Origin of the sequence: Vibrio sp. D417a (assembly GCF_030248595.1) — a bacterium.
GTDB classification, from domain to species: domain Bacteria; phylum Pseudomonadota; class Gammaproteobacteria; order Enterobacterales; family Vibrionaceae; genus Vibrio; species Vibrio alginolyticus.
Map to the genome: position 1 here is coordinate 288,357 of NZ_JAHGAM010000011.1, position 105,732 is coordinate 394,088.

Sequence of the window (105,732 nt, forward strand, 5' to 3'; positions counted from 1 at the left end):
TTAACCAAGTTCAAGTCCAGCCTAAGATTGGTTTTGGTTTTGCCGAAGCACTGCGCTCTTTCTTACGTCAAGACCCCGATGTGGTAATGGTCGGTGAGATTCGTGACTTAGACACTGCAGAAATCGCGATCAAAGCCTCGCAAACTGGTCACTTAGTACTTTCAACCTTGCATACCAACTCTGCGGCTGAAACGGTTATTCGTTTATCAAACATGGGCGTAGAAAGCTTTAACTTGGCCTCCTCTCTTAGTTTGATTATTGCCCAGCGCTTGGCCCGTAAACTGTGCTCGCACTGTAAAAAATCACAAGAGCTTACCGCTCAGCTACAACATCTTGGAATTCAAGCAAGCGACAACATTTTTAAAGCCAATCCCGATGGATGTAATGAGTGTACCCATGGTTATTCCGGCCGAACGGGGATTTATGAAGTGATGCGCTTTGATGAATTTCTCTCCGAAGCGCTTATTAAAGGCGCCTCGGTACATGAACTAGAAAAACTCGCCATCGCAAATGGTATGAGCACGTTACAAATGTCGGGCATAGAAAAACTCAAACAAGGGATCACAAGTTTTAGTGAACTACAGCGCGTACTTTATTTTTAATCCTTTAATCAGCAGTCACCTCTATGAAAAGCACTACACCACAACTTAAAAACTTCCGCTGGAAAGGCATCAACAGTTCAGGCAAAAAGACGTCTGGACAAACCCTCGCGATGACAGAAATTGAAGTACGCGAACGTCTAAACGCACAACACATCAAGATCAAGAAGTTAAAGAAAAGCAGTATCTCGTTTCTAACTAAACTCAGCCATCGCGTGAAAGGCAGAGACATCACGGTGTTTACCCGGCAAATTTCGACGATGTTGATAACCGGTGTCCCCTTAGTTCAGGCTTTAAAATTGGTATCAGAAAACCACAAAAAAGCAGAGATGAAATCCATTTTGATGAGCGTGACACGCGCCGTTGAAGCGGGTACGCCCATGTCAAAAGCAATGCGCACTGCAAGTGAACACTTTGACCCACTCTATAACGACCTTATCGCCACAGGTGAGCAATCCGGTAACTTAGCAGAAGTATTCGAGCGCTTAGCCACCTACCGAGAAAAAAATGAACAACTCCGTGCGAAAGTGATCAAAGCCCTGATTTACCCAGCAATGGTAGTGCTAGTAGCGTTAGGCGTCTCGTTTATCATGCTCACCAAAGTCATTCCCGAGTTTGAAAAAATGTTTGTTGGTTTTGGTGCTGACTTACCTTGGTTTACCAGGCAAGTATTAGATCTTTCCGCCTGGACACAAAACTGGAGTCCGTTTATCGCACTAGGCTCCATTAGTTTATTCATCTCGGCGAGAATCATCTCTAAGCGTTCAGATTCTTTTCGCTTAATGCTCAACCGCTCTGTGCTTAAATTTCCTGTTCTGGGCCCTGTATTATCAAAAGCCGCTATCGCCAAATTTAGTCGAACACTCGCCACAAGCTTTACAGCGGGTATTCCAATTCTAACCAGTTTAAAAACCACATCAAAAACCTCAGGAAACTTACACTATCAACTCGCCATAGAAGAAGTTTACCGTGATACCGCCGCAGGTATGCCAATGTATGTTGCCATGCGTAACTGTAATGTGTTCCCTGAATTAGTGTTACAAATGGTCATGATCGGTGAAGAGTCTGGTCGACTTGACGATATGCTCAATAAAGTTGCAACGATCTACGAGTTTGAAGTCGACAACACCGTCGACAACCTTAGTAAAATTCTAGAGCCGCTAATTATCGTATTTTTAGGTATCGTTGTTGGCGGATTAGTGACAGCAATGTACTTGCCAATCTTTAACTTAATGAGTGTATTGGGCTAGAATGAGCTGTTAACTCCTTTAAAACAGCATCTTGCTGATTTCACTCATCGCTCAAGAGACAAATATGGAAGTATTCCAGTACTACCCTTGGCTATTCGTTGTGTTTGCCACCATCTTCGGTCTGATCGTGGGTAGCTTCCTCAATGTGGTTATTTATCGACTACCTAAAATCATGGAACTAGAATGGCGACGCGAATGTGCCGAGTCATTTCCTGAATACAAAATAGAACCTCCTAAAGAAGTGCTGACCTTGAGCGTCCCACGCTCCTCCTGCCAGAAATGCGCAACACCGATACGTATTCGCGACAACATTCCTGTGATTAGCTGGCTGCTTTTAAAAGGCAAATGTCACAACTGTCAGACAACCATTAGCACACGCTATCCACTGATTGAACTGCTCACTGCATTCTGCTCAGGCTTTGTCGCTTACCACTTTGGTTTTAGTTACTTTACCGTTGCCCTACTCTTTTTCACTTTTATCTTAATCGCTGCAACATTTATCGATCTCGATACTATGTTGTTACCTGACCAATTAACATTACCATTAACTTGGGCTGGCATTGCCTTAGCATTAGTCGAAATAAGTCCTGTTACTCTACAAGATTCTGTCATTGGTGCTATTGCTGGTTACCTATGTCTCTGGTCCGTTTACTGGGGCTTTAAGCTACTTACTGGTAAAGAAGGAATGGGATATGGTGATTTTAAACTACTAGCAGCACTAGGGGCTTGGCTAGGTTGGCAGTCACTGCCGATGATCATTCTACTTTCTTCTGTGGTTGGCATCGTATTTGGCATCATTCAACTACGCTTGCAAAAACAGGGAATTGAAAAAGCTTTCCCTTTCGGTCCTTACTTAGCAATTGCTGGTTGGATAAGCTTAATTTGGGGCGAGCAGATTTTAAACTGGTACTTTACTTCAGTTCTAGGAGTGTAAATGGCTTTGGTTATTGGTTTAACAGGTGGTATCGCTAGTGGAAAAACAACCGTCGCGAATCTGTTCAAACAACAATTTAAAATCGATATCGTCGATGCCGACATTGTAGCAAGAGAAGTTGTCGAGCCAGGTACTCCCGGCCTAAACGCGATTATTGAACACTTTGGTCACGATATCGTTCGTGAAGACCAAACTTTAGATCGCGCAAAGCTGAGAGAAAAAATCTTTTCGAATTCAGATGAAAAAGCATGGCTCAACGCACTGTTGCACCCGATAATTCGTGAAAAGATGATCGAAGATTTGCAGCAAGTCACTTCAGAGTATGCGTTACTTGTGGTGCCGTTGCTCGTAGAAAACAAGCTAGATAGTTTGTGTGATCGCGTTCTTGTCGTCGATGTAGAACCGAATACACAGATATCTCGCACGATGAAACGAGACAATGTGAGTGAAGATCAAGTTCGCGCCATCCTTGCCTCTCAAGCATCAAGAGAGCAAAGGCTCGCGCTTGCAGACGATGTGGTTAAGAATAATCCAAGTGACCCTGATCTTTTGCTTCAAATCACAGATTTGCACGAAAAGTACCTAGCCATGTGTAAGAAAAATCTGCGAAAATAGGAACGAAACTCACAAAGGCTTATGTCGATGACCACGCACAAATTTGAACATCCGTTAAATGAGAAAACTCGTATTTATCTAAGAGTGGAGTCTCTGCTGCGTCAGGCTCACTTGGCCTCTGGGTTTAGCGAAAATCATCAGTATCAACTGTTTTTCCGTGCGTTATTCGATATGGTTGAGATCTTCGAACAAATCCAACTGAAAAGTGAACTGGCTAAAGATCTTGAGAAGCAGCGGCTGTCGTACCGCCATTGGCTCAATGTTGATGGTGTCGATCAAGACGCATTAAATACCCTACTACAAGAGATAGATGTCGTTCATAGCCAACTAATGGGTGCTGAACGTTTTGGCCAAGCATTAAAAGAAGATCGCTTCCTAAGCTCTATCCGTCAACGCTTTAATCTACCGGGTGGTTCATGCTGTTTTGATCTGCCAGCATTACACTACTGGCTTCATCTACCTATTGAACGTAAAAAGCGTGATGCACAACAGTGGCAAGCAAGCTTAAAGCCCTTATCTGATGCGCTTTCGTTATGGTTAAAGCTCACTAGAGAGACCGGACATTTCAAAGCTCAAATCGGTCGTGCAGGTTTCTTCCAAAGTGACGCTGATGAAGCCAACATTCTAAGACTTCACATCCCAATGGAATATGGCGTGTATCCTATGATTTCAGGCCATAAAAACCGCTTTGCGATCAAGTTCATGTCGTTTGAAAACGGTCAAGCGTGCACACAAGATATTGAATTTGAACTTGCTGTGTGCAGCTAAGACGACACTACGCCTCGCCTCCATAATCTAAAATTCAACGCTTTATTGCGCTTATATTTGATAAAATTTCGTAGCAGCAATAGCGCGTTGAATAAGCCATCTTTAATTCGTTTAGGTATACTACCCTTTAACACCAATTAGTAATGGGACGCTCAACTATGTCTAAAGTTACCATCGTTCAATGTCCACAATGTGGCGCCGACGTAGAATGGGGAGAACAAAGTCCTCATCGCCCTTTCTGCAGTAAACAATGCCAAATGATTGATTTTGGTGAATGGGCAGATGAAGAAAACACCATCCCAGGCGCACCCGATATGTCCGATAGTGATGGCTGGTCTGAAGATCAGTACTAAATTAAGACCTAGGGTAAAGGAAGATCCTAGGTTCCTTCTTGGGGAATCTGAATCACGCTCCTTCGTCGCTGTCCAGAATGACGAATTTTAACCGCGGTACCCTGTAATCTTTGGCTATCAATTCCCGTTATTCCGAGGAGCCATAGCGACATCAGGAATCTACTCACAGTAAGGATGAAGCTAACAACTTAAACACTTGCATGCTCGACTAGTAGATTCTGAATCACGCTCCTTCGTCGCTGTCCAGAATGACGAATTTTAACCACGGTACTCTATAATCTTTGACCATCATTTCCTGTCATTCCGAGGAGCCATAGCGGCATCAGGAATCTATTCACAACAAGACAGAGGCGTGGAGTGTACGTCAGTGCATGAGCATCGACAGTGCAGGTCGGGTGAAAAGAAACGAGCAAGCTAATTACACAAATAAAAAAACGGAGCCCTAAAAGGACTCCGTTTAAGATGAGAACGCTAGTTATAGCATTACTTCTTAGCAAGTTTCTCTTTGATACGAGCAGACTTACCAGAACGCTCACGTAGGTAGTACAACTTGGCACGACGTACTGCACCACGGCGTTTAACTTCGATGCTATCAACGATTGGAGAGTGTGTTTGGAACGTACGCTCAACACCTTCACCGTTAGAGATCTTACGTACAGTGAAAGCAGAGTGTAGACCACGGTTACGGATTGCGATTACAACGCCTTCGAAAGCCTGTAGACGCTCACGGTCACCTTCTTTTACCTTAACTTGAACTACAACAGTGTCACCTGGTGCAAATTTAGGTAGGTCTGATTTCATTTGCTCTTCTTCAAGAGCTTTGATGATGTTACTCATTTTTTAAATTCCTAGAATAAACTGATACTAAATAAATTAGGTTACTTTGCGTTATGTTCTTTAATGGCTTTATGCTCATTAACAAACTCAGCAAGTAATTGTTCCTGTTCGTCAGTCAGAGCTAGGTTTTCCAGGAGCTCTGGTCTTCTTAGCCAAGTACGGCCCAACGACTGCTTGAGTCGCCATTGACGAATGTCCTTGTGATTGCCTGACATCAGTACCGCTGGTACCTCTTTGTCATCCAATACTTCTGGACGCGTATAGTGAGGGCAATCTAACAAGCCATTCGCAAAAGAGTCTTCTTCTGCTGACGCGAAATCCCCTAGTACACCCGGAACAAACCGAGAGACAGAGTCGATTAACGTCATGGCTGGTATCTCACCACCCGTCATCACAAAATCACCAATCGACCATTCTTCGTCGACTTCAGATTGAATGATGCGCTCATCTACCCCTTCATAACGACCACAAATCAGAAGCAAGTTCTCATTCGTTGCCAGTTCTTCCACTCCTTTCTGGTCGAGCTTGCGACCTTGAGGAGAAAGGTAGATGACTTTCGTCTTGCCCGGTGAGGCTGCTTTCGCGGTATGAATGGCATCGCGCAAAGGCTGAACCATCATTAACATACCAGGGCCACCACCGTAAGGTCGGTCATCGACTGTGCGATGTTTGTCGTGAGTGAAATCTCTAGGATTCCAAGTCTCAATCGACAAAAGACCTTTTTTAACCGCTTGACCTGTTACTCCAAAATCAGTAACAGAACGGAACATTTCTGGAAAAAGGCTAATAACGCCAACCCACATGTTTATCTCGCTCTGTAATTTTGGAGATTAGAATCCAGGATCCCAGTCAACTTCGATCCGTTGAGCTTCGCGATCAACATTAATGATCACTTGCTCTTCAAGGAACGGGATTAATCGTTCCTTCTGCCCGAAAGCATCTTTAAGATTTGCTTTAACAACCAGAACATCGTTTGAGCCAGTTTCTAGCATGTCAGTAACGACACCTAGATCGTAACCTTTAGTAGTTACAACTTGCATCCCAAACAATTCGCGCCAGTAGAACTCATCTTCTGACAATTCAGGAAGTACCGCAGGGTCAATAGCAATTTCAAAGTTCGTCATTAGATGTGCGTCTTCACGAACATCCATGCCTTCCAACTTAGCCACCATACCTTTGTTATGGCGCTTCCAGCTTTCTACTTTGTACTCAACCCACTTGCCCTTTTGGTTAATGTACCAAGGGCTGTAATCGAAAATGCTTTCAGCATTGTCTGTGTAGGAAAAAACCTTAAGCCAACCACGAATGCCGTAAGTAGCACCAAACTTGCCTACAACAATCTTTTCGTTGCTCATTGTTTCTTTACCTTTCATCGACATAAACTAGTTTCTACTTTTCAAGTAAAAAATTAAGCCGCTTTTTGAGCGTCTTTAACTAGCTTAGCAACACGGTCAGATACTGACGCGCCTTGACCAACCCAGTGGTTAACGCGGTCTAGGTCTAGACGTAGACCTTCTTCTTGACCTTTAGCAGTTGGGTTGAAGAAACCAACTTTCTCGATGAAACGGCCAGTTGCAGCGTTGCGGCTGTCCGCTACTACGATTTGATAAAATGGACGCTTTTTAGCGCCGTGACGTGCCAAACGAATGGTTACCATGTCGTCCTCTTTGCTTTCTCAAAAATAAAATTAACCCCAAAAACCATTCAAGAAATTAAACAGTTTGGGGTCTCGTGCCAAAATAAAGCTCCGGAATTTTACTCTTCTCCCGGAGCAATGCAAGGAGTTTAGTTACTTTTTCACCAACATAAATTGAATTTAAAGTTTGTGACGTACCTAACACCCTGAATCTATGCGTGATCGATTAATTAACGACCAAATGGGTTGAAGCCACCGCCACCCCCCATGCCGCCCATCATGCCTTGCATGTTGCGCATCATGCCTTTCATGCCACCTTTTTGCATCTTTTTCATCATTTTCTGCATTTGGGTGAACTGTTTTAGTAAGCGGTTTACATCTTGAACCTGCACACCAGAACCAGCCGCGATACGCTTCTTGCGCGAGCCCTTGATAATTTCTGGGCGTTGACGTTCTTTCATTGTCATGGAGCTGATGATCGCTTCCATCTGTTTGAACATCTTGTCATCGACTTTATCTTTCACATTGTCTGGTAGCTGGGACATTCCTGGAAGCTTATCCATCATCCCCATCATGCCGCCCATGTTTTGCATCTGGCCTAGCTGTTCACGGAAATCTTCAAGGTCGAAACCTTTCTTCTCTTTGAACTTCTTCGCTAACTTTTCTGCCTTTTCTTGGTCAACGTTGCGTTGTAGGTCTTCAATCAAAGACAGAACGTCACCCATGCCAAGAATACGTGAAGCAACACGATCTGGGTGGAACGGTTCTAGCGCGTCAGTTTTTTCACCGACACCCAAGAATTTGATTGGTTTGCCCGTGACATGGCGTACTGAAAGTGCCGCACCACCACGAGCATCACCATCAACCTTAGTTAGAACTACACCGGTAAGAGGTAGCGCATCACCAAAGGCTTTTGCTGTATTTGCTGCGTCTTGACCCGTCATGGCGTCAACAACAAATAGCGTTTCTACTGGGTTGATAGCTGCGTGAAGATCTTTGATCTCCCCCATCATCTCTTCATCAATTGCCAAACGACCTGCGGTATCGACAATAAGTACGTCGTAGAACTTTTTCTTCGCATGGTCAATCGCTGCATTGGCGATATCAATAGGCTTTTGGTCTGGTGATGATGGGAAGAAGTCAACACCGATGTCTGATGCCAGTGTTTCAAGCTGCTTGATTGCCGCAGGACGGTAAACGTCGGCAGACACAACCAAGACTTTCTTCTTGTCACGTTCTTTTAGAAGCTTAGATAACTTACCTACCGATGTGGTTTTACCCGCACCTTGTAGACCAGCCATAAGAAGCACAGCAGGTGGTTGAGCAGCAAGGTTTAGCGCCTCATTCGACTCACCCATTACGGCTTCAAGTTCTGTTTGAACGATCTTGATAAATTCCTGACCTGGAGTCAGAGATTTAGAAACTTCTACGCCCACCGCTTTTTCTTTAACGCGGTTCACAAATTCACGAACGACCGGAAGCGCAACGTCAGCTTCAAGTAGAGCCATTCGGACTTCACGTAGGGTTTCTTTAATGTTGTCTTCGGTCAGACGACCTTTACCACTGATATTTTTCAGCGTTTTGGATAATCGATCCGTTAAATTCTCAAACATCTTTGTCTCTTCGCTAAAATGGCGATTAATTAGTGTGAGTATACATTAGCCAAGGTCTGAGTCATACCCGTACCGCTGTCCTATTCTTGTCTCTATTTATATATGGTGGGGTAACTTATTAATTTCAATATCTCATCTCTCACGATTGATGTCGGATATAACGTAGCCCCAAAGTGTAATGCAAGGTATAATTTCTCCATCGTGCACAATAATATTTAGGATTCATGGATAGCTTAATAGCCATCGCGGCCGCCATACTTTATGTCTTGGCGATTGCGACCATCATACCCGGACTCTCACAACAGTCAGGAATCAAAGCAAAAACAGTGTTTGCTAGTGCTGCCTGTGCGCTTGTTTTTCATGCGTGGATTTTGAGTGATCTGATTTTTGATGGTTCAGGTCAAAACCTGAGTATTCTCAACGTGGCTTCTTTGATCAGTTTTATTATTTCTCTGGTCATGAGCCTTGCTATGTTGAAAAACCGACTGTGGTTTTTATTGCCTGTCGTTTATAGCTTTGCTGCCATCAATTTATCTGCTGCCACATTTTTGCCAAGCACGTTTATAAAGCACCTAGAGAATGACCCTAAGCTACTCATTCATATTTCATTTGCGCTCTTCTCATACGCGACTTTAACTATCGGGGCACTCTATGCGCTTCAGTTGGCTTGGCTGGATCACAAACTGAAAGCAAAAAAATCTTTGGCGATTAACCCAAACCTGCCGCCTCTATTAATGGTGGAGCGTCAACTCTTCAAAATTATTTTGATCGGTAACTTATTGTTAACTGCCACGCTCATTACTGGCTTTGTCTTTGTGCAGGATATGTTTGCCCAAGGTAAGGCACATAAGGGCATTCTTTCTTTCATCGCTTGGGTGGTGTACTCAATACTGCTTTGGGGTCACTATCAAAAAGGCTGGCGTGGTAGAAAAGTCACATGGTTCGCTGTTGCAGGAGCAACACTGTTAACTCTGGCATATTTTGGCAGTCGCTTTGTAAAAGAAATCATCTTGAATTAAGGAGCTCTAGGGCTCCTATCCTTTATATTTTAGGCTAGATAAAATACAGTACGCCTTAACTCTTTGACTTAACGGACTTACTCAACCGTTATATAACCCAATACTTACAAGGAACAGCAACGTTTTGGACGACATCTCTACGGGTATCTTGTTTGCGCTACTCGCGTGTCTTATCGTCATATCAGGTTACTTTTCCGGTTCAGAAACAGGGATGATGTCTCTGAATCGTTATCGCTTAAAACACTTAGCCAAAAACGGGCATAAGGGTGCTAAGCGAGTCGAAAGACTATTAGACCGTCCAGATCGTTTGATTGGTCTTATTCTTATCGGCAACAACCTCGTTAATATTCTCGCGTCCGCGATCGCGACCATTATTGGTATGCGTTTGTATGGTGATTTAGGTGTCGCTATCGCAACCGGTGCACTAACTATGGTTGTATTGGTTTTTGCCGAGGTTACCCCTAAAACAATTGCAGCGCTTTACCCTGAACGTGTGTCCTACGCGAGCAGTATATTATTGACCATACTGATGAAGTTACTGTCGCCTTTAGTGATGCTTGTTAACTTTATTACGAATGGCTTTATCCGCTTACTTGGTGTAAGAGCGGATCACTCAGCAGAAGATCATCTTAGCTCCGATGAGCTGCGTACGGTGGTAAATGAAGCTGGCGGTTTGATCCCTCGCCGACACCAAGACATGCTAGTGTCTATTTTAGATCTTGAGCACGTCACCGTGAACGACATTATGGTCCCACGCAATGAAATTACCGGTATTGATATTAACGACGACTGGAAATCCATTGTTCGCCAGCTAACACACTCACCACATGGGCGCATAGTTTTCTATCGTGACCAAATTGATGAAGTGGTTGGCATGCTGCGCTTGCGTGAAGCTTATCGTCTGATGTTGGAAAAGAACGAATTCAACAAAGAAACGCTATTACGTGCTGCTGATGAGGTCTATTACATCCCAGAAGGCACACCACTGAACGTGCAAATGTTGAAATTCCAACGCAACAAGCAACGTATCGGTCTGATCGTGGATGAGTACGGTGATATCATCGGTCTAATCACTCTTGAAGATATTCTGGAAGAGATCATTGGTGAGTTCACGACGTCAATTTCTCCAAGCCTCTCTGATGAAATCAGTCCTCAAGGTGACGGAAGCTTTCTTATTGAAGGCAGCACCAATATTCGAGATATTAACAAAGGCCTGAAATGGGATTTACCAACGGATGGCCCAAGAACGTTAAACGGTCTTATTTTGGAGCACCTGGAAGATATTCCAGAGAGCCATTTAAGCGTGAGAGTAGCGGGTCACCCAATGGAACTTGTTGAGATTGAAGAGAACCGAATCAAGCTCGTTCGTGTTTATCCGAAGAAGAAAAAATCGACATCCAAATAACCAAAAGAAAAGCCTGACTCATGTCAGGCTTTTTTACTTATTGGGGCAATATGCTTCTTAATGAGCACCTAGTCGATGCGCAACTCTTTTAACATCGACTCAGGCAAAGCAAGTTCATCATTTTTGTTCACCGAAACACCAGCATCCAAAATGTTCTTTGCGATCTGTTGTGCTTCTTTTAAAGAGTGCATTGCTGCCGTGCCGCATTGGTATTCGTTAAGTTCAGGGATCTTATTCTGACTTTCTACCTTCAGCACGTCTTCCATTGCTGCAATCCAAGCATCTGCGACTTGCTGCTCTGATGGTGTGCCAATCAGACTCATGTAAAAACCTGTGCGGCAACCCATAGGCGAAATATCGATGATCTCAACAGAATCACCGTTTAGGTGATTACGCATAAAGCCTGCATAAAGGTGCTCTAGGGTGTGAATACCTTTTTCAGAAAGAATGTCTTTGTTTGGCGCAGTAAAGCGTAAGTCGAAAACAGTAATCGTATCCCCTTTTGGGGTCTGCATGGTTTTCGCCACTCGCACTGCCGGTGCATTCATACGAGTGTGGTCCACGGTAAAACTATCGAGTAAAGGCATTACATCTCTCCTGATTGTAACTCCAGTACCTTTCGGTAATGGATAAATGTCATTCATCCCTACAGCACATGAACTGACTGTGGGCTAAAAGAACCAGCTGCTGTTGTCTTCTAATTCCTGACGACATTGCTTCAGCTGCCAGCCATAAGTTTTCGCTGTTTGTTCAACACGTCGAGCGACTTTGATTAAACTAGGCTTTCGATTATAAGTACCTCGCTTATACCCACCTCGCCCTTCATGATAAGCCAGATACTGGTTATAGGGATCCCATAATGAAATCCCTAGCTGACGCCGTGTTTCATGAGTATACCAACCGACAAACATCATAGAATCATCGAAGTTGGTACGAGAGCCACCCTGACCTGTGGCATCTTGGAAGTCTTCCCAAGCAGGGTCTTGAGCTTGAGCGTAACCATACGCACTGCTGACTCGTCCCCAAGGAATAAACCCTAGCAAATAATCTTTAGGTGGTTTTGCATCGTGCCGAAAGCTGCTTTCTTGTTTAATGATGGCCATAGCGACATGAATAGGGGTCCCCCATTCATCTTCCATATCTTTGGCATCATCGTACCAACCGGATTTCTCTCGGAATATCTCGCATAAGTTATTCTGCTGCTTTGGCGGTGCCGTAGCACAACCTGCAAGTAACACGCTTCCAAGTACCGCTACTACTGACGACTTAATGTTCAACCGCACCAATCCTTAGTTAGTCATTACTGCTTCAGGTAAGCAAAGTAATCTTCCAAAAAATCATCAAAAGAAAGCGTGTCACTCTGCTCTGCTTGCTTTTGTTTTTCCACGGACGACGCTACTTCCGTTTCCATCGTATCTTGTGAATAGTACTGATAACCGTGAGCTAGGTTTTCATCACGGTACTTCATACCAAGAGTACAACCAACTTTACCTAGCCCACCCAGCTCTTTCGTTAGCTCTAATAGTTGACCAGAGATCGTTAGTTCTGGGTTATCAATCCATGTCTCGAGTTGATTACACACATCTTGGTATGCACTGCCACCAGCGGTCATATCCATTTGCTGTGCTATTTGACGTAACTCGACGAAAACTCGGTGTGCCCAATCTTGTAGAGATAGACGCTCACCTTGGCAACCAATTTGCAGCATTAGACCTTTTTCACGGCCAGAAACAATGACTTTATTCCAGTTATCGCGCCAACACTCTAATTCACAGTTATCCATAGGGTCTGAGTCTGACAAGGCCGCCCAGGTAAGGAAGAGATCCAAGAATCGTACTTGCTCTTCATTTAAGCCCACTGCGCTGAATGGGTTAACATCTAGAGAACGAACTTCAATGTATTCGACACCACCGCGTCGTAACGCATCTGAAGGCTTCTCACCACTTTTCGATACACGTTTTGGACGAATCGGAGCGTACAGTTCATTCTCAATTTGTAAGATATTGGAATTAAGCTGGCGGTATTCACCATCAACTTTTACCCCAATTTTCGCAAACTCTTCTGATGGGTGGCGAATCGCATCACTCAAACCATCGAGGTATTGGTCAATGCTGTTAAAACCAATTTTCAGCACACTTTGAGCACTATTGGTATAGCCAAGATCGCTCAAACGCAAAGACGTCGACTTCGGCAAATATAATGTCCCGCCAATCTTCTCGAATGGCAGATCGGTTTCACGACCTTGAATAAAAGAGCCACATAACGCTGGTGATGCACCAAAGAAGTAGGGAATCATCCAGCCAAAGCGGTAGTAATTACGGATCAACGCAAAGTACGCATCAGACTTAGCATCTTGGCGGGCTTGTTCATCTTGCTCGCCATAGAGCGCATCCCAAAATGTTTCAGGAAACGAGAAGTTAAAATGGACACCTGAAATAATTTGCATCAGGCTGCCATAGCGACGCTTTAGGCCTTCTCGGTACAGCGTTTTCATTTTCGCTGCATTCGAAGATCCATACTGGGCTAACTGAATATCATCCTCTGAGCCTACGTAGCAAGGCATTGATAGTGGCCACATTTTCTCTTCACCCATTTTGGTTTGAGTGAAATGATGGATATCTTTCAGCTGTGCCATCAGTTCTGGAATTTCATGTGACACAGGCGTAATGAACTCTAACAATGATTCCGAAAAATCCGTTGTGATCCATTGATTTGTGAACGCAGAGCCTAATCCTTCAGGATGAGGAGTTGTAGCTAGATGTCCATCCTGACGATAGCGCAAAGTTTCTCGCTCAACACCGCGTCCAAACTGCTTAAATACTTCGGGGTTTGATGCAACTTTTTTTAGTCGCGCAGCAAAATCAGTCAAAATGAGGTTCGCTTATATTGGGAGCAGGACACTTGTTACATAACACAAGTGTAAGCTAAGTTATTGATAGTTAATGCATCTAGATAAATAACCCACGAAAAGTTGCTTATCTAGATGAATAGCGGAGAAACGTTTCTCCGCTATTAAATGTGTACTCTATCGAATGATTTCAAGCTCTTCTACGTCTTTCCCCAACTTTTCTAATTGAGGACGCAACGATTTAGCATCACCAACGACGATAATTTGATAGTCATTTGGATCAAACCATTTCTGAGCCAGCGCATTCAACGTCTGCTTATCGACTTTTTCTACGATAGCGTTTCTTTGCTGCAAGTAATCATGATCGAGGTTGTACTTAAGAATATCACTGATGAGCTCCGCTTTTTGTGTTGGCGTTTCATATTTCAGTGCATCTTTTTGACCGACCGCTTGACGCATAAATTTCATCTCTTCATCAGTAATACCTGACTGCGAGTATTCATTTAGCTCATTTTCCATCTCAATGATCGAAGCAACCGTTGCATCCGCTCGTACTTGCGCGGTGAAAACCACCGAGCCTGTTTCTGGATTACCAGAGAAATAGCCGTAAGCACCGTATGTGTAACCCTTGTCTTCACGTAGATTTTGGTTAATGCGGCTATTGAAGTTCCCAGCTAAGTTGAAGTTTGCCAGTTGGCTTAGGTAAAAATCGCCCGTTGCGTCGTAAGGCATACCTTGACGAACCATCATGACCACACTTTGCGGCGCTCCTGGTTTATCAACAAGATGGATCTTTTGCTCACCTAATGCAGCAATGCTTTGCGGTGCATACAATGGCGCAGCTTCATCTTGCCAGTTTTTCCAGAACGTCAGTTGCTGCTCAATTTCCTGTTTATTGATGTCACCAACAACGACGATTTGCGCACTTTGTGGCGTGTAATGCTTCGAGTAGAATTCACGGACATCATCCAACGTTAATGCACTGACACCTGCTTGCGTGCCGTCTTTTGGTCGAGCAAAAACCGAATCCCCATAGAGCACCTGGCGACTCGCTTGTGACGCCATCCAACTTGGATTTTGGTGCTCATATACCAGGCCTTCTAGCGCTTGCATTTTTACACGCTCGAAATCATCTTGATTAAATGCAGGAGACAGCAACATCTCTTCGACAATTTTTAACGTCGGCTCTAAGTTCTTTTCTAGAGCAGAAACACTGATGTTTGTTGTATAACCTGTGGCATTAACAGAGATAACACTACCCAGTTTATCAAGCTCAGCTTGAATCTCTTCGACACTGCGTTTCGTTGTACCTTCTTGCAACATCGCAGCGGTCAATTGGGCAAGACCTTCTTTACCCTTTTCAACAAAACGTGTCCCTGCAGGTAGACTAAATTGCATCATCACCGTCGGCGTTTCATCGCTAACTGCACCAAGCAGCTCTGAGCCATTCTTGAAATGTAACTCGTACAGCTCTGGCATCGTCGCTTTCACTGGTTCTCCTACTGGCGGTTGCACTGAGCGATCGAAGTTATCGGTCGCACGACGATACGCCAATTGGTCATCGGAAATCTTCTCATATTCTGGCAACGTACGCTTTGGTGTCACAAAGGTCGCAGGTTTTACGACAAGGTCTGTTTTTCCTTTTGGGACCACGCTTAGGGTCACTTTGTTCTTACCTTGGATAAAGTCCGTATACGCTTTTTCTACCGAAGTCGGCGTAACTGCACGGATTTGTTCAAGCTGTTGCTCAAGACGATCAGGATCGCCGAAAAATGTCTCGTTGGAAGCCAACTGAGTCACTTTACCTTTAACGCTTTCTAGCGCAAAAATAGCATCCGCTTCCGCTTTACCCTTCAACTGCTCAAGGCGATCTTCTGTCACGCCTTTTTCCGCAAACTGATTCAGTGATTGTAAAAGCTCGTCGTACAGTTTTGATAGGTCGCCTTTGTCTCCAGAATCGCCCATTGCGTAAACGTAAAAGTTACACGCCAGTTCAGCACAGTCATGGAATGAACCAGCATCGACCGCTTTTTGAGTCTTCACTAGGTCTTGATAGAGCACGCTGTTGGTACCGCCACCCAATACTTCTGATAACGTGTCGAGAGACGCTTGGCTTTCTTCGCCGTTGTAGGTTGTTGGCCACGCGATCATCACCATAGGTTGTTGAATACGATCTTCTAGAGTGATGTATTTATCTTCTTGCAGTTTTGCAGGTTGTTTCGGCGCATTTTCAACCTCAGGACCACGAGGAATCGAACCGAAGTACTTATTTACCCACTCTAGAGTTTGTTCAACGTCTAAGTCACCACCGATCGTGATAGTCGCATTGTTTGGGCCATACCAACGCAAGAAAAACGCTTTGAGGTCGTTCACATCAACACGATCAAGATCTTCAACATAACCAATGGTTTGCCACGAATACGGATGACCTTCAGGATATAGCGCTTCGGACATGCGCTCCCAAATTAAGCCATAAGGACGATTATCGTAACGCTGAGCTCGCTCATTTTTTACAGTCGAACGCTGAATTTCAAATTTGCGTTGAGAAACCGCATCCAACAAAAAGCCCATACGGTCAGACTCTAACCACAGCATTTTCTCGAGCTGGTTAGCAGGGACAGTTTCAAAGTAGTTAGTACGATCGCGGTTTGTTGTACCATTTAACGTGCCGCCAGCCTCTGTGATGATTCTGAAGTGCTCTTGGTCACCAACGTTCTCTGAACCTTGGAACATCATGTGCTCAAAGAAATGCGCAAAACCAGACTTACCCACTTCTTCACGAGCTGAACCAACATGGTAAGTCACATCCACATGGACCAATGGGTCAGAATCTTCAGGAGCTAAGATCACCGTTAAACCATTATCGAGTTTATACTTTTGGTATGGAATCTTAACTTTGCCTTCTTCAGCTTTCGATGACTCAACGAAAGTTACCCCTTTCGGCAGTGATGAAACTGGCGTATTTGATGCACAGCCCGTGATCACCAACAGTGAACACGCGCCAACCCAAAACATCTTCATGTACTTTCCTTAAAATAATCCGAGATAGATGGCCGCAAGTAAGCTATACCTAGCAGCCTTTCCTAAAAATATTAAAATCACGCAAGGCAGAAACTTCATTCTTAGCCACCCTGCGGCTAAACACAGCGGGTCTCCTATTACAGGTAACCAGCTAAAAAATAATCCCCAATAGCCATACTTAGAGAGCCACTTTAATGCGGTATGACCGTGCTTTTCCTCTTGTGCTTTGTTGGGAATCCACAAGCCAAGCCAATAATTTGTTAAGCCACCAAGCGTATTACCGATAGTAGCGACCATAACAATTGAAGAAACGGAGTATTGATTTAATGAGAGAGTGGCAACTAAGCCCGCTTCAGAACCACCAGGCAACAACGTGGCACTGAGAAAACCGGTCATGAAAAGCACCCATAATGCTGAATCTGAAAACCAAAGCGCTAAACTTTCAAAACTCGTGTTAAATGCTTCTAGCATGTCATATCAAGCAACACCTTGCCTCTGGTTCTTCCTGATTCGACCTGCTGGTGAGCACCAATGACATCACTCATAGGATAAACCTGTTGAATTTCAGTCTTCAGTAAGCCAACGCCGACCATATACAACAAGGTATCTAACTGCGCAGGGTCTGGTTCAACCAACATGCCACTAGCCTCAAAGCCTAGGAGTTTGGCTTTTTCACAAATCAGCTCAGCTGTGATGGTTGGAACGGTGATGACTCTCGCATTGTCTTTCAAGCATTTAAGCGCATCTAACGCAGCATCTCCGCCTACTAAATCAATCAAAACATCAACATCTTCCACACGTTCTGACACTGGTGCAAATTGATAGTTCACTGCATGAGCACCGAGCGTCGCAAGGTAGTCTAGATTTCGTTCACTGCAGGTTGTAAAGACTTCCGCTTTCGTCGCGATCGCAATTTGTACCGCGAGGTGTCCAACACCACCGGCTCCAGCGAGGATAAGTACGCGATCGTTTTCCGTCACATTAGCCTTACTGAGAGCTTGTGCCGCAGTTTGTCCCGCCAACGGTAATGCAGCAGCTGCCTCTAAAGTGACAGAGCTAGGAACATGACTTAACTCAGTTTCTGGAACACATATGTATTGGCTGTAACCACCGCCTCGAACTGGGAAACCAATAAATCCAGCCACCTCATCACCTTCATTAAAACGTGATGCCCCCTCTCCACAAGACATCACTTTTCCTGAGATGTCGTAACCTGGCACCCAAGGTAAATTGTCCTTATTCTGCGCTGCCGCCCAACCGAGCCCAGCTCGAGTTTTGACATCAATAGGATTTACGCCTGAAAAAGCGACTTTTACTAAGACTTCACCAGGCTGTGGTGATGGTGTAGAAGCATGTTGAATCGCGAGTACGTTGGCATCACCAAACTCAGTGATAACGATCTGTTTGTGTTCCATAAACCATTCCCTGCAAGAAAACAAAAAGGGATGCGAAAGCATCCCTTTGACTATAAACCATTTTGTTAACCTAAGTTAATCGTGATTTTGTAAATTGGTTGATCATTCCATTTTCAATAATGTCTAACCAACAAGTGCTAACAATATACCAGCCGCAACGGCTGAACCCAGCACACCAGCAACGTTTGGTCCCATCGCATGCATTAACAAAAAGTTTTGCGGGTTAGCTTGTAAACCAACTTTGTTTACGACTCGCGCGGCCATTGGTACCGCAGAAACGCCAGCCGCACCAATAAGTGGGTTGATGTCTTCTTTCGAGAACTTGTTAAGCAGTTTCGCCATCAGGACGCCCGCACCAGTACCGATACTAAATGCAACTGCGCCTAACCCCAAGATACCTAACGTTTCTAGGTTCAAGAACTGCTCAGCTTGCAGCTTAGAACCAACACCAAGACCTAAAAAGATAGTCACTATGTTGATCAATTCATTTTGAGCAGTTTTCGATAAACGATCGACCACACCAGCTTCACGCATCAAGTTACCCAAACAGAACATACCAACCAATGGCGTAGCTGAAGGTAAGAACAGAATCGTCATCAGTAATACAGCAAGCGGGAAGATGACTTTCTCCCATTTACCAACATGACGAAGCTGAGCCATCTTGATTTGACGCTCTTCCTTGGTTGTCAGTGCTTTCATGATTGGTGGCTGGATGATCGGCACCAATGCCATATAGCTGTATGCCGCGACTGCAATCGCACCTAACAGATCTGGAGAGAGCTTACTCGCCAAGAAAATCGCTGTTGGCCCATCAGCACCACCGATGATCGCGATAGACGATGCATCCGCCATGGAGAACTCCATGCCAGGTACATAGTTGAGCAAAATAGCGCCAAACAGTGTTGCAAAAATACCAAACTGCGCAGCCGCACCTAACCACAACGTTTTTGGGTTTGCGATCAAAGCACCAAAGTCAGTCATCGCGCCCACACCCATGAAGATCAATAGCGGGAACACACCCGATTCAATCCCAATGTAGTAAACGTAGTAGAGCAAGCCACCAGGCTCAGTAAAGCCAGCATTTGGAATATTCGCCAAAATAGCACCGAAACCAATCGGCAATAACAGTAAAGGTTCAAATCCTTTTTTAATTGCCAAAAACAGCAAGGTACAACCAACCAGCATCATACAGATTTGGCCGAACTCGAAGTTAGCGATCCCTGTTTCTGCCCAAAGGGTTAACAATCCGTCCATGATACTCCCTTACGCCAGGCTCAACAGAGGCGCACCTACTGTGACAGCATCGCCTTCTTTAACGTTCAGCTCTTGAACCACACCACCACGCGCCGCTCGTACTTCAGTTTCCATTTTCATCGCTTCAAGGATGAGCAATACATCGCCTTCAGCTACCTCAGCACCAGGTTGAACATTCACTTTGAAGATGTTACCTGCAAGAGGAGCAGGCACCGCTTCAGCTGAAGCATTAGAAGGTGTGCTAGGTGTAGCCGATTTTGCCGGTGCATTAGAAGGAGCAACAGATGTCAGTTCACCTTGAGGGCCAACTTCCACCTCATACACCTGCCCGTCAACACGTACACTATAAGTTTCTACACCACCAGTTGCTGGTTGAGCTGCAGGTACAGCAGGCTTCGCAGCTTCTAGCGTTGGTGCAGGCTCAAATGCTTCTGGGTTTTCACGATTCTTAAGGAATTTAAGCCCAACTTGAGGGAAAAGTGCATAAGTGAGTACGTCATCAACACGCTCACTTGCTAGCTTAATGCCTTCTGATTTCGCTTTCTCCATCAGATCAACCGTAAGCGTCTCCATTTCAGGCTCAAGTAAATCGGCAGGACGACAGGTAATTGGCTCTTTACCATCAAGCACTTTCGCTTGCAGTTCTGCATTTAACTCGGCTGGTGCTTGACCGTACTCACCTTTCAATAGACCTGCGGTTTCCTTGGTAATACTCTTATAGCGCTCGCCAGTAAGCACGTTAATCACCGCTTGAGTACCGACGATCTGTGAAGTTGGAGTCACCAATGGAATGAAACCAAGATCTTCACGTACACGAGGGATCTCTTCTAATACTTCATCAATGCGATCCGCAGCGCCCTGCTCTTTCAACTGGCCTTCCATATTGGTCAGCATACCACCAGGCACTTGAGCAATCAGGATGCGTGAATCGACTCCTTTTAACTGGCCTTCCCACTTCGCATACTTCTTACGTACCTCACGGAAATATGCGGCGATAGGTTCCAGTTGCTCGAGTTTCAAATTGGTATCTCGCTCGGTACCTTCTAGCATAGCGACTACCGTTTCAGTCGGTGTATGGCCGTAGGTACAACTCATTGAAGAAATCGCAGTATCGAGAATATCAATACCGGCTTCTACTGCTTTTACCGCCGTTGCTGTAGACAGCCCCGTTGTTGCATGACAATGAAGTGCCAATGGCACATCACAAGACGCTTTGATACGCGTGATAAGCTCTTCCGCTTCATAAGGCTTAAGTAAGCCAGACATATCTTTAATACACAGCGAGTGACAACCTAAATCCTCTAGGCGTTTTGCCAAGTCAACCCAAGTGTCTGCGTTATGCACTGGGCTCGTTGTGTAAGACAACGTACCTTGAGCATGCGCACCAACATCAACCGTTGCTTTAACGGCTTTCTGGAAGTTTCGCACGTCATTCATTGCATCAAAAATACGGAATACATCCATGCCGTTAGCATGCGCGCGTTCCACAAACTTCTCTACTACGTCGTCGGCATAATGGCGGTATCCTAAAAGGTTTTGACCACGCAGTAGCATTTGCATTGGTGTATTAGGCATCGCTTTTTTTAGTTCACGTAAACGCTCCCAAGGGTCTTCCCCTAAGAATCGAATACAAGAATCAAATGTTGCACCACCCCAAGTCTCTAGAGACCAGTAACCAACCTTATCCAACTCAGCTGCGATAGGCAGCATATCCTCAATACGCATACGCGTAGCAAATAGTGATTGATGGGCATCACGAAGGACCACATCAGTAATAGCTAGTGGTTTAGACATGCTCTTAAACTCCTTTTTAATCCTAGTTCGGCTACTTCGCGAATGAGGCGCGATGTTTATGAATCGCAGCCGAGATCGCCGCCACTACTTGTGGACTAACAGCTGAAGAGGTTGATTGAATATTAGTGTTTGTTTTTGGTGCTGCGATCGGCTCTGGTACTTCTTCTGGTACCAATTTCGACATTAACCGAACGAGATAAACAAGAATAGTGAGGAAAATAAATACGACCGCCATCCCCGTTAGCATCAGGGTGGCCGCATCTACTAGCAGGCTTCCTATATTAGTCATGTTGCTTCCTTTCTTTGTCATCCTGACAACGTGCAGGACTTTAATAGTGTCAAATCCCGACCCATGGATTATCTCGATTGGTTAAATTTTGTCAATTTTGTTTAAGGAAGGTTTGTAGTAATCCTGATAAATGATTATTTATTCACTACCCAGATCACAGTTCATGACAAAATAATCACTTCAAATCGCTATCACCTTACGAACAGAGTAAAGGAGGACATAAATAAAAACTGCGATTTAGATTTCAAAATCAAATCGGGACTCACGAAGTAAAAACCAACAAAAACAAAAAGATGAACAAAATTAACAATCAATAAACAAATAACAAACAAAGTGACTACATGAGAGTAATTGAAATGAAAAATGGAAGTCAGTGTATAGGAGGGATAATCAGGATGATTTCACACGATGCGACAGAAGCTTGATAGCAAATTGCTTAGATACGCACATATTCGCTTTTAAAAAAGAGGAACATAGGCTCTAGTGATCCTACGCCATATTCCAGATGTCTAGATACAAAAAAGCCTCGCAATTGCGAGGCTTTTTCAATAAGTGGCGCGTCCTGGAGGATTCGAACCTCCGACCGCCTGGTTCGTAGCCAGGTACTCTATCCAGCTGAGCTAAGGACGCGCAGTTTTCGATATCGACTTTCATCAATATCAGGGCATTACCCTTTAATAAGTGGCGCGTCCTGGAGGATTCGAACCTCCGACCGCCTGGTTCGTAGCCAGGTACTCTATCCAGCTGAGCTAAGGACGCGCAAGTTTTCGATATCGAATTTCGTCAACATCAGGGCATTACCCTTTAATAAGTGGCGCGTCCTGGAGGATTCGAACCTCCGACCGCCTGGTTCGTAGCCAGGTACTCTATCCAGCTGAGCTAAGGACGCGCAGTTTTCGATATCGACTTTCGTCAACATCAGGGCATTACCCTTTAATAAGTGGCGCGTCCTGGAGGATTCGAACCTCCGACCGCCTGGTTCGTAGCCAGGTACTCTATCCAGCTGAGCTAAGGACGCGCAAGTTTTCGATATCGACTTTCGTCAACATCAGGGCATTACCCTTTAATAAGTGGCGCGTCCTGGAGGATTCGAACCTCCGACCGCCTGGTTCGTAGCCAGGTACTCTATCCAGCTGAGCTAAGGACGCGCAGTTTTCGATATCGAATTTCATCAACATCAGGGCATTACCCTTTAATAAGTGGCGCGTCCTGGAGGATTCGAACCTCCGACCGCCTGGTTCGTAGCCAGGTACTCTATCCAGCTGAGCTAAGGACGCGCAATAATCTTATTTTACTTTGTATAACCCGTTTATCAAACGAATTATTAAATAGTGGCGCGTCCTGGAGGATTCGAACCTCCGACCGCCTGGTTCGTAGCCAGGTACTCTATCCAGCTGAGCTAAGGACGCGCAGATCTTCTTGCTAAGAAGTTGTGAAGTAAATCACATTCATTTCTTACGAAACAAAAAAAAGGCCATCGGGCCAGTCAATGAATGGCGGTGAAGGAGGGATTCGAACCCTCGATACGGGATAAACCGTATACTCCCTTAGCAGGGGAGCGCCTTCAGCCTCTCGGCCACCTCACCGTTTTCATTGTTATATCTCAAAAGAGATATGGCGCGTCCTGGAGGATTCGAACCTCCGACCGCCTGGTTCGTAGCCAGGTACTCTATCCAGCTGAGCTAAGGACGCACTTTTTGTTGATAAATCAACGTTGCAAGAATGGCGGTGAAGGAGGGATTCGAACCCTCGATACGGGATAAACCGTATACTCCCTTAGCAGGGGAGCGCCTTCAGCCTCTCGGCCACCTCACCGTCTTGCGGAGGCACATATTACGTTTTACCGAAAATATGTCAAACACTTTCTTTGAAAAAATCTACGAAACTGGCTTAACCGTTGCTGATTTAATCAAAGTGACTATTAAACGAACTTTATCACTCTATTATGATGAAAAAAAGAGAGTCTTCTCTGAAAAAAAGACATTTATTTTCAAATAACTTTCTGAAGTTCGAATCAATATTATTGATGAATTCACAGCCATACTCAACACAATAGTTTCTGCAAATTTTCAAAAACAGTAAAAACTAAAAAGGCCAACCCTTCGGTTAGCCTTTTTCATTCAAACTAAGCTCTGTAAACAGGAGCGACTTAGTAGTTACCTGAAGCAACGTTGCCATTGCCTTTTTCAGCTTGAATGCGCATGTAGATTTCTTCACGGTGAACTGAAACCTCTTTCGGAGCGTTAACGCCGATACGCACTTGGTTACCTTTAACACCTAGTACAGTTACAGTCACTTCATCACCAATCATCAGTGTTTCGCCTACGCGGCGAGTCAAAATTAGCATTCTTTGCTCCTTGAGTAATCTCTAAATTTTCTTGCTACAAAGCTATTATCCAACAAAAGTTATATTTTCGTAAACTACCTTGTTAGCGAAAATCAGCCTAAAAAGGCATGTTTTTGTTGAATGTTTAATGCTTCACTAGACGTAATGTAAGCATCATGCAGAATGTTTGCTGCTGTATCCACACATTCGGGTGCTAAAACTAGCATCATAGTGAGTGCATTCGTTGCGCTGAAATTGATCTCAATATCTCGCTTTGCCAACAAATCGCATGCGTGCTCTACCATTCCATTGGCCTCAAGCCCCACTGCGGTCAACAGGCTTACCACTTCACTATTACGGATTTTGTCGCTGAACACCAGATCGAACTTGGCACATGCATCTTGTTTTATCATGATACCTGCCCGTTCTGTTTCCTCGATCACATTCCAAATGTCGATACCCAACATCTGACATTGTTTTGTAGCACTAGATAAATGTTCTTTATCGACTTCGATTATGGCAAGGTCACGTTGAATGGCTATACCAGAGACGGCTTGATTGCCTAACTCCCCCTTTACCAGACTGCCTTCATTAACATCAAATGTCGAAAGCACGCGCAGTGGCACATTATTCTTCCATGCAAATTGCACTGAAGGTAAATGTAATACTTTCGCGCCTCGGCTTGCCATCGCTTCCATGGAAGGAAAATCGATAACCGCCAATTTTCGCGCGTTTTTCACTACACGTGGGTCACAAGTATAAATACCATCAACGTCGGTAAAGATTTGACACTCATCAGCGCGCAATGCGCCTGCCAGTGCCACTGCGCTCGTATCTGAGCCACCTCGACCTAATGTGGTGATATCCCCGTTCTCATTCACACCTTGAAAGCCTGCAACAATCACGATTTGGTCTTGCTCAAGCAATCCCAGAATTGTCTTAGTATCAATGTGTTTAATCGTTGCGTCATTGTGTTGATTATCCGTCACAATATTCGCCTGTGCTCCGGTAAGCGAGCGTGCAGCATGACCCAATTTATTGAGTGTCATTGCTAACAGTGCCATTGACACTTGCTCACCAGCAGAGAGCAAAACATCAAGTTCTCGAGCTGTAGGCACGCTATCTATCTGTTTAGCGAGGTCCATCAGTCTGTTTGTTTCGCCTGACATTGCAGACACGACAACAACAACTTGATTGCCATCATTTTTCGCCTTAATGATGTGTTCAGCAACTTGGTGGATTCTTTCAATTGAACCCACTGAGGTTCCGCCAAACTTTTGCACGATAAGGGGCTTTTTCACCAGTCTTCACCTTCCCAAGACCGAAGTCTCTTTAGAACTGCTTACATCGTCAGTATTTCCTTTTAGAAAAATTATATAAGCAGTAGTTACAACAAAAACCAAATAGCCTAAATGACTCGGTTAACTTTTGGTCAATTAAACCACTTGGCTGCTAAAAAAAATTACGCTCAATCAAAGAAACTTGATTGAGCGTAATTTTAGTAGTTAAAAGCTTATAAGCGCTCTTCTAACCAAGGCTGAACTGTTTTAATTGCCTCTGGTAGTGCGGCTACATCAGTACCACCAGCTTGAGCCATGTCAGGACGACCACCGCCCTTACCACCGACTTGCTCAGCAATCATCTTAACTAGATCACCAGCTTTTACTTTACCAGTTAGATCTTTAGTCACACCAGCAATCAGGCCAACCTTGTCACCTGTTACGTTAGCAAGCAGTACGACACCAGACCCCATTTGGTTCTTGATGTCATCAACCATAGTACGTAGGTTCTTGCTGTCAGCGCCTTCAAGAGCTGCGACTAGAACTTTTGTACCATTGACTTCAACCGCTTTGCCCATGATGTTAGCGCTTTCTGCTGCCGCCATCTTATCTTTTAGCTTCTGCACTTCTTTCTCTAGCGCTTTTGCTTTCTGTGCAGATTCTGCCAGTTTCTCTTCATACTTCGCGTTTTGAGCTTCAATCGCGTCTAATGCAGCCTCGCCTGTTACCGCCTCAATACGTCGAATACCTGCAGCAATGCCGCTTTCTGAAGTGATTTTGAATAGGCCAATATCACCTGTGCTTGATGCGTGAATACCACCGCAAAGCTCTGTCGAGAAGTCACCCATAGACAGTACGCGTACTTCGTCATCGTACTTCTCGCCGAATAGAGCCATTGCGCCTTTCTTCTTAGCTGACTCAATGTCCATCACGTTGGTTTCAATCGTGTGGTTGCGACGAATTTGCGCGTTAACTAGACGCTCAACTTCTTTCAGTTCTGCTGCAGTTACGGCTTCTAGATGCGAGAAGTCGAAACGTAGGTTGTCTGCCTTCACCAATGAGCCTTTCTGCGTTACGTGCTCACCTAAAACTTGGCGTAGTGCTGCGTGTAGCAAGTGCGTTGCTGAGTGGTTTAGAGAGATAGCTGCGCGACGCTCTGCGTCAACGATAGTTGCTACTTCATCACCTTTCGCTAGAACGCCTTCTGCCATTACACCGTGGTGCGCGATTGCGTTACCTAGTTTTTGAGTGTCCTCAACGTGGAATACACCAGACTCAGTACGGATTTCACCAGCGTCACCACACTGACCGCCTGACTCTGCGTAGAATGGCGTTTCACCAAGTACGATGATTGCTTTGTCGCCCGCAGATAGTGAATCTACTTCGTTGCCTTCAACGAACATCGCAGCTACAGAGCTAGAGCCTTTAGTAGCTGTGTAACCACAGAATTCTGTTTGCGTATCAACTTTGATTGCTGCGTTGTAGTCAGTACCAAAGTTACCCGCTTCACGCGCACGTTGACGCTGCTCTTCCATCGCTTTCTCGAAACCTTCTTCGTCGATTGCGAATTCACGCTCACGTGCTACGTCGTTAGTTAAGTCAGCTGGGAAGCCGTAAGTATCGTAAAGTTTAAATACGGTTTCGCCGTCCAGTACTTTACCGTCTAGGTTATCTAGTGCTTCGTTTAGAATCGCCATACCGCGCTCAAGTGTACGACCAAAGTTTTCTTCTTCGATACGCAGTACTTTTTCAACCACAGCTTGTTGACGCTTCAGCTCTTCACCAGCCGTACCCATGATGTCAGCTAGAACGCCAACCAACTTGTGGAAGAATGCACCTTGTGCGCCCAGCTTGTTACCGTGACGAACTGCACGACGGATGATACGGCGTAATACGTAACCACGACCTTCGTTTGAAGGCATAACGCCATCCACGATCAGGAATGAACATGAACGGATGTGGTCAGCGATAACGCGTAGTGATTGGTTTGATAGGTCTTCGTAACCGATCACTTCTGCTGCTGCTTTGATAAGAGCTTGGAACACATCGATTTCGTAGTTTGAGTGAACGCCCTGCATGATTGCAGAGATACGCTCGATACCCATACCAGTATCTACCGATGGTTTTGGTAGCGGTTCCATAGTGCCGTCTGCGTGACGGTTGAACTGCATGAATACGTTGTTCCAGATCTCGATGAAACGGTCACCATCTTCTTCAGGCGTGCCAGGACGGCCACCCCAGATGTGCTCACCGTGATCGTAGAAGATTTCAGTACATGGACCACAAGGGCCAGTGTCGCCCATTTGCCAGAAGTTATCAGACTCATACGGCTTGCCGCCTTCTTTATCACCAATGCGAACAATACGATCAGCGGGCACGCCAACTTTCTTGTTCCAGATGTCAAACGCTTCGTCATCGGTTTCGTAAACAGTTACCAATAAACGATCCGCTGGCAGTTTAAGAACTTCGGTTAGGAATTCCCAAGCAAAGGAGATCGCATCTTCTTTGAAGTAATCGCCAAAGCTGAAGTTGCCTAACATTTCAAAGAATGTGTGGTGACGAGCAGTGAAGCCAACATTTTCTAGGTCGTTATGTTTACCACCTGCACGTACGCAACGCTGAGCCGTAGTCGCTCGAGTGTAGGCTCGTTTTTCTAAGCCTAAGAAACAATCTTTAAATTGGTTCATACCTGCGTTTGTGAACAGCAGGGTTGGGTCGTTATGTGGAACTAACGATGAACTTTCTACGATTTGGTGTCCTTTGCTCTCAAAGAACTTGAGGAACGCGTTACGAACCTCATCAGTGCTCATGTACATGCAGCTCTTCCTGAAAATAGTCGAGTTAGAATTTTGCCGTATTGTAGATCATGCAAACAGCTGAGACTAGTTTTCTTGAGGAAAAGAGGGAGTAGGAGAAAAAATTTGAAGCAAAACAAAAATCAGTGCGAACGACTGACCGTTAATCTTCGTCCTCAAAGCTCAGCGCGTAGCTGATTTGGTCAAAACTGTAGCCACGATATTGCAGAAAACGAACTTGTTTTGCGTACTCTTTTTGGTCTTTGGCTTTAATACCTTTGAATTTCTTTTCTGCCGCCTGTTTAGCCAGTTCAAACCAATCTTGCGGCTCTTCAGCCATAGCTTGCTCAATCACCGATTCCGCAACACGCTTCTGGTTTAACTCTTGACGAATTCGACGCTCTCCATGTCCTTTGTATACATGCTGTCTAATTTGACTCTTCGCGTAACGTAAATCATCTAAATAGTTATGGTCTAGGCAAAAATTAATTGCGATGTCGATGTCTGATTCTTCATAGCCCTTCATCGATAATTTTTGGTAAAGCTCATACTGACCATGATCGCGACGGCTAAGCAATTGGATAGCTGCCTCTTTGCTCGATAATGTTGGCGCCTGGCGTTTTTGGTACATGATGATCCTAAAAGTATTTTTGCTGTACAGGCTCTCAATGGCCTTTGTGATAATTCGATTTTTGATTTCAATAGATACAACAAAGCCCCGCATTGCAGGGCTTTGTCATTTATTAATCTATGAGAGATTAAAACTCTTCAGCTTGCTCTGGCGCTTCACCAGCTTCAGGCGCTTCCGCAAGTGCTGGCGCTAGCAACATTTCACGCAGTTTTGTATCGATAGTTTTAGCCACTTCAGGATGCTCACGCAGGTAGTTACACGCATTCGCTTTACCTTGACCAATCTTATCGCCATTGTAGCTATACCAAGCACCGGCTTTTTCAACTAACTTGTGCTTCACACCTAGATCGACAAGTTCACCTTCGCGGTTAAAGCCTTGGCCGTACATGATTTGTGTGTTTGCTTCTTTAAATGGTGCTGCAATCTTATTCTTAACAACTTTGATGCGCGTTTCGTTGCCTACGACTTCGTCACCTTCTTTGATTGCGCCAGTACGACGGATATCTAGACGAACAGAAGCGTAGAACTTAAGTGCGTTACCACCTGTTGTTGTTTCTGGGTTACCAAACATCACACCAATCTTCATACGGATTTGGTTGATGAAGATACACATACAGTTAGACTGCTTTAGGTTACCCGTTAGCTTACGCATTGCTTGAGAAAGCATACGTGCTTGCAGACCCATGTGGCTATCGCCCATTTCGCCTTCGATTTCTGCTTTCGGTGTTAGTGCTGCAACAGAGTCGACAACCATAACATCGATAGCACCAGAACGTGCAAGTGCGTCACAGATCTCTAGAGCTTGCTCACCTGTGTCTGGCTGAGAAACTAGCAATGCATCGATATCAACGCCAAGTTTCTTCGCGTATACAGGATCTAGAGCGTGCTCTGCATCGATAAACGCACACGTTTTGCCTTCACGTTGCGCAGCAGCAATAAGCTCAAGCGTTAATGTTGTTTTACCTGAAGATTCTGGGCCGTAGATTTCTACGATACGACCCATTGGTAGACCACCAGCACCCAAAGCGATATCAAGAGAAAGAGAACCCGTTGAGATGGTTTCTACGTCCATTGCGCGGTTATCACCAAGGCGCATGATAGAGCCTTTACCGAATTGCTTTTCAATTTGACCTAGCGCAGCGGCGAGCGCTTTCTGTTTGTTCTCGTCCATTACTTTCTCCGATTTATTCATCTTCTTTGGGCGACGAATAGTAATTCATTTTTCTTAAGCAGAAGAACTGCTCAGCAATGAAAGTTATTATACTGTTGATTCATACAGTGTCCATACCTGTATGAAAAAAATTTGGCTGACCTAAAGTCATGATTTGCTCTAGCCCTTATCAATGCTGGGCTAAAACAAGTTAAGAAATTCTAGAGCAGATGTTGATACAATTGAGTCAACGCGTGCTCGACCGCTTTTTTGCGAACTTCTGCACGGTCACCAGAGAAATGCATGGTTTCTACTTGCTGCCAACTTTGGTTATCAGCAAAAGCAAAGCAGACCATACCGACTGGTTTCTCTTCACTGCCACCACCCGGCCCTGCAATACCACTGATGGATACACCGATGGTGGCATTTGAGTTTTTAATTGCACCCTGTACCATTTCAATCACAACTGGCTCACTCACTGCACCATGCGCTTCTAACGTTGAAGCTTGCACACCAAGCATCTCCATTTTCGCTTCATTACTGTAGGTGACGAACGCACGGTCAAGCCACGCTGAACTACCAGCAATGTCAGTAATGGCGGTTGCAACACCACCACCTGTGCATGATTCTGCGGTTGTTAAAACATGCCCGTGTTTAGCCAATAATGCGCCTAAATCGGCACTCAATTTTGTTGTTTTTTCCATAGCCAAAATGCCCTTTGTCTCTTTTTACTTGATAGGGATTCACGTATCCTAAGCCGCTACGGAAATAAACAAAAGAACTTACCTGTGAAAGCTGAACAAAAACACACTCCGATGATGCAGCAATACCTCAAGCTAAAAGCTGAGAACCCAGAGATTTTGCTGTTCTACCGCATGGGCGATTTCTACGAACTCTTTTACGATGATGCCAAGCGAGCTTCTCAGCTTCTTGATATTTCATTGACCAAACGTGGTGCGTCTGCAGGTGAACCAATCCCAATGGCGGGTGTGCCATTTCACGCCGTAGAGGGCTACCTGGCAAAACTTGTTCAGCTTGGTGAGTCTGTGGCGATCTGTGAACAGATTGGCGATCCGGCCACCAGCAAGGGCCCGGTAGAACGTAAAGTTGTGCGTATCGTGACACCAGGTACTGTGACGGATGAAGCACTGCTTTCTGAGCGTGTCGATAACTTAATCGCAGCAATTTACCATCACAACGGTAAGTTCGGTTATGCGACGCTGGATGTCACCTCTGGTCGCTTCCAACTGACAGAACCAGAAACTGAAGAAGCGATGACAGCCGAGCTTCAACGTACCGCACCACGTGAGCTACTGTTCCCAGAAGATTTTGAACCTGTACATTTAATGGCGAGCCGCAATGGTAACCGTCGTCGCCCAGTCTGGGAGTTTGAGCTTGATACGGCTAAGCAACAACTCAATCAACAATTTGGCACAAAAGATCTGGTTGGTTTTGGTGTAGAACATGCGTCCTTAGGGTTATGTGCTGCTGGTTGTTTGATCCAGTACGTAAAAGATACTCAACGTACGGCTTTACCTCATATTCGCTCTTTAACGTTTGATCATCAGGATCAATCCGTCATCCTTGATGCTGCTACCCGACGTAATCTGGAAATTACTCAAAATCTAGCAGGCGGAACCGATAACACGCTCGCTGCAGTACTCGACCATTGTGCTACTCCGATGGGCAGCCGAATGCTGAAGCGTTGGTTGCATCAGCCTATGCGTTGCATTGAAACGTTAAACAATCGCCTTGATGCGATTGGTGAGATTAAAGAACAAGCTCTGTTTGCCGATCTTCAACCAACGTTAAAGCAAATTGGTGATATTGAACGTATCTTAGCGCGCCTTGCATTACGCTCTGCTCGCCCTCGCGATATGGCTAGACTTCGCAATGCCATGCAACAGCTACCAGAGCTAGAATCTGTCACCGCTTCTTTGACCCATCCGTACCTAACGAAATTGGCGAAGTATGCAGCTCCGATTGACGAAGTATGTGATCTGTTAGAGCGCGCGATTAAAGAAAATCCGCCGGTTGTTATTCGTGATGGTGGCGTCATCGCTGAAGGCTACAATGCGGAGCTCGATGAATGGCGAAAATTGGCAGACGGTGCAACAGAATATCTTGAGCAGCTTGAGCGAGATGAGCGTGAACGACACGGTATCGATACGCTTAAAGTAGGCTACAACAACGTTCATGGCTTCTTTATCCAAGTAAGCCGTGGCCAGAGCCATTTGGTTCCACCGCATTATGTACGTCGCCAAACACTCAAAAACGCTGAACGCTACATCATCCCAGAGCTTAAGGAACACGAAGACAAAGTACTTAACTCGAAATCTAAAGCGTTAGCACTTGAGAAACAGTTGTGGGAAGAACTGTTTGATCTATTGATGCCAAACCTTGAGAAGCTGCAAAACCTAGCTTCTGCCCTGTCTCAACTGGATGTATTACAAAACCTAGCAGAGCGTGCAGATTCGTTAGATTACTGCCGCCCAACGCTTGTGAAAGACGCAGGAATTCACATTCAAGCTGGTCGTCATCCAGTCGTAGAACAAGTAACAACAGAGCCGTTCATCGCGAACCCAATTGAGCTTAACCCAGCCCGTAAGATGTTGATCATCACCGGTCCAAACATGGGTGGTAAATCAACCTACATGCGTCAAACTGCGCTGATTGCATTGATGGCACATATCGGCTCTTATGTACCGGCAGAATCCGCACAGATTGGTTCTTTAGATCGTATATTTACTCGTATTGGTGCGTCAGATGATCTTGCATCTGGCCGCTCGACCTTCATGGTAGAAATGACCGAAACAGCCAATATTCTTCACAACGCAACTAAGAACAGTTTGGTGCTAATGGATGAAATCGGACGCGGTACTAGTACTTACGACGGTCTCTCTTTAGCTTGGGCAAGTGCGGAATGGCTCGCAACACAAATTGGTGCGATGACCCTATTTGCAACTCACTACTTCGAATTAACAGAGTTACCGAACCAACTGCCAAGCTTAGCGAACGTTCACTTGGATGCCGTAGAACATGGAGACAGCATTGCCTTTATGCACGCAGTTCAAGAAGGCGCGGCAAGTAAGTCTTACGGCTTGGCTGTTGCGGGCTTAGCTGGCGTACCAAAAACGGTCATCAAAAATGCGCGTAACAAGCTATCTCAGCTAGAGCAACTGGGGCAAAACAGTGACACACCACGTCCAAGTGCAGTAGATGTGGCTAACCAGTTGAGCCTGATTCCAGAGCCTAGCGAGGTCGAACAAGCTCTGTCAGGTATTGATCCTGACGACTTAACGCCACGCCAAGCTCTTGAAGAGCTGTATCGCTTGAAGAAGATGCTGTAAACAGACTCACACCAACGAGCAAAAAAGAAAAAAGGCTATGGGGAACCATAGCCTTTTGTGTATCTAGTGAAATACGGATTATTTAATCGTCTTCTACGTTAAACAAGTTTTCCATATTCAAACCTTGTTTGATTAGGACTTCACGAAGACGACGTAAACCTTCCACTTGTATTTGACGTACTCGCTCACGTGTCAGACCAATCTCTCGACCAACTTCTTCCAGCGTCGAAGGCTCGTAGCCTAGTAGGCCGAAGCGTCGTGCAAGCACTTCTTTCTGTTTCGGATTCAACTCTTCTAACCAATGAATCAACGATGATTTGATGTCGTCATCTTGAGTCGAAACTTCTGGATCAGAGTTGTTTGCATCAGGAATAATATCCAGCAGCGCTTTCTCACCGTCACCACCGATTGGCGTGTCGACAGAGCTAATACGCTCATTAAGGCGTAACATTTTGCTTACGTCTTCGACTGGAATATCTAATTGAGCAGCAATTTCTTCTGCGGTCGGTTCGTGATCGAGCTTTTGAGAAAGTTCACGCGCAGTACGCAGATAAATGTTCAGCTCTTTCACTACGTGGATAGGTAGACGGATCGTGCGAGTTTGGTTCATCAACGCTCGCTCTATCGTTTGTCGGATCCACCATGTTGCGTAAGTAGAGAAACGGAAACCACGTTCTGGGTCGAATTTTTCGACCGCTCGGATCAAGCCGAGGTTACCTTCTTCAATCAGATCGAGTAGTGCTAGACCACGGTTACTGTATCGACGAGAAATCTTAACAACCAAACGTAGGTTACTTTCGATCATACGTTTGCGTGCCGCTTCGTCGCCACGTAGGGCGCGTCTTGCGTAAAGCACTTCTTCTTCGGCAGTAAGTAAAGGTGAGAAGCCAATTTCGCCCAAATACAACTGAGTTGCATCTAAGCTTTTACTGCTCGCGTCAAATTCTTCACGCGCAGTCGCTTTGCTTTCTGTGGATGATGATCTTTCGAGTTCGTTATCAATGGTCTTCACTGACGCATTATCAAATGCAAACTCTTCAACTTTGGTTACTGTGTTGCTGATACTCATAACGCCTCCCCCTGGCGAGTTAGCAAGACATGACAACTCAATATGTCGCTAAATGATGTCGCAAGTTGTTTTTCAAAGTTTTAAGGCAAATAGCGTTTTGGATTCACTGATTTACCTTGATAGCGAATTTCAAAGTGTAGTTTGACCGACTTTGCACCTGAACTACCCATGGTGGCGATTTTTTGTCCGCTTTTTACGCTTTGTCCTTCTGTGACCAACAGCTTGTCATTATGTGCGTATGCGCTTAAATAATTGTCGTTATGCTTTACTATAATTAAGTTGCCATAACCTCGTAGCGCATTGCCTGAATAAACGACTGTGCCGGCTGCGGTTGAAACGATAGGTTGACCACGCTGTCCTGCGATGTCGATACCTTTATTTCCCTGTTCTCCCGCCGAAAAGTTCTTGATTACTCTCCCTTTTGTTGGCCACAACCACTTTGAGACTTTATCACTCTTTACTGTGGTAGTTGGCGCTTTTTGCTTCACTTTTTGGTTATCTTTTGAACCAACATACTCCTTTGTTTTCGATTGTTCAACCTTCTTTGGAGGCTGTTTTTGTACGACTTTAGGCTTAGTCTCTGTAGGTTTTTGACTAGAGTTTTTACTCGAAGGTTTAGGTTTAGAGGCTGTTGATGTTTTCGTCACTGGAGCTGGGGGGGTCGTAACAACAGGAGCCACAACGGGTTCAACTTTTTGACCATATTTAGGGGCGACATATTTCGGAGCCCAAAGTTTTAGCCTCTGTCCTGGGTAGATAGTGTAAGGCTGAGTTAACTCATTGTAACGAACAAGATCATTTACATCTTTATCTGTGACATAAGCTATGAAGTAAAGCGTATCGCCTTTTTTTACCTCATAATAACTCCCTCTGTAACTCCCTCTTTCAAGGCTTGAATAGTCTTTTTTTAGGCTAGAGACAGGTGCAGGGGAATGCGCTGCACAACCAACTAGTCCTGCAGCAAACACAAAGCTAATACCAATATGACGTAGTAACTTATTCACCTATCCCTAACCCTTAAGCTAAATCACCCGCAACCAGAGGTACGAACCGAACCATTTCTACAACGGTAGAGAGATATTCGTCTCCCTTACGCTCTATTTTTAATAACTGTTGTTCCGTATCTCCAACAGGAATGACCATTTTTCCGCCATCTCTTAATTGTGAGAGAAGAGCTTGGGGAATCACTTCAGCGGCAGCGGTAACAATAATAGCATCGAAAGGACCTCGCGCTTCCCAGCCCTGCCACCCATCAGCATGCTTAGTTGAAACATTGTAGATATCCAATTGCTTCAGGCGACGCTTTGCTTCCCATTGCAACGATTTAATTCGCTCAACGGAGTATACATGATCAACAATTTGCGCCAGTACCGCGGTTTGATAACCCGATCCCGTTCCGATTTCCAGAACACGACTCGCCGGCTCTAGCTCAAGCAACTCGGTCATACGAGCAACGATATAAGGCTGAGAAATAGTTTGTCCCTGACCAATTGGTAACGCATTGTTATCATAGGCTTGGTGCATCATCGCTTGAGAAACAAAGCTTTCTCGTGGCAAGCGTTGGATAGCATCCAGAACTCTTTGGTCTTTGATGCCACTGGAGATAAGAAACGCTATCAACCTGTCAGCATGTGGGTTACTCATTACTTCTCTTCCTTTAACCAACTATCCATAGCACGCAGCGACTCGTGAGCGGTGAGATCAACTTGCAGAGGCGTCATTGAAACTCGGCCATGCTCAATTGCATAAAAGTCCGTGCCCTCTCCTGCATCTTGCTCCTTTCCTGGTGGCCCTAACCAATAAATGTCATGGCCTCTCGGATCTTTCTGCTTGATCATATTCTCTGCGTGATGACGTGCACCTAAACGAGTAACTTCAATTTCACCTAAATTCTCTGATGGTAAGTCCGGCACGTTTACGTTCAGTAGACGATTTGTTGGAATCGGCGACGCTAAATGCTGTTGTACAATTTGACGTGCAATTCTAGCGGCGGATTCGAAATGTCGCTTACCCACTAGAGAAAAAGCCACCGACTGAACGCCAAGGAAATGACCTTCCATGGCTGCTGCTACTGTTCCAGAATAAAGAACATCATCACCCAAATTAGCGCCATGGTTGATTCCTGACAGAACAAGATCAGGCAAATCATCTTTCATTAGCTCATTCAGCGCGAAATGCACACAATCCGTGGGCGTGCCTTGCACTGAGTAGATATTTGGGGCAATTTCAGTCACGCGTAATGGTTGTTCTAATGTGAGTGAATTCGAAGCACCTGAACGATTTCGATCAGGTGCGACAATGGTCACTTCAGCGATATCTCTCAACTCATCAGCGAGGGCATGAATCCCTTGAGCATGAACACCATCATCATTGCTGATTAAGACTCTTAAGGGCTTCGGGTTTCGTGAATCCTGTTCCATTAGTATTCTCTTTCTACTTCAACCTCATTAACTAACTCACGAACAATAGAGGTCGCAAAAGATCCCGCATCCAGTGAGAAAGTCAGCGTAATGTTGTTACCTTCAACCGTCCAAGCTAAATCTTTTGGCTTTAGCGCAATATCGCGACGGTCGTGGCGCATGCGATTACCACGAATCAGCGCCATGAGGTCAGGCTCTTCGTCTAAAAACGGTTGTTCTAATGCCAGAGCCTCAGCTTGAGTAGGCAGTGCATTATCGCCAGCAAGCGCAGCGGTAATTGCCGCTTCACCTTGCGCAAATTGCACTTGCAGATCAGCTATGTTGTTTACATCAATCAACTGAGTGCCAGAATTCGTCTGTGCAATGTCACCATCAATGAACTTATCAAACGCACCATTCTCTAGACGAGCTGAAACGATGCGGTTGAAAATCCACGAACGAGCCGCTGATAAATACATACTGCGCTTGTTTTGATTGCGGGTACGAACGTTTTCGCGTCCCCATCGACGTGCTTCTTCAAGGTTGTTACCATCGTTACCAAAACGCTGACTACCAAAGTAGTTTGGCACGCCAACTTGTTTCACTTTTTCAAGACGTTGCTCTACATCCGCTATATCTGTCACTTCAGACAAAGTAACCACGAACTCGTTCCCTACTAGGTCACCAGGACGCAGTTTTTTATTGTGACGATCTGTTGCAAGGATTTCGATACTTGGGTATTGAGCCAAAAACGCTGAAAAATCTGGCGTTTCACCTTTTGGTAAATGGACACTTAACCACTGTTCCGTCACCGCATGACGGTCTTTAAGACCCGCCCAGCTAACGTCTTTCGACTTAACACCACAGGCTTTTGCTAACTCGTTAGCAACGAAGCTGGTGTTCTCGCCCGTTTTACGGATACGAACCATTAAGTGCTCGCCTTCGCCCGTAAAGGCAAAACCTAAATCTTCGCGAACCTGAAAATGCTCTGGCTGCGCTTTAATTTTTGCCGATGCAACTGGCTTACCCGTTAGGTAAGCCAATGAAGATAAAATGTCTGACATGATGTGTTTCCGCTGATATCACAGCTTAGAGGAGCAAATTGCTAGTTATTGCTTAAACAGAAGTACAACGGCTTCCGTTGCAATGCCTTCTTTGCGTCCAGTAAAACCGAGACGTTCTGTCGTCGTCGCTTTTACGTTAATGTTACTAATGTCGGTTTCTAGGTCTTCGGCTATCGCCGCACACATTGCGTCAATGTGTGGTGCCATTTTAGGCGCTTGTGCCATGATGGTTACATCAGCATTGCCAAGACGGTAGCCTTGCTCTTTAACTCGACGGTAAACGTCTTTCAGTAATTCACGACTGTTTGCGCCTTTCCATTTATCATCCGTATCTGGGAAATGACGACCAATATCGCCGGCAGCAATCGCGCCCAGCAGAGCATCCGTTAACGCATGCAACGCTACATCGCCATCTGAGTGAGCAATCAAACCTTGCTCATAAGGGATTGCTACACCACCAATAATGACTGGGCCTTCACCACCGAATTTATGTACATCGAAACCATGACCAATTCGAATCATTTTCTATCCTTTCTTTATTCGCCGCGCTCACGGCTTAGATAAAACTCGGCTAACGCAAGATCTTCTGGCTGAGTGATTTTTATATTGTTCGCATTCCCTTGAACTAAGGCTGGCTTCTCGCCTAACCATTCCAAAGCCGAGGCTTCATCGGTAATGGTTACACCCTGTTCTAATGCGTCAGCCAGTGCTTGAGTAAGCTGCTGAGTTTTAAACATTTGTGGAGTAAGTGCATGCCACAATGCTTCTCTATCTACCGTATGATCGATATCTTGTACTGCGTTTGCTCGCTTCATTGTATCTCTCACAGGAGATGCGAGAATGCCACCCGTTGAGTGGGCGCAGCAAACATCAATCAAACGGTCAATGTCGGATGTTAATACACATGGCCTCGCAGCGTCGTGGACTAATACCCACTCGCTTTCCAGATGCTCATTGACATAGTTTAGCCCTGATAACACAGAGTCTGCTCTTTCTTTACCACCAGCTACACGAATCACATCTGGGTGCTTAGCAATGGACAATTCTGGGTAATATGGGTCGCCGTCAGTAATGGCAACGACAACCTTAGAAATATTTGGGTGGGAAAGCAGTTTCTCTACGGTATGTTCCAGTACCGCTTTACCTTCGATCAATAAATATTGCTTAGGGCGATCTGCCTTCATTCTGCTACCCACACCCGCAGCTGGCACAATTGCGATATGCGATGAGTTCATATCCAACATTTTAATGGTTTTCCTCACCTATAATGCGGTAAAAAGTCTCGCCATCTTTAACTAAACCGAGCTCATGACGCGCACGTTCTTCAATCGCATCAAGACCTTGCCTTAAGTCATCAATCTCAGCGAACATTTCATTGTTGCGAGCTTGTAGCTTGCTGTTCACTTGTTGCTGAACTTCAATTTCATCTTTTACTGTGTAGTAGTCAGACACTCCGTTTTTACCAAACCATAGAGTGTATTGAAGCAAGCCAAACAGTAGCGTAAGGGCTATAACAAAGATTCGCATATCGCTGCTAACATTCTGTACCGGAAGGAATTAGATAAGGTGACATATATAGCATAAATGCGAGGTTGCCTCTAGGGGAGAAAGGGAGACTCACACGCTCCTTACAAGAAATAAGCAGCAAAATGAAACAAGCTCATAGGAAGCGCTCCTTACCCATGACCAAAGTAAGAGCCAAAAATACAAACCTATAAATACAAAAAACCGCCGTAGCGAGGGTTTCAAAAAGCTATTTAGCGAAACTTTACTCAATAAGAATTAAGCTTGATCTTTAACTTCTTTGAGACCGCTTACTTGAAACATGGAGGAGTGCGCTCACTTAGCGCTTCCGTTATATAAAAAAACACCCCGCCAAAGCAGGGTGTTTTAAAAGCTTTAAGTTAAGCCGTTAACTCAGTTAAGAATTAAGCCTGACCTTTAACTTCTTTGAGACCGCTTCCTTGAAACATGGAGGAGCGCGCTCACTTAGAGCTTCCGTCATATAAAAAACGCCCCGCAAGTGCGAGGCGTTTTCAAAAGCTTTAAGTTAAGCGGTTAATTCAATTAAGAATTAAGCTTGACCTTTAACTTCTTTAAGACCGTTGAAAGGAGCGCGCTCACCTAGAGCTTCCTCGATACGGATTAGCTGGTTGTACTTAGCAACACGGTCAGAACGGCTCATAGAACCAGTTTTGATTTGACCTGCAGCTGTACCTACCGCTAGGTCAGCGATAGTTGCATCTTCAGTTTCGCCAGAACGGTGAGAGATTACTGCTGTGTAACCTGCGTCTTTAGCCATCTTGATTGCAGCTAGAGTCTCAGTTAGAGAACCGATTTGGTTGAACTTGATAAGGATAGAGTTAGCTACGCCTTTCTCGATACCTTCAGCAAGGATCTTAGTGTTAGTAACGAATAGATCGTCACCTACTAGTTGAAGCTTGTCACCTAGTAGTTCTGTTTGGTGCTTGAAGCCATCCCAGTCAGACTCGTCTAGACCGTCTTCGATAGAAACGATTGGGAATTGGTTAGCTAGCTCAGCTAGGTAGTGGTTGAACTCTTCAGAAGTGAAAGTTTTACCTTCGCCTTTCATGTTGTAGATGCCAGCTTCTTTGTCGAAGAACTCAGATGCAGCACAGTCCATAGCTAGAGTAACGTCTTTACCTAGTTCGTAACCAGCAGCTGCAACAGCTTCTGCGATAACTTCTAGAGCTTCAGCGTTAGATTTAAGGTTAGGAGCGAAACCACCTTCATCACCAACTGCAGTGCTGTAGCCTTTAGACTTAAGAACTTTAGCTAGGTTGTGGAATACTTCTGCACCGATACGTAGACCTTCTTTAAGAGTCTTAGCGCCAACTGGTTGGATCATGAACTCTTGGATGTCAACGTTGTTGTCTGCGTGCTCGCCACCGTTGATGATGTTCATCATTGGTAGAGGCATAGAGAACTGACCTGCAGTGCCGTTTAGCTCAGCGATGTGCTCGTATAGGGGCATGCCTTTCGCAGCAGCAGCAGCTTTAGCGTTTGCTAGAGAAACAGCTAGGATAGCGTTAGCACCGAATTTAGATTTGTTTTCAGTGCCGTCTAGTTCGATCATTACTGCGTCGATTGCAGCTTGGTCTTTAGCGTCTTTGCCAACTAGAGCTTCAGCGATTGGGCCGTTTACAGCTTCAACTGCTTTAAGAACACCTTTACCTAGGAAACGTGCTTTGTCACCGTCACGTAGCTCAAGAGCTTCGCGAGAACCAGTAGATGCGCCAGATGGAGCTGCCGCCATACCTACGAAACCGCCTTCTAGGTGTACTTCAGCTTCTACAGTTGGGTTACCACGTGAGTCGATGATTTCACGACCTAGAACTTTAACGATCTTAGACATTAATGTTTCCTCTCGTTTCAAATATAAATGTCAATCTTAAAGGGCAGCAGCACAACCTTCGCCGCCGCCCGTATCCTTTTACTTCTCGAATTCGCCGCGTGCGTTTTGGCCCGCAGCCTTAACAAAACCTGCAAACAATGGATGTCCATCGCGAGGAGTCGAGGTGAATTCTGGGTGGAACTGAGCCGCTACAAACCATGGGTGAGCTGGGTTCTCAATCATTTCCACTAACTTCTTGTCCGCAGATAGACCTGATACTTTTAGGCCTGCTTTTTCGATTTGCGGACGAAGCACGTTATTCACTTCGTAACGGTGACGGTGACGTTCATGGATCGTCGCGCTACCGTACAGTTCACGAGCTTTAGTCCCTTTCTCTAGGTGACACAGCTGTGAACCAAGACGCATCGTACCGCCTAGGTCAGACTTTTCAGTACGCTCTTCTACGCTACCTGATTCGTCTACCCACTCTGTGATCAAACCTACCACAGGGTACTTAGTCTCTTTGTTAAATTCTGTTGAATGTGCACCTTCCATACCCGCAACGTTACGCGCGTATTCGATTAGTGCAACTTGCATACCCAAACAAATACCTAGGTAAGGCACGTTATTTTCACGTGCATATTGAGCCGCACGGATCTTGCCTTCAATACCACGATCGCCGAAGCCACCTGGTACTAGGATTGCGTCCAAACCTTCTAGAAGTTCAACGCCTTTTGTTTCGATATCTTGTGAGTCTACATACTTAATTGTGACGCTTAGACGGTTTTTCAAGCCAGCGTGTTTAAGCGCTTCGTTCACAGATTTGTATGCATCTGGTAATTCAATGTATTTACCAACCATACCGATGGTTACTTCACCAGTAGGATTTGCTTCTTCGTAGATAACCTGTTCCCATTCAGAAAGGTCTGCTTCAGGAGCAGTAATACCAAAGCGAGCACACACAAGGTCATCTAGCCCTTGAGATTTAATCAACTGAGGGATCTTGTAGATAGAGTCTACATCCTTCATTGAAATTACTGCTTTTTCTGGAACATTACAGAACAGTGCGATTTTTTTACGCTCATTCGCAGGAATAACGCGATCGCTACGGCAAACTAGGATGTCTGGCTGAATACCGATAGATAGAAGTTCTTTTACAGAGTGTTGCGTCGGCTTAGTTTTCACTTCGCCCGCTGCCGCTAGGTAAGGAACAAGTGTTAGGTGCATGAACATTGCGCGCTCACGGCCTAGCTCAACAGCTAGCTGACGAATCGCTTCCATAAATGGTAGTGATTCGATATCACCAACAGTACCGCCAACTTCAACGATAGCCACATCATGGCCTTCAGAACCTGCAATAACGCGATCTTTGATTGCGTTAGTGATATGAGGGATAACTTGAATAGTTGCGCCTAGGTAGTCACCACGACGTTCTTTACGAAGTACGTCGGCATAAACACGACCTGCAGTGAAGTTGTTACGCTTGGTCATCTTGGTACGGATGAAACGCTCGTAGTGACCAAGGTCAAGGTCAGTCTCTGCGCCATCTTCTGTAACGAACACTTCACCGTGCTGAGTAGGGCTCATTGTGCCCGGGTCAACGTTGATGTAAGGGTCAAGCTTCATCATAGTCACTTTAAGACCACGAGCTTCTAGAATAGCCGCAAGAGATGCTGCTGCAATACCTTTACCTAGAGAGGATACAACCCCGCCAGTAACAAAAATGTAATTTGTCGTCATGTTTAACCTGAAATTGGTTGAATGAGGGAAATGGAGTGCTTCTGGACGGGAGATAAATATACCAGAAGCTCCTTACCGCCACAACGTGAAATCTATCACACCGTAATTTTTTATTTTTTGCTTCAAATCAAAGTGAGCAAAGACAAACCAAAGTCCGTTTTCGTGTAACCAAACAAGCTGACCTTATATTATGTATTCTGCCAGTTTACCTCTGCCTCGATTCTTCTTGTTTTACTTCATCCCAAAAATGGTCAAGTTCTGATAAAGAACAATCTGTAAGTACTTTGCCTGACTGCTGGACCTTGCCTTCAACTTGTTTAAAACGTCGCGCAAACTTTACGTTTGCTTTTCCTAGCGCGACTTCTGGGTTTTTATCAAGGTGGCGAGCCAAATTGACAGTCGCAAATAGCAAATCACCGAGCTCCAACTCAACTTTCTCTTCATCGGGCTGAACTTGCAGTGCCTCTTCCATGACTTCGTCAATTTCTTCTCGTACTTTATCGACAACCGGGCCAAGTGAATCCCAATCAAACCCAAATTTTGCACATTTTTTCTGAATTTTTGTAGCACGAGAAAGTGCCGGTAAAGAGTTTGGTATTGAGTCTAGGATACTTTCTTCCGCTTTGCCTACTAGGGCTTTTTCTTTTGCTTTTTCCGCTTCCCAGTTCGCGTTAATTTCCTCGTCAGATTCAAACTCAACATCTGAAAAAACATGCGGGTGGCGACGAGTCAGTTTTTCGTTCACGGTTTCGACGACATCCGAAAAGTCGAACAGCTCTTGCTCTTTCGCTAGCTGACTGTAAAAAATCACCTGAAACAACAAATCCCCTAGCTCTTCTTTTAGATTGGGCCAATCTCGATTTTGAATCGCGTCCACCACCTCGTAGGTTTCTTCTATTGTATGCGGAACGATGGTGTCAAAGGTTTGTTTTAAGTCCCAAGGGCAACCGTTTTCTGGGTCACGCAGCTTCGCCATGATTTGTTCTAACTGTTCAATTGGATGACTCATTTTTGTTCCTTTAAACCTTTCTATTAAAGAAAAAGGTGAGCAGCCAAAACCACTCACCTTCTACATTATATTTTCTCAGCAGCTTTCACTAAGTAATTGTTACTTTGACAAGGCAACAAATTTTCGCGACCCCTGAGCATAGCTCGCCTATGTGATACCCCTGAGCCGGCACGTCGGAATAAGTGCAGCTAACGCAGAGAAAAAGCCAAATATGACGCAAGTGTAACTCTGTAAATAGTTGAAGTTGTAGCTAGGCGACAAACAAACGAGACTCCATCACATGGTTCACCATGTGATGAGCCTGGGCCGGCACTCCGGAGTGCGTGCAGTCAACAACGCTACAACGATAACTATGACGAGAGTTTTAGCCGAGGCGTTTCACCGTCATGACATCCTTGATCTGTTCCACACGCTTCGAAACCCGCGAAAGCACCTCAATATTGGTGACTTCTAGGTCAAAGTCCATGATGGCAAGTTGACGTCTGTAGTCGACTCGGTTCTTCATACTGGTCACTTTGATCTTTTCGTTGGCGAACAGTGTCGTAATGTCTTTGAGTAGACCACCTCGCTCCATCGCTTCAACACGCACGGTGAGGATGTATGACCCCACAAAGCCGCTGCCCCAGACTGTATCGATGATGCGCTCTGGCGCATGATGGCGCAGTTCTTCTAACTGTTCACAGTCACTACGGTGTACTGAAATCCCACGACCTTGCGTTATGTAACCAGAGATATCGTCACCTGGAATTGGCTGACAGCAACGTGCTAGATGTGTCATTAGGTTATCGACGCCTTCTACTACAACTGCGTCTTTTTTCGGTCGGCTTTGCGCGGGTGATTTATGCTCAGCTTCTTGCAGTTTTTCCAGTGCTTGCTGGTCTTCTTCCTCTGCCGTTGGCTTGTTAACTAACGCGTTGATATGGTTAATGATTTGGTTGATGCGCAAATCACCGCTACCTACCCCAACATACAATTCATCTGGTGTTTTGACGTTAAACCGCTTGAGGGCGTAATGCTCTGCATCTTTTAACGTTGCGCCAATTTTGGCTAACTCATGCTCAAGGATTTCACGACCTGCTTCAAGGTTCTTCTCACGGCTTTGTTTTCGGAACCAGGCGTTAATTTTGGCACGCGCACGACCAGAATGAACGAAGCCTAATGATGGGTTTAACCAGTCACGTGATGGGTTAGGTTCTTTCTGAGTGATAATCTCGACTTGGTCACCCATATGTAATTTATGCGTGAACGGCACAATACGACCTCCGACTTTGGCACCGATACAACGGTGTCCCACTTCGGAGTGAATGTGATAGGCAAAATCTAGCGGCGTTGCCCCCATTGGCAAATCGACAACATCACCACGTGGTGTAAAGGCATAAACACGGTCATCAAAGACTTGGCTACGCAGCTCATCGAGCATTTCGCCAGAGTCAGACATTTCTTCTTGCCAATCCAGTAGCTTACGCAGCCACGTGATCTTCTCATCATAACCGCTTCGGCTGCTTGCCCCTTCTTTATATTTCCAGTGCGCTGCAACCCCCAGCTCCGACTCTTCATGCATTTGCTTGGTACGAATCTGGATCTCGATGGTTTTGCCTTCTGGCCCTAGAATTACTGTATGGATCGATTGATAACCGTTTGGTTTAGGGTTAGCAACGTAGTCATCAAACTCGCTCGGTAGATGCTTGTATTTGGTGTGAACTACGCCTAAAGCCGCGTAACAATCTTGCAGTTTGTCTGCGATGATACGCACTGCTCGAACATCAAACAGCTCATCAAAGGCCAAACTCTTTTTCTGCATTTTTCGCCAAATGCTGTAGATGTGCTTAGGTCGACCACTCACTTCGGCATTGATGCCCGACACTTCCATTTCGTGCGTGAGGTCTTCAACAAAGTCTTTGATGTACTGTTCACGAACGATGCGCCTCTCAGAAAGCTGTTTGGCAATTTGTTTGTAAGTTTCCGGTTGTTGGTAGCGGAAAGCGTAATCTTCAATTTCCCATTTCAGCTGACCGATGCCTAATCGGTTTGCTAGCGGCGCATAGATGTTGGCACACTCTTTTGCCGCCGCACGTCGAACTTCATCTGGCGCTTTTTTAACTTCAATAAGGTTACAAATTCGTTCCGCGAGCTTGATAACTACGCAGCGGAAGTCATCCACCATGGCAAGCAGCATGCGGCGTACGTTATCTACCTGAGATGACGCTGCACTGCCTTCCATGTTGACGTTGAGTTGGCCAATAGCAGCCATTTCTTCAACGCCGTCGATTAATTTTATGATTTCTTTGCTGTATTTCTCTTCCAGAATTTCTCTGTTAAAAGCACCACTTGAAACCAAAGGAAACAGTTGAGCAGCCACTAAAGTGGCTTGATCCATAGACAAGGTGATTAAAATTTCGATCATTTCTCGTCCACGCCACAACAACAGCTCCGCTTGCTCGTTATCAGCTAATACCGTCTGGCAATCTCGATATACTTCGATTAAGCGTGAGGCTGTGTTTTTCTCTTGTCCTAGGCTAGCCACCCAGTTTTCGAGTTCAAACTGTTCATCTTGGTTTAAATGCGCGCTTCTTACCGCAACCATCTCATCATCCTAATTATTATATTCGTGTGGTTTGACTAACACCGTCCAGGTTAGTTCTTTTTACCGCGCGTACACGCTGGCTTTATGACCACCCACCACAAATAAGGGGTCAAAGTCCTAAAGTTAGGACTTTTCAAACAATGCCATCGATTCTAGATGACTGGTATGAGGGAACATATCCAGCATACCTAATTTAGTTAATTTATAGCCTTGCTCTATCAAGCTTTGACTATCCCTAGCAAGGGTAGCAGGATTACAAGAAACATAAACTACACGCTGTGCGCCAAGCTCAGAAACTTGATCGATGATCCCACTCGCTCCCGCGCGTGCCGGGTCTAATAATACTTTATCAAACCGCTCTGCGGCCCAGGCTTGGCCTTCAAAATCTTGCTCAAGGTTAGCGTGATAAAATTGCGCGTTATTGATTTGGTTCAAAGATGCATTGTTTGTGGCTTTTTCTACCATCTCTGCAACACCCTCTACTCCAACCACGTACTTAGCTAATTTCGCAACTGGTAAACTAAAGTTGCCTAAGCCACAGAACAAATCTAACACTCGGTCACTCTTTTGTGGGTCTAACCACTCAACCGCTTGTTTGACCATTTGTTGGTTTACACCTTGGTTTACTTGAATAAAGTTATTTGGTGCAAAAGGGATTTTCACTCCAACTTCTTGATAAAAAGGCATATCGCCTTCGATAAGGTCTAATTGTTCTGTCGATGGCATTAAGTACAACGATGCGCCATGACGTTTTGCCAACTCCGTTAGAGATTGAGCTTCACTCGTTGTCAGAGCGCTCAAGTGGCGCAGCGTAATACACGGCCCATTATCACCAAGTACCAGCTCTACATGACCCAATTGTTCAGGCTTTTTGAACGCTTTTAGCGCTGAGTAAATCTCTGGCAGCAAAACATTCAGTTCCGGTGCCAGCACTGGGCAATCGGTCACTTGCGCAATTTGCTTACTCTGCTTTTTACGGAAACCAAAATGTAGCTGACGTGTTTTTTTATCAACAAACAAGCTCACTCTCGCACGGCGACGGTAGGCCTGCGAATATCCCAATAACGGGGCATCTAGTTCAATGTCACTGCCTGAAAATTTTCGCATTAGCTGACGCAACGTTTGCTGTTTGTACGTCAATTGTTGGTCATAATCTAGATGCTGCAAATCACAGCCACCGCACTCATGATAATGTGGGCAAAATGGCTCCACACGAGCTTCACTCGGCTTAAGGATTTTAATCAACTTACCGCGAGCGTATTTGCTCTTTTCTTCCACCAATTGAGTGACCACCTCCTCACCCGGCAGTGCTCCATCAATAAACAATGGCTTCTTTTTGAGGTAAGCAATGCCTGCGCCGTGGTGATCTAAACGCTCTACTTGCACTGCTTGGTGCCGAGTATTGAGTTGGGTTTTCTTTTTCGGTTGAAAGATGCGTGCCATGCTCTATGCCTGATTTATGTGTAATTGCTCTTCGGCTTCACTATTCTTGATTGCAGCCGTTGTGTGATTCGAGTGACTTGATTATGCTTACCGTTTATTCGGTGACGTCACTTCTTTGCTCAAGGCTTTATCGTGCGCTTGAGAAATAATGCGTTATTTTCCCATATCCAGACTCCGATGTAATTAGATAACATGACCAGATATGGCTTACGAGCACGTGTAATTACACTAACTCTCGCTCCCACTCTCATTATTGGTTTATTACTGAGCGGCTTTTTCTCATTTAACCGCTACCAAGACCTTGAGAAACAAGTTATCACCACTGGTAACAGCATTATTGAGCCGCTGGCGATTGCCAGTGAAACTCATCTACTATCAGAAAGCCGAGAGGCGGTACGTCGCTTGATAAGCTACGCGCACCGCAAAAACTCCAAACTGGTTCGTAGTATCGCGGTATTTGATGAACATCATGAGCTCTTTGTGACCTCTAACTTTCATCCTAATTTTGAAGCCTTGATGTTTCCCAAAGATAAACCGATCCCGCAACTGGGTAATTCGGAAATCTACGAAAACTCACTGATATTGCGTGTCCCCATTTTGTCAGAAGGTCACTACTTAGCGGAGTTGTCGAACGAAAGCCAAGGCACAAAAGCGATTGGTTACATCGCCGTCGAGTTAGATCTCTCCTCCTTGAGGCTGCAACAGTATCAAGAAGTCTTCTCTGCTTTTTTAGTTCTGGTTCTCGGTCTTGGCTTAGCAAGTGTGTTTGCTTCACGTCTAATGCACGATGTGACCCAACCTATCACCCACATGAAGAATGTCGTTGACCGCATTCGCCGTGGTCATCTGGATGTGCGTATCGAAGGCAAAATGCACGGTGAGTTAGACCAGCTAAAAAATGGCATCAACGCCATGGCGGTATCGTTATCAGAATATCACGTGGAGATGCAGCACAGTATAGACCAAGCCACGTCCGACTTACGTGAAACGCTTGAGCAGCTAGAAATTCAGAACGTTGAGTTGGATATCGCGAAGAAACGCGCGCAAGAAGCGGCCAGGGTTAAGTCAGAGTTCTTGGCGAACATGTCGCACGAGCTGCGTACTCCGCTCAATGGGGTGATTGGCTTTACTCGTCAAATGCTTAAAACGCAGCTTTCTAACAGCCAAACGGATTACCTACAGACGATTGAGAAATCGGCGAACAACCTGCTGAATATCATCAATGACATTCTCGACTTCTCGAAACTTGAAGCGGGTAAGCTGGCACTCGAAAACATTCCTTTTGATTTCCGAGAAAGTTTAGAAGAGGTAATTAACCTACAAGCCACAAGTGCACATGAGAAAGGGTTAGAAATCACCCTAAAAGTGGACCCTAAAATTCCACCAGGTTTAGTTGGGGATCCACTACGTATCCAGCAAATTTTGACGAACTTAGTCGGTAACTCAATCAAGTTTACCGAGCGAGGCAACATTGATGTTAGCGTAGAAATGCGCTCTCAATCAGGAGACTCCGTCGAACTGCAATTCATGGTGCGTGATACCGGTATTGGTATCTCTGAGCGTCAGCAAGCGCAGTTGTTCCAAGCCTTTAGCCAAGCAGATGCAAGTATTTCACGTCGTTACGGCGGTACTGGTCTTGGTCTGGTTATCACTCAGAAACTGGTGAGCCAGATGGGCGGCGAAATCAGTTTAACCAGCCGTCTACACCAAGGTTCAACCTTCTGGTTTACGGTGCGCTTGCACTCAACCGAGATGCCAATGAGCGAACTGATTGAAGTGGAACTTCTGACTGGGAAGCAGTTACTGCTGATTGAACCAAACATGCAAGCCGCATCCGTAACCCAACAGATTCTAAGTCAGGAGGGTATTTTAGTAACCTACCGCTCTTCGCTACCAAACAACGAAGAACAATATGATTATGTACTGTTGAATTTAGCGGCCAACCAGACTCACGATGCGGAAGTTATTACACCTTGGATAGAACAAGCGAAACGCATGGCTCCGAGTGTTCTCCTAGGGACACCGAGTACCGAATTGGCGCTTGCGGACCAAATAATGACAGAGCATCACGTCCAGTGCCTGACGAAACCATTGTCTCGCCGTAAGTTGCTACAAAGCCTGATTAGCGAACATGTAGAATCGCCACCGGTATTAAGCGCTCCAATTACGCCAAGCGAAGGGGACCGTTTACCTCTCACTGTACTAGCAGTGGATGACAACCCTGCAAACTTGAAGCTGATCTCTGCACTGCTCCGCGAACGAGTAGAAACCGTCACCGCCTGTAGCAATGGCCAGCAAGCGGTGAACCTGGCGACAGAGAAAAAGTACGATTTAATCTTCATGGATATTCAAATGCCACAAATGGATGGGGTGACCGCTTGTAAGCACATTAAAGAGTTGGAGCTAAATAAAGACACGCCAGTGATTGCGGTAACGGCACATGCCATGGCAGGGGAACGAGACCGCTTGCTCTCGGCAGGAATGGATGACTACTTGACCAAACCTATTGAAGAGCATGTGCTACAACAGGTTTTGGTTCACTGGAACCCAAATGCTTGTACAGAGAGCATTGGCAAAGTCGCCCCTTCATACGTTGATGAACCTGAAGGAAGCGCACCACAATCCGTTTCTTCGCCTCAGCAGGATGTGATTATTGATTGGCAAGCAGCCTTGAAACAGAGCGCGAATAAAGAGGATCTCGCTAAAGACATGCTACGCATGTTGATTGAGTTCATCCCTGAAGTAGAAGCAGTCGTTGACCAAGCTCTGGAGCAAGAAGATATCTCTCGTGATGACCTAATTCATGTCATCCATAAGCTGCACGGCAGTAGTTCATATTGTGGCGTTCCAAGACTGAAGTCACTCTGTGCGACGCTTGAGCAAGCACTGCGCTCAGGGATCAGTCTTGAGGAGGTTGAGCCTGAAATGTTCGAGCTGCAAGATGAAATGATTAAAGTAACAACAACCGCAAAGTTATACCTTGAACAGTGATCTATTGAAGAGAAACAAAAGCCAGAGCAAATGCTCTGGCTTTTTAGTATTTTGTTTAAGACTTACAAGCTAGGATTCAAAAATGACCGTCGCCACAGCGTAATGACGCTCATCGGAAATGGACAGGTGAATGTGGTTAACGCCCATCGCATCCGCTATTTGCTTGGCTGTGCCCGTCAATGCGAGCACTGGTTTTCCAAGCTCATCGTTCGAGATGGAAAAGTCGTGAAACGTGACCCCTTTTGCGATCCCTGTTCCCAATGCTTTTGAGGCCGCTTCTTTAACTGCAAAGCGCTTAGCAAGATAACGACCTTGCAGCTTAAGCTGTGAGAATTTGGCCATTTCTTCTTCTGAAAGAATCCGCTGAGCAAAAGGTTCACCACTACGAGCTAACGCTTTTTCAATACGCTCAATTTCTGCAATGTCGGTCCCTAACCCTATAATCGCCATCTAGATAGCCCTATGACTGGCGAGCCTCAATCATCAGTGCTTTCATGTCAGCAACCGCTTTATTTAAACCATCAAATACCGCGCGACCAATGATTGAGTGACCAATGTTGAGTTCGTAAATTTCTGGTAATGCAGCAATTGGTGCGACATTGTGATAAGTCAGGCCATGCCCGGCATTAACAATAATACCTAGGTCATGTGCATAACTCGCACCAGCAGCAATCTTCTTCAGTTCAGCTTGCTGTTCGTCTTCTGTCGTCGCATCTGCATAGTGGCCAGTATGTAGCTCAATAAACGGAGCGCCACACTTTTTCGCAGCTTCAATCTGTTGACGGTCAGCATCAATAAAGAGCGAAACTTTAATGCCGGCATCTGTCAGCTTTTTCGTCGCAGCTTTAATTTTTTCAAGCTGCCCTACTACATCTAAGCCACCTTCCGTCGTCAGTTCTTCACGCTTTTCAGGCACTAGACACACAAACTCTGGTTTAGTTTGCAGCGCAATCTCAACCATTTCGTCCGTCACTGCCATCTCTAGATTCATACGCGTTTGAATGGTTTCACGCAGAATACGTACATCACGATCCAAAATATGGCGACGGTCTTCACGTAAGTGGATAGTGATACCGTCCGCGCCTGCACGCTCTGCAATTTCAGCAGCGTGAACAGGATCCGGGTATTTTGTACCACGTGCATTACGTAGAGTGGCAATATGGTCGATATTGACGCCTAAATAAATTGAGCTCATTTTCCGTTACTCCGTGCTCTGGGGGTCTGAATGAAAAATTCACGACTTTTTAAAGGTTTGCCGCCAAGATACGGCTTTAAGGCTATACGTGTAAAGCGTTTTGCCGCTTTTAGCTGCTCTTTAGTGACGAACCGCCGCTCACTGATAGCAATCAGTTCATTCCCTAAAAACGTTAGGTTATCGCGCCTAACCGAAGCAATAAACCCTTTCTGTTCCCGGTAACGATAGGTCATTTCTGGGTCGACGGGCTCGCCGGTACCTGCACAATGCAAAAAATCCACGCCATACCCCATCGCAGACAACAAGGCTAACTCAAAACGACGCAGTGCAGGCTCAGGGTTCTCGTTGTGCGCCAACTCGGTTAACGCATGCAAATAATCATGAAATAGTGCTGGCATCGGCACTTCAGCCATCAAAATACGGCCAATCAGTTCATTGACGTACATGGCTGAGTAGAGATTAATGCCCGTTAACGGCAAACCTAGGCTTATCGGCTCGGCTTGACGCAAAGTTTTCATTGAGCCTTTCCCCGACCATTTAAGTAATAGCGGGGTAAAAGGTTGCAATGCGCCTTTTAAGTTCGAACGCTTACTGCGCGCGCCTTTGGCCATTAAAGTCATTCGGCCATATTCCTCACTAAATACATCAAGGATTAAGCTCGATTCACTGTAAGGGCGTCGGTGCAATACAAAACAGCGCTGTAAACCTTCGGAAGACAGATTACTCATCTAAGTCATTGTGCCTAAAAAGTGTGAAATAAAAAATAAGGAGCCGAGCGGCTCCTTATTTTAATCGATACTGATTTTTCATCGATGTTGGAGCGAAGCACCTTCGCAGCCAAGATTATAAATCGTCTATATAACCCAACGATCGCAACGCTCGTTCGTCGTCTGCCCAGCCAGATTTCACTTTTACCCAAGTTTCTAGGTAAACCTTACGACCGAACAATTCTTCCATATCTAAACGCGCTTCGCGACCAATGGTTTTAATCTTCTCGCCGCCTTTGCCAATCACCATTTTCTTCTGGCCATTACGCTCAACAAGAATCAAGGCATTGATGTGGAAACCGTCGGTTTCTGGGTTGTAATCAAAACGCTCAATCTCAACCGTTACTGAGTATGGCAGCTCTTCACCAGTAAAGCGCATCAGCTTTTCACGCACAATCTCAGACGCCATAAAACGCTGAGAACGGTCAGTCACGTATTCTTCTGGGAAGTGATGCGTTGCTTTAGGTAAGTGATTACGCACGTGCTTACGCAGTACATCAATGTTCTTACCTTGCTTGGCAGAGATTGGCACAACATCCACGAAGTCCATCTTCTTCGACATCTCCGCCATGTGTAGCATCACGTCGTTACGATCTTGTACGTTGTCGACTTTGTTTACACAAAGCACAACTGGGAAGTTCGATTTTTGAAGTTTGGTCAGCACCATCTCATCGTCTTTAGTCCAATGCGTACCATCGACTAAGAAGAACACAAGGTTTACATCACTCAATGACGAGTTAGCAGCACGGTTCATCAAACGGTTGATCGCACGCTTTTCTTCAATGTGAAGTCCAGGCGTGTCGACGTAAATCGCTTGGTAATCGCCGTCCGTATCCACACCCATAATACGGTGGCGTGTCGTTTGCGGCTTACGAGAGGTGATCGAAATCTTCTGACCCAAAATCTTGTTCAAAAGTGTCGACTTACCTACGTTTGGACGACCAACAATCGCAATAAAGCCACAGTGTTGGTTTTCTGGCGAGCTTGGCTCACCCTGTGATGCGAAAAACGCATCGATATCGAATTCGTTATCAGCCATTTGTTAATTGCTCAAGTGCTGTTTCAGCAGCCGCTTGTTCTGCCTTGCGGCGGCTGGTGCCTTTACCGATTACAGGCTTATCCACACCTGCTACTTCGCACTCAACCGTGAACTCTTGGTTGTGCGCTTCACCTTTAATATTAGTCACTGTGTAGACAGGCAGCGGTTTTCTTCTGCCTTGTAGGAACTCTTGTAGGCGAGTTTTCGGATCTTTCTGTGAAACGCCTGGTTTAATGGCTTCAAGGCGTGACTGATACCAACTCAGTACAATGCCTCGCACAACTTCAAGATCACTGTCTAGGTAAATTGCGCCAATAATGGCTTCAACCGCATCGGCTAAAATAGAGTCTCGGCGAAAACCGCCACTCTTCAATTCACCTGGACCTAATTTTAAATAATCTCCTAGATCGAATTCACGACCCAGTTCCGCCAATGTATGTCCGCGAACCAAAGTAGCACGCATGCGGCTCATGTCACCTTCGTTCACTTTTGGGAAACGATGGTACAGATCATCAGCGATGACAAAACTTAAAATTGAATCGCCCAGAAACTCAAGACGTTCATTGTGCTTACTGTTGGCGCTGCGGTGCGTCAGCGCCAAATTGATAAGCCCGGCATCTTGAAACTGATAGCCGAGCTTTCTCTCTAGTTTATCAATTGGAGAATTCATACTCTCTCGATATTTGAATGGTTAGTGAATGCCACCGATGCGGTTAAAACGCACACCAGTTGGAATCCATGAAGGTAGAACACTATCTGCGCCACGATCAAACTCGAAGCTGATCCAGATCGCGACAGCTTTACCGACTAAGTTTGCTTCTGGAACAAAGCCCCAGTAACGGCTGTCAGCACTGTTGTCACGGTTATCACCCATCACAAAATACTGACCTTGTGGTACAACCCACTCTGTCGTGCCGCTACGTGGGAAATATTGCTCCACGCGGTTACGCACAAGAGGGTTAACCAAAATATTGTGCTCAACGTTACCCAATTTTTCATCCAGTTGGATCATTGGAATACCGTTCGAGCTAAACTGACTTTCTTCAACATTGCTCAGTTTAACTGGCTTACATGCCGATTCGCCTTGGCTTTGCACGCAAAGCTGCTTATCACTTGAATAACGCACGATATCACCAGGTAAACCAACTACACGCTTAATGTAGTCCACACTTGGTTGTGGTGGGTATTTGAATACCACGATATCACCACGCTCAGGCTTACCAGTTTCCACTAGCTGAGTACGCCATACTGGGTCTTTTAGACCGTACGCGTACTTCTCAACTAAAATGAAATCGCCAACCAGCAAGGTAGGCATCATTGAGCCTGATGGGATTTGAAATGGTTCGTAGATAAAAGAACGTAATACTAAAACGAACGCGATCACAGGGAAAATAGAGACGCTATTTTCAACCCACCAAGGCTGACGCTCAACTTTTTGCAAGGTCACTGCATCCAAACCATTAGACGTCTGAGCTTGAATCTCAGCCAGTTTTTCCTGACGCTTTTTCGCGAAAACCAGCTTTTCCAATAGCCAAACCACGCCAGTTACCAAAGTCGCAATAACCAACATCAGTGAGAATGTATTAGCCATTAAATTCCCTTATCTAAAAATACGAAAGTGAAAGAGCCGAAACCCTTTCACTTATTTTAATATCTAACGTCTTAAGACCGACAAGTGTGAGACAAAGTTCAACTTTAGTCTTTACCTACGTGAAGGATGGCTAGGAACGCTTCTTGAGGCAGCTCAACGTTACCGATCTGCTTCATGCGTTTCTTACCTTCTTTCTGTTTCTTCAGAAGTTTCTTCTTACGACTTACGTCACCGCCGTAACATTTCGCAATAACGTTCTTACGCAACTGTTTTACCGTTGAACGAGCGATAATGTGGTTACCAATTGCCGCTTGGATTGCGATATCAAACATTTGGCGAGGGATGAATTCTTTCATCTTCTCTACCAACTGACGACCGCGAGTCTGAGACTGATCTTTGTGTGTGATCATCGCCAATGCATCAACAGTGTCACCGTTAAGAAGAACGTCTACACGTACCATGTTCGAAGCTTCAAAACGCTGGAAGTTGTAATCCAAAGATGCGTAACCGCGTGATGTTGATTTCAGACGATCGAAGAAATCCAGTACCACTTCAGCCATTGGAATATCGTAAGTCACAGCGACTTGGTTACCGTGGTAAACCATATCAACTTGACTGCCTCGCTTTTCAACACACAGGGTGATTACATTACCTAGGTACTCTGAAGGCACAAGGATATTACAACGCGCAATCGGTTCACGAATTTCTTCAATATCATTGATCGCTGGTAGTTTTGCTGGGCTATCAACATACAGCAGATCGCCATCCGTCTTCTCAACTTCGTAAACTACCGTTGGTGCTGTGGTGATAAGATCCAAGTCGTATTCACGCTCTAGACGCTCTTGGATGATTTCCATGTGCAACATGCCAAGGAAACCACAACGGAAACCAAAGCCAAGTGCCGCAGAGTTTTCTGGCTCGTAGAATAGCGATGCGTCGTTAAGGCTTAGTTTGCCTAGTGCGTCACGGAAGTTCTCGTAATCGTCAGAAGATACTGGGAACAGACCTGCGTAAACCTGAGGTTTAACTTTCTTAAAGCCTGGTAGCGGTTTATCACAACCATTCTTCGCTAGAGTCAGCGTATCACCAACAGGGGCACCAAGAATGTCTTTGATACCACAAACAACCCAACCTACTTCACCAGTACGAAGGGTATCGGTATCTACTTGTTTTGGCGTAAAGATACCAAGGCGGTCTACACCCCAAACTTGGCCTGTGCTCATTACTTTGATCTTGTCGTTCTTCTTCAGTGAACCGTTTTTGATTCGTACCAAAGATACTACGCCAAGATAGTTATCAAACCATGAGTCAATGATCAGCGCTTGTAGCGGCGCATCAGGATCACCTTCTGGCGCTGGAATTGCTGATACGATGTTTTCTAGAACGTCCTCAACACCCAGACCTGTCTTCGCAGAACAGCGTGTTGCGTCCATCGCATCAATACCAACGATTTCTTCAATTTCTTCCGCTACACGCTCAGGATCGGCTGCTGGTAGGTCAATCTTGTTCAAGATTGGCACAACCTCTAGATCCATTTCGATCGCGGTGTAACAGTTAGCCAGTGTTTGAGCTTCAACACCTTGACCCGCATCCACAACCAATAGCGCACCCTCACAAGCCGCTAGAGAACGTGATACTTCATATGCAAAGTCAACGTGCCCCGGAGTATCGATGAAGTTCAGCTGATACGTCTCACCGTCTTTAGCGGTGTAGTTTAGCGTCACACTCTGAGATTTGATGGTGATGCCACGCTCACGTTCAAGATCCATAGAATCCAGAACCTGTGCGGCCATTTCACGATCGGTTAACCCGCCACAAACTTGGATTAGACGGTCTGATAGGGTCGACTTACCATGGTCGATGTGGGCGATAATCGAAAAGTTACGAATGTGCTTCATAGATTTAGGGTGACTAACTCTTTACAAATAGGGACAGTAAGAAACGCCATCTACTGACGGCATTTCAATCAAGTTGGCAGATTCTACCGAATTTCGTTAACGGGCGCACGTAATTTAAAGTACATACCCAAATAACCTTTAGTGGAGGGGGGCAGCACTTACTGGATTGGCTCTCCAAGTACCCGAACGAGGGTAACTTGGCGCTTGGATTCATCTTCTAACGGACGAGAAACACGTTTTGCGATCCACATTCCACCAGCGGCAAACAATACCGATGCCAATATGATGATGCCTTCCCCGCCGGCTGTCAGCGGCGCTAACAGGAAGTGACCAAACATCGCACCGATAATCAAACCAAACAATGGCAGTAAATAAACCGCCATTGCTGATTTTATTAGGCTTGACTCAGGAAAACCAATCTCGACGACTTGACCTATTTTCACCGATTTATCCGTGCGCAGGTGCCAAGATAAACTCTTGTTACCAATGGCTTTAGTAACAACGCCCGTTCCACAGCTTTTCTGTGAAGAGCAACTACTGCAACTGGTCTGCTGTTCGCAACTTAAATCAATTTCGAATTGCTTGCCGCGACGATGCACGTCTGTCACGGTAGCCAACGCGGTCATCATTGTTATTTACTCTTTGTTACATTAAATGTGACAGATTGGGCGATACGCTGTGCTGTGGTCGGTGGAATGTCTCCTACAACAGAGATTTCATGTTGACCGCTCACAAAACTGTGTAGTGTTCTTCTGCCTTGGCGAACCAACTGCCCTTTTAACGAATGCTCATCTTTGTTTGCTACGTAAACAGAGAAGCTAAACAGACCATCAGAATACAGCTGACTCTCCACCATTTGGTTAGTAACGGCCATACGATAGCGGTTGAGCTCGTTCGGCTCGAAACCCTCAGGGATCCAACCAACCTGCCAATTACTGGTCCCAATATCGCCTTTTGGCATGGTTAGAACAGCAGGTAATTGAACATCTTGCAAGCCACTCATTAACTCTGCGATTTTTGGGTTTACCGTGTAAGAAATAGTGCGATATTGTTCAAGCATTTCACCATCGCGGTCCACAAGGTCGGCACGTAACGGCAATTTACTCTTTTCATCGATCCATAGTACGTATGAATAGCGCAGACCGTCTTTAGGAACAATACGCAGCACTTGTGTTGCCACACCAGCTTCACGAGCTCTGCCCACTTTTACATAGTCGTAATACAAGTTTAGCTCATCGATATTGGTGTTGAGCATAGGCATCGTCGGAGCGACCATTTTACCTGACTCGATGGTGAACGGTTCTAAACCCGTTTCGATATAACTTACTTCAGTTCCGCGACGAATCACTTCACGCACAGGGCCACTTAAGTAGACAAGATGAGCATATTGATCGTCACCATGCGTGGCATGACGATACAGCAACGGCTCAATGCTGTTCTTTTTGATAAGGATATAAGAGAGTTCGTAACTTAAATTCTTACTCGCCTCGCTCATTTGATGCAATAAAGCCTCCGCTGGCTTATCACCAGCAAAGGCTTGAGAAGACATCATACTGAACAGAGCGCAAGCGCTGATCAGAAATTTTTTCATTCAATATCCGGATTCAGATTTGCATCTTGTTGAGATGCATCACTGTTAATTCGTAACTGCAATTCGTAGTCTCGCAGCATAGCATGAACACGCTTGCGCTGCTCTTGCATATTTGCCTCGCCTACAGAACGTTCTACAGACTCACGAGTCAAACTCACTGGTTCTGCGCTGCCAGCAAACGGAACCGTCTGCAATACAGGTAATTGATCTGTTTGCGGCGACATTGAATCGCTACCACCGTACTGCTGTACACCTAAAATAACAACAAGCGATACACATGCAGCAACAGCAACTTGACCAAACTGCGTCAACCAACCTGGCAACTGACGTTTTGCTTTTTGCGGTTCTGGTTGCGACTCTTTTGGCGTATCCGCAATTGAGATAACATTTGCACTGTGCGAATCAAACGCACGGTGTGCAGGTTCATCTTCTAACGCTAACGCCACGCTTTCAGCAATATTCCACTCAGGTTTTGCTGGCGCTTCGCCTCGCATCACATCACCAATCAGGTGATAGTTCTGCCAAGCATCACGGCTCTCTTGGTCTTGCTCTAACTCTTGAATTAAAGCCTTATCGACCAATTCTCCATCCATGAGAGCTGAAAGTTTTTCTTTGTCAGCCATTATTTTCACCATAGTTATTACTTGTACTAGCGTTGCAAAAGAGGTCTGATTTTCTTTTCCACCGCCTCACGAGCACGGAAGATACGCGATCGTACCGTTCCTACCGGGCAATCCATCACTTCTGCAATTTCTTCATAACTCAAGCCGTCGAGCTCTCGTAATGTCATTGCGGTTTTTAAATCTTCAGGTAAAGCTTCGATTGCACTGAACACCACCCGTTGCAATTCTTTGGACAACGTTAAGTTCTCAGGGTTCGATATTTCTTTAAGTGCACTACCTGTTTCGTAAAATTCAGCATCTTCAGCATCGACATCTGTCGCTGGAGGTCTACGCCCTTGAGCAACAATGTGATTTTTCGCAGTATTCACTGCAATGCGATACAGCCACGTATAAAACGCACTTTCCCCACGAAAGCTAGGGATAGCTCGGTAAGCTTTAATAAACGCTTCTTGTGCTACATCTGGTACATCGCCAGGATTACTAACGTATCTGGAAATAAGATTACATACCTTATTCTGGTACTTTGTTACCAACAGGTTGAATGCTTGCTTATCGCCATTCTGAACTCGCTCAATCAATACTTGATCGGTCAGCTGCTCGTTCATTCGAGCGGATACTCCTATTTGTTATGCCCCTACTCTTCTCAGATATGGGTACTAATTATGCAAAACGTAGTATTGACACCACTGCTTACTTGAGCACTATTGTGACCCTAACGTGAATGAGAAAGTTCCATGGTTTCTCAAGTTTTTTGTCATTGTTTTTTCACAGTGTGATGTCTGTACCCAAATGACCACCGCTGCCTGACTTTAGTCTAAGTTTGACAAGCGAGCATCTTGGAGGGAAATGGGTATAATGAATGATCTCTGTCCCAGATTGTGCTGGGTCGGGCATGGAAAAGCAATGGCATTGACAAACTATTACTTTTCATTTGCATGGCTAATGGCTATCTGAACACCGCGTTACAAATTATAACTTAGGAAGCATGCTCATGCTCTGCATGAAAAAGAAGAGTGGCTCAGTCACCGCCGTAACACGGGCGTCGATAGGTCTCCCAACTTAGCCCTTAGCGACAGATGTCGCGATAATGGAATGCACATGGTGTGCAAATAATACACAAGGTAACTTTGTTACCTTAGCTTGGGATTATAAAAGTTATATGAACACAAATCGTGAACATGAGTGTGATGTATTAGTGGTAGGGAGTGGCGCGGCAGGTTTGTCGTTGGCTTTGCGCGTTGCTAACCACTGTAAGGTGATGGTGCTGAGTAAAGGACCACGCAGCGAAGGGGCGACCTACTATGCTCAAGGCGGTATCGCTGCCGTATTTGATGAGTCAGACACCATTGATTCACACGTTGAAGACACGCAAATCGCCGGGGATGGTATTTGCGATGAGGAGACCGTAAGGTTCATTGCTGAGCATTCAAAAGAGTGTGTACAGTGGTTGATTGACGGTGGTGTCCCATTTGATCGTGAAGAAGATGACTCTGACGATGAACCTCGCTACCACTTAACTCGTGAAGGTGGTCATAGCCGTCGTCGTATTCTTCACGCGGCAGATGCGACAGGTATGGCGATGCAAACCTCCCTGCAAGATAACGCTCATAACCATCCAAACATTCATGTTCTCGAACGTCACAATGCTCTGGACTTAATCACCGAAGACAAAATTGGCGGTGATAAAAACAAAGTTATCGGTGCTTATATTTGGAACCGCAACGAAGAGCATGTCGAAACCGTGCGAGCCAAATTTGTGGTTCTCGCTACAGGTGGTGCTTCAAAGGTTTATCAATACACCTCTAACCCAGATGTGTCGTCTGGTGATGGTATTGCGATTGCTTGGCGTGCAGGGTGTCGTGTGGCGAATATGGAATTTAACCAGTTCCATCCGACGTGTTTATATCACCCAGAAGCACGTAACTTCTTGCTGACTGAAGCGTTGCGTGGCGAAGGTGCTTACCTGCGTCGTCCAGATGGCTCTCGCTTTATGCCAGATTTCGATGAACGTAAAGAGCTTGCTCCGCGTGACGTGGTGGCTCGTGCTATCGACTTCGAAATGAAGCGTTTAGGCGCAGACTGTATGTATCTCGACATCAGTCATAAGCCTGCTGACTTTATTACGAAACACTTCCCAACCATTTATTCACGTTTGATGGATTTGGGCATCGACATGACTAAAGAGCCAATCCCAATCGTACCTGCTGCACACTACACTTGTGGCGGTGTCATGGTGGATAGAAATGGCTGCACCGATCTGAAAAATTTGTATGCGATTGGTGAAGTTAGCTACACCGGGCTGCATGGTGCTAACCGCATGGCATCAAACTCACTTCTCGAATGTGTGGTTTATGCTTGGTCTGCGGCAAAAGATATTCTAAAACATCACACTAACGTTGAGCTACCCTCACAGGTGCCATGTTGGGATGAAAGCAAAGTAACCAATAGTGATGAAGAAGTGATCATTCAGCACAACTGGCACGAGCTTCGTCTGTTTATGTGGGACTACATGGGCATTGTGCGAACTGACAAACGTTTAGAGCGCGCCTTACGCCGTATCCAACTGTTGCAACAAGAAACACACGAGTACTACAGCAATTTCCGAGTGTCGAACAACTTATTAGAACTGCGTAACCTTTTACAAGTAGCAGAGTTGATGGTTCGTTGTGCGATGCAGCGTAAAGAGAGTCGAGGTTTGCACTACACGCTTGATTATCCGAACCAACTGGAAAACAGCGGACCAACGATTTTGGTTCCAGCTAAACAGCTTTAACTTTACCAATTAAACTATTACATCAACAGGGAGCATTAGCTCCCTGTTTCATTTCCCATTGGCGTAATACCAAAGATAGTTGACGATACTGCTCATCGTCACAGCTATCACGCCAAATCGTAACACTACGGCCAGATTGCAATTGGAATGTTATCTTGAATGGTGATGCCGATGTATCGACTCGCTGTAAATGACCCTTTTCGGACTCAATATCTTCCGAGTATTCGCCACATTCAAGGGCATCAAACCTAACCGAGCCATCGCAGTGCACATACCAATGCCCATGACTTGTAGGTTGAACAAGGCCTTGGCTTGAGAGAGCCTTAACAATCAGTAATAACAAATAAGTCGATAATACGAGTGGAACACTAGAGAAGATAACAGCCCAAGTCATCAATAAGAAAAGTACAACATTGAGGACTCGGGCAGTCAGAGAGGGAGAAGCAGTAAAATTAACGAACTTTGCTGAGGTTATGGGCGACAATTTTATCAACCATTGCTGCATGACCTAAATTTTCGCTACGGCCATGCCCCATTACCCAAGTAAACAGATCAGGATCATCGCATTCAAGTAAAGAAACAAAGTCACGCTGCTCTTGTTCACTCAGAGTATCAAAGCACTCTTCAAAAAACGGCATAATTACTACGTCAAGCTCAAGCATGCCTCGACGACAAGCCCATTTAATACGCGCTTTTTCTTCCGGAGTGTACATTCACTATTCCTTCATAGATGTCTTGTTGTTAGTGCGGAGTGTAACAAGGGATGTGCTACGTCACTAGTGTGCGGGTCACAATACGATAGTGAAAGCAGACAAATGTTGATTCGTAAATCGCTCCCCTAGTATCTCAAGGTTATTTGGGTATAACATAGCGGAAAAATATCTTCAAAAGGCATTGTAATTATGGAATGGCAAACTCGTTTTTCAGCATTACCTCTCTCAACTCAAGACGCACTTCCAGAGTTATCTATCTCACTGCTGGATAACTTCGGCATGATCACCATGATCGGTGACGATAAAAAATCATACTTACAAGGTCAGGTTACCTGCGATGTTGTTTCTTTAGAACAAGACCAATCAACACTGGGCGCACATTGTGATGCAAAAGGAAAAGTGTGGAGCGTGTTCCGCCTTTTCCATCATCATGATGGCTACGGCATGATCCAACCAAAATCGGCGATTGACGTAGAACTTAATGAAATAAAGAAATACGCCATTTTCTCTAAAGTAACGATTGAAGCTTCTGATGACGTTATCTTAGGTGTTGCTGGCGTCAAAGCCGACGAATTCATTTCAACAATGAGCAAGACAACTGGCAGCGTTCGCCCAGTAGACGGCGGTACAGCAGTGCAAGTTGCACAAGATCGCTGGTTACTGATATTAAGTGCGCCAGAAGCACAGCAAATCGTTGAAACTACCGACGCTGTCTTTACGACAAATGAGCTTTGGAATCGTTTCGATATTGAGGCAGGTTTACCATTTGTCTCTGCATCCGCGCAGAATGCTCACATTCCACAAGCACTCAACGTGCAAGCTTTAGGAGGCATTAGCTTCACAAAGGGCTGCTACACGGGACAAGAAACGGTAGCACGAGCGAAGTATCGCGGTACCAATAAACGTGCGATGTATATCGTAAAAGGTGCAACTTCTGCTCCATTCAGTGACGAACCAATTGAGCTCGAACGCAGCGTAGGTGAAAACTGGCGTTCAGTAGGTGCTTTATTAAATCACTACCAGTTCAGTGACAATCATGCGATTGGCCTGATCGTGCTGCCTAATAATCTCGATGAGGACACTCGTCTTCGTTTGGTTGCGCAACCAGAGTGTGAATGGACAATCGAATCACTGCCTTACAGTCTTGATGATGAGTAATACAATCAATACTCCTTTGATGCAATTTCTCACAGACCAACACATTCCGTTTCGTCTGTTACCGCATCAAAGACCAGCAACCACCATTGAGGATGCCGCGCACCAACGCGGCATTCGCCCTTCTCAAATGGTGAAAGCAATCTTGCTACGAGACATGGGTAATCAATATGCACTCGCCTGTGCGCCAGGTGATCGTAGCGTTGATCCCAAAAAAGTGCGCTCGTTACTGAAATGTCGCCGGATGACTTGTGTTGATCAAGCCGACGTTGAGTCCATCACTGGTTACAAAATTGGTACTGTCACTCCTCTGCTACTAAAACGTCATATGCCAATCGTGTTCGACCCCAGCTTACTAGAAGAACAGGAAGTCACGATCAGCAGTGGCGATCGCATGGCTGGACTGGCGCTTTCTATCCAAGATCTTATCCAATTGTGTCAGCCGACCGTAGCTGAGATCTGTCGTTAATCGTCTAAAAACAATGTAATGACACGTAGTGTTTCTATCACTGCGTGATCTCGCTCATATCTACAAAAATAGACATCAGAATTTTTAATCACATATAAAACATAAATAGTCACAAAGATAAAACTCGTATATGCTGAATTTGTTGGTTAAGTTTCAAACAAGCACTTAACCGATATAAAGTGAGTCAGCTAGCTGAGTGACAGCATTCATGCAGTTAGTTATCCACTTTTGTGTAATGCATCTGTGACTATTCGCCCGCTGAAGCGGGCTTTTTTTTACGTGGAACTTTTTCTCTTTCATTTCCTCTAATCGTTAGAACGTAAAGTGTGTTGCGCGAGGCACGACCTTAATAGGAACAACTAGCAAACAACCGTTTTCGTTCTATTCTTAATTCTGTAACAAAACTATTGCTTAATGCGTCACGTAAAAAGGAGTGTATTGGCGTAAAGGTTCCTTTAGAGAGGTTATTTTTGGGGTAATCCTCACGCTATTTAAGAGATGACACTGTCAAATTGTCTAAGACAACACAATTCTCTGACGCAACACCCTACATCTGTATTTAATACTATTGCTGTCACAATAATTTTCGCGTCCAGAACGTAGAATACCTAGGCTAGGTTAGATAAAAGGAAAGTAAATATGAGACTGTTTAAGCGCTATACACCAAGTATGATTGCTAAACATATAAGTCGTCTTTTTAAAGGAAGAATTTATATTTACGGGGTCGGTAGATTCGAGTTTGATAACGGTAAGTTAATACTGCCGGAGAAAGCAGAGCAACGCCATTTCCGAGCGGTCAAAGAGATCAATCAAGAAATAATGAAACTCCGATGCGCATATGCTTAGCAAAATGTTGATAAAACAAAGGCTGGATTAACCAGCCTTTTGTGTATTTGAAGTTCGCTTTGCACTTACTGACGCGCCAGATCCGGCAAGTGTCCCTTTAAACCAAGCGCGCGCTTCATGATCTCATCTTTCGCTCCCGGCAGTTGCCCCGCTAAACTTAAGCCAATGCCACGAACGAGCTTCTTAGCTGGGTTCTCGCCAGAGAACAAATCTCGAAACCCTTGCATAGTAGCGATCATCTTTGCCGCTTCCGCTTTTCGCCAACGCTCGTAGCTTCTTAGGTTGCGTTTACTACCGATATCTTGTCCCTGCTTCCAAAGTGCTAACACCTCTTGAGCAAGACTGGCCGCATCTAATAAACCTAAATTCACACCCTGCCCCGCTAATGGATGAATGGTATGAGCTGCATCACCAACCAGCGCGACTCGCTCGACGACAAAATCTCGCGCATAGCGCATTTTCAAAGGAAACGCAGCACGCTCTCCCACTACTTCACATAGACCAAGTCGAGCATCAAACTCACTCGTCAACGCTTTATTGAAATCATGTTCACTCATTGCCACTAACTGCTCTGCTCGATTTGGCTCCGTGGACCAAACAATAGAGCACATATCTGGTTGCGACATTGGCAAAAATGCCAACGGTCCGTGAGGAGTAAATATCTGGCGCGCAATGCTGTTGTGTGGCATGGCAGTTTTGACATTCGCGACCAAAGCATGATGACCATAGTCCCAATGCGTTAATGGAATATCCATTTGATGGCGAAGCCACGAATTCGCCCCATCGGCTCCGACCACTAATTTAGCGGTCATGGCTTGGCCATTATCGAGCGTCAGCCAGCTTTCTTGCTCACCAACCGCGAGAGTCGCGCAACGTGCGGGCATAAACATCGTGACGTTATCGAGCTTTTGGACTTGTTCAAGCAGCGCAAGTTGAATCACACGATTCTCAACAATATGCCCTAAATCAGGTTGTGCCATACTTTGTGCATTAAATTCAATGTTGGCAAAGCTATCTTGTTCCCATACTTCCATGCCATGGTAAGGTGAAGCTCGGCGCTGTTCTATGCCCTGCCAAGCACCAAGTTTACGCAAAATCGTCTCACTAGAGCGGCTCAGCGCAGACACACGAACATCGGGTAATTCTTTCAACGAATCATCTGGCACTTTACCTTCAATAACGGCGACACGCAGATCACTGTCTTTGAACGCGGCAGCAAGTGCCAACCCAACCATCCCTCCGCCGATGATGGCGATATCTACACTTTGCATCATTGCTTTTTATTACCTAATTCAGTGCGGCCGTTCATCGTTTTACCAAGCCAAGTGTATGGCGTAGTAGCGGCTGCTTAAAAATAGAAAGGTTATCCATCGCTGCTAAGGCAGTATTTCGGCCAATTCGCATCGCGGGTAAATCATTTGAAAAAACATGTACTAAGGCACTGGTTAGCCAAATAGTTTCGCTTCGATCTGCTTCTCTACGTTGACTAAAGCGCATCAGGCCTTGATAAAGACCCACATCCTCACTTTGCTGCACAATTTCTTCTGCTAGTGAGACTACATCGCGAATACCGAGATTAAAACCTTGTCCAGCTATCGGGTGCAGCGTTTGCGCCGCATTTCCAACAATCGCAAAGCGATGTGAAATATTTTGCTTTCGATGGCGAAGAAGCAATGGGTAACTTGCACGGCGCCCCACTTTTTTCATCGCGCCTAAACGCCAACCAAAATCGTTCTGTAAACGCTGGAGAAATGCTTGATCAGATAACTCAAGAACGGCTTGGGCTTCTTCAGGGTGCAAACACCAAACTAAGGACATTCGATTGTCACTCATTGGCAATAAAGCAACAGGGCCATTCTCAGTAAAACGTTCAAAGGCTCTACCTTGATGAGGTTCTTGAGTCACAATATTGGCAATGACAGCCACTTGTTCAAAATCTTGCTCAGAAAGTTCTAGACCAATTTTCTGACAACAGGTCGAAACAGCACCATCTGCAGCCACCAGCAGTTTTGCTTCAAGTTGCTCACCACTTTTCAACGTCACATGGGTACAGTTTTGCTCGCGCTCGATATCGGTAACGGAGTCAGGACAAAACAGCGTAATTGACTCGCTACTGTCTAATAATTCTTGATATACACGCCCAACATCGGCTAATTCTACAACATACCCTAGAGCTTCAACCCCAACCTCTTGCTTGGTAATCTCCGTCATCCCAGCATGAGAACGGTCAGAAACGTGGATATGTTCAATGGGTGTGACAAACGGTTCTACTGACGTCCAGAGCTGTAGTTGACGCAACAGATTGACAGTACCGTAAGACAATGCGATTGAGCGAGAGTCAAAACCAGGGTGCATATCTGATTGTGCTTTAAAAGGCTCAACGACGGCAATGCGGAGCTTTCCCTGAGACAAATGGTCAATCGCCAATGCTAACGTTGCACCAGCCATGGCACCACCAGCAATGACTACATCATATTGCTTCATACTAACCTCTGGACGGTCTACGATTAGTGAATAGTAGGTTTTTTGTCGCTGCTTTCAGGACGAACACCAAATTCAGCATGAATCGTTAGTACGCAAGCTTTGATGTGCTCAATCACTTGCTCTAGCAATTGCGCTTGTTCACCAAGATCGTCATCTTCATCAATGCCTAATTTGGCAATCTCTTCTAGATCAGCCAGTGCTTCTTTAGCGTCATCAGATGCTTTGTTAAGCGCAACGCCTGCTAGACCTAGCCCAGAAATAAAGTGGTTTACAAAGTCGGACACACTGTCGGCTAATGCAAATAAGCCTTCTTCGCCCGGCTCATCTGGCAATAGTAAAGACAGCTCCATTGATGTGCCAGTAAGCTCATTAACAGTAACGTTGAATATGCTCTGAGCAAAAGTGAGTGCTGTCGAGGGCCACCCCATCCCATCATTGGTGTAGTCAAAAAGAATCGGCTGCCAAGTTTGATCATTGATCGCCAATCCACCACTTAACATGCCAACAAATAAGCCATGTAACTCCGCCGGTGTCACAGCCAGGCTTGCCGATTGCAGTTCAGCAGCAATAGATTGGTATTCAGGAAGGGTGATTTCACTCATAACTTGGCTCATTCTTGCGTAATAATGTATTGGTATATCCTACCATCAAGGTTAGTGGTCTGAAACGGCTATCAAATTCAATTTTGGACAGCATTTGTTCAATTTGCCCAATTCCTGTGTGATCTCGTCATCATTTCTCTTTCTGTGATGGGAAATGCTTGAATCTTAATAGCGGTTTTCCTATAGTTTGCTCCTCGGTAGTTGTATGAAGCAACACCTTAGATAGCGCGAATATAGAGTTTATTCATCATGAGCAATCAAGCGATCGACGTTGAAATATTAGGCAAACTTACACGTGTGAATTGTCCGACAGGACAAGAAGAGTCTCTTGTTGCAGCGGCAAAAGATCTTGATCGCCGATTGAAAGAAATGAGCGAACGTACTAAGGTAACCAATGAAATCCAACTGCTGACCTTTGCTGCATTGAATATTTGCTATGAGTTGCACACCAAGTCATACGAATCCAATGGTCAACAGCAAGAAATTACTGAGCGAATGGAAAAGCTCACCGCGTCTTTAGAGAACGCACTAAGCAAAGTTACGCAAGGACAGCAGTAAATACAAAATTTACCCTGGGGTGTGCGTCAGCAGGATTTAAGTCCCTGAGCCGATAAGCAATACCTAAGGGTTAGTATTTGGTAACTATTGAGCAAGCTCGGCATGCACCGAGAAGCCTACGGTTGTCATTGCTGATCCGCCTTGAACCAGCTGGTTCAAGGGCCACAATCCTCAACGGCACCCTGGGGTATTCTCTCTATGTCAGACCTCTCTCGACAAGACTTCCGCAAACTGATTCGTGAAAAGCGCAACGCTCTGTGCAGTGATACGCAATACCAAGCGGGAATCGACCTTATTACTCAATTTTCCCAACTTCCTGAAATCGATCAGGCGCAACATATTGCCATCTACCTTTCTGCAGACGGTGAGCTTGATACTAAACCGCTCATTGAATGGTTATGGCAACAGGGAAAATCGGTTTATCTGCCCGTCATCCATCCCTTTTCTAAAGGTCAGTTACTGTTTCTTCAGTATATAAGTGATGAACAGCTCGTCTACAACAAGTACGGCATCTTAGAGCCCAAGCTCGATATCAGACACCTCAAACCCGTTCGCCAGCTTGATTTAATCTGCACGCCTTTAGTTGGGTTCGACAGTATCGGACACCGCTTAGGCATGGGCGGAGGGTACTACGATCGTACTCTGTCACGTTGGTTTATAACTGGAGAGGGAGCTAAACCTGTTGGTATCGCTCATGACTGCCAACATGTAGAACGCTTACCAATTGAAAGCTGGGACATTCCATTACCTAAGATCGTGACCCCAAGCCAAATATGGCAATGGGAAAGTGACAAGTAAGCCGCTATAATCACGCCCGCAAACGTTAACGAACATCTATTCAGGAGATTGGCATGACTCAAGATGAAATGAAAAAAGCGGCTGGTTGGGCAGCACTAAAATATGTTGAGAAAGGCAGCATTGTCGGTGTTGGTACTGGCTCTACCGTGAATCACTTCATCGATGCACTAGGCACTATCAAAGATGATATTAAAGGTGCAGTGTCTAGCTCTGTCGCTTCAACTGAGCGCCTTAAAGAGCTTGGTATTGAAGTATACGAGTGTAACGATGTAATGAAGCTGGATGTGTATGTTGATGGCGCAGATGAGATCAACCCAGCACGTGAAATGATCAAAGGCGGCGGCGCGGCTCTGACTCGTGAGAAAATTGTCGCAGCAATCTCTGATAAGTTCGTATGTATCGTTGACGGCACTAAAGCAGTTGACGTACTTGGCCAGTTCCCATTGCCTGTTGAAGTAATCCCAATGGCACGCTCTTACGTGGCTCGTGAATTGGTAAAACTAGGTGGTGATCCAGCTTACCGTGAAGGCGTTGTGACTGACAACGGCAACGTGATTCTGGATGTGCACAATATGCAAATTACCAACCCGAAAGAAATGGAAGACAAAATAAACGGCATCGCTGGTGTGGTGACTGTGGGTCTTTTCGCTCATCGTGGTGCAGACGTAGTGATCACTGGCACACCAGAAGGTGCAAAAATTGAAGAATAAATAACAGCCCAAAATGAACCTATCTGGTTCACTTTTCTGTTATTTCATTACATACGGTGCTGCAAGGCACCGTTTTTTATTCCTTTCTATAAGAAAATTATCTCTTATTCCGTAATTTTCTTACCCAAAGCAATTTTTTTTTGTTACTTTATTGAACAGAAGACGCACAGGGAAACGTTTGTCTTCCTACAAAACTGTTAATTATCCCCTTTTTAATAGTTTTGTCCAATGTGCGCCACATTAGCCCACCTTTCCATTTTAAGGACGAGAAAAAATGGCCAAAGTTTCACTGGAAAAAGAAAAGATTAAGATCCTCTTGTTAGAGGGACTCCACCCTTCTTCAGTTGAAGTTCTTCAAGCAGCTGGTTATACCAACATTGAATACCATAAAGGTTCCCTTCCGGAAGAAGAACTAATTGAAGCGGTAAAAGACGTACACTTCATTGGTATCCGCTCCCGTACGAACCTATCCGAAGAGGTAATCAATGCGGCGAACAAGCTGGTTGCAATTGGCTGTTTTTGTATTGGTACTAACCAAGTAAACCTAGACGCAGCAGCAAAACGCGGTATTCCTGTCTTTAATGCACCATTCTCTAACACTCGAAGCGTGGCAGAGCTTGTACTTGGGCAAATCCTTTTACTAGTGCGTGGTATTCCTGAAAAGAATGCACTTGCACATCGCGGTATTTGGAAGAAAAGTGCAGACAACTCTTACGAAGCTCGTGGTAAGTGCCTTGGCATTATCGGATACGGTCACATTGGTACTCAGCTTGGTATTATTGCCGAAAACTTAGGTATGCGCGTTTACTACTACGATATTGAGAACAAACTGTCCCTTGGTAATGCGACGCAAGTACATACCATGAGTGAACTATTGAACAAATGTGATGTGATTTCTTTGCACGTTCCCGAAACACCGGAAACGAAAAACATGATGGGTGAAGCTGAATTTGCTCGAATGAAACCAGGTTCCATCTTTATCAACGCGGCACGTGGCACCGTTGTGGATATTCCTGCACTTTGCCATAGCTTAGAAGCTGGTCACCTTGCTGGCGCTGCAATTGATGTATTCCCAACTGAACCAAAAACGAATGCTGACCCGTTCGAGTCTCCTTTACAAAAATTCGATAACGTCATCCTCACTCCACACGTTGGTGGTTCAACACAAGAAGCACAAGAAAATATCGGCTTAGAAGTGGCGGGTAAACTGGCTAAGTACTCTGATAACGGATCGACACTTTCAAGCGTAAACTTCCCTGAAGTGTCATTACCAGAACACAGTGGTGAGTGCTCTCGTCTGCTTCATATCCACAAGAACCGTCCTGGTATCCTAACTCAGATCAACACCATCTTTGCTGAAGAAGGCATTAACATTGCCGCGCAGTACCTACAAACAGCCGCTGAAATAGGCTACGTAGTGATCGACGTTGAAACTGAACGCTCAGAAGAAGCTCTAACAAAGCTCAAAAACATTGAAGGCACAATCCGTGCTCGTATCCTTCACTAAACAGTGAAACAGAAACGACAAAGGCAGGGGTTATGACTCCCTGCCTTTTGCTTTTTACTGTTTGCTAAGCCTTACTTTAGCTTATAAATGACATCGACTTGATCGCGAATGATCATAGTTGAATCTTGGTAGCTATTCGCTCCTTCTTTACTATCCATCGCCATTGAACGCATTAACACAGGCTGAACGTGCATCTGTCTGTAATTGATCTGCCATACATCGCCCAACTTTTTCTCAAAACCCGTCGCTAATGACCCTGCTTTTTCTCTTGCGTCCTTAATCGCAGCCATTCGTGCCTTTTGCTGATACTCGGCTTGGTTGCTTACCTTAAGTTGAATATTATCAACCTGATTAATTCCCGCCTCTAACGCCATATCTAGGTATTGGTTAAGGTTTTTCAGATCCGTCACCGTGACATCAATACTGCGAGATGCTCGATACCCAACAAGTTCTGCTTTCCCTGATTTAGGGTAATGGTACTGAGGAGCAAGGTATAAATTCGAGCTAGTAATATTGTCTTTTGACAAGCCGGCATCCGATAAGCTTTTTAGAAACTCTTCAACGGTTTTATCTACGGACAATTTCGCTTGTTCGGCCGTCATTGTCGTATCGACTACTTTTACAGAAAACGTAGCCATATCAGGTGTGGCCGTCACTTCGCCATACCCCGTTGTCGTAACATGAGCAAACTCTGGCGTATTCGCCAAAACTGAAGCACTGGTAAGGCTGAGTGCTGAAGCCAGCAAAAATGAATACAATTTCATTCAATAAATCCATCCATACAAAATTAAGTACTTAATCTCAGATTCCAACATCACTATCATGGCTGAGAAAGCGTGTGGTTTCATAATAGAAACTTCCGCCGATTATCCAAGCACCCATAGTGACTTCTAACACAACTTTGACTATGTAACATTGGCGTAATTTTTAAACAAAACACACTTAAGTTAACGATATGCAGCTCTGACAAACTTATTGAGGTAGATGCTGCTGCGCATATCCCACTATCGCGTGTGAGATTTCTTGTAATACCCCAGTCTCTAACTGCCAGTGGTGCCAATAAATCCGATGGGACATTAAAAAACCTGGAGTCACATCAACCAACACACCTCTGTCTAATTCGTCGGTAATTTGCAAGCGGGGGATCAAGCAATAAGCAACACCAGCTAACGCCACTTTTAGAAACGCTTCAGAACTACTGATGTTGTGATGAATAACGCTGTCAGGATTGACGTTAAAATGCTCGGTAAGAAATGTTTTATGTAGATCATCATATTGGTCATATGAAACGGCCGGTGCTTTTGCCAATGTCTGATTATTTACGCCTTTAGAAAAATAACGCTGATAGAACTCTGGGCTCGCGACACAAACATAATCGATGCGACCTAAATAGTCTGCTCTGCATCCGGGGATTGGCTGGGACTCCAAGCTGATCGCTCCTGTCACTTCGCCACTTTTGAGTTTTTCAATAGAGCGGTATTCACCATAGATAGTCAGTTTTAGTTCAACTTGACGCTGCTTCATAACATTTTGCAGCGCTGGCAGTAGCCATGTTGCAAGGCTATCTGCATTAGTCGCTAAAGAGAGTTGCACAGGTCGCGTACTGGTATCATTCTTTAGTTCGGGGAGAATTTCATGCTCTAGCAAGCGTACTCGCCGATAAAGACCCAACAATTTTTTACCAATTGGCGTTGGCTTAGGTGGCTGGCTTCGAATTAAAACAGGCTGCGCGAGAAACTTCTCTAACTGCTTGATACGTTGAGAAATGGCGGATTGAGAAACAAATAAATGCTCGGCAGCACGCTCAAAGCTACCCTGATAAACTATAGCGTCTAATGCCTCAATCCATTTGTAATCTAACCCTCGCATACCTTTCCTCTCACTCCTGATCAAACGCCTCCCGTTAAATTAGTCTATCTAATGTAAGATTAAAATCATTAATTATACTTATTTAGATAAACGCTTTATCTTTCCCTTTTCTGTAAATGTATTTGTTATTTTGAAGTGAGGTGAAGTGTGAGCTTGTGGGTTCTATTGCAAGGTTTTGGTTTAGGAGCATCAATGATCATTCCGATCGGCGCGCAAAATGCGTATGTTTTGAATCAAGGCATAAAGCGTAACCACCACCTAACAACCGCCACTATTTGTAGCGTGCTAGATATGATTTTCATCTCTCTAGGTATCTTTGGTGGTGGTGCAATTCTGTCTCAAAATGAAATCTTACTGACGTCGGTGACACTTGGTGGTATTGCTTTCTTAAGCTTCTATGGACTGCTCTCGCTAAAAAGTGCTTTTAAGCCAGAGAGTGAATCGGAATCAAAAGGGGAGATCGTAGATCGAGGTCGTCGAACGGTTATTCTAGGTGCGTTAGCTGTCACTGTGCTTAATCCGCACTTATATTTAGATACAGTCGTTATTCTAGGTTCGATCGGTGGACAGTTTGAAGGCCATGATCGCATTGCTTTTGCACTAGGTACGATTATGGCTTCCTTTGTTTGGTTCTACACTTTATCGATAGGAGCCGCCAAACTAGGTCCAACACTCTCTCAACCAAAAGTGAAAAAAACCATCGACATTGCAATCGCAATGATGATGTTCACAATAGCGTATATCTTAGCGAGTGAGCTTATTGATAAGTATTGGTAATCACCAGGTAGTAAGGCAGCAAAGACATGGAGTCACTAAAACGTATTTATAACAACAATAGAGAGCGATTCAACGCGCTCTCTATTCCTTTTCGGGAATGGCAGCACGAAGCCATCTTAGACTTTGAGACAGATATACGCATTGCGAGAGAGCTTGGTTGGACGGGTACGCATACCAAAAGCCTCTTTTTAACACTCAAAGGACAAGGTTACGCGGTTTATCTGACAGATAAGGACTCGCGCCTCGATGCCAAGCAGATTAAAGCGATTACAGGTAAACGTCCCTCTATTTGTAATGACGATGAAATGGTCGAAGTGTTAGGTTGCGTACCCGGCGCGGTTTGCCCAATAGGCTTACCGGAATACATCACTATCATTGTTGATACCAATCTCTATCAACATCAAGAGTTGCTCTATACGCCTGGCTTACCTGAGTTCACATTTGGATTTGCAGGTAAACATCTAAAACGCCTCTTACTTGCTGGTCATCACACCCTTTACGAAATATAAAAAAGCGAGGCCTATTGGCCTCGCTTTTGAATATCGACTGCTTTTAATTAAGCGTCGACTTTGTTCAGGTGAACATCCATTTGTGGGAATGGAATCTCGATACCATTTTCATCCAATGCTTCTTTAATACCTTGCATTGCATCAAAGTATACGCCCCAGTAATCTGCAGTTTTCACCCATGGACGAACCACAAAGTTAACTGAAGAGTCTGCTAACGTAAGTACACCAATTGTGATATCCGGGTCTTTCAAGATACGTGGATCTTTCTCTAGCGTCTCACGAATCACTTTCTTCGTTAGTTTAAGGTCTGCTTTGTATGAAACACCAATCACTAGGTCGACACGTCGTGTCGCATGGCGAGAGTAGTTAGTAATGGCACCGCCGATAACTGAAGAGTTAGGCACAACAACCATTTTGTTGTCTGGTGTTTTTAGAACGGTTTGGAAGATTTGAATTGCTTCAACACTACCCGCTACACCACCGATTTCTACGTAGTCGCCTGATTTGAATGGACGGAACGCAACAATAAGTACGCCTGCTGCAAAGTTTGATAGTGAACCTTGTAGTGCAAGACCAACAGCAAGACCTGCCGCACCAATCACAGCAACAACAGAAGCGGTTTGAACTCCTAATCGACCAAGAGCCGCGATTAGCACGATTACAAATAGCAAGTAACGAACAAGACCGTGAATAAATTCAACGACGGCCTTATCCATGTTTTTCTTTTCTAGTACTTTAGAAACACTACCAGCGACTGCCTTAACGATAAGATTACCGATAAACAGAATAAGCAGCGCAGAGATAATGTTCACACCGTACTGAACCAGTAGATCTGAATTGTTTGTCAGCCAAGTTTCAGCCTGAGTTAGACCATCCGTTAAAGTGGTATCGATACCCACCGATTCACCTGCCATAATTCTTATCCTCAAAAATAAAGAGATATAAATCCAATTGCCGTTAATTTATGAACCTTGTTTTTTAAAGGCTCTTTTCTAAAACAACATCCCTATTGCTCCACTGAACAGTGTCAGATTTTTGGCACAATATCCCAACTCTGACTTTTTTCAAAGTCAGAGTTTCGCAAAGATATGCAAAACAAGACTTTATCAGAGCTTTCTGACACTGACTTGTTACAGGTTACGCAATGCACTCTGATTTCGCCACTCTTAAGACTGATATTCCCATGTTTTCTTTAAAAAAACGTTAAAGGTGAGATATCTCACTAGCAAATACAATCTAACGCATAAAAATATCGGGAGAAAGCAGCCGGGAAGAAAATGATAGACATAAAAAAACCCGCTCAAAGAGCGGGTTTTTAGGTAACTTAATCAGTAACGATTATAGTACGTCAACTGCGTTAAGGTCAGCAAATGCTTGCTCTAGACGAGTAACCATTGAAGCTTGGCCTGCACGTAGCCATACGCGTGGATCGTAGTACTTCTTGTTTGGTGCATCTTCACCAGTTGGGTTACCGATCTGACCTTGTAGGTAATCGTGGTTTTCAGCTTCGAACTTACGGATACCATCCCAAGTAGCCCACTGTGTATCAGTATCGATGTTCATTTTGATTACACCGTAGCCGATAGATTCACGGATTTCTTCTAGAGAAGAACCTGAACCGCCGTGGAATACGAAGTTTAGAGAGTTCGCTGGAAGACCGAATTTCTCAGAAACGTGCGCTTGAGAATCACGTAGGATAGTTGGAGTTAGTACAACGTTACCTGGCTTGTATACGCCGTGTACGTTACCGAAAGATGCTGCGATAGTGAAACGGTGGCTGATTGCGCTTAGTTTCTCGTATGCGTATGCAACGTCTTCTGGAGAAGTGTATAGCTCAGACGCATCCATATCAGAGTTGTCAACGCCGTCTTCTTCACCACCAGTACAACCTAGTTCGATTTCTAGAGTCATGTTCATTTTAGCCATGCGCTCTAGGTACTTAGCAGAAATTTCGATGTTCTCTTCTAGAGACTCTTCAGAAAGGTCGATCATGTGAGAAGAGAATAGTGGCTTACCAGTTTGCGCGAAGTACTCTTCACCAGCGTCTAGTAGACCGTCGATCCAAGGAAGTAGTTTCTTAGCTGCGTGGTCAGTGTGTAGGATTACTGGAACACCGTAAGCTTCAGCTACAGCGTGAACGTATTTCGCACCAGCAACAGCACCTAGGATTTGAGCTTCTTGACCTTCAAGTTTTAGACCTTTACCAGCAAAGAAAGCAGCGCCACCGTTAGAGAACTGAACGATAACTGGAGCTTTAACTTTTGCAGCTGCTTCAAGTACTGCGTTTACAGAGTCAGTACCCACACAGTTTACTGCTGGAAGTGCAAAGCTGTTTTCTTTTGCAACTTCAAATACTTTCTGAACGTCATCGCCAGAGATAACACCTGGTTTTACGAAGTCGAAGATCTTAGACATGGATGTAATCCTATTTATCTGTCGTTTTTAAACAAAACTTGTTAAGTTGAAAATCTTGCAAACGTTTGCTCACAACTGAGGCTATTCTAGCAGAGTTCCTCACACGTTGCAGCAAACAAGAAAGCGGGAGAATCACTCCCCCGCTTTGCTTTAATTACTTAGCGCGTGCTTCTAGCATTTCTACTGCTGGAAGAACTTTACCTTCTACGAACTCAAGGAAAGCGCCGCCGCCAGTAGAGATGTAAGATACATCCGCTTTGATACCGAACTTGTCGATAGCTGCTAGCGTGTCACCACCGCCTGCAACAGAGAAGCCTTCAGAAGCTGCGATAGCTTCAGAGATACCTTTAGTACCTGCTTCGAAGTTCTTGAATTCGAATACGCCTACTGGACCATTCCATAGGATAGTCTTAGCGTTTTTAAGGATTTCAGCTAGTTCAGCTGTTGAATCTGGACCAAGGTCGAAGATCATGTCGTCGTCTTGTACTTCAGAAACGTGCTTAATTTCAGCTTCTGCGTTCTCGTCGAATGCTTTCGCACATGCAACGTCAGTTGCTACTGGAATTGCACACTCGTCCATTAGCTTCTTAGCTGTTTCAACTAGGTCTGCTTCGTATAGAGACTTACCAACGTTGTGGCCAGCAGCTGCGATGAATGTGTTAGCAATACCACCACCAACAACGAGTTGGTCAGCGATTTTAGATAGAGACTCAAGAACAGTTAGCTTAGTAGAAACTTTTGAACCACCTACGATAGCAACCATTGGACGAGCTGGCTTGTCCATTGCTTTGCCTAGCGCTTCTAGTTCGTTCGCTAGTAGAGGACCAGCACATGCTACGTCTGCGTGCATGCCAACGCCGTGAGTAGATGCTTGAGCACGGTGAGCCGTACCGAATGCGTCCATTACGAATACGTCACATAGTGCTGCATATTTCTTAGATAGCTCTTCGTCGTTTTTCTTTTCGCCTTTGTTGAAGCGAACGTTTTCAAGAACAACAAGTTCACCCGCATTTAGCTCTAGGCCATCTAGGTAGTCTTTTGCTAGCTTCACTTCGCAATCTAGTGCGTCGTTTAGGTAGTTAACAACTGGTTGTAGAGAGAACTCTTCAGCGTATTCACCTTCAGTTGGGCGACCTAGGTGAGACGTAACCATTACTTTAGCGCCTGCTTCTAGGCAGTGCTTAATAGTTGGAAGAGATGCGATGATACGTGCATCCGAAGTTACTTTACCGTCTTTTACTGGCACGTTTAGGTCAGCACGGATAAATACACGTTTACCTGCAAGATCCAGGTCAGTCATCTTGATTACAGACATGATGTGTCCTCTCAAATATTTAATAATTAAAGTTTTTGAAAACTCGGCAACCCTGCCAAGCCTGTTAATTCTTCAAACTGGTTATAGATATGGAGATATTATGGATTTATTTCAAGGCTTGAAATAAAAATTCTCCATCACTTCTTCGTCATTACTGTTCCACTTGCGAAGAAGCTTGCATTGCTAAGGCAGTATCCAGCATCCGGTTAGCAAAGCCCCATTCGTTGTCGCACCAAACGAGCATTTTTACGAGTTGCCCGTTACTCACTCTAGTCTGGCTTCCATCCACAATCGCACTATGGGGGTCGTGGTTAAAGTCGATGGAAACGAGTGGCGATTCAGTATAGTCAACAATGTTACGTAATGTACACTGAGATGCGTTAACAATGGTTTGATTTACGTCATTAACTTTCACATTTGTACTAATTGTGACACTTAAATCCATTGCAGTGACGTTAACCGTTGGAACACGAACAGAAATTGCTTCGAATTTGTTGGAAAATTTCGGGAAGATTCTTTCAATCCCCTTATGCAACTTAGTGTCCACCGGAATAATAGATTGGCTTGCAGCGCGGGTACGGCGTAAGTCGTTATGATACGCATCAATTACTTGTTGATCGTTCATGGACGAATGAATTGTGGTAATGGTGCCAGACTCTATGCCGAAGGCTTCGTCTAATACTTTAATGATGGGAACGATACAGTTGGTGGTGCAAGAGCCATTGGAGACAACACGGTGCTCGTCTTTCAGAGTTTCGTGGTTCACGCCATAGATAATCGTATTATCTAGGTCGTTTGCGCCCGGGTGCGAAAACAGTACTTTCTTAGCGCCAGCTTCTATATGCGCTTGCCCATCCGCTTGCGAACCAAATACGCCAGTGCAATCCAAGACGATATCAACTTCTAAATCACGCCAAGGAAGTAATTCGATTTCGGAGAGATGGAGAATGCGAATGGAATCATATTCACCGCTGTCATGATGAACATGCAAATGTTCTTGGTCATGGGAAATTTTTTTACCAAAGCGACCATGACTGGTGTCATATTGCAGTAGGTGTGCCATCGCCTCTGGCTGTGCTAGTTCGTTTACCGCCACAACCTTGATCTGCTGGTGTTTTCCGCTTTCATACACCGCTCGCAGAACATTACGACCTATACGTCCAAATCCATTGATCGCAACCTTTAGCATTTATCCTTCGCCCTACCAAAAATTTCGTGTCACAGATACTACCTGATCAGGCTGACAAACGCACCTGTTGAATCACAGTAAAGCAGGATTAAAAAAGGTCGAGACTATGCTCGACCTTATTACAACGATAGATAATTAAAATGCGACGTCTAAACCTAACCAGTAGCGACGACCATCTTCAATATATCCGTATTCTTCGTAACTGATTTCCTCGTCCAGCAAGTTATAGATAGCGCCTTTAATACGAGTATTGTCGGTTAACTGGTATGTCACACCGGCGTCCACAAAGGTATAAGCTGGTTCTACAATACTGTTTCTTGATGGGCCAGTAACCGGATCCATTTCTTTACCTCGGTACGTGACTTTCGCCCAGCTCTCTAGATCCGTTGTCGTCTGCCAAGTCACATCCACATTAAACAGATGCTTTGGTAACTGCTGCAGCGGCATGCCTTTGTATTCACCTGTTTTTTGCTCTGAGTCGGTAAATGTGTAGCTCGAGCTAAGGTAAATGGTTTCCGTTAACGGCGATGCTAAGGTCGCTTCAATACCTTGTGTGACGGCTTCATCCACGTTAATACGGTACGTTGGATCTGCTCCCCATTGGTTTGGACCATCAGTACAGATAGTGTCTGGACAAACAACACGTGTGATCTTGTCTTTGAATTCGTTATGGAACGCTGTCAAAGAGACATCTAAACCGGAATCACCTTGATACAAAACGCTGATTTCTTTGTTTAGCGACGTTTCAGGGTCAAGATCTGGGTTACCGTAGATATTACCGCCACCACTGACTTGCGCCCAGCCAGGAGTAATTTCACGTAATTGTGGAGAACGGAAACCTGTTGCCACACCGCCTTTCACCGTCCAAGACGGATCAACTCGCCATACACCGTAAACACGTGGACTAAAGTGCGCGCCATAGTTTTCGTCATGATCTAGACGACCACCAAGCGTAACGCTAAACGGATCAGCTATTCTCCATTCATCTTCAATGAAAACAGCCCACTGCGTATTCGATGTTTCAGTCTTCGATGACGCTTTGTTGGAGGTGAAATCCTCAAGCTCTGCATGAGTGGCGTCCACACCCGTCGTCAACGTATGGTTTCCGATACCAGTCACCAAGCTCGATTTGAACGTGGTGTTGGTGATCGTCATCTCACGAGATTTGTTCTCGCTCTCTTCTCGCTGTAAGTAAGTATCTGAAATGCCAATCGAATCCCAATCACCGTTGTGGCTTACCGTTACGTAATTACGACGATATTCATTCAGTGAATCTTCACACCCTCCACGACACCCAGTGGTCGGCACTGAAAGGCCCACATTGCCACGACGACTTTGTGCCGACGTGCCACCTTCTAATTGTACCGAGTGGCGCTCATTAATCTGGTAAGTCAGTTTTGAAGAGATACTCTGCATATCTTTATCTTCATAACCGTATTCGATGTCATCTTCTTCTCTGGTTGTGTACTGACCATATACTTGGAGAGATAAATTTTCAGCCAACGGACCATTAACGAAAAAGTTCGCGCTCTGCTCTCCACCTGAGCGGCTATTCTCTTGTAGTACCGTGCCCAGTTGAACATTACCCGTCCACTCTAACGCATCTTTTCGTGTGATGACGTTAATCACACCACCAATCGCATCAGAACCGTAAAGCGTCGACATTGGGCCACGAATAACTTCGATTCGCTCAATCGCTTGAAGAGGAGGTAACCAACCTTGTTCGATACCTGGGCCGTCACTATTTGGACGAGTTTCACGCGTGCTTTGACGTTTACCGTCGACCAGTATCAAAGTGTATTTAGAACCCATACCACGGATACTAATGTCGGTAGTATCACCACCACCTGTCACGACAACACCTGGCACACTTTTTAGTGCATCAGTCACATCGCGGTAATAACGGGAGTCCAACTCCTCACGTGAAATCACACTAATACTTGCAGGCGCGTCCGCTTGAGATTGCTCGTAGCTTGATGCAGTTACAACCACTGTTTCCATTTTAGAAACTGCATCATTGGCAAAAACATGAGGGACACTGACGAAGGCTAAAATACCAGTTGCGGTAATAACTGGCAGTCTAAGAGTAGACATCTACATCTCCATAATTGATAATGATTATTATTTTCGAAAGTGAATTATTCACAAATAGAATGAGATGCATAGTGAGAGTTATGGAACGGTTCTTTCCATTTATGGAACTCGTACATAACGCAGTAAGGAGTAAAAGAAATATGCACGACTTAGCATCAATTAGAGCCTTTGATGCGCTCAATCAGCATAAAAGTTTGACAGCCGCTGCTAAAGCCCTTAATCAGCCAAAATCAACGCTAAGTCGTCGCTTGGCACAATTAGAAGAAGACTTCGGTCAGGCTCTAACCGCTAGGCAAGGTAATCGATTAGTTCTGACAAGAGCTGGAGAGATCTTTGCCCACTACAGCCGCCAGATTCTTGAGTTAAGCGAAGAGAGTTATGATGCACTGCAAGGTTTAACGAACCAAGTTTCAGGGCCACTGCATATTGTTTGTCACACTGCCTTAGTTAGAAGCTGGCTCGGTGGCGTACTCAATCGTTTTCTTGCTGATAATCCCGATGTTAGAGTTCAACTTACCAGTGACTTTTCTGAGGCGCATCATGACCCAGATTTGTTCATCTGGCTCGGTGAACGTAAAGAGCTAGACTGGCGAAAAGAAGTGCTGGGGGTATTTCGCTATACGCCTTTTGCCTCTCCAAATTATCTAAAACAACATGGGCCTATACCGCACCCCAAAGAACTTGAAGCACACCCATGGATCGATTTTGGTTCAGTGCAAGAAAATGGATTGATGCTAGCACACCCTCAACACGGTGAGTTCTTTTTAGAGCCCTTTGTTAGTCGCTTATACAGCGACAACATAGCAATGCAAATAGACAGTATCGCGAATGGTCATGGTATTGGACTGCTGCCGACTTGGACAGCATGCGGCTATGAGAAACATCACCCAGGGCGAATCACACCTTGCTTAGAAGGTTGGCTTTCTGAGCCTATTTCCATTAACTGCTATACACCAGCAGGACGACCACCACTGCGCTTATCCGTACTTTTAGACTGCATTCACCAAAGCATTCCACAAGGTTGGAAAACCTGACAAAAATAAAAAGGCCATCATAATGATGGCCTTTCTAACTTTAGCATCTAACAGTTGTCGTTTACGTTCGACTGTTTAGACGGTCCTGCAATTACGCTAGCAATTCTTTTGCTGTGTTCACTACGTTTTCAGTCGTGAAGCCAAACATTTCGAATAGCTGACCAGCAGGTGCGGATTCACCGAATGTTGTCATACCGATGATGCGACCGTCAAAGCCAACGTACTTGTACCAGAAATCAGCAATGCCCGCTTCAATAGCGATACGTGCCGTTACGTCTGATGGCAGTACAGCTTCACGGTAAGCGGCGTCTTGTTTGTCGAATGCATCTGTTGATGGCATTGAAACAACGCGTACTTTCTTGCCTTCTGAAGTTAGTTGCTCAGCGGCTTTCACTGCAAGCTCAACCTCAGAACCTGTTGCGATAAGGATTAGCTCAGGCTTACCTTCGCTATCTTTCAGGATGTAAGCACCTTTCGCGATGTCTGCGACTTGTTCAGCAGTACGCTCTTGTTGCGCTAGGTTTTGACGAGAGAAGATAAGTGCAGTTGGTGCATCTTTACGTTCAATCGCTAGTTTCCATGCAACTGCAGACTCAACTTGGTCACATGGGCGCCATGTGCTCATGTTTGGAGTTACACGTAGAGACGCCATTTGCTCAACAGGTTGGTGAGTTGGGCCATCTTCGCCAAGACCGATCGAATCATGCGTGTAAACTTGGATGTTCTGAATTTTCATCAGCGCAGCCATACGCATTGCGTTACGAGCGTATTCCATGAACATTAGGAATGTTGCGCCGTAAGGAACGAAACCACCGTGCAATGCGATACCGTTGATGATAGCAGTCATACCGAATTCGCGTACACCGTAGTGGATGTAGTTGCCAGAGAAGTCCTCCGTTTCTAGAGACTTAGAACCAGACCACATGGTCAGGTTAGAAGGCGCTAGGTCAGCAGAACCACCCATAAACTCAGGAAGCATTTGACCAAACGCTTCTAGTGCATTTTGCGATGCTTTACGTGATGCAATGTTCGCTGGGTTTGCTTGAAGATCAGCAATGATTTGGTTCGCTTTTTCTTCCCACTGTGCAGGAAGTTCGCCGTTTAGACGACGTTTAAGCTCTGCCGCTTCAGCAGGGTAAGCTGCAGCGTATGCTTCGAATTTTTCATTCCAAGCTGCTTCTTTCGCGGCGCCCGCTTCTTTTGCATCCCACTCAGCGTAAACATCTGCCGGGATCTCAAATGGGCCGTACTCCCAACCTAGGTATTCACGAGCCGCTTGGATCTCATCGTGACCTAGTGGTGCACCGTGACAGTCGTGCGAACCAGACTTGTTAGGAGAACCGAAACCGATAATTGTTTTGGTACAGATAAGCGTAGGACGTGGGTCCGCTTTTGCTGCTTCAATTGCTGCGTTGATCGCGTCTGAGTCGTGACCATCGACTGCTGGGATTACATGCCAGCCGTACGCTTCAAAACGCTTAGGTGTATCGTCAGAGAACCAGCCTTCAACGTGACCGTCGATAGAAATGCCGTTGTCATCCCAGAACGCGATCAGTTTGCCTAGACCTAACGTCCCAGCAAGAGAGCATGCTTCATGCGAGATGCCTTCCATTAGACAGCCGTCACCCATGAACACATACGTAAAGTGGTCAACGATATCGTGACCTTCTTTGTTGAACTGTGCCGCTAGTGCTTTCTCTGCGATCGCCATACCAACAGCGTTAGTGATGCCTTGACCTAGAGGACCCGTTGTTGTCTCGATACCAGGCGCGTAGCCGTACTCTGGGTGACCTGGGGTTTTTGAGTGCAATTGACGGAAGTTTTTCAGATCGTCAATAGATAGCTCGTAACCGCTTAAGTGCAGTAGAGAGTAAATAAGCATTGACCCATGACCGTTTGACAGCACAAAGCGATCGCGGTCGGCCCACTCTGGGTTTGAAGGGTTATGGTTTAGGTGAGAGCGCCAAAGAACTTCAGCGATATCAGCCATACCCATTGGTGCGCCTGGGTGGCCTGAGTTAGCTTGTTGAACACCATCCATGCTTAGAGCACGAATTGCATTGGCAAGATGTTTACGAGACGACATGTCTGCTCCTGAGTACATTAAGCGAAACGAAAAGTAGGTCATAATTCTCTCAAAGCCCTGTTGGGTGTGCAAACGTTTTCCAGTCCAAAACCTCACAAATATTGCACCTTTCGCGCCAAATCGTTCGAAGTTCTTAAAATTATCAATAAATCAGGCAAACGTTTGGTTATAACAAAAACCAAAAAAGAGCTTGTAATTCGAGCAATCAAATTTAGAATAGACGTCTAGATGTAGATACACCTACAAAAATTAGTATTAATTTGCGCTGGAGAGTTTATCATTCCCCAGTTTTAAACCAGATATAGTGGAGCTAACATGGCTAAGCACCTGTTTACTTCTGAGTCAGTATCAGAAGGTCATCCAGATAAAATTGCAGACCAGATTTCTGATGCGGTTCTTGACGCGATTCTAGAGCAAGATCCAAAGGCTCGTGTTGCATGTGAGACTTACGTTAAAACCGGTATGGTAATGGTGGGTGGTGAAATCACGACTTCAGCATGGGTAGACATCGAAGAGTTAACTCGTGAAACCGTTCGTGAAATCGGCTACGTACATTCAGATATGGGCTTTGACGCAGATTCTTGTGCGGTACTAAACACAATCGGTAAACAGTCGCCAGATATCAACCAAGGTGTTGATAAAGCTGACCCTAAAGAACAAGGTGCAGGCGACCAAGGCATCATGTTTGGTTACGCTTGTAACGAAACTGAAGTACTAATGCCAGCGCCAATTACTTACTCTCACCGTCTTGTTCAAAAGCAAGCAGAAGTTCGTAAAAACGGCACACTACCTTGGTTGCGTCCTGATGCAAAATCTCAGGTAACATTCCAATACGATCAAGGTAACATCGTTGGTATCGACGCGGTTGTTCTTTCAACTCAACACTGTGACTCAATCTCAACTTCAGACCTGCGTGAAGCGGTAATGGAAGAGATCATTAAGCCAGTGCTACCTTCTGAGTGGATCAACAAAGAAACAAACTTCTTCATTAACCCAACCGGTCGCTTCGTAATCGGTGGTCCTATGGGTGACTGTGGTCTAACTGGTCGTAAGATCATCGTAGATACCTACGGCGGCGCAGCTCGTCACGGTGGCGGTGCGTTTTCTGGTAAAGATCCATCAAAAGTTGACCGTAGTGCAGCATACGCAGCACGCTACGTAGCGAAAAACATCGTAGCGGCAGGCATGGCTGACCGTTGTGAGATCCAACTTTCTTACGCAATCGGTGTTGCTGATCCAACGTCTATCATGGTGGAAACGTTCGGTACTGAGAAAGTATCTCACGACATCATCATTGAAGCGGTTCGTCAATTCTTCGACCTACGTCCATACGGTCTACAAGAAATGCTTAACCTTCTTCAACCTATCTACAAGAAGACAGCGGCTTACGGTCACTTCGGTCGTGAAGAATTCCCGTGGGAAGCAACAGACAAAGCTGCACTTCTACGCGATTTCGCTGGCATCAAATAATCAAGCCAAGCAAGAATCAATCAAGCCCTCGCCTATGGTGGGGGCTTTTTATTTTCAGCAACTTTTATCTAGTCATTTCGGCTCATACCGCCCTGCCCCACAAAGCAGTCCTGTTTCTCCCTCATTTTTATACCGAATAAATTTTAAGCAATTATTTGTAAATTATCCCATCTCCGCCAATAGTTAAAATATTGTTAATTCCAATTTAAATAGAGACGTCGGATGCTGGCGACTGTGGAAGCAACACTTAAGTAAAGACATGAGTTAAGCATCTTTATGGCCGATACCAAACTAAGCCAATGCTCAGATGTAAACTTGAAAAAGTCGCTTCAAGTTTGACTGAACAAAAACCGCTGTCAGTTGGTATAAGCGGATAATGTGGGAATAAATCAAGGAGGAGTTATGCCTCGAACTGTTAATCCATCGGACTTCCACAACAAGCGAAAGGAAGTGCCAGACAACGAATACGCCAGAACCATACCGTGCAATACGGTCAATCTTTCTGCACCTTTTCATTGGCTCGCATTAGGTCTGCATGATTTCGTGCGAATGCCGCTTATTAGTGCTTTCTATGGCATCTGTTTTATGGCAGCTGCGATAGGCATTGTTTTGCTCGTACAGTGGCAAGGCACACACTTAGTCGTCATGCCCAGTTTGATTGTTTACATGTTGATTGGTCCGTTTCTCGCGCTGGGCTTGTATGATGCCAGTTGGGAGAGAGAGCGCGGACACAAAGCAAGCTTGTTCCATTCAATGAAAGCGATCGGTCGTAACTCAACATCTCAATGGGCGTTCGCCGTGTTACTCGCAGTGTGTATGATATTTTGGATGCGCATTGCCGCTCTACTTCATGCACTCTACCCTTCTGTTCAAGGGGCACCTTTAAGTGAGTTCCTACCCTTCCTTGTCATCGGCTCTTTAGTTGGCTTTGTTTTGGCTTGTGTGGTGTTTAGCATTTCAGCCTTTTCTATTCCGCTCATGATGGAGCGTCGCGTAGACATGATGACCGCTGTGTTTACCAGCTTTAATGCCGTGAAATCCAACATTCCAGCAATGATTGTTTGGGCAGCGATCATCTGTGGCGGTATTCTTATCGGCTTTGCGACCTACGGGATCGGAATGTTGTTTACCATGCCAATTCTAGGCTACGGTACATGGCACGCTTACCATGCCACCATCAAGAAAAAACACACACCATAATTAACTGATGCTATGATCTGGCCCTCGCAAATGCGGGGGCTTTTTTATTTAATTTATCGAGGTGAATTGTGGATATAGAACTCAGCTATAAAGCCAAGCAAGTGATGGCGGGCTGTATCGCGATGGCGGAACAAGCTTTCAAACGTTCTTTCCCGATTCCAACAATCACCTTCGACGTCCGTGGGAAAGCGGCAGGAAAAGCCTACCTTCAATTAAATCAAGTACGCCTAAACCCTGTTTTATTTCGCGAAAACACCCAAGCATTCTTAGATGAAGTCATTCCTCATGAAGTAGCACACCTGATTACTTATCAGGTTTACGGGCGAGTAAGGCCTCACGGTAAAGAATGGAAAGGCGTCATGGAAGCCGTATTTAACGTACCAGCCAAAACCACTCACAGCTTTGAAGTAAAATCCGTTCAAGGTAAAACCTTTGAGTATCGTTGTGGTTGTATGACCTACCCTCTATCGATTCGCCGTCATAATAAAGTGCTGCGCAAAGAGGCGACGTACTCTTGTCAAAAATGTCGCCAACCACTTAACTTCACCGGCATTCAATTATCGTAGCCCTTACCTCATAGTGTTACTTGCGTTCCCAAAATAAAAATCGAGTTGATCAAAACCTTCCCTTCGCCACTTATTGTTAACTTACTCATCACTAAAGCTATTTTATGCGTGTTATCATGAATAAAGTCATACTTTATAAAGACTTTTATCATGAAATACTTACTCTCTCTGTTGCTTATCGCGCTTTCTAGCACTGCGATTGCCGCGCCACCGAGCTCATTCTCTGCTGCCAAACGTGAGGCGGTCAAAATTTATCAAGACCATCCAACAAGCTTCTACTGTGGCTGTAACATTCAATGGCAAGGCAAGAAAGGCTTACCCGATTTAGCCTCTTGCGGCTACCAAGTCCGTAAACAAGAAAAACGGGCTGCACGAATCGAATGGGAGCACGTTGTTCCTGCGTGGCAATTTGGCCACCAGCGTCAATGCTGGCAAGATGGCGGACGTAAAAACTGTAAGAAAAAAGACGAAACTTTTCGTTTGATGGAAGCAGACTTGCACAACCTAACTCCTGCTATTGGTGAAGTAAACGGTGATCGTTCGAACTACAACTTCAGCCAATGGAACGGTATGGATGGCGTGAGTTATGGTCGCTGTGAGATGCAAGTGAACTTTAAGCAGCGTAAAGTCATGCCACCAGACCGTGCGCGTGGCTCAATTGCTCGTACCTATCTATACATGAGCAAAGAGTACGGTTTCAAACTGTCGAAGCAGCAAACGCAATTAATGAGTGCTTGGAACAAAACCTATCCTGTCGATAAATGGGAATGTGAGCGTGACGAGCGCATTGCAAAAGTACAGGGCAATCACAACCCATTTGTTCAAGAAGCCTGCCGCGCACTGTAACCTCCGACCTCGAAGCGTTTCAATTACTGATATTGAAACGCTTCTTGCCCCTTGTTTTTTCGGTGCAAAGCATCCATGTTAGGGTTTAAGTTTATTCTCTTGCTGGAAATCTCATGCGTACCCCTCGAATTTATCATCCAGAAACCATTCATCAACTTGGCTCACTTGCTTTAAGTGACGACGCAGCAGGCCATATCGGTCGTGTTTTGCGCATGAAAGAAGGCCAAGACGTTCTCCTTTTTGACGGCAGTGGCGCAGAGTTCCCAGCGGTTATCAGTGAAGTCAGCAAGAAATCAGTTTTGGTTAACATCACCGAGCGTGTAGAAAGCAGTATTGAATCCCCTTTAGATCTGCACCTTGGTCAAGTCATTTCACGTGGCGATAAGATGGAGTTCACCATCCAAAAGTCTGTTGAACTTGGCGTCAATACCATCACTCCTCTGATTTCTGAACGTTGTGGCGTCAAGCTTGACCAAAAGCGTTTTGAGAAAAAACTCGCGCAATGGCAGAAAATCGCCATCAGTGCCTGTGAGCAATGTGGGCGTAATGTCGTGCCCGAAATTCGTCCAATTATGAGCTTGGAAGAGTGGTGTAAAGAAGAGTACGATGGTTTAAAGCTTAACCTTCACCCTCGTGCTAAATACTCAATCAACACTTTGCCAACCCCGGTTGAAAAAGTGCGCCTACTGATCGGTCCTGAAGGCGGTTTATCGTCTGAAGAAATCGAGATGACTCGAGAATACCAATTTGAAGAAACGCTACTCGGCCCTCGCGTTCTGCGTACCGAAACAGCGGCTCTGACAGCAATTACAGCCTTACAAGTTCGTTTCGGCGATCTTGGTTAAACGGAGAAAAATAATGATCAAACTCGGTATCGTAATGGACCCAATCTCGTCCATTAACATCAAAAAAGACTCTAGCTTTGCCATGATGCTTGAAGCGCAACGACGCGGCTATGAAATCCACTACATGGAAATGAATGATCTGCATCTCGATCAAGGCGTTGCCATTGCAGATACTAAAGTGGTGGAACTAAAAGAAGATCCAAACGGTTGGTACGAGTTCAAATCAGAGCAAACTATCGAACTGTCTGAGCTAGACGCGGTGCTAATGCGTAAAGATCCTCCGTTTGATACTGAATACATCTACGCGACTTACATTCTTGAGCGTGCAGAAGAACAAGGTGCACTGATCGTTAACAAGCCTCAAAGCTTACGTGATTGTAACGAAAAGCTGTTTACAGCATGGTTCCCAGAGCTGACACCTACAACGATCGTGACGCGAAAAGCAGAAAAAATTAAAGAATTTCGTGAAAAACATGGTGATGTCATCCTGAAACCACTTGATGGTATGGGTGGCGCGTCCATCTTCCGTGTGAAGGAAAACGATCCAAACATCTCTGTGATCATCGAGACATTGACTAACCACGGTCAAAACTACGCAATGGCGCAAACCTTCGTGCCAGATATCAGCAACGGTGACAAACGTATCCTAGTGGTAGATGGCGAACCTATGCCTTACTGTCTAGCACGTATTCCTGCTAAAGGCGAAACGCGCGGCAACCTAGCCGCTGGTGGTACTGGTGAAGCTCGTCCGCTAAGCGAAACCGACCTCAAAATTGCGCAAACCGTTGCTCCGACACTGAAAGAAAAAGGCCTTATCTTTGTTGGCCTTGACGTAATTGGCGACAAGCTAACAGAAATCAACGTCACCAGCCCAACCTGTATTCGCGAAATTGAAGCAGCTTTTGATATCTCAATCACAGGCAAGCTGATGGATGCGATTGAGCGTCGAGTAAAAGGCGAATAACTCAAACTGTATTACAGTTAATAGAGAGCGTAGTACATTAACTTAAGCAAACTCATGCACATACCTAGATGTAAATTGTATGATGTTTGCTTAAGGGCATTTACGAGAGTTAAGGGTCAGTATGAGTATGAATCTCACAAATCACTTTTTGGTTGCCATGCCTGGGATGAAAGATCCGTACTTTCAAAACAGCGTGATCTACGTTTGTGAGCACAACGAAGACGGCGCTATGGGGCTGATGATCAATGCTCCTGTTGATATCACCGTCGGCAACATGCTCAAGCAGGTGGAAGTTCAGCCAGTACACCCGCGCCTATTTGAAGCCAGTCTAGATAGACCAGTCTACAATGGCGGCCCAATCTCGGAAGATCGTGGTTTTATTTTGCATAAACCCAAAGATTACTACGAGTCCAGCGTCCAAATGACCGATGACCTCGCGGTAACCACTTCGCGTGATATTCTGTCGGTGTTAGGAACAGAAGCAGAACCAAGTGATTACTTAGTGGCACTTGGCTACTCCGGTTGGAGTGCAGGCCAATTAGAAAGTGAGCTGGTCGAAAACTCTTGGCTCACCATTGAAGCGACGCCTGAAATTATCTTTAATACACCAATCAACGAGCGTTGGAAGAAAGCGGTCGAAAAGCTGGGCATCGACCCAAGTCACCTTTCAGCAGACTCTGGACATGCTTAGTCCAAATATACAGTTACATTAGATAGAGACACCTTATGTCACGCACAATTATGGCTTTTGACTTTGGAACCAAAAGCATTGGTAGCGCTATTGGCCAAGAAATTACTGGTACAGCTTCCCCATTAAAAGCCTTTAAAGCCAATGACGGTATTCCAAACTGGGACGATATCGAAAAGCAAATCAAAGAGTGGCAACCAGATTTGCTAGTGGTCGGTTTACCGACCGATCTGCATGGTAAAGACCTTGAGACCATAACCCCTCGTGCACGAAAATTTGCTAAGCGTCTGCAAGGCCGATACGGATTGCCAGTTGAACTGCATGATGAGCGTTTATCTACAGCAGAAGCTCGTGCGGAGTTGTTCAGCATGGGCGGCTACAAAGCCCTATCGAAAGGTAATGTTGACTGCCAGTCAGCAGTGGTGATTCTAGAAAGCTGGTTTGAAGCCCTTTGGGATGAGTAAACACTTTAAGCACAATGAAAAAAGGTTGGCTCCTGCCAACCTTTTTTTGTTTCTGGATTGGATTAATCCATATCGATCTTAACGTTCGCCAAACTGCCCGTAGAGAATGCTTCACCACGCTGCGTTTTCAACATCAAGCGCAGATCATTCGCCGAGTCGGCGCTATGTAGTGCATCCTCTTCGCTGATCTTACCTTGCATCACTAACTTATAAAGAGATTGATCGAACGTCAGCATACCAAACTCATTTGAGCGAGCCATGGTTGACTTCAACTCATGTAAATCTCCGCGACGAATCAAATCCGACACACGTGGACTATTTAGCAAGATCTCAAATACACCATGACGTCCCTGCCCATTTTTATCTCGGATCAGCTGCTGACCAACCACGCCTTTTAGGTTCATCGACAAATCGAACAAGAATTGTTCTTTTTGATCTTTCGGTACCAAGTGAAGAATGCGCTCTAAAGCTTGGTTTGCATTGTTGGCGTGCAACGTTGCCATACACAGGTGACCCGTTTCGGCGAAGGTCATCGCGTATTCCATTGTTTCACGGCTACGGATCTCACCAATCAAAATCATATCTGGTGCTTGGCGCAGCGAGTTTTTAAGCGCAACTTCATAGCTTTCCGTATCTAACCCAACTTCACGTTGAGTCACGATACAGCGCTTGTGTTCATGCACGAACTCGATCGGATCTTCGACCGTCAAAATGTGCCCGGTTTTATTGCTGTTTCGATAGCCTGTCATCGCCGCCATAGTGGTCGATTTACCCGAACCAGTAGCACCGACCACCAGCACCAAACCACGCTTAGCTATTGCCAAATCTTGCAACACTAACGGTAACTTTAACTGCTCAAAAGTAGGAATATTAGTTTCAATACGACGAATCACTGCGCCTGGTAACTCGCGTTGAAAAAAGGCACTCACACGGAAGCGGCCACAGTCTCTCACAATGGCAAAATTCGACTCGCGACTTTTACGAAATTCCTGACGCCGATCTGGTTCCATAGCGCTGTCGAGTAATGCAGCCACATCGCCCTCGGTGAGTTTTTCCCCTTGCGGACGCAATTCGCCATCCACACGAAATAGAATTGGCGCTCCAACCGTGATGTAAAGATCCGACGCTTTCAGCGCCAGCATGCCTTCGAGAAATTTATCTAGATCCATCTTCCGTATTCACCATTATCTGTATGAACGTTACGAGAATTGCTGCACTTCTAATCCGATCTTACTATCGACCTCTTCACGAGCAACCATGCCTTGCGCCATTAACTGACGAGCATTTTGCTCCATGGTTTGCATGCCGTGAGCCGCACCTGTTTGAATAATCGAATACATCTGCGCGACTTTGTCTTCGCGGATCAAGTTACGAATCGCAGGCGTTGCCATCATAATTTCATGGCATGCAATACGGCCACCACCATTACGCTTCAGAAGCTTTTGCGCGATAACCGAACGAAGAGACTCAGATAGCATCGAGCGGACCATATCTTTATCACTACCAGGAAACACATCGATAATACGGTCAATGGTTTTTGCCGCCGAGCTGGTGTGCAACGTTCCGAAAACTAAGTGACCCGTTTCTGCCGCCGTTAAGGCAAGGCTGATGGTTTCTTTATCACGCATCTCACCAACCAGAATAACGTCTGGGTCTTCGCGCAATGCACTACGCAAAGCATTTTGGAAACTATGGGTGTCACGGTGAACTTCACGCTGGTTGATCAAACATTTATTGTTGTTGTGAACAAATTCAATCGGATCTTCAATTGTGAGTACGTGCTTGTTGTGATTACGGTTAATGTAGTCAACAATGGCTGCTAAGGTCGTCGATTTACCTGAACCTGTTGGGCCAGTGACCAGAACTAAGCCTTTTTCAGCGTTCGCAATTTTTTTGAAGATCTCTGGCGCTTCTAGCTCTTCCAGAGTTGGAATGCTACTTGGAATGGTACGAAATACTGCCGCACAACCGCGAGATTGGTTGAAAGCGTTGACACGGAAACGGCCAACGTTATGCAACTCAAAAGAGAAATCGACTTCGAGTTTTTCTTCGAACTCACTGCGTTGGGCATCGTTCATGATTTCGAAAACCAAACGATGCACTTCTTGGTGTGTAAACGCTGGAATGCCTAGTTTTCTCACATCCCCATCAATACGAACCATTGGTGGGACACCTGCAGAAAGATGTAGATCCGAGGCATTATGTTTTACACTAAAATCCAGTAACTCAGTGATATCCATTTAAAATCCTTAAGTCTAAAGTACAGCTATGAGTAGTATTCAACAAAATATTGAACATATCACCTCTCAAATTCGATATGACGAGCAAAAATGTGGTCGAACTCCAGAGTCAGTGCAACTTCTAGCGGTAAGCAAAACTAAACCTGTCGAGGCAATTCTCGAAGCCTACCAAGCGGGACAAACCGCCTTTGGTGAAAACTACGTTCAAGAGGGCGTCAGTAAAGTTCAGCACTTTGCCGAGCATTATCCAGATAATCGAATCGAATGGCACTTCATTGGCCCGATTCAATCGAATAAATCGCGACTTGTTGCTGAACATTTCGATTGGGTTCACACCATCGATCGAACCAAGATAGCTCAACGCCTGAATGATCAGCGGCCAAGCGAACTTAAACCGCTACAAGTTCTGATTCAGGTTAACACCAGTGGTGAGGTATCTAAATCTGGCGTCACTGAAGCGGAAGTATTCGAGCTGGCGGAGTTGATTTCTCGCCTACCCAACCTCACTTTAAGAGGGTTGATGTCGATTCCTGCCAACGTGTCTGACTACGAATCACAACTCCGTGAATTTCAGAAGTTGGCTACGTTGAAGCAAACACTCGAAGCACAGTTCCCAGAAATCGATACATTATCAATGGGAATGAGTGGTGATATGACCGCTGCAATCGAAGCTGGTAGTACAATGGTTCGTATTGGAACCGCTATTTTCGGCGCACGAGACTACAGCTAAATCAACAAAACGCTCACTCGCGACATAAGTTATGTCGCCAATCGTTAGAGCGTAAATGCGCAATCATCTTACTCGCCAATAGGAGCAGTAAGTAACAGCGGCGCCATTATACACCTGAGCGCACAACAAATTCTAAATATCATGATGGAAATCAGACAAATGGAACATAAAAAAATCGCCTTCATTGGTGCTGGCAACATGGTGAGAGCCATTGTTTCCGGCTTGGTTGCTAACGGATACCCAGCGCAAAACATTACCGCGACGGCTCCTTCAGAGGCTCGCCGCCTTCTGCTAGAACAAGATTTTGGCATCCGTACCACCAGCGATAACATCCAAGCTGCGACCGAGGCGGATGTGGTGGTATTGTCTGTAAAACCGCAAATGATGGCGGATGTCTGTAAACCACTGCAATCGATCGATTTCACTAATAAACTGGTGATTTCTATTGCCGCAGGCATCAACTGTTCACGATTGGATGATATGCTAGCCACCAAATTGAACTTGGTTCGTGTTATGCCAAATACGCCATCACAACTTGGGTTGGGTATGAGTGGGTTGTTCGCACCAACTCATGTAACCGAGCACGACAAAGCTTTTGCCGCAGAGTTAATGGAAGCGGTCGGTAAAGTATGTTGGGTTGAGCAAGAGTCTGGCATCAATAATGTGATTGCCGCAGCGGGCAGTGCTCCAGCATACTTCTTCCTGTTTATGGAAGCGATGCAAGCAGAAGCGATTGCGCAAGGCTTTGATAAAGAGACCGCTCGACTATTGGTTCAGCAAGCTGCACTGGGCGCGGCCAGTATGGTGGTTAGCAACCCAGAAACTGAGCTATCGACCCTGCGTGAGAACGTAACATCGAAAGGTGGGACAACGGCAGAAGCACTGCGTACATTCAACGAACATCAACTTTCAGATATTGTCGCTAAAGCCATGCAAGCTGCTGTGGCTCGCGCGGAAGAAATGGAAAAACTGTTTTAATTATTTGGATGAACTCCGTTTAGTATCATCCATCACTTGTTAAGGGTACCTTATGAATTCAATGAGTTTTCTCATCTCAACCCTATTTGACCTGTACATCATGGTCGTAATTTTGCGAATTTGGTTACAAGCTGCGCGCGCAGACTTCTACAACCCATTCTCGCAATTCATAGTAAAAGCGACTCAGCCGGTCATTGGTCCATTGCGCCGCGTTATCCCTTCCGTGGGGAATATTGACCTAGCAACCGTGTTGTTTGCCTACGTGTTGTGTGTGCTTAAATTTGTCGTGCTTATCCTAATAGCTTCGAACGGTTCCGTCTCTTTCAGCGCTGACTTCTTATTCTTGGGCTTATTATCATTAATCAAAGCCGCAGGTGGCCTATTGTTCTGGGTACTATTGATCCGTGCAATTTTGAGCTGGGTAAGCCAAGGCCGCAGCCCTATCGAGTACGTATTCCATCAACTGACCGAGCCAATGTGCGCTCCAATCCGTCGTATTCTTCCGGCTATTGGTGGTCTTGATTTAAGCGTACTGGTGTTATTTATCGGCTTGCAGTTCGCGAACTTCTTAATGGGCGATATCATTGGTCCAATTTGGTTCCAGCTATAATGTCAGCTGCAGTTTGGCAAGATGGTGAGGACATCATCCTGAAGCTCTATATTCAACCTAAAGCTAGCCGCGATAAAATCGTTGGCTTGCATGGTGAAGAGCTAAAAATCGCCATTACTGCTCCACCTGTCGATGGCAAAGCTAATGCACACCTAACTAAGTTCTTAGCCAAGCAGTTTAAAATCGCTAAGGGCTTGGTTCACATAGAAAAAGGTGAATTAGGACGGCACAAACAAATTCGGATAGAATCGCCTACCCAGATACCGACAGAAATTAAAGCCATCATATGATGGCTTTTTATTTACGATTTTGTACCACACTTACTAATACCAACGACTGAGTACGCATTTTTTACCCCCTGACCAAGGTAAAATTGCAGCTATGGTTGTTTTATAACAAGTGCTTTGAGGAAGTAACAATGAGCAAATGGATTACCACATTACTGATTAGCCTGTTGTCGTTACCAAGCTTCGCCGATCAGTTTAAAAATATGAAAGATATCGAAGTACACTATGTCGCGTTTAACTCAACATTCCTAACACCCAAAGTCGCACGTAGCTACGATATCAAACGTAATGGATACCTCGCTGTGGTTAATATTAGCGTGTTAGATAGAGCTTCATTGGGTAAGCCAGCATTAGAAGCAAAAATTGCTGGACGCGCGAAGAACCTTATCGGCCAAACTCAGACCTTGACCTTTCGTGAAGTCAAAGAAGGCAATGCGATATACTATTTAGCCGAACTACCAATTACCCACGAAGAAACTTTTACTTTCGATATTGACGTAAAAGCTGGAAACAAAGGCTCAGGTAAGCTTAAATTCACCCAGAAGTTTTATGTTGAAGAGTAATTGGGTTGTGATGTTCCAAAAGCTTTTGGATCTAAGCAGGCTAAAAACCACTTATTAGTTAAAGAATATCTAGAGGAGAACGATTTGTTCTCCTCTATCACTATTAAAAGAGATTCCCATGAAAAAAATTGTGCTAGCAACTGGTAACCAAGGCAAAGTTCGTGAAATGGCAGATTTATTGTCTGACTTCGGCTTTGAAGTATTAGCGCAAAGTGAATTCAATGTATCGGAAGTAGCTGAAACGGGTACAACTTTCATTGAAAACGCAATCATTAAAGCTCGCCATGCCGCACAAGAAACAGGGCTTCCTGCCATTGCAGACGACTCTGGATTAGAAGTCGATTTCTTAAAAGGCGCTCCGGGCATTTACTCTGCACGTTACGCAGGCGAGAGCGCATCTGATCAAGAGAATCTAGAAAAATTGCTAGCGGCAATGGAAGGCGTACCAGAAGCAGAGCGTACAGCACGTTTCCACTGCGTATTAGTCCTCATGCGTCACGAGAACGACCCAACGCCTATCGTCTGTCACGGTAAATGGGAAGGCCGAATTCTAACTGAAGCACACGGTGAAAATGGCTTTGGCTACGACCCAATCTTCTTTGTTCCTGAAGATAACTGTGCGTCAGCCGAACTTGAACCTGCACGTAAAAAACAACTGTCTCACCGCGGTAAAGCGCTCAAGTCGTTGTTTGCTCAACTGTCTGAGCAAGTGTCTCAGTAATCACGAGCGAATTAGACCATGTTAACGCCCCCAGCACTCAGCTTGTATGTACACATCCCGTGGTGTGTGCAAAAGTGCCCGTATTGCGACTTTAACTCTCACGCGCTCAAAACCGAGATTCCAGAAGAAGAGTACATCAGTGCCCTTTTAGAAGATTTGGATACCGACATTGAGAAATACCGACTTAACGAAGCGCCACGTCCACTGCATTCAATCTTCATTGGTGGTGGTACGCCGAGTTTGATTTCGGCAGAAGGCATCGAGCGTCTACTTAAGGGCATTGAAGCGCGTATTCCGTTCAAGCCTGAAATCGAAATCACCATGGAAGCGAATCCAGGCACCATCGAAGCAGAGCGTTTTGTTGGCTACCGCAAAGCTGGTGTAACGCGTATCTCTATCGGCGTGCAAAGCTTTGAGCAACAAAAGCTTGAGCGTTTGGGGCGCATTCACGGCCAAGACGAAGCCGTCAATGCTGCTAAGCTGGCGCACCAAATCGGTTTGAACAGTTTTAACCTCGATCTCATGCACGGCTTACCTGATCAAAGCATCGAACAATCCTTGGCAGATTTGGACAAAGCGATTGAGTTGGCACCGCCGCACTTGTCTTGGTATCAGCTGACCATCGAACCAAACACCATGTTCTACTACAAGCCACCAACGCTACCTGACGATGATGACTTGTGGGATATTTTCGAGCTCGGACACCAAAAACTTGCAGCCGCGGGTTATGTGCAATATGAAATCTCCGGTTACAGCAAGCCGGGCTATCAGTGTCAGCACAACCTCAACTACTGGCGCTTTGGTGATTACCTTGGTATCGGTTGTGGCTCTCATGGCAAACTCAGTTTTACCGACGGACGTATTATTCGAACGACAAAGGTAAAACACCCGCGAGGCTATTTAGCGGCTTATCAAAATATGGTCAAACCTTATCTGCATACAGAACATGTCGTCGCGGATGAAGATCGTCCATTCGAGTTCTTTATGAACCGATTCCGCTTAATCGAAGCCTGTCCGAAGCAAGATTATGTGGACACCACGAGCTTACCGCTCAGTACGATTCAAGAAACCATCGACTGGGCGATAGAAATGGGCTACCTGAATGAAACGCCTACCCACTGGCAAATTACTGAAAAAGGGAAGCTCTTCCTTAATGATTTGCTCGAAGCCTTTATGGCCGAAGAAAGCGAAGACTAACGCAACCCCAAAACAAAAAAAGCCTCTCAATTGAGAGGCTTTTTATTTAGAAACTGTGCCGTCCTAAATAAGGTTGACACATTTCCACATTAGAAAATTGAACGGCCAATTCGCTCTGAGAGCAGCTCAAGCGCCTTAGTACCCGCAAGCGAGTTACCTGAAGGATCAAGCTCTGGAGACCATACTGAAATGGTCATTTCACCAGGTACTACCGCGATAATGCCACCACCAACACCAGACTTACCAGGCATTCCAACGCGATAAGCAAACTCGCCCGCGCCATCATACAAGCCACACGTTGCTAACAGTGCATTAAGTTGTTTGGTTTGCACAGGAGAAACTACAGGCTTACCCGTTTGTACCGATGTGCCCTTGTTTGCTAAATAGCTAAACGTTTTAGCCAAATCGACGCAACTCATCTTCAGCGCACAAGCGTGGAAGTAGTTTTGTAGTACTGGAATCACTTCATTTTCGAAGTTGCCAAACGAACGCATGAGATATGCAATCGCCGCATTACGATCACCATGCATCATTTCAGATGCCGCAACGACTTTGTCATACACAATATGGGTATCACCAGAAAGCTGACGCACAAACTCCAACAGGCGCTGACGAGGCGCAGATAAGCGAGTTTGTAACAAATCCGCCACTACTATCGCTCCAGCATTTATAAATGGATTACGAGGAATACCTTGCTCCATTTCTAGCTGGATTAGCGAATTAAATGCCTGCCCCGAAGGCTCTTTTCCCACTCGAGACCAAATTTCTTCTTGCTTGTACAAGCACATCGCTAACGTCAAGCTCAATGCTTTTGAAATAGATTGGATAGAGAAAGGTTCATCGGCATCACCCGCCTTAATAACCTCACCTTCGTTGGTGTATACCGCAATACCTAACTTGTTGCTGGGTACTTTTGCCAGAGCAGGAATATAATCAGCCACTTTACCTTGGCCGATTAAAGGGCGTACTTCCGCCAAAATATCTGTCAAAATTTCCACTGTCGGTTTCATTCTCTACCTTCTATTTACAAGAGAACTCGTTGAGCTCAGAGGTAAAAAAAGCCAACGTGTCGTTGGCTTTTCCATAGGGTTCGTTCGACTCAAGTCGATTATGGTTTTACTGCCACAATAATATTGCGGTTGATAGATTGATCAACACGGTGAAGATAACCGATGTAAGGCTCTTCTGAAAGTACCTTCCAACCTTGCTCTTCAAATAATGCCGCGACATCTTTCCATTTCAATGTGAATTCATTGAAAGACAACACCACTGAACCTTGCTTTTTCAATACCACTTTCCATGCAGGCAGAGCCTCTTTTAAAAGCTCTAATGGACTACGGTTCAGTTTGCTGTCCTTGGCATTTTTGCTGCCGTGCTGCACGCCATAAGGCAGATCAGACACCATCACATCAACTGAGTTCTTTTTCACGACTTGATCAGCGATACGAGTATCAGCCGAATACAGCTTCATAAACTGAAGATTGCCTTGGTTGTAATCTTCTTTATTTGCTGCAGCTTCAACCACGAAACCATCCGCCACTTTCTTGCCACCCGCAGTGCGCTTTTCTTTGCTCACTTTGTGCTTAAAGCGGCCATTCTTCATGAACTTAACAATAAAGGTCTGGATCTCTTGCACCCACTTGGCGTTGATCTCAACCCCTACCACGTTCAAACCGTGGATCAAGCCTTCAAATAAGGTTGTACCTTTACCACACATTGGATCCATTAAGGTCAGTTGTTCACTTCCCGTATTGGACGCACTAATGCCGATATTCACCATCAAACGGGTAAACTGCTCGTTTGTTTTCCCGGTGTAGCGCAAAATCTGGCTCATACTTTCCGGGAAAGTGTTAAATACGGGCGCTTGAACTGGTCGAAGTAAACCATCTTCGCGCACTTCAAATAGCGCATAGTAAATCGAAGAGGCTGCGATTCTTCGCGCCTGCTCATCGGTTAGCGCTTCCTGACAAGAAAACACCAACGCAGCAGGTAAGCCAACGTCTTTACTACCAATTTCTGTCACATCCACGCCTTGTGAAGCTAAAATTGCTTTTAGCTCAGAACAGGCAATGGTCATTGCGCTATCAAAGTAAATTCGGTTATGACCCGGATTCGCTAATATCGCGTAATGGTACATCCCATGAACTCCTCTGGTTACGCAATACGCTTATATTTGATATCCCAAACACCGTGACCAAGACGGTGACCACGAGCTTCAAACTTCGTTAGCGGGCGATCGTCTGGACGAGGAACGAAATCACCATCTTTAGCAATGTTTTCGAAACCTGGCGCTTGGTTCATCACTTCAATCATGTGCTCTGCGTAGTTTTCCCAGTCGGTCGCCATGTGGAAAATACCTTCATTAGGGATAAGCTTCTCACGCACCATTTCCGCAAAACCTAATTGAACAATACGACGCTTGTGGTGACGCTTCTTATGCCAAGGGTCTGGGAAGAACAATTGCAGTGTCGATAAGCTGCCATTTGGGATCATGTGTTCGAATACTTCTACCGCATCGTGACACATTACACGCAGGTTAGTAATTCCCGCTTCGCGAGCATCGGCAAGACAAGCACCAACGCCTGGGCTATGAACTTCGATACCGATGAAGTTTTTCTCTGGCGCGTTCTTTGCCATTTCAACCAATGAAGCACCCATACCAAAACCGATCTCAAGCACTACTGGGTTATCGTTGCCAAACACCTCTTTCCAATCGAGAAGTTCAGCTTTGAAGTCAATACCCATCGTAGGCCAGCATTCATTCATCGCGCTCTCTTGACCTTTAGTCAAACGCCCTTCACGGCGTACAAAGCTGCGGATTTTGCGGATCAGCTTTCCGTCTTCGTTGTATTCGTTAGTGGTTACTTCACTCATTGATTTTGCCTGCACATTGATTAATCAAAGCGGGGATTATCCAAAGAATTTACTTAGGTGCAAGTATTTGTTGAGCTCTTGGTCTATGGCAACCCAAAAGCAACGACACACCTCTTTATATCCCTACTGTTTATCCGTTGTACTTCTTGCCCATTATGTGGTGCAATTTTGCACCTAACCAATAATAGAATACAGAGCAAGTCGTGACACCTTTCGCCAGTGCCATCCTAGAATGGTATGACGCATATGGAAGAAAAGATCTTCCGTGGCAACAAAATAAGACCGCATACAGTGTCTGGTTGTCTGAAATTATGCTTCAGCAAACTCAGGTCACTACGGTTATTCCGTATTACCAACGTTTCTTGGAGCGCTTTCCAACCGTGGTCGATCTTGCCAATGCTGAGCAAGATGAAGTCCTACACCTTTGGACTGGCTTAGGGTATTACGCCCGAGCCCGTAACCTTCACAAAGCAGCACAAGAGGTCGCCTCTACATACAATGGTGAGTTTCCTCTTGATATAGAGAAAATGAACGCCCTACCGGGGATTGGTCGCTCTACTGCTGCCGCCATTTTATCGTCTGTGTATAAACAACCACACGCGATTCTTGATGGTAACGTGAAGCGCACCCTATCCCGCTGTTTCGCAGTTGCAGGATGGCCAGGACAAAAAAAGGTTGAAAACCAGCTGTGGGAAATTGCCGAAACGCATACCCCACAAACGGATGTAGATAAGTATAACCAGGCAATGATGGACATGGGCGCAATGGTCTGCACTCGCAGCAAACCCAAATGTAGCCTCTGCCCTGTTGCTGACCTGTGTGTGGCAAAACAACAAGGTAATGTGCTCGACTACCCGGGCAAAAAACCGAAGAAAGATAAACCAATCAAGCAAACTCGTTTCGTGATGCTTCACCACAACACCGAAAATGGTCATGAGGTGTGGTTGGAGCAAAGACCACAAACAGGCATTTGGGGTGGCTTATTCTGCTTCCCACAAACCGAACATGTGGATGCAGAAAGCGACATTGAATTGCTACTGGATCAACGCGGCATTCAAGCCAGCAATATCAAACAGAAGCAAACACTGATTACCTTTCGTCATACATTCAGCCATTACCACCTAGATATCACGCCAATTTTGATTGATTTATCAAAGCAACCGGACGTGATAATGGAAGGCAACAAAGGTCTTTGGTATAACTTATCTAAACCTGAAGAAGTCGGTTTAGCCGCGCCAGTAAAACTATTGCTGGAAACGCTACCCCACGAACTTCGTTAATTGAATACAAGGAGTCATTATGAGCCGCACTGTATTTTGTGCTCGACTAAAGAAAGAAGGCGAAGGTCTAGACTTTCAACTTTACCCTGGTGAACTAGGTAAACGCATTTTCGACAACATCTCGAAAGAAGCGTGGGCTCAGTGGCAACACAAACAAACCATGTTGATCAACGAGAAGAAACTCAACATGATGGATCCAGAACACCGCAAACTGATCGAAACAGAAATGGTAAATTTCCTCTTTGAAGGAAAAGACGTTCATATCGAAGGTTACACACCTCCGAGCGAATAAAGTCGCTTGAGTTAAACAATGACATCACAACCATTTGTGGTGTCATTTTTCTATTACCTTCAATAACTCTGATACTTATGAAAAAAATTGTCTTTATTGCTGCCGCACTTTTAATGGCAGGCTGTAGCCGTGAATTCGTCGAAAAGATTTATGACGTCAACTACGAGCCAACAAACCGTTTTGCCAATAACTTAGCTGAGCTACCAGGACAATTTGAAAAAGATACTGCGGCGCTAGATGCCTTAATCAATAGCTTTTCAGGCAATATTCAAAAGCGCTGGGGTAAAAAAGAAATCAAGTACGCTGGCAAGAGTAATTACGTTAAGTACATCGATAACTACCTTAGCCGCGCCGAGGTCGACTTTCGCAAAGGCGTGATCACGATAGAGACCGTATCACCGACCGAGCCCCAAAAACACCTAAAAGACGCGATTGTCACCACCTTATTAACACCAGACGATCCCGCGCACGTCGACTTATTCTCCTCTAAAGGTATCACGTTAGAGGGGCAACCATTCCTGTATAAACAAGTTGTCGACCAAGACAATAAGCCAATTCAATGGTCTTGGCGGGCAAACCGATTTGCGGAATACCTCATCGCAAATAAAATAAAAACCAAAAATGTAGATTTCAAGAAAGCGTATTACGTCGAAATTCCCATGGTTGAAGACCACTTTTCAACTCGCAGCTACCAATACGCCGATATCGTGCGTCGAGCTTCCAAGAAATACGACATTCCAGAAGACTTGATATACGCCATTATTAAAACCGAGAGCAGTTTCAACCCATACGCGGTAAGTTGGGCAAATGCGTATGGCCTAATGCAAGTTGTACCTAAAACAGCGGGACGAGATGTGTTCAAACTCGTGAAAAAGCGCTCGGGCCAACCAAGCCCTGAATATTTGTTTAATCCAGAAAACAACATAGATACCGGTACTGCGTATTTCTATATCTTAAAAAATCGTTATTTAAGAGAAGTCCGCCACCCTACCTCTCTCGAGTACAGCATGATTTCAGCTTACAATGGCGGTACTGGAGGAGTTTTAAACACATTTCATCGCAGTGATCGCAAACGCGCAATGCAAGATCTTAATTCATTGCAACCCAACCAAGTTTATTGGGCGTTAACCAAGAAACACCCGAACGCAGAAGCGCGTCGCTACCTAGAAAAAGTTACAAATTTCAAAAAGGAATTTAACTCGAAGCAAACTTTGTAGTGACAGTTGAATAAAAAGCGTTCGAACAACCACTTTTTTGAAATTATTTAAAAAAAGTGGTTGACGCAACGCGGGAAAATCCGTTTAATAGCGCTCCGTTGCCCGGATAGCTCAGTCGGTAGAGCAGAGGATTGAAAATCCTCGTGTCGGTGGTTCGATTCCGCCTCCGGGCACCACAATTTGATTTGTTGGTGTCTTAACGAAATGTTATAACACGGACAAAAGCACAAAGAATAAAGTGTGCCGACTTAGCTCAG

101 protein-coding genes, 11 tRNA genes and 1 other RNA gene (1 of these 113 cut by a window edge) are annotated in these 105,732 nt (G+C 45.2%); 41 read left to right on the forward strand and 72 right to left on the reverse strand.

All coding sequences use genetic code 11. The annotated features are described in order from the left end of the window. The 6 genes from pilB to yacG all read left to right on the forward strand — a co-directional run. A protein-coding gene (gene pilB, locus KI742_RS13065; RefSeq protein ID WP_167415438.1) for a type IV-A pilus assembly ATPase PilB crosses the window boundary here: on the forward strand, nt 1-602 show its 3' portion. 1,084 nt of this gene lie to the left of the window's left edge; 602 of the gene's 1,686 nt are visible here — the last part of the coding sequence; its start codon lies beyond the left edge, outside the window; the stop codon is at nt 600-602. A gap of 23 nt (nt 603-625) precedes the next feature. Continuing rightward, nucleotides 626-1,849, forward strand: a complete 1,224-nt coding sequence (locus KI742_RS13070) for a type II secretion system F family protein (protein ID WP_167415439.1) — start codon at nt 626-628, stop codon at nt 1,847-1,849. 64 nt (nt 1,850-1,913) lie between these two features. Continuing rightward, on the forward strand, nt 1,914-2,783 hold the full coding sequence (locus KI742_RS13075) for an A24 family peptidase (RefSeq protein WP_025768182.1): 870 nt from the start codon (nt 1,914-1,916) through the stop codon (nt 2,781-2,783). Further along, a complete protein-coding gene (gene coaE, locus KI742_RS13080) occupies nt 2,784-3,398 on the forward strand; it encodes a dephospho-CoA kinase (RefSeq protein ID WP_017635920.1) in 615 nt (204 codons plus the stop codon). 27 nt (nt 3,399-3,425) lie between these two features. Then, entirely contained in the window at nt 3,426-4,166 is a 741-nt protein-coding gene (gene zapD, locus KI742_RS13085; RefSeq protein ID WP_005373086.1) for a cell division protein ZapD, read from the forward strand. A gap of 158 nt (nt 4,167-4,324) precedes the next feature. After that, nucleotides 4,325-4,519, forward strand: coding sequence for a DNA gyrase inhibitor YacG (gene yacG, locus KI742_RS13090; RefSeq protein ID WP_017635922.1), 195 nt, complete (start codon nt 4,325-4,327; stop codon nt 4,517-4,519). Between the two features lie 483 nt (nt 4,520-5,002). On the opposite strand, the gene rplS is transcribed toward yacG, so the two are convergent. From rplS to ffh, 5 genes are all read right to left on the reverse strand, one after another. After that, a complete protein-coding gene (gene rplS / locus KI742_RS13095) occupies nt 5,003-5,356 on the reverse strand; it encodes a 50S ribosomal protein L19 (protein WP_005379971.1) in 354 nt (117 codons plus the stop codon). A 41-nt stretch (nt 5,357-5,397) separates the two neighbouring features. After that, the gene (trmD, locus tag KI742_RS13100; RefSeq protein ID WP_005385420.1) at nt 5,398-6,159 is read right to left on the reverse strand and encodes a tRNA (guanosine(37)-N1)-methyltransferase TrmD; all 762 of its coding nucleotides are present in this window, start codon (nt 6,157-6,159) and stop codon (nt 5,398-5,400) included. 27 nt (nt 6,160-6,186) lie between these two features. Then, nucleotides 6,187-6,735, reverse strand: coding sequence for a ribosome maturation factor RimM (rimM, locus tag KI742_RS13105; protein WP_005379964.1), 549 nt, complete (start codon nt 6,733-6,735; stop codon nt 6,187-6,189). Between the two features lie 29 nt (nt 6,736-6,764). Beyond that, nucleotides 6,765-7,013, reverse strand: a complete 249-nt coding sequence (gene rpsP / locus KI742_RS13110; RefSeq protein ID WP_005379962.1) for a 30S ribosomal protein S16 — start codon at nt 7,011-7,013, stop codon at nt 6,765-6,767. 209 nt (nt 7,014-7,222) lie between these two features. Further along, entirely contained in the window at nt 7,223-8,605 is a 1,383-nt protein-coding gene (gene ffh / locus KI742_RS13115; RefSeq protein WP_005385423.1) for a signal recognition particle protein, read from the reverse strand. Between the two features lie 224 nt (nt 8,606-8,829). On the opposite strand from ffh, the gene KI742_RS13120 reads away from it, so the two are divergent. Continuing rightward, complete coding sequence (locus KI742_RS13120; protein ID WP_005379950.1) at nt 8,830-9,624, forward strand: inner membrane protein YpjD; 795 nt, start codon at nt 8,830-8,832, stop codon at nt 9,622-9,624. Nucleotides 9,625-9,748: 124 nt separating this feature from the next. Further along, nucleotides 9,749-11,029, forward strand: coding sequence for an HlyC/CorC family transporter (locus KI742_RS13125; RefSeq protein WP_005379948.1), 1,281 nt, complete (start codon nt 9,749-9,751; stop codon nt 11,027-11,029). A gap of 68 nt (nt 11,030-11,097) precedes the next feature. On the opposite strand, the gene luxS is transcribed toward KI742_RS13125, so the two are convergent. From luxS to pncC, 25 genes are all read right to left on the reverse strand, one after another. After that, a complete protein-coding gene (luxS, locus tag KI742_RS13130; protein ID WP_017820391.1) occupies nt 11,098-11,616 on the reverse strand; it encodes an S-ribosylhomocysteine lyase in 519 nt (172 codons plus the stop codon). Nucleotides 11,617-11,700: 84 nt separating this feature from the next. Beyond that, on the reverse strand, nt 11,701-12,306 hold the full coding sequence (locus KI742_RS13135) for a hypothetical protein (RefSeq protein WP_005379943.1): 606 nt from the start codon (nt 12,304-12,306) through the stop codon (nt 11,701-11,703). 23 nt (nt 12,307-12,329) lie between these two features. Then, nucleotides 12,330-13,898, reverse strand: a complete 1,569-nt coding sequence (gene gshA, locus KI742_RS13140; protein WP_005385430.1) for a glutamate--cysteine ligase — start codon at nt 13,896-13,898, stop codon at nt 12,330-12,332. Nucleotides 13,899-14,054: 156 nt separating this feature from the next. Beyond that, a complete protein-coding gene (locus KI742_RS13145) occupies nt 14,055-16,898 on the reverse strand; it encodes a pitrilysin family protein (protein WP_017820389.1) in 2,844 nt (947 codons plus the stop codon). A gap of 9 nt (nt 16,899-16,907) precedes the next feature. Then, a complete protein-coding gene (locus KI742_RS13150) occupies nt 16,908-17,369 on the reverse strand; it encodes a YqaA family protein (protein WP_005379938.1) in 462 nt (153 codons plus the stop codon). Then, a complete protein-coding gene (locus tag KI742_RS13155) occupies nt 17,363-18,313 on the reverse strand; it encodes an NADP-dependent oxidoreductase (protein ID WP_005385434.1) in 951 nt (316 codons plus the stop codon). The genes KI742_RS13150 and KI742_RS13155 overlap by 7 nt, the downstream gene beginning before the upstream one ends. 123 nt (nt 18,314-18,436) lie before the next feature. Further along, entirely contained in the window at nt 18,437-19,567 is a 1,131-nt protein-coding gene (locus KI742_RS13160) for a sodium ion-translocating decarboxylase subunit beta (protein ID WP_005379935.1), read from the reverse strand. 9 nt (nt 19,568-19,576) lie between these two features. Then, a complete protein-coding gene (gene oadA, locus KI742_RS13165) occupies nt 19,577-21,361 on the reverse strand; it encodes a sodium-extruding oxaloacetate decarboxylase subunit alpha (RefSeq protein WP_042521318.1) in 1,785 nt (594 codons plus the stop codon). 31 nt (nt 21,362-21,392) lie between these two features. Next, nucleotides 21,393-21,650 (reverse strand): oxaloacetate decarboxylase subunit gamma, encoded by a 258-nt coding sequence (locus tag KI742_RS13170; protein ID WP_005379932.1) that lies wholly within the window; start codon nt 21,648-21,650, stop codon nt 21,393-21,395. A gap of 553 nt (nt 21,651-22,203) precedes the next feature. Then, nucleotides 22,204-22,280: transfer RNA gene (locus tag KI742_RS13175), tRNA-Arg, on the reverse strand. Between the two features lie 52 nt (nt 22,281-22,332). Then, a tRNA-Arg gene (locus tag KI742_RS13180) sits at nt 22,333-22,409 on the reverse strand. Between the two features lie 53 nt (nt 22,410-22,462). Next, a tRNA-Arg gene (locus tag KI742_RS13185) sits at nt 22,463-22,539 on the reverse strand. Between the two features lie 52 nt (nt 22,540-22,591). Further along, a tRNA-Arg gene (locus KI742_RS13190) sits at nt 22,592-22,668 on the reverse strand. A gap of 53 nt (nt 22,669-22,721) precedes the next feature. Then, a tRNA-Arg gene (locus KI742_RS13195) sits at nt 22,722-22,798 on the reverse strand. Between the two features lie 52 nt (nt 22,799-22,850). Beyond that, nucleotides 22,851-22,927 (reverse strand) — tRNA-Arg (locus KI742_RS13200). A 55-nt stretch (nt 22,928-22,982) separates the two neighbouring features. Continuing rightward, nucleotides 22,983-23,059: transfer RNA gene (locus KI742_RS13205), tRNA-Arg, on the reverse strand. Between the two features lie 85 nt (nt 23,060-23,144). Beyond that, nucleotides 23,145-23,236 (reverse strand) — tRNA-Ser (locus tag KI742_RS13210). A gap of 29 nt (nt 23,237-23,265) precedes the next feature. Further along, a tRNA-Arg gene (locus tag KI742_RS13215) sits at nt 23,266-23,342 on the reverse strand. Nucleotides 23,343-23,373: 31 nt separating this feature from the next. After that, nucleotides 23,374-23,465 (reverse strand) — tRNA-Ser (locus tag KI742_RS13220). A gap of 334 nt (nt 23,466-23,799) precedes the next feature. Further along, nucleotides 23,800-23,997: a carbon storage regulator CsrA gene (gene csrA, locus KI742_RS13225; RefSeq protein WP_004415691.1), complete on the reverse strand. Its 198-nt coding sequence runs from the start codon at nt 23,995-23,997 to the stop codon at nt 23,800-23,802. Nucleotides 23,998-24,089: 92 nt separating this feature from the next. Then, nucleotides 24,090-25,277: an aspartate kinase gene (locus tag KI742_RS13230; RefSeq protein ID WP_005383803.1), complete on the reverse strand. Its 1,188-nt coding sequence runs from the start codon at nt 25,275-25,277 to the stop codon at nt 24,090-24,092. 212 nt (nt 25,278-25,489) lie between these two features. Beyond that, a complete protein-coding gene (gene alaS / locus KI742_RS13235; RefSeq protein WP_005383801.1) occupies nt 25,490-28,072 on the reverse strand; it encodes an alanine--tRNA ligase in 2,583 nt (860 codons plus the stop codon). 142 nt (nt 28,073-28,214) lie between these two features. Beyond that, nucleotides 28,215-28,682 (reverse strand): recombination regulator RecX, encoded by a 468-nt coding sequence (recX, locus tag KI742_RS13240; protein WP_017633543.1) that lies wholly within the window; start codon nt 28,680-28,682, stop codon nt 28,215-28,217. 127 nt (nt 28,683-28,809) lie between these two features. Further along, the gene (recA, locus tag KI742_RS13245) at nt 28,810-29,853 is read right to left on the reverse strand and encodes a recombinase RecA (RefSeq protein WP_005380874.1); all 1,044 of its coding nucleotides are present in this window, start codon (nt 29,851-29,853) and stop codon (nt 28,810-28,812) included. A gap of 200 nt (nt 29,854-30,053) precedes the next feature. Then, nucleotides 30,054-30,536 (reverse strand): nicotinamide-nucleotide amidase, encoded by a 483-nt coding sequence (gene pncC / locus KI742_RS13250; RefSeq protein WP_005383794.1) that lies wholly within the window; start codon nt 30,534-30,536, stop codon nt 30,054-30,056. An 84-nt stretch (nt 30,537-30,620) separates the two neighbouring features. On the opposite strand from pncC, the gene mutS reads away from it, so the two are divergent. Further along, nucleotides 30,621-33,182, forward strand: coding sequence for a DNA mismatch repair protein MutS (gene mutS / locus KI742_RS13255; RefSeq protein ID WP_017633545.1), 2,562 nt, complete (start codon nt 30,621-30,623; stop codon nt 33,180-33,182). Nucleotides 33,183-33,264: 82 nt separating this feature from the next. On the opposite strand, the gene rpoS is transcribed toward mutS, so the two are convergent. From rpoS to rlmD, 13 genes are all read right to left on the reverse strand, one after another. Then, complete coding sequence (gene rpoS, locus KI742_RS13260; RefSeq protein ID WP_005380887.1) at nt 33,265-34,251, reverse strand: RNA polymerase sigma factor RpoS; 987 nt, start codon at nt 34,249-34,251, stop codon at nt 33,265-33,267. Between the two features lie 80 nt (nt 34,252-34,331). Next, nucleotides 34,332-35,255 carry a peptidoglycan DD-metalloendopeptidase family protein gene (locus tag KI742_RS13265; RefSeq protein ID WP_213963129.1) on the reverse strand — a complete coding sequence of 308 codons (924 nt, stop codon included), beginning with the start codon at nt 35,253-35,255 and terminating at the stop codon, nt 34,332-34,334. A gap of 13 nt (nt 35,256-35,268) precedes the next feature. After that, nucleotides 35,269-35,895, reverse strand: a complete 627-nt coding sequence (locus tag KI742_RS13270; protein ID WP_005380892.1) for a protein-L-isoaspartate(D-aspartate) O-methyltransferase — start codon at nt 35,893-35,895, stop codon at nt 35,269-35,271. Continuing rightward, a complete protein-coding gene (gene surE, locus KI742_RS13275) occupies nt 35,895-36,671 on the reverse strand; it encodes a 5'/3'-nucleotidase SurE (protein ID WP_285385476.1) in 777 nt (258 codons plus the stop codon). Before surE ends, KI742_RS13270 begins: the two co-directional genes overlap by 1 nt. Further along, complete coding sequence (gene truD, locus KI742_RS13280) at nt 36,671-37,714, reverse strand: tRNA pseudouridine(13) synthase TruD (protein WP_285385475.1); 1,044 nt, start codon at nt 37,712-37,714, stop codon at nt 36,671-36,673. The genes surE and truD overlap by 1 nt, the downstream gene beginning before the upstream one ends. 45 nt (nt 37,715-37,759) lie before the next feature. Then, the gene (gene ispF / locus KI742_RS13285) at nt 37,760-38,236 is read right to left on the reverse strand and encodes a 2-C-methyl-D-erythritol 2,4-cyclodiphosphate synthase (RefSeq protein WP_005380896.1); all 477 of its coding nucleotides are present in this window, start codon (nt 38,234-38,236) and stop codon (nt 37,760-37,762) included. Nucleotides 38,237-38,250: 14 nt separating this feature from the next. Further along, nucleotides 38,251-38,958 (reverse strand): 2-C-methyl-D-erythritol 4-phosphate cytidylyltransferase, encoded by a 708-nt coding sequence (ispD, locus tag KI742_RS13290; protein ID WP_017821625.1) that lies wholly within the window; start codon nt 38,956-38,958, stop codon nt 38,251-38,253. A gap of 1 nt (nt 38,959) precedes the next feature. Beyond that, nucleotides 38,960-39,241 carry a cell division protein FtsB gene (gene ftsB / locus KI742_RS13295; RefSeq protein WP_005380907.1) on the reverse strand — a complete coding sequence of 94 codons (282 nt, stop codon included), beginning with the start codon at nt 39,239-39,241 and terminating at the stop codon, nt 38,960-38,962. Between the two features lie 547 nt (nt 39,242-39,788). Next, nucleotides 39,789-41,090, reverse strand: coding sequence for a phosphopyruvate hydratase (gene eno, locus KI742_RS13300; protein WP_005383785.1), 1,302 nt, complete (start codon nt 41,088-41,090; stop codon nt 39,789-39,791). A 78-nt stretch (nt 41,091-41,168) separates the two neighbouring features. Then, nucleotides 41,169-42,809: a CTP synthase gene (locus KI742_RS13305; RefSeq protein WP_021034029.1), complete on the reverse strand. Its 1,641-nt coding sequence runs from the start codon at nt 42,807-42,809 to the stop codon at nt 41,169-41,171. Between the two features lie 205 nt (nt 42,810-43,014). Then, the gene (mazG, locus tag KI742_RS13310) at nt 43,015-43,818 is read right to left on the reverse strand and encodes a nucleoside triphosphate pyrophosphohydrolase (RefSeq protein WP_005383780.1); all 804 of its coding nucleotides are present in this window, start codon (nt 43,816-43,818) and stop codon (nt 43,015-43,017) included. A gap of 364 nt (nt 43,819-44,182) precedes the next feature. After that, nucleotides 44,183-46,402, reverse strand: a complete 2,220-nt coding sequence (gene relA / locus KI742_RS13315) for a GTP diphosphokinase (RefSeq protein ID WP_005380915.1) — start codon at nt 46,400-46,402, stop codon at nt 44,183-44,185. A 123-nt stretch (nt 46,403-46,525) separates the two neighbouring features. Continuing rightward, nucleotides 46,526-47,845: a 23S rRNA (uracil(1939)-C(5))-methyltransferase RlmD gene (gene rlmD / locus KI742_RS13320; RefSeq protein WP_085570058.1), complete on the reverse strand. Its 1,320-nt coding sequence runs from the start codon at nt 47,843-47,845 to the stop codon at nt 46,526-46,528. 192 nt (nt 47,846-48,037) lie between these two features. On the opposite strand from rlmD, the gene barA reads away from it, so the two are divergent. Then, nucleotides 48,038-50,836 carry a two-component sensor histidine kinase BarA gene (barA, locus tag KI742_RS13325; RefSeq protein WP_033907441.1) on the forward strand — a complete coding sequence of 933 codons (2,799 nt, stop codon included), beginning with the start codon at nt 48,038-48,040 and terminating at the stop codon, nt 50,834-50,836. 69 nt (nt 50,837-50,905) lie between these two features. On the opposite strand, the gene acpS is transcribed toward barA, so the two are convergent. The 11 genes from acpS to rpoE form a co-directional block, all read right to left on the reverse strand. After that, nucleotides 50,906-51,286: a holo-ACP synthase gene (gene acpS / locus KI742_RS13330; RefSeq protein ID WP_005380927.1), complete on the reverse strand. Its 381-nt coding sequence runs from the start codon at nt 51,284-51,286 to the stop codon at nt 50,906-50,908. 10 nt (nt 51,287-51,296) lie between these two features. Beyond that, complete coding sequence (pdxJ, locus tag KI742_RS13335) at nt 51,297-52,031, reverse strand: pyridoxine 5'-phosphate synthase (protein ID WP_005384579.1); 735 nt, start codon at nt 52,029-52,031, stop codon at nt 51,297-51,299. Beyond that, entirely contained in the window at nt 52,028-52,759 is a 732-nt protein-coding gene (recO, locus tag KI742_RS13340) for a DNA repair protein RecO (RefSeq protein WP_005384578.1), read from the reverse strand. The genes pdxJ and recO overlap by 4 nt, the downstream gene beginning before the upstream one ends. Before the next feature lie 115 nt (nt 52,760-52,874). Then, complete coding sequence (gene era, locus KI742_RS13345; protein WP_005380931.1) at nt 52,875-53,837, reverse strand: GTPase Era; 963 nt, start codon at nt 53,835-53,837, stop codon at nt 52,875-52,877. Then, nucleotides 53,830-54,507, reverse strand: a complete 678-nt coding sequence (gene rnc, locus KI742_RS13350; RefSeq protein WP_005380932.1) for a ribonuclease III — start codon at nt 54,505-54,507, stop codon at nt 53,830-53,832. Before rnc ends, era begins: the two co-directional genes overlap by 8 nt. A 21-nt stretch (nt 54,508-54,528) precedes the next feature. Continuing rightward, nucleotides 54,529-55,428 carry a signal peptidase I gene (lepB, locus tag KI742_RS13355; protein WP_005380933.1) on the reverse strand — a complete coding sequence of 300 codons (900 nt, stop codon included), beginning with the start codon at nt 55,426-55,428 and terminating at the stop codon, nt 54,529-54,531. Between the two features lie 104 nt (nt 55,429-55,532). Further along, nucleotides 55,533-57,326 (reverse strand): translation elongation factor 4, encoded by a 1,794-nt coding sequence (lepA, locus tag KI742_RS13360; protein ID WP_158156859.1) that lies wholly within the window; start codon nt 57,324-57,326, stop codon nt 55,533-55,535. Nucleotides 57,327-57,484: 158 nt separating this feature from the next. After that, nucleotides 57,485-57,955, reverse strand: coding sequence for a SoxR reducing system RseC family protein (locus KI742_RS13365; RefSeq protein ID WP_005380936.1), 471 nt, complete (start codon nt 57,953-57,955; stop codon nt 57,485-57,487). A 2-nt stretch (nt 57,956-57,957) separates the two neighbouring features. Continuing rightward, the gene (gene rseB / locus KI742_RS13370; protein WP_005380941.1) at nt 57,958-58,917 is read right to left on the reverse strand and encodes a sigma-E factor regulatory protein RseB; all 960 of its coding nucleotides are present in this window, start codon (nt 58,915-58,917) and stop codon (nt 57,958-57,960) included. Then, a complete protein-coding gene (locus KI742_RS13375; protein WP_005380944.1) occupies nt 58,914-59,540 on the reverse strand; it encodes a sigma-E factor negative regulatory protein in 627 nt (208 codons plus the stop codon). Before KI742_RS13375 ends, rseB begins: the two co-directional genes overlap by 4 nt. Before the next feature lie 26 nt (nt 59,541-59,566). Beyond that, nucleotides 59,567-60,145, reverse strand: coding sequence for an RNA polymerase sigma factor RpoE (rpoE, locus tag KI742_RS13380; RefSeq protein WP_005380946.1), 579 nt, complete (start codon nt 60,143-60,145; stop codon nt 59,567-59,569). 554 nt (nt 60,146-60,699) lie between these two features. Here rpoE and nadB point away from each other — a divergent pair. After that, on the forward strand, nt 60,700-62,313 hold the full coding sequence (gene nadB, locus KI742_RS13385) for an L-aspartate oxidase (protein WP_005380947.1): 1,614 nt from the start codon (nt 60,700-60,702) through the stop codon (nt 62,311-62,313). 22 nt (nt 62,314-62,335) lie between these two features. Here the strand turns inward: nadB and KI742_RS13390 are convergent, their stop codons facing one another. Both KI742_RS13390 and KI742_RS13395 read right to left on the reverse strand, forming a co-directional pair. After that, a complete protein-coding gene (locus KI742_RS13390; protein ID WP_262665979.1) occupies nt 62,336-62,797 on the reverse strand; it encodes a protein YgfX in 462 nt (153 codons plus the stop codon). Beyond that, nucleotides 62,766-63,026 (reverse strand): succinate dehydrogenase assembly factor 2, encoded by a 261-nt coding sequence (locus KI742_RS13395; protein ID WP_005380951.1) that lies wholly within the window; start codon nt 63,024-63,026, stop codon nt 62,766-62,768. Before KI742_RS13395 ends, KI742_RS13390 begins: the two co-directional genes overlap by 32 nt. Before the next feature lie 189 nt (nt 63,027-63,215). On the opposite strand from KI742_RS13395, the gene ygfZ reads away from it, so the two are divergent. The 3 genes from ygfZ to KI742_RS13410 all read left to right on the forward strand — a co-directional run bounded on the left by ygfZ (nt 63,216) and on the right by KI742_RS13410 (nt 65,496). Beyond that, nucleotides 63,216-64,184: a tRNA-modifying protein YgfZ gene (gene ygfZ, locus KI742_RS13400; RefSeq protein ID WP_054577171.1), complete on the forward strand. Its 969-nt coding sequence runs from the start codon at nt 63,216-63,218 to the stop codon at nt 64,182-64,184. After that, a complete protein-coding gene (locus KI742_RS13405) occupies nt 64,177-64,650 on the forward strand; it encodes an aminoacyl-tRNA deacylase (protein WP_005384562.1) in 474 nt (157 codons plus the stop codon). The genes ygfZ and KI742_RS13405 overlap by 8 nt, the downstream gene beginning before the upstream one ends. 639 nt (nt 64,651-65,289) lie before the next feature. Continuing rightward, nucleotides 65,290-65,496, forward strand: a complete 207-nt coding sequence (locus KI742_RS13410) for a DUF1107 domain-containing protein (protein ID WP_005380970.1) — start codon at nt 65,290-65,292, stop codon at nt 65,494-65,496. 65 nt (nt 65,497-65,561) lie between these two features. On the opposite strand, the gene KI742_RS13415 is transcribed toward KI742_RS13410, so the two are convergent. From KI742_RS13415 to KI742_RS13425, 3 genes are read right to left on the reverse strand one after another with little or no spacing between them, the layout of a single operon-like run. Further along, nucleotides 65,562-66,770 (reverse strand): FAD-dependent 2-octaprenylphenol hydroxylase, encoded by a 1,209-nt coding sequence (locus KI742_RS13415; RefSeq protein WP_154205028.1) that lies wholly within the window; start codon nt 66,768-66,770, stop codon nt 65,562-65,564. A 31-nt stretch (nt 66,771-66,801) separates the two neighbouring features. Then, nucleotides 66,802-67,980 carry a 2-octaprenyl-6-methoxyphenyl hydroxylase gene (gene ubiH, locus KI742_RS13420; RefSeq protein WP_005380974.1) on the reverse strand — a complete coding sequence of 393 codons (1,179 nt, stop codon included), beginning with the start codon at nt 67,978-67,980 and terminating at the stop codon, nt 66,802-66,804. A gap of 23 nt (nt 67,981-68,003) precedes the next feature. Beyond that, on the reverse strand, nt 68,004-68,582 hold the full coding sequence (locus tag KI742_RS13425) for a YecA family protein (RefSeq protein WP_005380976.1): 579 nt from the start codon (nt 68,580-68,582) through the stop codon (nt 68,004-68,006). Nucleotides 68,583-68,831: 249 nt separating this feature from the next. Between KI742_RS13425 and KI742_RS13430 the strand changes: the two genes are divergently transcribed. The 5 genes from KI742_RS13430 to serA all read left to right on the forward strand — a co-directional run bounded on the left by KI742_RS13430 (nt 68,832) and on the right by serA (nt 72,155). Next, nucleotides 68,832-69,140 (forward strand): cell division protein ZapA, encoded by a 309-nt coding sequence (locus KI742_RS13430; RefSeq protein ID WP_005384553.1) that lies wholly within the window; start codon nt 68,832-68,834, stop codon nt 69,138-69,140. 8 nt (nt 69,141-69,148) lie between these two features. Further along, nucleotides 69,149-69,333: non-coding RNA, 6S RNA (ssrS, locus tag KI742_RS13435), on the forward strand. Between the two features lie 5 nt (nt 69,334-69,338). Next, nucleotides 69,339-69,938, forward strand: coding sequence for a 5-formyltetrahydrofolate cyclo-ligase (locus tag KI742_RS13440; protein WP_005384552.1), 600 nt, complete (start codon nt 69,339-69,341; stop codon nt 69,936-69,938). Nucleotides 69,939-69,991: 53 nt separating this feature from the next. After that, a complete protein-coding gene (gene rpiA, locus KI742_RS13445) occupies nt 69,992-70,648 on the forward strand; it encodes a ribose-5-phosphate isomerase RpiA (RefSeq protein ID WP_005380982.1) in 657 nt (218 codons plus the stop codon). A gap of 274 nt (nt 70,649-70,922) precedes the next feature. After that, the gene (serA, locus tag KI742_RS13450; protein WP_005384551.1) at nt 70,923-72,155 is read left to right on the forward strand and encodes a phosphoglycerate dehydrogenase; all 1,233 of its coding nucleotides are present in this window, start codon (nt 70,923-70,925) and stop codon (nt 72,153-72,155) included. 71 nt (nt 72,156-72,226) lie between these two features. On the opposite strand, the gene KI742_RS13455 is transcribed toward serA, so the two are convergent. Both KI742_RS13455 and KI742_RS13460 read right to left on the reverse strand, forming a co-directional pair. Then, nucleotides 72,227-72,919, reverse strand: coding sequence for an oxidative stress defense protein (locus KI742_RS13455; protein WP_005384550.1), 693 nt, complete (start codon nt 72,917-72,919; stop codon nt 72,227-72,229). 208 nt (nt 72,920-73,127) lie between these two features. Further along, entirely contained in the window at nt 73,128-74,024 is an 897-nt protein-coding gene (locus tag KI742_RS13460) for a LysR family transcriptional regulator ArgP (protein ID WP_005380990.1), read from the reverse strand. Nucleotides 74,025-74,171: 147 nt separating this feature from the next. On the opposite strand from KI742_RS13460, the gene KI742_RS13465 reads away from it, so the two are divergent. Beyond that, entirely contained in the window at nt 74,172-74,801 is a 630-nt protein-coding gene (locus KI742_RS13465) for a LysE/ArgO family amino acid transporter (RefSeq protein WP_262636137.1), read from the forward strand. A 26-nt stretch (nt 74,802-74,827) separates the two neighbouring features. Then, entirely contained in the window at nt 74,828-75,310 is a 483-nt protein-coding gene (locus KI742_RS13470) for a YbaK/EbsC family protein (protein ID WP_005380994.1), read from the forward strand. A gap of 47 nt (nt 75,311-75,357) precedes the next feature. Here KI742_RS13470 and mscS read toward each other — a convergent pair whose 3' ends face one another. The 5 genes from mscS to KI742_RS13495 form a co-directional block, all read right to left on the reverse strand. Further along, a complete protein-coding gene (gene mscS, locus KI742_RS13475) occupies nt 75,358-76,224 on the reverse strand; it encodes a small-conductance mechanosensitive channel MscS (protein ID WP_005380995.1) in 867 nt (288 codons plus the stop codon). 424 nt (nt 76,225-76,648) lie between these two features. Beyond that, complete coding sequence (gene fbaA / locus KI742_RS13480) at nt 76,649-77,725, reverse strand: class II fructose-bisphosphate aldolase (protein ID WP_005380996.1); 1,077 nt, start codon at nt 77,723-77,725, stop codon at nt 76,649-76,651. Between the two features lie 154 nt (nt 77,726-77,879). Beyond that, entirely contained in the window at nt 77,880-79,040 is a 1,161-nt protein-coding gene (locus tag KI742_RS13485) for a phosphoglycerate kinase (RefSeq protein ID WP_005384547.1), read from the reverse strand. 151 nt (nt 79,041-79,191) lie between these two features. Next, nucleotides 79,192-80,229 (reverse strand): erythrose-4-phosphate dehydrogenase, encoded by a 1,038-nt coding sequence (gene epd, locus KI742_RS13490; RefSeq protein ID WP_005384545.1) that lies wholly within the window; start codon nt 80,227-80,229, stop codon nt 79,192-79,194. A gap of 135 nt (nt 80,230-80,364) precedes the next feature. Continuing rightward, the gene (locus tag KI742_RS13495; protein ID WP_005380999.1) at nt 80,365-82,323 is read right to left on the reverse strand and encodes a ligand-gated channel protein; all 1,959 of its coding nucleotides are present in this window, start codon (nt 82,321-82,323) and stop codon (nt 80,365-80,367) included. A gap of 140 nt (nt 82,324-82,463) precedes the next feature. On the opposite strand from KI742_RS13495, the gene KI742_RS13500 reads away from it, so the two are divergent. Beyond that, nucleotides 82,464-83,357 (forward strand): LysR family transcriptional regulator, encoded by an 894-nt coding sequence (locus tag KI742_RS13500; RefSeq protein ID WP_017633561.1) that lies wholly within the window; start codon nt 82,464-82,466, stop codon nt 83,355-83,357. A gap of 91 nt (nt 83,358-83,448) precedes the next feature. Here the strand turns inward: KI742_RS13500 and tkt are convergent, their stop codons facing one another. Beyond that, entirely contained in the window at nt 83,449-85,443 is a 1,995-nt protein-coding gene (gene tkt, locus KI742_RS13505) for a transketolase (protein ID WP_054866504.1), read from the reverse strand. A 315-nt stretch (nt 85,444-85,758) separates the two neighbouring features. Between tkt and metK the strand changes: the two genes are divergently transcribed. The 8 genes from metK (at nt 85,759) to ruvX (ending at nt 92,486) form a co-directional block, all read left to right on the forward strand. Continuing rightward, nucleotides 85,759-86,913, forward strand: a complete 1,155-nt coding sequence (gene metK, locus KI742_RS13510; RefSeq protein WP_005381027.1) for a methionine adenosyltransferase — start codon at nt 85,759-85,761, stop codon at nt 86,911-86,913. Between the two features lie 402 nt (nt 86,914-87,315). Continuing rightward, nucleotides 87,316-88,113, forward strand: a complete 798-nt coding sequence (locus KI742_RS13515; protein WP_005381026.1) for a DUF2189 domain-containing protein — start codon at nt 87,316-87,318, stop codon at nt 88,111-88,113. 68 nt (nt 88,114-88,181) lie between these two features. Then, nucleotides 88,182-88,679 carry a SprT family zinc-dependent metalloprotease gene (locus KI742_RS13520; RefSeq protein ID WP_005381025.1) on the forward strand — a complete coding sequence of 166 codons (498 nt, stop codon included), beginning with the start codon at nt 88,182-88,184 and terminating at the stop codon, nt 88,677-88,679. Nucleotides 88,680-88,829: 150 nt separating this feature from the next. Next, nucleotides 88,830-89,525: a deoxyribonuclease I gene (gene endA, locus KI742_RS13525; RefSeq protein ID WP_005381023.1), complete on the forward strand. Its 696-nt coding sequence runs from the start codon at nt 88,830-88,832 to the stop codon at nt 89,523-89,525. 113 nt (nt 89,526-89,638) lie between these two features. Next, a complete protein-coding gene (gene rsmE, locus KI742_RS13530; protein WP_017821890.1) occupies nt 89,639-90,370 on the forward strand; it encodes a 16S rRNA (uracil(1498)-N(3))-methyltransferase in 732 nt (243 codons plus the stop codon). A gap of 13 nt (nt 90,371-90,383) precedes the next feature. Beyond that, nucleotides 90,384-91,334: a glutathione synthase gene (gene gshB, locus KI742_RS13535; RefSeq protein ID WP_285385469.1), complete on the forward strand. Its 951-nt coding sequence runs from the start codon at nt 90,384-90,386 to the stop codon at nt 91,332-91,334. A 127-nt stretch (nt 91,335-91,461) separates the two neighbouring features. Next, nucleotides 91,462-92,025, forward strand: coding sequence for a YqgE/AlgH family protein (locus KI742_RS13540; protein WP_005381020.1), 564 nt, complete (start codon nt 91,462-91,464; stop codon nt 92,023-92,025). Between the two features lie 35 nt (nt 92,026-92,060). Next, nucleotides 92,061-92,486: a Holliday junction resolvase RuvX gene (gene ruvX, locus KI742_RS13545; protein ID WP_053304143.1), complete on the forward strand. Its 426-nt coding sequence runs from the start codon at nt 92,061-92,063 to the stop codon at nt 92,484-92,486. Between the two features lie 62 nt (nt 92,487-92,548). Here the strand turns inward: ruvX and KI742_RS13550 are convergent, their stop codons facing one another. Beyond that, nucleotides 92,549-93,655, reverse strand: a complete 1,107-nt coding sequence (locus KI742_RS13550; protein WP_005384523.1) for a PilT/PilU family type 4a pilus ATPase — start codon at nt 93,653-93,655, stop codon at nt 92,549-92,551. A gap of 30 nt (nt 93,656-93,685) precedes the next feature. After that, nucleotides 93,686-94,726 carry a type IV pilus twitching motility protein PilT gene (locus tag KI742_RS13555; protein ID WP_005381015.1) on the reverse strand — a complete coding sequence of 347 codons (1,041 nt, stop codon included), beginning with the start codon at nt 94,724-94,726 and terminating at the stop codon, nt 93,686-93,688. Between the two features lie 28 nt (nt 94,727-94,754). Here KI742_RS13555 and KI742_RS13560 point away from each other — a divergent pair, with 28 nt between their 5' ends. The 7 genes from KI742_RS13560 (at nt 94,755) to hemW (ending at nt 99,812) form a co-directional block, all read left to right on the forward strand. Further along, nucleotides 94,755-95,456 (forward strand): YggS family pyridoxal phosphate-dependent enzyme, encoded by a 702-nt coding sequence (locus tag KI742_RS13560; RefSeq protein WP_042521292.1) that lies wholly within the window; start codon nt 94,755-94,757, stop codon nt 95,454-95,456. 159 nt (nt 95,457-95,615) lie between these two features. Continuing rightward, on the forward strand, nt 95,616-96,434 hold the full coding sequence (gene proC / locus KI742_RS13565; RefSeq protein ID WP_005381013.1) for a pyrroline-5-carboxylate reductase: 819 nt from the start codon (nt 95,616-95,618) through the stop codon (nt 96,432-96,434). 52 nt (nt 96,435-96,486) lie between these two features. Continuing rightward, nucleotides 96,487-97,044 carry a YggT family protein gene (locus tag KI742_RS13570; protein ID WP_005381012.1) on the forward strand — a complete coding sequence of 186 codons (558 nt, stop codon included), beginning with the start codon at nt 96,487-96,489 and terminating at the stop codon, nt 97,042-97,044. Then, nucleotides 97,044-97,334 carry a DUF167 family protein YggU gene (gene yggU, locus KI742_RS13575; RefSeq protein WP_005381011.1) on the forward strand — a complete coding sequence of 97 codons (291 nt, stop codon included), beginning with the start codon at nt 97,044-97,046 and terminating at the stop codon, nt 97,332-97,334. Before KI742_RS13570 ends, yggU begins: the two co-directional genes overlap by 1 nt. Nucleotides 97,335-97,462: 128 nt before the next feature. Beyond that, nucleotides 97,463-97,894: a DUF4426 domain-containing protein gene (locus KI742_RS13580; RefSeq protein WP_285385468.1), complete on the forward strand. Its 432-nt coding sequence runs from the start codon at nt 97,463-97,465 to the stop codon at nt 97,892-97,894. Between the two features lie 118 nt (nt 97,895-98,012). After that, nucleotides 98,013-98,615, forward strand: coding sequence for an XTP/dITP diphosphatase (locus KI742_RS13585; protein WP_005381009.1), 603 nt, complete (start codon nt 98,013-98,015; stop codon nt 98,613-98,615). 18 nt (nt 98,616-98,633) lie between these two features. Continuing rightward, nucleotides 98,634-99,812 (forward strand): radical SAM family heme chaperone HemW, encoded by a 1,179-nt coding sequence (hemW, locus tag KI742_RS13590; protein ID WP_285385466.1) that lies wholly within the window; start codon nt 98,634-98,636, stop codon nt 99,810-99,812. 89 nt (nt 99,813-99,901) lie between these two features. Here the strand turns inward: hemW and glsB are convergent, their stop codons facing one another. The 3 genes from glsB to trmB form a co-directional block, all read right to left on the reverse strand. After that, nucleotides 99,902-100,822 (reverse strand): glutaminase B, encoded by a 921-nt coding sequence (gene glsB / locus KI742_RS13595; RefSeq protein ID WP_005381007.1) that lies wholly within the window; start codon nt 100,820-100,822, stop codon nt 99,902-99,904. 98 nt (nt 100,823-100,920) lie between these two features. Next, the gene (locus tag KI742_RS13600) at nt 100,921-101,949 is read right to left on the reverse strand and encodes a TRM11 family methyltransferase (RefSeq protein WP_005384509.1); all 1,029 of its coding nucleotides are present in this window, start codon (nt 101,947-101,949) and stop codon (nt 100,921-100,923) included. Between the two features lie 17 nt (nt 101,950-101,966). Further along, on the reverse strand, nt 101,967-102,686 hold the full coding sequence (gene trmB / locus KI742_RS13605) for a tRNA (guanosine(46)-N7)-methyltransferase TrmB (protein WP_005384506.1): 720 nt from the start codon (nt 102,684-102,686) through the stop codon (nt 101,967-101,969). 203 nt (nt 102,687-102,889) lie between these two features. Between trmB and mutY the strand changes: the two genes are divergently transcribed. The 4 genes from mutY to KI742_RS13625 all read left to right on the forward strand — a co-directional run bounded on the left by mutY (nt 102,890) and on the right by KI742_RS13625 (nt 105,651). After that, on the forward strand, nt 102,890-103,966 hold the full coding sequence (gene mutY / locus KI742_RS13610) for an A/G-specific adenine glycosylase (RefSeq protein ID WP_225466536.1): 1,077 nt from the start codon (nt 102,890-102,892) through the stop codon (nt 103,964-103,966). 19 nt (nt 103,967-103,985) lie between these two features. Then, the gene (locus tag KI742_RS13615) at nt 103,986-104,258 is read left to right on the forward strand and encodes an oxidative damage protection protein (protein ID WP_005381002.1); all 273 of its coding nucleotides are present in this window, start codon (nt 103,986-103,988) and stop codon (nt 104,256-104,258) included. A 77-nt stretch (nt 104,259-104,335) separates the two neighbouring features. Next, nucleotides 104,336-105,475 carry a membrane-bound lytic murein transglycosylase MltC gene (mltC, locus tag KI742_RS13620; protein WP_005381001.1) on the forward strand — a complete coding sequence of 380 codons (1,140 nt, stop codon included), beginning with the start codon at nt 104,336-104,338 and terminating at the stop codon, nt 105,473-105,475. A gap of 100 nt (nt 105,476-105,575) precedes the next feature. After that, nucleotides 105,576-105,651: transfer RNA gene (locus KI742_RS13625), tRNA-Phe, on the forward strand. Nucleotides 105,652-105,732 lie beyond the last annotated feature (81 nt).

Coding starts and splice junctions, on each gene's coding strand:
- mscS (WP_005380995.1), bottom strand. CDS start 76,224: ATGGCAGGTGAATCGGTGGGTATCGATACCACTTTAACGGATGGTCTA.
- serA (WP_005384551.1), top strand. CDS start 70,923: ATGGCCAAAGTTTCACTGGAAAAAGAAAAGATTAAGATCCTCTTGTTA.
- KI742_RS13560 (WP_042521292.1), top strand. CDS start 94,755: ATGAGTAGTATTCAACAAAATATTGAACATATCACCTCTCAAATTCGA.
- ffh (WP_005385423.1), bottom strand. CDS start 8,605: ATGTTTGAGAATTTAACGGATCGATTATCCAAAACGCTGAAAAATATC.
- surE (WP_285385476.1), bottom strand. CDS start 36,671: ATGGAACAGGATTCACGAAACCCGAAGCCCTTAAGAGTCTTAATCAGC.
- KI742_RS13395 (WP_005380951.1), bottom strand. CDS start 63,026: ATGTACACTCCGGAAGAAAAAGCGCGTATTAAATGGGCTTGTCGTCGA.
- acpS (WP_005380927.1), bottom strand. CDS start 51,286: ATGGCGATTATAGGGTTAGGGACCGACATTGCAGAAATTGAGCGTATT.
- glsB (WP_005381007.1), bottom strand. CDS start 100,822: ATGAAACCGACAGTGGAAATTTTGACAGATATTTTGGCGGAAGTACGC.
- KI742_RS13515 (WP_005381026.1), top strand. CDS start 87,316: ATGCCTCGAACTGTTAATCCATCGGACTTCCACAACAAGCGAAAGGAA.
- KI742_RS13485 (WP_005384547.1), bottom strand. CDS start 79,040: ATGTCTGTAATCAAGATGACTGACCTGGATCTTGCAGGTAAACGTGTA.
- nadB (WP_005380947.1), top strand. CDS start 60,700: ATGAACACAAATCGTGAACATGAGTGTGATGTATTAGTGGTAGGGAGT.
- KI742_RS13470 (WP_005380994.1), top strand. CDS start 74,828: ATGGAGTCACTAAAACGTATTTATAACAACAATAGAGAGCGATTCAAC.
- recX (WP_017633543.1), bottom strand. CDS start 28,682: ATGTACCAAAAACGCCAGGCGCCAACATTATCGAGCAAAGAGGCAGCT.
- metK (WP_005381027.1), top strand. CDS start 85,759: ATGGCTAAGCACCTGTTTACTTCTGAGTCAGTATCAGAAGGTCATCCA.
- lepA (WP_158156859.1), bottom strand. CDS start 57,326: ATGAAGCACATTCGTAACTTTTCGATTATCGCCCACATCGACCATGGT.
- fbaA (WP_005380996.1), bottom strand. CDS start 77,725: ATGTCTAAGATCTTCGACTTCGTAAAACCAGGTGTTATCTCTGGCGAT.
- KI742_RS13440 (WP_005384552.1), top strand. CDS start 69,339: ATGTCAGACCTCTCTCGACAAGACTTCCGCAAACTGATTCGTGAAAAG.
- rimM (WP_005379964.1), bottom strand. CDS start 6,735: ATGTCGATGAAAGGTAAAGAAACAATGAGCAACGAAAAGATTGTTGTA.
- KI742_RS13270 (WP_005380892.1), bottom strand. CDS start 35,895: ATGAGTAACCCACATGCTGACAGGTTGATAGCGTTTCTTATCTCCAGT.
- yggU (WP_005381011.1), top strand. CDS start 97,044: ATGTCAGCTGCAGTTTGGCAAGATGGTGAGGACATCATCCTGAAGCTC.
- KI742_RS13615 (WP_005381002.1), top strand. CDS start 103,986: ATGAGCCGCACTGTATTTTGTGCTCGACTAAAGAAAGAAGGCGAAGGT.
- ispD (WP_017821625.1), bottom strand. CDS start 38,958: ATGTTGGATATGAACTCATCGCATATCGCAATTGTGCCAGCTGCGGGT.
- csrA (WP_004415691.1), bottom strand. CDS start 23,997: ATGCTAATTTTGACTCGCCGCGTAGGCGAAACACTGATGATTGGTGAT.
- KI742_RS13160 (WP_005379935.1), bottom strand. CDS start 19,567: ATGGACGGATTGTTAACCCTTTGGGCAGAAACAGGGATCGCTAACTTC.
- KI742_RS13555 (WP_005381015.1), bottom strand. CDS start 94,726: ATGGATATCACTGAGTTACTGGATTTTAGTGTAAAACATAATGCCTCG.
- KI742_RS13430 (WP_005384553.1), top strand. CDS start 68,832: ATGAGCAATCAAGCGATCGACGTTGAAATATTAGGCAAACTTACACGT.
- mazG (WP_005383780.1), bottom strand. CDS start 43,818: ATGAGTCATCCAATTGAACAGTTAGAACAAATCATGGCGAAGCTGCGT.
- coaE (WP_017635920.1), top strand. CDS start 2,784: ATGGCTTTGGTTATTGGTTTAACAGGTGGTATCGCTAGTGGAAAAACA.
- KI742_RS13070 (WP_167415439.1), top strand. CDS start 626: ATGAAAAGCACTACACCACAACTTAAAAACTTCCGCTGGAAAGGCATC.
- rpiA (WP_005380982.1), top strand. CDS start 69,992: ATGACTCAAGATGAAATGAAAAAAGCGGCTGGTTGGGCAGCACTAAAA.
- KI742_RS13460 (WP_005380990.1), bottom strand. CDS start 74,024: ATGCGAGGGTTAGATTACAAATGGATTGAGGCATTAGACGCTATAGTT.
- trmD (WP_005385420.1), bottom strand. CDS start 6,159: ATGTGGGTTGGCGTTATTAGCCTTTTTCCAGAAATGTTCCGTTCTGTT.
- KI742_RS13455 (WP_005384550.1), bottom strand. CDS start 72,919: ATGAAATTGTATTCATTTTTGCTGGCTTCAGCACTCAGCCTTACCAGT.
- gshB (WP_285385469.1), top strand. CDS start 90,384: ATGATCAAACTCGGTATCGTAATGGACCCAATCTCGTCCATTAACATC.
- KI742_RS13305 (WP_021034029.1), bottom strand. CDS start 42,809: ATGACGACAAATTACATTTTTGTTACTGGCGGGGTTGTATCCTCTCTA.
- eno (WP_005383785.1), bottom strand. CDS start 41,090: ATGTCTAAGATCGTTAAAGTTCTAGGTCGTGAAATCATCGACTCACGT.
- recA (WP_005380874.1), bottom strand. CDS start 29,853: ATGGACGAGAACAAACAGAAAGCGCTCGCCGCTGCGCTAGGTCAAATT.
- KI742_RS13425 (WP_005380976.1), bottom strand. CDS start 68,582: ATGAGTGAAATCACCCTTCCTGAATACCAATCTATTGCTGCTGAACTG.
- KI742_RS13145 (WP_017820389.1), bottom strand. CDS start 16,898: ATGAAGATGTTTTGGGTTGGCGCGTGTTCACTGTTGGTGATCACGGGC.
- luxS (WP_017820391.1), bottom strand. CDS start 11,616: ATGCCTTTACTCGATAGTTTTACCGTGGACCACACTCGTATGAATGCA.
- pdxJ (WP_005384579.1), bottom strand. CDS start 52,031: ATGAGCTCAATTTATTTAGGCGTCAATATCGACCATATTGCCACTCTA.
- KI742_RS13500 (WP_017633561.1), top strand. CDS start 82,464: ATGCACGACTTAGCATCAATTAGAGCCTTTGATGCGCTCAATCAGCAT.
- KI742_RS13585 (WP_005381009.1), top strand. CDS start 98,013: ATGAAAAAAATTGTGCTAGCAACTGGTAACCAAGGCAAAGTTCGTGAA.
- rpoS (WP_005380887.1), bottom strand. CDS start 34,251: ATGAGTATCAGCAACACAGTAACCAAAGTTGAAGAGTTTGCATTTGAT.
- rplS (WP_005379971.1), bottom strand. CDS start 5,356: ATGAGTAACATCATCAAAGCTCTTGAAGAAGAGCAAATGAAATCAGAC.
- epd (WP_005384545.1), bottom strand. CDS start 80,229: ATGCTAAAGGTTGCGATCAATGGATTTGGACGTATAGGTCGTAATGTT.
- KI742_RS13540 (WP_005381020.1), top strand. CDS start 91,462: ATGAATCTCACAAATCACTTTTTGGTTGCCATGCCTGGGATGAAAGAT.
- KI742_RS13155 (WP_005385434.1), bottom strand. CDS start 18,313: ATGGAACACAAACAGATCGTTATCACTGAGTTTGGTGATGCCAACGTA.
- KI742_RS13075 (WP_025768182.1), top strand. CDS start 1,914: ATGGAAGTATTCCAGTACTACCCTTGGCTATTCGTTGTGTTTGCCACC.
- oadA (WP_042521318.1), bottom strand. CDS start 21,361: ATGTCTAAACCACTAGCTATTACTGATGTGGTCCTTCGTGATGCCCAT.
- trmB (WP_005384506.1), bottom strand. CDS start 102,686: ATGAGTGAAGTAACCACTAACGAATACAACGAAGACGGAAAGCTGATC.
- ygfZ (WP_054577171.1), top strand. CDS start 63,216: ATGGAATGGCAAACTCGTTTTTCAGCATTACCTCTCTCAACTCAAGAC.
- KI742_RS13375 (WP_005380944.1), bottom strand. CDS start 59,540: ATGGCTGACAAAGAAAAACTTTCAGCTCTCATGGATGGAGAATTGGTC.
- tkt (WP_054866504.1), bottom strand. CDS start 85,443: ATGTCGTCTCGTAAACATCTTGCCAATGCAATTCGTGCTCTAAGCATG.
- relA (WP_005380915.1), bottom strand. CDS start 46,402: ATGGTTGCGGTAAGAAGCGCGCATTTAAACCAAGATGAACAGTTTGAA.
- rnc (WP_005380932.1), bottom strand. CDS start 54,507: ATGAATTCTCCAATTGATAAACTAGAGAGAAAGCTCGGCTATCAGTTT.
- KI742_RS13170 (WP_005379932.1), bottom strand. CDS start 21,650: ATGACTAATATAGGAAGCCTGCTAGTAGATGCGGCCACCCTGATGCTA.
- KI742_RS13495 (WP_005380999.1), bottom strand. CDS start 82,323: ATGTCTACTCTTAGACTGCCAGTTATTACCGCAACTGGTATTTTAGCC.
- rsmE (WP_017821890.1), top strand. CDS start 89,639: ATGCGTACCCCTCGAATTTATCATCCAGAAACCATTCATCAACTTGGC.
- recO (WP_005384578.1), bottom strand. CDS start 52,759: ATGAGTAATCTGTCTTCCGAAGGTTTACAGCGCTGTTTTGTATTGCAC.
- alaS (WP_005383801.1), bottom strand. CDS start 28,072: ATGTACATGAGCACTGATGAGGTTCGTAACGCGTTCCTCAAGTTCTTT.
- rpoE (WP_005380946.1), bottom strand. CDS start 60,145: ATGAACGAGCAGCTGACCGATCAAGTATTGATTGAGCGAGTTCAGAAT.
- KI742_RS13580 (WP_285385468.1), top strand. CDS start 97,463: ATGAGCAAATGGATTACCACATTACTGATTAGCCTGTTGTCGTTACCA.
- KI742_RS13415 (WP_154205028.1), bottom strand. CDS start 66,770: ATGATGCAAAGTGTAGATATCGCCATCATCGGCGGAGGGATGGTTGGG.
- KI742_RS13410 (WP_005380970.1), top strand. CDS start 65,290: ATGAGACTGTTTAAGCGCTATACACCAAGTATGATTGCTAAACATATA.
- ubiH (WP_005380974.1), bottom strand. CDS start 67,980: ATGAAGCAATATGATGTAGTCATTGCTGGTGGTGCCATGGCTGGTGCA.
- yacG (WP_017635922.1), top strand. CDS start 4,325: ATGTCTAAAGTTACCATCGTTCAATGTCCACAATGTGGCGCCGACGTA.
- KI742_RS13365 (WP_005380936.1), bottom strand. CDS start 57,955: ATGATGACCGCGTTGGCTACCGTGACAGACGTGCATCGTCGCGGCAAG.
- KI742_RS13550 (WP_005384523.1), bottom strand. CDS start 93,655: ATGGATCTAGATAAATTTCTCGAAGGCATGCTGGCGCTGAAAGCGTCG.
- truD (WP_285385475.1), bottom strand. CDS start 37,714: ATGTCAGACATTTTATCTTCATTGGCTTACCTAACGGGTAAGCCAGTT.
- ftsB (WP_005380907.1), bottom strand. CDS start 39,241: ATGCGAATCTTTGTTATAGCCCTTACGCTACTGTTTGGCTTGCTTCAA.
- pncC (WP_005383794.1), bottom strand. CDS start 30,536: ATGGAAAAAACAACAAAATTGAGTGCCGATTTAGGCGCATTATTGGCT.
- hemW (WP_285385466.1), top strand. CDS start 98,634: ATGTTAACGCCCCCAGCACTCAGCTTGTATGTACACATCCCGTGGTGT.
- era (WP_005380931.1), bottom strand. CDS start 53,837: ATGGCTGATAACGAATTCGATATCGATGCGTTTTTCGCATCACAGGGT.
- ruvX (WP_053304143.1), top strand. CDS start 92,061: ATGTCACGCACAATTATGGCTTTTGACTTTGGAACCAAAAGCATTGGT.
- KI742_RS13120 (WP_005379950.1), top strand. CDS start 8,830: ATGGATAGCTTAATAGCCATCGCGGCCGCCATACTTTATGTCTTGGCG.
- KI742_RS13570 (WP_005381012.1), top strand. CDS start 96,487: ATGAATTCAATGAGTTTTCTCATCTCAACCCTATTTGACCTGTACATC.
- rlmD (WP_085570058.1), bottom strand. CDS start 47,845: ATGGCACGCATCTTTCAACCGAAAAAGAAAACCCAACTCAATACTCGG.
- ispF (WP_005380896.1), bottom strand. CDS start 38,236: ATGATTCGAATTGGTCATGGTTTCGATGTACATAAATTCGGTGGTGAA.
- rseB (WP_005380941.1), bottom strand. CDS start 58,917: ATGAAAAAATTTCTGATCAGCGCTTGCGCTCTGTTCAGTATGATGTCT.
- KI742_RS13600 (WP_005384509.1), bottom strand. CDS start 101,949: ATGTACCATTACGCGATATTAGCGAATCCGGGTCATAACCGAATTTAC.
- lepB (WP_005380933.1), bottom strand. CDS start 55,428: ATGGCTAATACATTCTCACTGATGTTGGTTATTGCGACTTTGGTAACT.
- proC (WP_005381013.1), top strand. CDS start 95,616: ATGGAACATAAAAAAATCGCCTTCATTGGTGCTGGCAACATGGTGAGA.
- rpsP (WP_005379962.1), bottom strand. CDS start 7,013: ATGGTAACCATTCGTTTGGCACGTCACGGCGCTAAAAAGCGTCCATTT.
- zapD (WP_005373086.1), top strand. CDS start 3,426: ATGACCACGCACAAATTTGAACATCCGTTAAATGAGAAAACTCGTATT.
- KI742_RS13405 (WP_005384562.1), top strand. CDS start 64,177: ATGAGTAATACAATCAATACTCCTTTGATGCAATTTCTCACAGACCAA.
- endA (WP_005381023.1), top strand. CDS start 88,830: ATGAAATACTTACTCTCTCTGTTGCTTATCGCGCTTTCTAGCACTGCG.
- barA (WP_033907441.1), top strand. CDS start 48,038: ATGACCAGATATGGCTTACGAGCACGTGTAATTACACTAACTCTCGCT.
- mltC (WP_005381001.1), top strand. CDS start 104,336: ATGAAAAAAATTGTCTTTATTGCTGCCGCACTTTTAATGGCAGGCTGT.
- KI742_RS13150 (WP_005379938.1), bottom strand. CDS start 17,369: ATGCTAGAAGCATTTAACACGAGTTTTGAAAGTTTAGCGCTTTGGTTT.